Source organism: Pseudoalteromonas sp. 1_2015MBL_MicDiv (genome assembly GCF_002407505.1).
GTDB classification, from domain to species: Bacteria; Pseudomonadota; Gammaproteobacteria; order Enterobacterales; family Alteromonadaceae; genus Pseudoalteromonas; species Pseudoalteromonas fuliginea.
Genome location: NZ_CP012737.1, coordinates 1,038,089 through 1,153,431 on the forward strand (window position 1 = coordinate 1,038,089; position 115,343 = coordinate 1,153,431).

Below are 115,343 nucleotides of genomic sequence, written 5' to 3' on the forward strand. Positions count from 1 at the left end.
GCGCACTTATTTTACTCGGTATTTTAGTGAGCTCTTTAAGAGATACCAAACGTATTATGGCTTCAGTAGAACAGCAAATAATACGCGAAGCGCGAATTAAAAAAGCTAAACAGGAACAAGTCTCATGAATCCAAGACGTAAAAAGCGCCTATTGGTAATTATTGCCGTGCTGTTTGGTATTGGTGGATCAATTGGTTTAGTGCTTTATGCACTTCAAGAAAACATTAATCTTTTTTATACGCCAAGCGAACTTATTGATGGCAAAGGGCCTAATAAAGAAAAGCCTTTCATTGGCCAAAAGTTACGTATTGGCGGCATGGTTGTACCAGGCACCGTTGAGCGTAATGAACAGAGCTTACAAGTAAGTTTTAAGCTAATAGATACAGGTCCATTAGTGACCGTGCGTTATCAAGGTATATTGCCAGACTTGTTTCGTGAAGGGCAAGGCATTGTAGCGCAGGGCGTATTAATCGAACCTAACGTTATTGAAGCATTTGAAGTGCTAGCAAAGCATGACGAAGAATATATGCCAGCAGAAGTTGCAGAGGCGGTTAAAGGTATTAAGCACGAAAAACCAAAATACAACTTAGATAGTGGTAATTAGCTATGATCCCAGAAATTGGTTATTTTTCTTTAACGCTTGCCATGGTATTAAGCGTTTTACTGTGTATTTTTCCTCTTTGGGGCGCGCATACCGGTAATCTTCGCTTAATGCGTGCAGCTCCCTCTTTAGCAATTGGGCAATTCGCTTTTGTTTTAATCTCTTTTGCAGCACTTATTTACGCCAGTGTAACGGATGATTTTACCGTATCGTACGTAGCATATCATTCAAGTAGCACGCTGCCTTGGTATTACAAAATCACCTCTACATGGGGCGGCCATGAAGGCGCTATTTTACTGTGGCTTGTAATGCAAGCGGGTTGGACAGCAGTAGTTGCTGCACGCTCTAAATCACTCCCTTGGGTGTTACGTGCTCGCGTATTGGGTGTGCTTGGCTTTTTAGGTGTTGGTTTTATGATGTACACCTTGCTACTTTCAAGCCCGTTTGAGCGCCTACTTCCTTATTTTCCGGTAGAGGGGCGTGATTTAAATCCGTTACTTCAAGATCCGGGTATGATTATTCACCCGCCATTACTGTACATGGGTTATGTAGGGCTATCGGTTGCTTTTTCTTTTGCTATTGCTGCGTTATTAACCGGTAAGCTTGATAACACATGGGCTAAGTGGTCACGTCCATGGACAATGACTGCATGGGGCTTTTTAACTCTAGGAATCACAATTGGTAGCTGGTGGGCATATTCAGAGCTTGGCTGGGGCGGCTGGTGGTTTTGGGACCCAGTAGAAAACGCCTCGCTTATGCCATGGCTTGTTGCAACTGCATTATTACACTCTTTAAGCGTGACTGAAAAACGCGGTGTGTTTAAATCGTGGACTGTGTTACTAGCTATCGCAGCGTTTTCATTAAGCCTTTTGGGAACCTTTATTGTACGCTCGGGTATTATTGTATCGGTACACGCTTTTGCAACAGACCCTGATCGTGGCTTATTTATACTTGCCTTCTTAGGCATCGTTGTAGGCGGTGGCTTGGCGTTATATGCACTGCGTGTGTCACAAGTTCACAGTGAAGGACGATACAAGCTGGTATCGCGCGAAGTGGCGTTATGGCTCAATAATATATTTTTAGTGGTTGCTACATTGATCGTATTGCTTGGTACGCTATTACCTATGGTGCATAAAGAGATGGGCCTAGGCAGTATTTCTATTGGCGAACCATTTTTTAATAAAATGTTTGCAATAATTTTAGTGCCGTTTGCTATTTTGATGGGTATAGGACCATTTTTACGCTGGAAGCAAAATAAATGGGCTTTCTTACAAAACAAAATATTAATGGGCGTATTAGCAAGTGTTGTAATTACCTGCGCTTGGTTGTTTTCAAGTTACGACTTAGTAAAACCACTTACGCTATTAGCTACTACGCTTGCGGTTTGGATTGCAATATCAACCGGGATCGATATTTACACTAAAGCCGTAGTGCATGGCACCTTAAAAGAAGGTTTAAAACGCTTAGGTGTAAGTTACTGGGCTATGGTGCTTGGGCATATTGGTATTGCATTTGTTATTGCGGGTGTAACGCTTACATCGGCATATTCAGTTGAGCGTGATGTATCTATGAAACAAGGCGATACAGTCCAGCTTAATCAATATGAATACCGCTTTGATGGTGTTAAAACTATTCGCGGACCAAACTACAGTGGTCATGCTGGTGTTGTATCTGTGCTTAAAAATAATGAATTAGTAACACGCTTACACGCCGAAAAACGTAAGTATGATATTGGTATGCAGTTTATGACCGAGGCGGCAATAGATGCAGGCTTTACACGTGATTTATACTTAGCGTTAGGTGAGCAGTTAAGCCAAGGCGCATGGTCACTTCGCATTTATCACAAACCGTTTGTTCGTTGGATGTGGATTGGTGGTGTGCTTATTTCCCTCGCTGGATTTATGATTTTATTTGATAAACGCTACCGCACATCAGCTAAAACAGCTCGTAGGGCTGCATCGGAGAGTGTTTTATGAACCGTAAAATTTTAGCTATTGCGCCGCTTTTAGTGTTTGTTTTTGTGTGTGTATTTTTATACCAAGGTCTTTTTGCTAACCCTCGTGAAATTCAAACGGGGCGATTAGGCCAAGAAATGCCAGCATTTAATCTACCTGATTTAATGCAAGACAATAAGCCATGGACTAACGAGTCTTTAAAAGGCGAGGTTTACTTACTAAATGTATGGGGCACTTGGTGTCCTACATGTTTAGTTGAGCTTGGCTATTTAACTAAGTTACGTGAGCAAGGTGTTAAAATTATTGGGCTTTATTACGTACAAGGTTACGATGCTGATTTTGATGGCCCTTTTGATATGCAATCACTTCGCACAGAAGTGAGCGATATGCTGCAACGTGCGGGTGACCCATATCAATTTAATATCTTGGATTTACATCGTACTTTGTCGTTGGATTTAGGCGTGTCGGGTGCGCCTGAAACATTTTTAGTCGATAAAAACGGCACTATTTTGTTGCATCACACGGGCGATATAAACCCGCGAGTATGGCGAGCTAAATTTGCGCCAATTATGCAGGAGCTTAAATAATGAAATGGTTACTACTTACGCTTAGCATTTTTGTAAGCATCAGTGCGTTTGCAGAGCAAGACCGCTATCAATTTGATAACAACAAACAAGCAATATTGTTTGAAGAGCTAACTAAAGAGCTGCGTTGTCCTAAGTGTCAAAATCAAAATATTGCGGACTCCGACGCTGTTGTTGCTAAAGACTTACGCGATAAAGTACTCGTATTGGTTAAAGAAGGTAAGAGCAAAGACGAAGTGATTGATTACATGATTGACCGCTTTGGCTATTTTGTTCATTACGACCCACCAGTTACACCCGCGACTTTAGTACTTTGGGTATTACCTGTATTAATTGTCATAGTCGGCTTTGGTTTTATTGTTATTCGCCAGCGAAAAGCATCAGTAAAACAAACCTGGAGCAGTGACGACGAAATGCTGCTAGCTAAGCTAATTGAACAAAATAAACGTCAGGAGCAAAGTTAAATGATTTTAATGTGGGCGTGTTTTGCTTTACTCACACTGGTTGCTCTTGCGTTTGTGATGTTGCCTTTTTTAAAAAAAGAGCACGTTAAAACAATTACTCATAATGCCAATGCGGAGCTAATTAGTATTTATGAGCAGCGTTTAGTTGATTTACAAACCGATTTAGATAATCAACGCATTGATAGCGTCAATCACGCAGAATCAATTGTTGAATTAAAACGCCGTTTATTGAACGAATTATCGCCAGAAAAGTCACTTAATAGCAAAGGTAATAATCGTATTTTTGCTTTAACAGGCGGTGCATTTGTTCTTGCGCTAACGGGGATTTTTTATAGCTTTACAGGTAGTCAGCAGCAAATTTCGGCTTGGCATGATGCAATGGATAATTTAGCGGATTACGGTGAGCGTGCTGTAATGCAAAAAGGTGAGCCGCTTAGTCAAAATGAGCTGCAGGCTTTTGCATTGGCGCTTCGTACTAAGCTTAGCCGTTCGGGCGATGATGAAGTCGCTTGGATGCTACTTGGACGAGTTGCTATGTCGCTTAATGAATTTGACATGGCGCAGCAGTCATTTGATAAAGCACTACGTATGAATCCTGATAATATGCAGGTACTTATTAGTTATAGCCAAGTTTTATTACTAGAAGGCAGCGAAGCTAATATGACCCGTGCGGCAGGTATGCTCTCAAAAGTACTAAAAGTTGAGCCTACCAATTTAGATGCTATTTCGTTACTCGCGCTTATAGCGTATGAGCGTAAAGATTGGCCGCAAGCTAAAACTGCATTTGAAGTTTTATTGGCAAGTATGGGAAAAAATGATTCTCGTTATAGCATGATCTCTGAGCGTATTGCTGATATAGAGCAGCAAATGCAAACGGAAGGCTCAGTTATGCCAGTTACTACTACAACGGGTGCTATTGCAGTTACTGTCGACATTGCAAAAGAGCTTATTGATAAACAACCAAAAAACGGTATTTTATTTATATTTGCAAAAGCTGCAACTGGCTCACCTATGCCATTAGCTGCTGTTAAACTCGCTAAATATTCATTTCCAATTACAGTCGAGTTGAGTGATAGTAGTGCAATGGTTGCAGGGCTTAACTTATCGAGTGCCGAAAATATTATTATTTCGGCGCGTATTTCTATAGATGACTCGGTTATGCCAAGTTCTGGTGAGCTAGAAGGTCATTCACAGTCGTTAAAGCGTGAAAGTGTAAGTGACTACCAACTTCAAATTGATACATTAATACCTTAAGGACGTTAGATGTTAAAGCATAGTTTTACTTTTTTATGTTTATTGGTACTGGCCGGTTGTGCTCAAGTACCACAAAGTAAAGTAGATGAGAGAGATCCTCTGCAAAGTATTAATCGTCCATTATATGACTTTAATATGGATGTACTCGATGCATACTTGTTGCGCCCCGCAGCAGTTGGTTACATGACAGTTACACCTGTACCTGTACGCCAGAGCGTTGTCCATTTTACCGACAATATAACGGCTCCTGTAGATATGATAAATGCCGGCCTGCAAGGTAAGCCGGGTAATGCAAGTGTTAGCCTTGCGCGTTTTTTAGTTAATTCTACTGTTGGCATATTTGGTTTGTTTGATGTTGCCAGCTCATTAGGCCTTGAAGTTGTAGATGAAGACTTTGGACAGACCTTGGGTGTGTGGGGGGTGGGCGATGGCGCTTATTTAATGCTGCCTGCTATGGGGCCAAAAACAGTGCGTAACTTAACGGGTGATGTCGTCGATAACTTTGTACTACCTGAGGTAGCATTAACGACTCCACAAACTATTCTAGTGTTTGTTTTAAAGGCAGTGGAAGCGCGCGCCTCATTAATCCCTCAAGAGGGGCTATTAAATGATTCACTTGATCCATACTTGTTTGTGAAAGATATTTATTTCCAGCGTCAAATTTATGAACTATACGATGGTAACCCGCCAATCAAAGAAGAGCCCGCTGATTTTGATGAAGACTTTTTAGAAAGCTTATAACCCAACACCAGCAAACAAAAACGCCAGCTAAATGCTGGCGTTGTTATTATTCGTGAATCATTAAATGCATTTGCTCATCGACCCAAGCTAGCGCTTCATGGTAGGCATCAGGTACTTTTTCACCAAGGTTTAGTTCTGTAGTTATGTCGTTGGCAGCTGACCAGTTTGCTTGCTCATAATACTTAACTAGGTTTAGGTATTGTGCCAATAAACCTTCGTTATCGAGTAATGCTGCTTTTATTTCGTTAGATAAAGGTAATTTCTGCATTACGCTTTCCATACTCTCATCTAAAATAGCATCCATTAGAGACATCATACCGGTTAAAAAAGCCATGCCAGTATCTTTAAATTGGCCATGAGAAATAGCGAGTAATTCACCAAAACGTGCTCGGGTTAAGGATAATTTGATTAATTCAACGGGCTTATCTGCAGATACTTGCGCAGCAAAAAGTAATGATAAGAGCTTTTTAATTTCGCTAGCGCCAAGCACAATAAGTGCCTGCTTAATTGTACTGATTTCAGCACGCCTTGCAAAGGCAGCAGAGTTTGAATACCTAAGAAGCTTATAAGATAGATTTACATCACGCTCAAATACATTAGTGATTTTTTTAAGATCTATTTCAATACTTGAGGTTTCATACAGTAATTCAGCTAATGCCATCTCTGATGGTGGCAATGCTTTACTTTGCACCATCTCGGGTTTTGAAAAGAAGAATCCCTGAAAATAATCAAAACCGAGTTCTAATGCCAAGCTATACATTTCATACGTTTCAACTTTTTCGGCAAGTAATTTAATATGAGAATGTTGTTTTATATCGTCAATAACGTTTTTTATTGTACTTGTATCACATGTTAAGAAATCAATTTTAATGATGTCTATAAATGGATAAAAGTGACGCCACACAGGCTGATGAATGTAATCGTCAAGTGCAATAGTATACCCTTTATCTTTTAGGTCTTTAACAATTGCTAATAAGCGCTTCCCGGGTTGAACTGTTTCGAGTATTTCAACCACAATTGTATCTTTACCCAGTAGTGTTGGATAACCTTTTGATAACGTATCCAACGTAAAGTTTATATAAGCGGGCTTATTATCAGTTAAATCTTCTAAACCAAAGTTGAATTGACTGCCTTCTATTAAACGTGTTGTCGCTTCGTCACCATCTATATCGGGAAACACATTATCGACGCCATCGCGAAATAAAAGCTCATAACCAATGAGTTCTTTTTCACGATTTAAAATCGGTTGGCGTGCGGCATAAAAGTACATAAACAATTCCGTATGAGTAAAGTCAGCAGGTATTGTAATAATATATTGGAAAACATTCAAAATAGCATTACGTATATTTGCATGATTAATAAATTATCATTAAAAATAAGAGGGTTTATCTGTTTTATTTTGTGAGTTTACATAGTGTTGTTCTAAAAGTGTGCAGCATGAATATTTTTAAACTAGGAAAAGGTAACAAGTTGGAGATTTCCATATTAGGCATGATATAGTCGGCTGGAATGCTTTTACCTCAATGCTGTCTTTATTATAAAATTTTAAGAGTCAATATTCGGATTAAAAGCTTGGTATTATTAAATGTGCGGAGGCTAATTTGGAAACAGGAATGATTATTTCACTGGCGTTATATTTTGTTGTAATGCTAGGTATCGGACTATATGCATATAAACAATCTACAAGCGATGTCTCTGGTTACATGTTAGGTGGGCGAAACCTTTCCCCCAGTGTCGCTGCATTATCTGCTGGCGCATCTGACATGAGTGGTTGGATTTTAATGGGCTTGCCTGGTGCAATGTTTGTAAGTGGATTTAGCAGTACATGGATAGCGATTGGTTTGATCGCAGGTGCTTGGTTAAACTATTTTTTAGTAGCTCCAAGACTCAGAGTTTATACAGAAAAAGCAAATGACTCGATTACTATTCCAGATTATTTTTCAAATCGTTTTAACGACAAATCTAACTTACTACGCGTTGTATCTGCAGTAGTTATTATTGTTTTCTTTACGCTTTATACCTCTTCTGGTGTTGTTGCCGGCGGTAAATTATTTGAAAGCTCATTTGGGCTAAGTTATGAGATGGGTTTGTATATCACTACAGGTGTTGTTGTTTTATATACTTTGTTTGGTGGTTTTTTAGCCGTCAGCTTAACTGACTTTGTTCAAGGTTGTATTATGTTCATCGCACTAATTTTAGTGCCTTGTGTAACCTACTCACTTTTAGAACAGCCTTTAGAGTCCACTTTACATAGTGTAAACCCCGAAATGCTTAATTGGATAGGTGCAGGGTCTACTTTAGGGATTATTTCAGCAATGGCTTGGGGGTTGGGATACTTTGGACAGCCTCATATTATTGTGCGCTTTATGTCTGTTCGTAGTGTGAAGGAGATGCCCACAGCGCGTCGTATAGGTATGACTTGGATGATTGTTGCTGCTGTTGGTGCAGTTGCTACTGGTATTTTTGGCGCCGCTTACACATACGAAAATAATATTACGGTCAAAGACCCAGAAACTATTTTCTTAGTGCTTTCAGAGCTTTTATTTCATCCACTAATAGCAGGCTTTTTACTTGCCGCTATATTAGCTGCAATTATGAGCACAATCTCATCTCAGTTATTAGTGAGTTCAAGTTCACTAACAGAAGATTTTTACAAAACATTTTTGCGTAAAGAGGCGAGTGATAAAGAGCTAGTGGCTGTTGGCCGTATCAGTGTTGCTATAGTTGCTATGTTTGCCATTTACTTAGCTTACGACAGAGATAGCTCTATTTTAGATTTAGTAAGTAATGCTTGGGCAGGCTTTGGCGCCGCGTTTGGACCATTGGTTTTATTTAGCCTTTATTGGAAACGCATGAACTTTGCCGGTGCATTATCGGGTATGTTAGTGGGTGCATTTACTGTGCTAATTTGGATTTATGGCCCATTCACTATTAATGGCGAAAGCTTAAGTAGCTTTATGTACGAAATTGTACCTGGCTTTATTTTATCTTGCATCGCAATTGTTGTTATCAGCTTAGTAACAAAAGAGCCAGAGCAAAACATCACTGCTTTATTTGATGAAGTAGAGAAAGAGCTTTAAATAGCAATTACCACCTATTTTAAAATAAGTGGTAAGCAATAAAAAAGGGAGCAACTTAGTTGCTCCCTTTTTTATTTAGCTTAACTCATCCAATAGGGAGCAAACGGCTAGTTAACTTGCTTTTTTATCGTTGTTGTCTTCAGTTGATGCAACGTTATCTGACTTTTTAGTTTTTGTTGGGGCTTTGGTGACAACTGGGTCTTTGCCACCTTTTAATATAGTCATAAAGTCTTCTTTACTCTTTGCTATTTCTAAAGCAAGTGACTCTATTTGTTGCTCGCTTAATGGCACATCTACCTTTTCTAACATTAGCTCAAGCGACTCAGCAATATCGAGCATTTTGTCATAAGCATCAGCTTCTTTTTTAGTAGTAAACGTCATGCGCTCGACTCCGTTTCGTTCTACAACATATTTAACAACAACAGCCATGATTTCTCCTGCAAGCTTGCGTGGCAATGTGGTTTATGAAAACCATTAGATTACTGTTTTTATGTACAGTAATGGTTTGTGGTGTAATTTGCAAGTATCTGATATTAATTTTTAGTTTATTTAAGATTTGACAAAAAACTGTAACTTTACTTTATTTAATAAATCACTTGTTGTACCAGCTGCATTTTAGGATTTCGGATAATAGTGATCATGTGTTTAGGTGATTTTATATAATGAGCTATTTTTATTTTACTATTTCCTGAGCAAAATTTAATAATTCGAAAGTACAATAAGGAAAATAAATGCGTCTTTTACAAAAACTCTTATTCATAAGTATATTATGTTTGCTCCCGACTACTGCAGCGTTTTCACAGGTAGTTGATGTGGTCAAAGAAATGCCTAAATATGATGTTGTAAGTATTAATGATGCTAATGCGAGTATGCTCGCTAAGCTACCAGGAATAGGGAAGAAAAAAGCACAAGCAATAGTTGATTATAGGGAAGCAAATGGAGAGTTTACTGAAGTAAACGATTTAGCGAAAGTGAAAGGTGTAGGAAAAAAGTTAATAACTAAGCTAAAAGATAAAATAACATTATAAGTGGGTTAGGGCGCTTCTAAGCGCCCTGATCATATTCTTTTAATGCTTTACTAAGATTTTTTTTGGCAAAATTAATTTCGATAGGCGTAGTTAATAATGGATAACAAAGTACACCAAGCATTAAAAATGGAATAACTACCCAGCCTTCAAATAGGGTAAATATTAAAAACAGTGGGCTTAATAATATAAGCTTTATTATACGTAATAACACGCGTTCAGTAGGTGAGATCAGACCTAGCGATAGGGCTATAACGGCTTGCCTTTCGCGTACTTTTAAATGTTTTAATTCTATAATTTGACTCGAAAAAAAAGTAAACATACTAATTAAACCGATCTTTTAAAAAGTAAACGACTACTAATCACTATAAAAAATACACTAGCAAATAGTCCAAATATGATTTCCATCCAAGCGGGCATACTCAAACCCAAAAATTGCCAGTCTATATTTCCACAATCACCAGTTGCCTGAAAAAAGCTAGGGATCCACTCATGCAATGGTAAAAATGATGGGAAATTAGGTTCAAATTCACAGCTAAAAGCAAAAGGGTCTGTGGTGGTTTGCATATCTATATGTTCTTGAGCAATCAGGTATCCCCAAACACTTGATACGCCCCAAGTTAAGTAAGCCGCTATTCTGACTACTTTGTTTTGCGGTTTAATTGAGCCAATAATACCAGCGCTAAGTAACCCTAGTACTGCGGTACGTTGATAAATACACATTATGCAAGGTGCTAACCCCATTTTGTATTGAAAGAAAAGGGCGGTTACTTCAAGTAAAAAAACAATAACGGTGAATAAAATCCACGGAGTACGTTGAGTCGGTAATTGTGCAAGCCAGTTCATAAAAATTCCACGCTTAAATAAGACGATATATTATGGCGTAGGATAAAGTACGCAGCAACAAAAAGGAAAAAAAAGCTACCGAAGTAGCTTTTTTTAAGATGAGATTAGTGACTACTTGATGCAGCCCCTATGGTCGCTACATGATGATCTATCCAGCCCCATTGATACATTAGTTCGGTCATATCGCTTAAACCTATGTAAGTAAAGGTAAGCCCTATAGTAGTTAACACGATTGTATATGGTAATGCCATGTAAACCATTCTCCCATAGGACAAACGCAGTACTGGGGCAAGTGTTGATGTAAGCAAAAATAAAAATGCAGCTTGACCGTTTGGAGTCGCAACACTTGGTAAATTGGTACCTGTATTAATAGCAACAGCTAAAAGGTCGAATTGATCACGGGTAATTTCCCCAGATTTCAGTGCCGCTGCAACTTCGTTTATATACACAGTACCAACAAATACATTATCGCTTACCATGGAGAGTAACCCATTGGCGATAAAGAACATGACTAATTGTAATTGCCCTTCAAATGTAAGTACCCAAGCAATAACAGGTGTGAATAGGTGTTGGTCTATAATAACGGCAACAACGGCAAAAAACACACATAAAAGCGCTGTAAATGGCAGAGCTTCCTCAAATGCTTTTCCTAGTTGATGTTCTTCAATAATACCGGCAGAGGCAGTTGCCAATATAATCACTGATAAACCTATTAACCCAACAGCGGCTAAATGCATTGCTAAACCGACAATAAGCCATACCGCAATGAACGCTTGGATAGTTAAGTTAACTTTATCGCGTTTAGTTCGTTTACTATCAAGCCCTTCAGCGTGATTTTTTAAAATAGTGTGAATTTTTTTAGGTAATTTAGCGCCATACCCAAAGGCTTTTGTTTTTTCCAGAACAAAAGTAGTTAATAAACCAGCAAAAAATACAGGCAAGGTGATAGGGAGCATTCTTAAGAAAAACTCACCAAACTGCCAACTCGCTCGCTCAGCAATAATTAAATTTTGAGGCTCTCCAACCATAGTACAAACACCACCGAGTGCAGTGCCAATAGATGCATGCATTAATAGGTTACGTAAAAAAGCACGAAACTCTTCGAGTTCTTGGCGATTAACTTCTTTTACTTGATTATCATCATTTATATCATGTTCGCTGTTGGAGTCTTTTCCTGACGCAACTTTGTGATAAATACTGTAAAATCCCATTGCAACGGCAATGACTACTGCCATAACTGTTAATGCATCTAAAAATGCAGATAAGAAAGCAGCTGCAAGAGTAAACGCTAAAGATAAAATAGATTTACTTCTGACTGACACGACTAGTTTCGTAAAAATGTAGAGTAATAAATCTTTCATGAAGTAAATGCCGGCGACCATAAAAATCAACAGCAAAATTACATCTAAGTTTTGTGCTATTTCATGTTCAACTTGTCCTGCAGTCGTCATTCCTATAAATAAGGCTTCAATGACAAGTAAGCCACCAGGCTGCAGTGGATAGCATTTAAGTGCCATTGCCAAGGTGAATATAAATTCTAATACTAACGCCCAGCCTGCCACGTATTGATTTAGTTGAAAAAGGATAGGGTTAATAATTAGAAACGTAATGATCGTATATTTATACCATTGTGGCGCATTACCTAAAAAATTCTTAAATATTGCAGTTAAAACACTCTGCTGCATAGGTGTTCCTTTTTATTGTACTTATATGTATAGCTAGTGCCTGTTAAGTTAATTCAGCTAAAGCTTTGTGTAAACAAAAATATGCAAGTGATAACAATGTACCTAATGTGAATGTGGCCTATATTTATATACACTGTAGCTAAAATAGAAAAATCAAAATTTAATTATTTATAAATATTAAATTTCTACTCATTTGGTTGAACTAATATACCTTACTTTACTTGTTAGTTGTGCTTCCTCTGGTACAATCAGTCAGTTATTCGTGTAAGACGATAAGTTGTAGATTACTTCGAGTGGGAATTGAATGAGAATTTTTAAAGCGAAAAGCCCAGCAGGATTTGCTGAAGAATATATAGTTGAGTCTATTTGGAATGGCGATTTCCCTCCAGGTTCAATTCTACCTGCCGAGCGAGAGCTCTCAGAGTTAATTGGTGTCACAAGAACAACTTTACGAGAAGTACTACAGCGTTTAGCTCGCGATGGTTGGTTGACTATCCAGCACGGTAAACCGACACGAGTTAATAATTTTTGGGAAACGTCTGGTTTAAATATTCTTGAAACGTTAGCACGCCTTGATGAAGATAAAATGCCTGAGCTGACAGATCAGCTTTTATCGGCAAGAACGAATATTAGTGCTATTTATACGCGTGCCGCTATTAAGTTGAATCCAGAGCGCGTTATTGAAATTTTATCACAAAGCCATGAACTAGAAGATACTGCACAGGCATTTGCTGATTACGATTATAAAGTTCATCACGAATTAGCAGTTGCTGGTAATAACCGTATTTATGTATTAATTCTTAACGGTTTTAGAGGGTTTTATTCAAAGATTGGTTGTCATTACTTTTCAGATGCAGGAACACGAGAGCTTGCCCGTCAGTTTTATAAAGATTTAACTATACTGGCTGAAAATAAAGAGCATGATGGCGCTATTTCTATGATGCGTAAGTATGGTCATCAAACGGGTGAAATTTGGCAGAATATTCGAGGTGATATGCCTTCGGATATAATGGATTAAATCTAAACGAAAAACCTGCATTTGCAGGTTTTTTTATCTGTAAAAATTCATACCACATTATATGTTTTTTTTAAACAATTTAATGTATTAACCCTTCTTCAGTAACGCTAAAAATACTATCTAATTACAACGCAATTTACACCTCAAAATAGATCTATTATTCAAGCAGATTAGTGCAAGTTGTAAGTGTTCGTTATTTTCGATTGCTCACATCGCTAAATACGATTGTTATTTTTAAACTAAAAAATTTAGAATGCCAATTAATTATATGTATGCGCTATTGGTTTTTAATTTTTAGCGCCCATATAAGTACCAGCATTGCGAAAGCAATTGAAAACAAACTCAAAATATTTGGAGAATAAAATGGGTGTATTAGTAGGCCGCCAGGCACCAGACTTTACCGCTGCAGCTGTTCTTGGTAACGGTGAAATTGTAGATAGCTATAACCTTCATGAAACAATCAAAGGTAAAAAAGCAGTTATCTTCTTTTACCCACTAGATTTCACGTTTGTGTGTCCTTCAGAACTTATTGCATTTGATAAGCGTTTTGAAGAGTTCCAAAAGCGTGGCGTAGAAGTTATTGGTGTTTCTATCGATTCACAATTCTCACATAACGCATGGCGTAACACTGTTGTAGCAGATGGCGGTATTGGTAAAGTTCAATACGCACTAGTTGCAGATGTTAAACACGAAATTTGTAAAGCATATGACGTTGAGCATCCTGAAGCGGGTGTTGCGTTTCGTGGGTCATTCTTAATCGACGAAGAAGGCAATGTACGTCACCAAGTAGTGAACGATTTACCACTAGGTCGTAACATCGATGAAATGCTTCGTATGGTTGACGCACTAGCGTTCCATACTGAACACGGTGAAGTATGTCCTGCTGGTTGGACTGAAGGTAAAAAAGGTATGGACGCAAGCCCTGAAGGCGTTGCAAAGTTCTTATCTGAAAACGAAGGCGAGCTATAATTTAGCCCTTAGTTTTAAATAAAAAACCGCCAATTGGCGGTTTTTTTTGTGTCTTTACTTAGAAGGAGAAGCTTACTTTAGTATACAGGTAACGGCCACGAGGGTTGTGCACACCTGACGCATAACCATATAAATCGCCATCGCCATCACCAATAGCAAATGGTGGCTCTTCATCAAATAAGTTATTAACACCTAAAGATATTTTAGCTGATTCAGTAATACGGTACGATGTTTGTAAATCCACAAGCGTTTGTGAATCTATCATACGCGATGTATTACTATCAAAATCTAAATTACCATCAAAGTCGATATCAGGTGTATCTTCAAATTCACCCACATAACTGATATTTACGTTAGTGTTAAAGTCGCCAATTTCCCAGTTAGTTGAGAAAATAAAGCGGTGCTCTGGGTAACCATATTCACCCGTGTAATCACGGCCATCTTTTTCAAATTTATCTTGATATGCCCACTCTAGATTAAATTTAAGTAAACCTAAGTCATCAAGAGAGTGATTATAGTTTGCTGAAAGATCAACACCAGACACTTCCTGCGATGATAAGTTTTTAAAGGTGCTGTGTATTTTTTGTATTGTGCCCAAGCTTGCACCACCCGTTGGGGCCAAACGAACACACACGGTACTACTTTGACTGCCACATTCTGCAGCGTAAATAGGGCCAAACTCTTCTTCATCTATTTTGTTATCTTGGGTAATACTCCATACATCAACACTTAAGCCAAACTCGGCTGTTGGTGCCCATATAACGCCCACGTTCCATGATTCTGACTCTTCTGCTTGTAAATCAGGGTTACCAGAGAACTCAATATTGTAATCCAGCGCTTGGCAATCTAACCCAGTTTGTTCACAGCGCTGCGTATCAACAAAAAATTGGCTCTTTTGTGACGGACCTAAGCCTATTTGCGCTAATGAAGGCGCTCTAAAGCCTTGCGCCCATGAACCTCGAACGGTTACTTCATCAGTCGGTGCCCAGCGCAGAGCTACTTTTGGATTCGTTGTAGTACCAAAGTCGCTGTAATCATCGTAACGACCAGCTAATTGCAATTCAAGGTTTTCAGCAAGCGGGATTGAGAATTCAACGTATGCAGCGTATTGATCACGATCTGCTGAAGCGGATACTGATTCAGTACCAAATATTAAACCACGTTGAAATTGATCATCAGGAGTGTCATTAACGTCTTCTTCACGGTACTCAATACCTGCAGCCATCATTACTACATCATCGCCAAAACTAAATGCTTCGCCTGTAATGTTTGCATCAAAGGAAGTCATGTGAGACTCACCACGACGTACTAGGCTTGTTGTAATACGATCAATTACAGCAGGGTCGTTGTATGTGCCACCAAATGGATTGTAGTTTCCTGCATCAATTTCTTGTTGTAAGAAATCAGTACGCACCCAACCTTGTGTTCTATCACCTGTTTGCAGAGATTTACTTCGGCCTTTTTGTACAGCGGTTTCCCAGCTCCAGTCATTAAACTCACCTCTAAGCCCTGCAACAAAGCGTAAGGTATCTGACTCAATATCCCATTGGCGAGCACCCGCATCAACTGTACGGTAACGACCAATTTGAATGTCTTCACCAAATGGATTGTTAGGGTGACTAGCAGGCACTGTCAGGCCAGCATCTTCATCAAGTGGTGTTGGTGCTCCTGCAGCGACAGAACTATTATGCTGAACAGCCATTTCTAAAAAGCCTGTAATACCGTTATCAAAGCGGTATTCAAATTGTGAAATAGCGCCTATACGTTCAGAGGCTGGGGAAATATAGCCATATGGGCCGTAATCAAATAAACAGCTACCACTTGAAGTTGCATTTTCAGCAGGACAATCAGGATCGATAGTTTTAACACCATCTACATAAAAGTAGCCAGGAAAACCACGAGATGAACGGAAATCCTCACCACCATAAGGCGATTGGTTTGCAGTGCCTAGGCGGCCCATTTCATCAGAAGAAAGGGATGTATTTTTAAAGTAATCGATAATAACGGATGCACTACTTTTTTCGCTCGTAGTACCCCAAACAAGGCTGGCTGTTGTCTCTTCATAATTTGGACCATCTGTACCGCCATAGCCTAAATTAATCTCAACGCCGTCAATATCTTTCTTTAAAATAACGTTAACTACACCGGCTACTGCATCTGAGCCATAAATAGCTGAAGCGCCATCTTTTAGTATATCGATGCGCTCAATAGCAGAAACGGGAATACTGTTAATATCTACAAATGAGTTGGTGATACCTTCCGCAAAAGCACTAATTGATACACGACGACCATTGATTAGTACCAGTGTTGCATCAGCACCTAAGCCTCGTAAGCTTACTGCAGCTGAGCCGTTAGCGGTTGAATCTTGATTATTTCCACGGGTTGAAAAAGTACCGCTACCTGCCACAGGCATTCTTTCTAGAAGCTGTTGTAAGTTATCGTAACCCATGTTTTCGATTTCAGCTCTACCGATTGATTGCACCGGAGAAGGCCCTTCAATATCAGTTCGCTTAATACGAGAACCAGTAACTTGAATTCGCTCTACTTTTTTAGCTTCTTCTGCTGCGTAAGTTGTTGTTGTAAAACCTGCCGATAATGCGAGTGTTGCACTCACAATAATGCTATGTGTAAATACTGTTGATTGTTTCATCCTTAAACCCTTGTTTATTTATTGTAAAATTATTTGCTTAACAAGCGAATTAATTAATAGCATGTAAATTAAAGGTTATCAATCGTGTTTTTTAGGGTTTGATTATGAATTTTAAAGAGTTTTTATATATTAATTTTTATATATTTTTGCTTGAGGCCAAACTGGGCGTGAATAGGAGCTGTATTTGATATTTCTTGTCTTGTTAAATTAGGCTGAAAAAGTAAGTAATGAAGATAAAACTAATTTGTAATAATTTATTTCTTGGGAAATTAGGGCTGCTTATCTTTTTAGGTTGAATTTTCACCAAACGTTTGGTTTTTAGCTAAGGTAGAGCTTATGTTGCTCGATTTTTTGAGTCTACGAGGTTATAAACTTTGCGCCGTGACAATACTAACCGGCATAAATATTTGAACAATTTAACGAATTAAATAACTCTATGACGTTGTTAAAATTCTTTATTTAGAACAACTAAATATAAAAATTTTTGCCTAGATTTATCAAAGCGAATTTACGTGACGCTCGCAACTTTATTGCTATTAAGCTCAACAGAGTTAACATTTTAAATAGCTGCTTGAGATCTGTTTACTACGGGGAGGTTATCCATATCAAATAAAATGCCTAACAAGGTTAGGCATTTTTATTATACTTTGTGCTTCATTAAGCGTTCTTTTTCGCGAGACCAATCTTTGTTTTTCCCGTCGTCTCGTTTGTCATGTAGCTTTTTACCTTTTGCTAGATGAAATTCAAGTTTTACCCAACATTTCTTCCAGTACATAGCAGTAGCAATTAATGAATAACCATCTCGCTCTGTTGCTCCGAGTAGACGGTCAAGTTCGCGTCTGCTTAATAGTAATTTACGATAACGTAACGGATCGCAAATTACGTGGGTTGATGCACTATTAAGTGGCTGGATTTGCGCGCCAAGTAAAAATGCTTCGCCATTTTTAAGGTGAATATAAGTTTCGGTGATGTTTACTTTTCCAGCTCGGATACTTTTAACTTCCCAGCCTTGGAGTTCGACACCCGCTTCAAACTTATCGTGTAAAAAATACTCATGTCGCGCTTTTTTGTTTAGCGCGATGGTATTACTTGTCGATTTTGATGAATTTTTCTTAGCCATAGTGCCCTATAATATACGTAATGTGAGATGTTTTACATCGATTTTTTAATAATGCTTTTAAAAATTAAGCTTTTATTTAAGCTGTATGAAAATTTGGGGAAACGCACAAAGCTTGCTAAAATTCGCCCACACAGTTGGGAGTGAGTATGCCACAAATAGAAAAAAGTGCGCTTGTTATGTACAGCACTAAAGAGATGTTTGATCTAGTTAATGATGTAGAAGCTTATTCACAGTTTTTACCAAATTGCTCAGACTCAAAAATTGTTTCACAGCATGATAATAACATGACCGCGAGTTTAGAAATATCTAAGGCGGGTATAAAAAAGTGGTTTACCACCGAAAACACCTTTGTTGATGAACAAACCGTGTTACTGCGCCTAGTGGATGGGCCATTTAAAATGCTGCAGGGTCGTTGGCACTTTCAAGCACTTGATGCTAAAGCATGTAAAGTTTATTTAGAGCTAGAGTTTGAGTTTTCAAGCAAATTAATCGAACTTGCTTTTGGTAAAATATTTAACGATGTTGCCAAAAACATGGTGAGTGCATTTACTCAACGTGCCAAGCAGGTTTATGGAGCGCGAGTATGATTAATGTTGAGGTGGTATTTGCATTACCAACCATGGCGACGTGTTTATCACTTGAAGTACCAGAGGGGACGACAGCAGAGCAAGCTGTTATCCAATCTGGCATTATAGAAAAATGTCCAGAAATAGAGGCTACTTCATTAACTCTAGGCGTTTGGAATCGAACGGTAAAATTAAATCAAGAACTTAAAAATGGTGATAGAGTTGAAATTTATCGCCCATTAATTGCAGATCCTAAAGATGCCCGTAGAAAACGCGCTGAAAAAGCAAAGGAAGAAGGGCGAGCAAACAAAGTAACGGGTGGGCGTCCATTAGAACGTTAACGTAGAAATAAAAAAGGTGAGCACGGGTCACCTTTTTTATTAACGCACAACTCGCTTTTATTGCTCTAGCGGTGTGTTGAAATTTTCTGGCTGATCATAATCGCCCGAAATAGAGACTAGTTTTTCGTTTTCAAATTTAATAACTAAAGATTTGTGTTGCTCGTTTTTACGGCCTTTATTGAAGCTATAAACGTAACGCCATGTATTGTTATCAAAAGCATCCTCGGCAATTGGACGGCCTAAAACGTAAATAACTTGCTCTCGAGTCATACTAACACGAAGCTTTTCAACATCAGATTGCTCTAAAAAATTACCTTGAGGGATGTTGATTCTGTATACCCAGCTAGAACAACCCGCTGTTGTACTGAGTGTTAGTGCAACGATAAGCCAAAGGGAAAAAGTTTTTAACGACTGCATTGTTAGTTGTGATCCTTATTTTTTATAATCTGCATGATACCGATTAGTCACTGAAGGTAAAACCCTTTTAGCAATTGTTTTTTGTTAAGGGCGTTAAGGTAATATTTTGACCATTAATAATGAAAAAAGTTTACATCATATTGAATCTTGTAATGTAAAAAGGGATTCTATTTGGTATTTGTACATCGTGCAGACTCGCTTTGGGCATTGGTACACGGGTATTACAACAAATGTAGAAAAACGCTTTGCTACACATCAAGTGGGTAAAGGGGCCAAAAACCTCAGAGGGAAAGGCCCTTTACTGCTTATCCACCAACAAAAAGTGGGCAGTAAAAGTGATGCGAGTAAGTTGGAGCATCAGATTAAAAAACTGACAAAAGTTAGAAAAGAGGCATATGTTCTCAATTTTAAAAAAGTGGATATTAACAAGACTAAATCGCTGTAAATATAAACTTTAATTAATTTTATTCATCGTAATTAAAACTTCACCTCTACGAACAAGCTAGCATTAACTGCAGTTAATGCTAGCTTGTTCGTAATAGCAGTGCCAAACCACTTAACGATGCTTTTCAAATGTATCGACAAGCTCATCAAGAGTTTGAGCGCTATTTGCTAAATCACGAATGGCTTGCTCTGTATTAATTTGCTCGCTCATTGCTTTATCACTAATTTCACTTATTTGCTCAATATTACGTCCTACATCGGCAACTACATTGCTTTGCTGCTCTGTTGCTGTGGCTATAAGTGTGGCCATATCGTTTATTTGGTTTGCAGTTTCGGTTATCGTATTAAGTAACTCTACTGAGTTTTGCATTGCCCCTACGCTTTGCTGCGCTTTATCTTTTGATTGGCTAATATCGTTAACTACATCATCAGAAATCTGTGTTAGCTCTTCTATCATTGACTGAATTTCATTTGTTGACTGAGAAGTACGGTTTGCTAGTGCGCGCACTTCGTCGGCAACAACAGCAAACCCGCGACCATGCTCTCCAGCACGAGCCGATTCAATAGCTGCGTTCAATGCTAATAAATTAGTTTGTTCAGAAATGCTTCTGATTGCATCAATAATGTTAGCAATATCAATTGTTTTTTTAGACAACAGGGTAACTTGCTCTGTAATGCCATCTATATCACTCGCAAGAGCAGAAATAGTTGTCTGACTTTGAACAACTTGCTGATGGCTTTGTATAGTTTTTTCACGGCTGCTATCAGTGAGTTTTGCTGTGTTTGCCGCACTTTGTGCTATTTCCTGTACCGTTGCACCCATTTGGTTTATTGCAGCAGCAACCGAGATCGTTTGTTCTTTTTGACTATCGATTGCGAGTGAATTGCGTTTAGCTTGTTCAAAAACATGATCTGAACTTTTTCTTATGTCATGGCTTTCATTCGCGACTTGCTGAATAGCAATTTCTATTTTTTCGATAAACTGATTAAAACCAGCACTTAAGTTATTAAGCTCTGGTTGGCTTGATTCAGGTAATCTATAAGCAAGATTAGCATCACCAGAACCCAAGCGTGAAAATAGTTCTGCCATTTTAGATAAAGGTGATGAGAGCGATCGAGCAAGTAAGTAACTAATTAGGCTAGCAACTAATGCAATGATTAATGTAAAAGTAAAAATTTGCCATTGCAGGGTATTTACGCTTGCGAATACTTCACTTTTTGGCACTTGGGCTACAACATATAAATCGGTGTTTTTGATTGGTGTTGCCGCCACGAGGGTTGGCTCACCATTTAAGTTTATTTCTTTTAATACAAAGCCATAACTGCTTAATAGCTGGTTATGTATGTCAGCTGTAAATAATTCATCAATATTAACTTTTGCTACTTTACTTGAATCTTTATGCAGCTGAATTAAACCACTTTTATCTGCAATAAATACAAAACCAGTTTGTTCAATTTTAAATTGCTGCAATAGCTTTTGCATCTCAGTAATACTTTTAGCAAGGCCAGCTAAGCCTGTTCCATTAGGCTGTTGATGATTTATAAACATTTTTACATCATTTGCAGACTCTTGGTAAATACTTATTGAGTATGGTTTTTTCGATTGTTTAAATGCAAAAAACCAGCCATCAGCAGTATCATTTTTTAATACGCGCAAAAAGCCATTTTGGTTCCAATATTGAGCTGTGTCTCTATTTGCCCAAGACGCGGTTGCTAAATTGTACTGCGTGACTAAACGGTTTAATTCTTTAAGTAAGACAGCATCATTTTTAGTATTAGTTTGCGACCATTGTAAAATGAATTCATTTTACGATAATTGTTCAGCAGCACCAATGAGTGCGTTTATTTCACCACCAATATGGTTACTGATAGTTTGCAGCTTACTTGGAAGTTCAGACTCAATCATACGTTGTTCAATAATATCTTCTGAACTGTATAACGAGGTTAGGCCTATTAGTGCGGCAACAAAGATAGCAATACTACTGCCAAGGGCTGTTATTTTTTGAGTAATAGAAAGGTTTTGTAACATCATAATAATTTATTTTACAACTTAATTAGAAAGCCATGTTAGCACATTATTTATTATGGGCTAATTATTAGCTCAAGCTGAACAAATGAAAGTAAGCAGTGTTGTGAATATGCATAAAAAAGCCCACGTGCGAAAAGCATATGGGCTTGGTTTCTAACAAGCGAAACTTTTATTGTCTAGAATTAAACAATTTTCTTCATTGCAGACATGTAGCCACGTAGTTTAGCACCTACTTTTTCAACAGGGTGTTCACGCAATGCAGCATTGATTTGAATTAATGTTTGGTTATCAACTTGGTTACTGTGCTCGCCAAGGCCTTTACCAATAATGTCTGTATCAACGTTTTTCATAAAATCAGCAAGTAATGGTAAACATGCATGGTTATATAAATAACAGCCGTATTCTGCAGTATCAGAGATAGTACGGTTCATTTCAAAAAGCTTTTTACGCGCAATAGTATTGGCGATTAATGGCGTTTCGTGTAATGACTCGTAGTAAGCCGACTCTTCAATAATACCGGCGGCAGTCATGGTTTCAAATGCAAGTTCAACACCTGCTTTAACCATTGCTACCATTAAAATACCGTTATCAAAAAATTCTTGTTCTGAGATTTCTACATCGCCAGCAGGAGTCTTTTCAAAGTTAGTTTCTGCTGTTTCAGCGCGCCATTTAAGTAAGTTTACGTCATCGTTATTCCAGTCTTCCATCATGGTGCGTGAAAAAGTGCCGTCGATGATGTCATCTTGATGCTTATTATAAAGCGGGCGCATAATTAGTTTTAGCTCTTCGCTTAGTTCAAACGCTTTTACTTTTGCAGGATTTGAAAGGCGGTCAAGCATGTTTGTAACGCCGCCGTACTTAAGTGCTTCGGTAATTACTTCCCAGCCGTATTGAATTAGCTTTGATGCATAACCCGCATCAACGCCTTTTTCTACCATTTTATCAAAACATAAAATAGAGCCAGTTTGTAGCATGCCACATAAAATGGTTTGCTCGCCCATTAGGTCTGACTTAACTTCAGCAATAAATGATGATTTAAGTACACCAGCACGGTGTCCGCCAGTCCCTGCTGCATACGCTTTAGCTTGTGCTAAACCATGACCTTGAGGGTCATTTTCTGGGTGAACAGCAATTAGAGTTGGCACACCAAAACCACGTTTGTATTCTTCACGAACTTCAGAACCAGGACACTTAGGCGCAACCATGATTACGGTAATGTCTTCACGCACTTGCATGCCTTCTTCAACAATATTAAAGCCATGAGAGTAAGCAAGTGTAGAGTCTTTTTTCATAAGCGGCATAATCGCACTTACTACAGCGGTATGTTGTTTATCTGGCGTTAAGTTAAGTACTACGTCGGCTGTAGGAATTAATTCTTCGTAAGTGCCTACAGTAAAGCCATTTTCAGATGCATTAAGGAAAGATTGACGGCGCTCAGAAATGGCTGATGCACGTAATGTGTATGAAACATCTAAACCAGAGTCACGTAAGTTTAAGCCTTGGTTTAAACCTTGTGCGCCACAGCCTACAATAACGAGTTTTTTACCTTTAAGTGCATCAACGCCATCGGCAAATTCGGCTGCGTCCATAAATTCACATTGCGCTAATTGCGCTAATTGCTCGCGTAAAGGTAAGGTATTGAAATAATTCGCCATTGTTAGTGTCCTATAAAGTAATATTTGTTAGATGCGCAATGTTTACTGCGCTTACAAACACCATATGTAAAATAGTCACTTGCGTAAAATGATATATTTGAATTAAAGTGTTTCATAATATGAAATACTGAGTTTGGCATGGATCATAAACATTTAAACTACTTTTTAGCACTGGCTAAAACACTTCATTTTGGCCGCGCAAGCGAACTTTGCCATATAAGTGCGCCTACTTTGAGCCGCAATATAAAACACTTGGAAGAAGAGGTTGGTGTTGCATTATTTGTACGCGATAACCGCAGTGTTAAATTAACACGTGAAGGAGAGTCATTTATTGATTACGCTACGGCAACGTTAGCCAGTTGGCAACGTTTTAAAGCGAATGTGAAAGATCCACAACAGCATATTTATGGCAATGTTAGTATTTATTGCTCAGTGACAGCTTCTTATAGTTTTTTACATCAAATATTAGAGCAATTACGTGCACAGCATCAGCATATCGAAATAACTTTAAATACCGGTGATCCAGCTTTAGCTATTAATAGGGTACTCGATGGTCACGAGTCGATGGCAATTGCAGCCAAGCCAAATAAGCTTCCTACACAAATAGCATTTGTAAAAATAGGTTATTCACCACTTGTTTTAATTGCACCTAGAATTCATTGTCAGATCACTGAAAAGTTAATAAACAACGGTGATAATATTGATTGGTCTGAACTTGAATTTATTGTTCCGGAGCAAGGTTTTTCAAGGCAACGACTTGAGCAGTGGTGGCGTAAAAATAATGTCCATGGAAAGATTTATGCGCAAGTCGCTGGACATGAAGCTATGGTGTCAATGGTGAGTCTGGGTTTAGGTGTCGCAATGGTCCCTAAAATAGTGCTAGATAACAGTCCACTGCAGGATAAGGTACAAGTATTGGATACAAAGAGGGCTACTCCAGAAGGTTTTGAGATTGGTCTAGCTGTCCTTCGTAAAGAGTTAAATGATCCTGCTATTAGCGCTTTATGGAGTATTGCACAAACTTTAGACGCAAGTGCTATTTAAAAGATCAAATATTCATTTAGTTCATAAAATAGTATGAATATTAGTTGCTTATAGGTTTACTATTAATTAACATCAAAAACCTAACAATAAAAATAATGACGCTTGAGAGTTTATTTTACTATGGATCGTGCCGTATCACTTGCTCATTCTGCTCAATGCCTAAAAAAGGCGATTCCTATGATGGTAAAGTACCGCATGCCGGTTACGCCAATCAATTACGCTATTTGGTATTGTTATATACAAGGTAATAAACCCTCTTTAAATGCAGAGCTTGATCATGTCATTGCTCAGCAACAAACATGCACTCAAGATAGAGCGAAGGCAATATTTGATAAGCATTTAAATAAAGACGATTTAGCGTTATTTCAAGACGTATCCGAAAAATTTCATAGCACAATCGATCAAGTGCAAAAAGATTTAGGCATTGCGCTTGAGCATTCAAAAAGTTTTACTACAACCTTGGTTGACTCCCAGAATGAGTTAAATTTGATTACAGATATTAGCTCGTATAATCAAGTGCTTGGGTGCGTTGAACGTTTAACCGATGAATCGATTGCAATGCAAAATCATGCACGTGAGTTTCAAACTAAACTTGCATTTGCTTATAATGAAATAAAAGACTTAAAAGAAGCACTCAATGTTTCAAAAAAAGTTGCTGATACAGACCCTCTTACTGGTTTTTATAACCGAGGTAAGTTTGATTTAGATATTACGGATTTTTGTAAAAAGTATTCTGAGCAAAATCAACACACATCACTTGCGGTTCTCATTATGTTTGATATTGATCATTTTAAGCGTTTTAATGATGACTTTGGCCATCAAAAAGGTGACGAAGTATTAAAGTTAGTAGCAAAAAAAGTGAAAGAAAAAATTAAAGAGACTGCAAAAGTTTATCGTTATGGCGGTGAAGAATTTTGTATTACAGCTTATTTTGACACTATCAACGATATGATGGCATTTGCAGATTGTATTCGTTTGGATATTGCAAAATTGGCTGTTCGTAAAAAAGGTGATACCAATACTAAACGTGCTATTTCTGCGAGTTTTGGTTTGGCTATTCTACGACCATTTACTAATGGCACTGTGTTAGTTGAACGCGCTAATAGAGCGCTTTACATAGCAAAAACTCATGGTCGTAATCGAATAGAGATAGCGCCAGATGTTTAGTTGTTCAAATAATGCACACAAGTTAATTAATATGTATAAAAATTGTGAATGATTGTAACTAGCTAGAGCTAGTTTAAAACGACCTTGCTACTATGGGGCACTTAATAATTTTCACACACTTTGACTTATACTGATGCGGTTTAACTTTTCAATATTAACAGCTTTTTTGCTGATCACTTTAGTTGCATGCTTTGCTGCCAATGGACAGCAAGCTAAAAATGTAACACAAGAGTTTGAAGAGCAACATATAGCTATAGAGCAGTGGCATTTTAGTCTAAGCGTTGGTGCTGGAGTTGTTACAAACCCATTACGAGGTGGGGACAATATTCCCCTTGTGTTGATTCCGCAGGTGGCTTTTTATGGCCAGCACTGGTTTTTCGATAATGGAAGGCTTGGTTATTCTTTTATACAAAGTCAAAAACATAATTTAAACCTTGTTAGTGAATTAAATGCAGAGTCTCGTTTTTTTATTGATTGGCATCCTACTAATATTTTTACTCTGCAAACGAGTGCGTTAAACAGTCAGTTAGTGCAGCAACAAAGTACTTCATCTCCCAAAAATATCAATATAAATGACATAGAAAAACGCCATATTGCCCTCGATGCGGGCATTGCATATCACTATGTAGATGATGCTAACGTATTTTCTATTCAAGCACTTCATGATGTTACCAGTGTTTATAACGGATTGCGTGGTGCATTGCAGTGGCAATATCATGCTGAAGTTGGAAAGTTAAAAATAAAACCGACGCTGGGAATAAATTATAAATCGGCTGAACTAAATGACTACTTCTATGGACTAAAAGCCGACGAAACTCAATTAGGTAAAATTGATGTTGGCAGTAGTTGGCAGCCTTATGCTAAAATCGACGCCCGTTGGCCGCTGAGTAAGGTTAACTCACTTCGTTTTCATTTAGCATATTACAATTATTCGGCTATGGATGGTAGTCCGCTCTTTGAACATGCTTATTCAATGACTGCCTTTATAGGATTAGATCATACTTTTTAATATGAAGTATTTAATGTTTATTGTGTTTATAGCATCGCTATTTAGTGGTTCTTGCAGAGCACAAACCGCTAATTTTAGCGTCTCTCCCAAAGTATGTGTGATTTCTGAGCAACAAGCATTTTGTGATCTTGATTTACAATTTAATTGGCAGCAAGAAGCATTGAGTGATGTTTGTTTATATCAACAAGATGAAAAAATTTATTGTTGGAAACAGCAACGTTCGGGGCAATTCAATTATAAAGCGCGGGTTCAGGTAGAGACCATATACTCCCTAATCAATCCTCACACGGGTGTACTATTAGCAAAAATACAGGTTGAAGTACAGAGCGCGCACGCAAAGAAAAATAGGCGCAGACTTCGCTCTCCGTGGAGCTTTTTTTAAATTAGGAGCAACTAATGCCAAAAATTTTACTTGTTGAAGATGATCTCGGCTTACAGCAATTAACAAAAGATTATCTTGAACATAACGGCTTAGAAGTCGCAGTGTTAGATCGTGGCGATGCAGTCTTTGACTACTTAGAAGCTAATCCAGTCGATCTAATTATTTTAGATGTAATGCTACCAGGAAAAGATGGTTTTAGCGTTTGCCGTCAAGTTCGCGATAAATATACTCTGCCTATTCTTATGCTAACAGCCAAAGGTGAAGATTTTGATCAGGTACTTGGTTTAGAGCTTGGTGCTGATGACTACGTTATAAAACCTGCCGAACCGCGTGTATTACTCGCCAGAATAAATGCGCTGTTACGCCGTGGTCAACCTATCGTGAAAGCAAGTGAAGAGTTACAGTTTGGTGATCTAAGCATAGATAAAACAAGCCGTATCGTAAAATTAAATAATAATGAAATAACGCTTACTTCTCATGAATTTGAACTACTTTGGTTACTGGCCTCTAATGCGGGTGAAGTGCTTAGTCGTGAACATGTCCATCAACATATGATAGGACGTCAGTACGACGGCCTTGATCGAACTGTTGACGTTAGGGTATCACGCATTCGTAAAAAACTAGGTGACAATAGCGATAAGCCTTATCGTATCAAAACAGTGTGGGGACAAGGTTATTTATTTGTTTCTGATGCATGGGAATTATAATTAATGTTATGGGTTAGTCGGCTTTAATGGGAAAACTGTTTACGAGTTTATATATTTACATCGTGGTTTCTTTATTCGTAGTAAGCGGTGTAGTTGAACAGTTATGGCCTTATGAAGACTCACAGCAGCAAGTATTATTAGACGATGAGTTTGGGCAATCGCTTTGGTTGCTCTCACAAACTCCTAACGGTCTAAAAAAGCTAGAACATAATTTTGAAAGCCACATAATTGCTCGACGTGATTTAATATTACCTTTAGCACAACAAGCGAAATTAACAGACAATCACTACCTCTATTTATACGATAAACAACAACGTATTGTATGGTATGTAGAGCTTAGCGAAAATGAACTGCTACAGGTTGGTCCTGTAGGAGTATCAACGTCTACCCCCACTTCTGTTTGGCCATATTTATTATTACTTATTATTGTTGGTGTGCCTGTAGGTCTTTGGAGCTTTTTACTTTGGCGTGATTTTTCTAAATTGCGACACGCATGTGAGGCCGTCGAAGGCTTGCAAGATTTTCAATTAACAAATACCTCTAAATCGTTTTTTTTACCCGTTACCGATACACTAAAAGTAATGCAACAACGTATAACTTTTTTATTAACAGCTCAGCAGGAGCTTACATCGTCTGTTTCTCATGAATTTCGAACGCCGTTGGCACGTCTTAAATTTGCAATTGCTATGCTCCAAGATCAACTTTTAGATGATAAAAGCGAAAAATATTTAGCTAATATGAGCGCTGATATAAATGAACTTGAATCACTTGTTTCAGAAATGCTTGAATACGCAAGGTTAGACTCTCAGCAACCAAGTTTACAGTCTGTAAGTTGTGATCTAGTCGGATTGGTTAAAACAAGTATTGAAAAGCTAAATTTTGATACGCGAACTAGACTTATAAATAACTTGCCTGATAAGTTAAGCTATAAATGCGATAGTCATTTCATTGCTCGCGTATTTCAGAACTTGGTTGGTAATGCTATTAAATACGCAACAAGCCAAGTAAAAGTAACACTGCTTACAGAACCTCGCAGCATACTATTTATTGTTGAAGACGATGGAATAGGTATCGCTGAAATGGAGCGAGAAAATGTGTTTAAACCTTTTACGCGCCTCGATAAGAGTAGAGACAAAAAAACAGGTGGGTTTGGTTTAGGACTCGCTATTGTGAGTAAAATTGTATCTTGGCATCAAGGTGATTACTGGGTTGAAAAATCAGTCCTTGGTGGGGCTAAATTTGTCATTAGCTTGCCGCTAAAAAGTAGTTTCACGGAGGATATAAAAAAAGCGCCTTAAGGCGCTTTTTTTGTGGTTAAAACCAAAATCAACAAGTAGCAAAGTAGTAGACCGTGTATTTTAAAAATAGTTTCCAATTATTTTATTTTTTTTCTAATAACGGCATCAACATTTGCTCAAGCCCATTCAACTTTACTTCGTACATCATTGCTAATTGACTACCTAGTTTTGAATCAGGAAAGCCTTGTTGCTTAAACCACACAAGATAAGGCTCTGGCAGCATTAATAATGGGCGTCCTGCATATTTTCCAAACGGCATCTTGGTATTAATGGCAAGTTTTAATTGTTCTGGATCCATTCACTTACTTCAATGTATAAGACATAGTTAAGTGTAAGGTGTTTTAAGGAAATAAAATAGGCTGTGACGGGCAAGAAACAGCCTATTGAGTGAGGGAGTAGGCCCTCTTAATTAAGAATTTATGTTAGAAAATTAAACTTAGTTGAACTTTAATTAGCTGGAGTCTAATTAATTAAGTCTTAGAACATGAAGCTTATTTAACCAACACGAACAGTTTACCTGTTTTTTTACATGTTAGTTGGCCCGCTTGTAAAGGAATGTAAATAGAATTGATTTTCAGTCATCAAAAAGTATTAAAATAAATGTATAGTTCATTATTTTTTAGCTAGTGCTTGTTGATCTTTCCGGATTAAAATTTGTTCTAACTTGGGGGGATTTATACCAATCTGCTTCTATATGGAGTCTATTTAACGGTAAGAAAATTGCGCTGAACTAGGCAAATTTTTTTACCTAGTTGTTCTAAATAAAAATTATTAACACGCTTCTACGTTCTGATAACGCCCATTACCTACATCCGTGTAGGAAAAAAGGCCAAATTATCTTTAGTAATTATTAAGGACTATATCTCACTTTACGTAAACAATTTTTGTTTTACATGTTCAGCAAAACCACTACCAGCCTCTAGGTAAAAGTTATAGGTCGAGTGTACGCCCATATCTTCAAGCTCTTTTTGTTGATCTGGGTAGTTTGCAATGGCAGTTACCTGACCTTTATAACCTGAGGCTTGGAGCTGCTCTAAGGCAAAAATATTCTGCATATGCTTTGGCATAGTAAGCATAACCATTTCTACATGAGAGTGGTTTACGCGTTGCCAAAAGTCGGGATCGGTTGCATCTGCAATCAGCACTTTTCTGCCTCTATTAATATGTTTATCAACCACCTCAGGTTTTATGTCAATACCAGCAACTAAATTTGGGTGCGTAGCGTTAATTGTTTCGTATGCACCAGTACCAATTCGACCCATTCCAAAAATAACTATTTTAGTATCGTTCAGATTTACAGGTAGTTCTTCTGCTAAGCGTGTTTTACTTTCGAACTTTAATAGCCAATGTTCTACTTTTACATATAACTCGTTGGAACGCTTGTTTAGAGGAGATGCAATCACAAAGGTGATAGAGACAGCGATAGCCATTACCGCTAACCATTCAGAGGTAATCATCCCCGTTGTAGCCGCTACCGCACATACAATAAGGCCAAACTCACTGTAATTGGATAAACTAAAGGCTGTAAGTAGCGACGTACGAGCACGTAGTTTAAATGCATTTGTAAATAAATAATAAAGGGCTATTTTAATCGGTAATACAAAAATAAGTATGATGGCAATAATTAAAGAATTAATCGTTAGCTCGGCATTTAAGCCAATGCTTAAGAAAAAACCAACCAGTAATATATCTTTTAAATTAAGTAACGATTTTGATAATTCGCCAGCTTTTTTATGCGGTGCAAACATCATTCCTATTATAAGTGCTCCTAAATCACCTTTAAGGCCTGCATATTCAAATGCGTTATAACCTGCAATAAGCGCAAAGAAAAAGCCAAATAATGGGAGTAGCTCACCATGTTTAGAGCGATTAAGCACCCAGTACATAAGAGGGCGCAATAAAGGTAGAGCAACAATAAGCGCTAACGCCCAAACATTAGGGACTTTGCCTGTACTAATTGCTAAAAATATTACGGCGAATATATCTTGCATTACCAATATACCAATGGCAATTTTGCCGTGTAAGCTTGCCATTTCTCCGCGTTCTTCGAGTACTTTCACCGCAAATACAGTACTAGAAAAACTTAGGGCAAATCCAACTAATAAGGCGCTTTGCCAACTCAAGTCGACAAAAAGAGGGAGGGCGAAGACCCCAAGCAATAACATAAAGCCACTGAATAAAGCACTACTAAAAATAATGTGAAGCGTGGCTGGTGCCCAGACTTGCGGTTTCATTAAGCTATTAACTTTGAGTTTTAAGCCAATGCTGAATAATAAAAGGGTAACACCAAGGGCTGCAATTGTATCAAGCAGTTCTGTACTTTTATAACCCGATAAATTTAAAGCAAAGCCTGCTAATAAAAAGCCAATAAGAGGAGGTAGTTTTAATTGGTAAACAGCAAAACCACAAACAAACGCGGTAGCAAAATAGATTAGTTCCATAATTCTTAATATCACTTCATTTGGTATTGCAGTGTAGCGAAAAACTCATATCAATGAAAATAAATATAGTGTAAAGACATGCTCATTTAATGAAGTTGATACTTTACTGCGTATGAAAAATGCTCATATAACACGTATTTAATCGTAAATAGCATGTAAATAACACTTTTTCACTGACAACCGCTTTTAAATATGGTTAAGATGCGATAACGAAGAGGTTTAAGTTAGAGCATATAACAGAGCCGCTCAGCTTAAGGAGAAATATATGTTTAAAAAGATTTTAGCATCGGTAGGTATTGGTGCCGCTAAAGTAGACACTATTTTAGAGACAGAGCACTTGCAACCAGGTCAGCTTTTCAATGCACAAATTGTAATTACTGCAGGTGATATAAGCCAAGAAATATCAGGCTTAGATTTGCTACTAATGACTCGTGTTAAAGTAGCAGGAGATGATGGGGATTATTTTACTAATCATGTAATTGATCAGTGGCGCATCACTGAAATTGGTACAATTGAGCCTGGCGAAGTTAAAAGTATTCCTTTTGAGGCGCGTCTTCACTCTGAAACACCAATTACAGAAATTAATGCAGGTTACAATCAATCTCACGTTTGGCTAGAAACTGGTTTGGATATTGATTTAGCACTTGACCCTACTGATAAAGACCATTTGCATATTTACCCTAATGAAGCAGTTAAAACCTGTATGCAGGCAATGGAAAAATTAGGTTTTAGCTTAGCTAAAGCTGATGTGGAGAAGGGGCATTTACGCGCATCTACATTTCAGTCTGTATCTGGCTGTTATCAAGAGCTTGAATATAAACCTAATAGCAGAAGCTTATTTGGCATTCAGGAAATTGAATTGTCGTTTGTGCCGGAAGCGCATAAAACACATGTTTTAATTGAGCTCGATCGTGCTTTTAAAGGTGATGGTTATATTGACGTAACAATAGAGCATGATCATGTTAATCTTTCACAGCTTTGTGATCAGTTAGAGCGTTTATTTGCTTAATACTCGCCAGTGATTTAAATAAACCCAGCTTAGGCTGGTTTTTTTGTCTATAGGATTTAATATGCAGTTTAAATGTGAGTCATTTGAGGCTTTTGATACACATACACTTTTTACTATTGTTCGTGGTCGGGTGGATGTGTTTGTAGTTGAGCAGGCTTGTCCTTACCCAGAGCTTGATGATCATGATGTTGCTGTAACTACTCGGCACATATATAGCATTGATAATAATAAGTTGCTTAGCTACGCTCGTTGTTATGATAGAAACGCGCAGTACAGCTCAATAGGGCGTGTTTTAGTGAATGAAAAGGTACGAGGCAAAGGTTATGCAAGTGAGCTTGTAGTTACAGCTATAAATTGTTGTAAAGACCAGTGGCCTGAGCGTGATATTTACATTGGCGCGCAAACATATTTACTCGACTTTTATCGCTCATTTGGTTTCGAAAGTGTGGGGGAAGAGTACCTTGAAGATGGTATTCCTCATCAAGACATGATTTTAAAAGTGGTTTAGTGATTTTAGTTACGCTAAGTGACTTAATTTAATAGCTAACAAAATAGCCCACAAATGTGGGCTATTTTTATAGTGCTTAACCTAATAACGAATGTAAAAAAACTGTACCTATTGCTAGTGGGCATACAAACTTAGTATACCAAGGCCATATTTTCCAAAAAAATGTATTATGGACTTCAGGGTTTCCCTGCTGAATAGCTTTGAGTAGTGAACCCCTGTACCAAATCCAACCAACAAATATGCAACACATTAACCCTAATAGCGGTTGGGCAACTTTCGTTGTAAGTGTTATAACCAGACCAAATAAAGAGCTGAGATTGCATACAATTGTAATACTAACGACAGCAATTAGAGCGCCAATGAACCAAGTAGCTTGCACACGTTTCATTGCAAAGCGTTCTACTGTGTATGATACCGGTGCTTCAAGCATTGAGATTGATGATGTTAGCGCTGCTATGCTCATCAATGCAAAAAATGCAAAGCCAACAAATAAGCCTACGCTACCCATACCATCAAATAATGCAGGTAGTACTTGGAATACTAATGTATCTTCTGATAACAGCTTCCCTGTTACCGGTGAAAATATTTCTACGCCTTGTGCTTGAGCGACATACATTGCAGGAATAATAAGTAAACCTGCTACAAAGGCAATGAAGACGTCAATAAGGGTTACATAAGCACCTAATGAAACGAGGTTCTCTTTTTTACTAATGTATGAGCCATAAATAATCATTACACTGGTACCCAATGATAATGAGAAAAAAGCTTGGCCTAACGCACTGACTAATAACTGAGGATCAAAAATAGAAGAAAAATCAGGAACTAAGTACGCCTTTAAGCCTTCCATTGCGCCATTTTGCGTCATTACATAAGCAATTAATGAAAATAAAATTCCCAGTAATGCAGGCATTAAACGCTTTGACCATTTTTCTATACCATTTTCAACACCTCGACTAATAATAGCGACGGTTAATAAGATAAAGATCATAGTAAATATAATATTTCGCGTAAGTGATTGCTCGCTTAGCCATGTGGATGTAGAGTTTGCACCAACAAGCGTCGCTATTGGCTCTGCTGTTGCGCTGAGCATCCAACCGGCAACAATCGCGTAAAAACTTAATATAAATCCAGCACATAAAATACCGCCAAAACCAACAATAAACGCGAAGTGTTTTTGCCAAGGTCTATTAGATATTTTTTGAAGCGATGAAACTGCATTTGCTTGACCATGGCGACCAATCATAAGTTCGGCCATTAAAGCTGGGTAAGCCAAAAAGAACGCGAGTACTAAATATGCAACTAAAAAAGCAGCACCGCCATTGCTGGCTGTTTGTGTAGGGAATCCCCAAATATTACCCAAGCCAACAGCAGAACCTGCGGCGGCCATAATAAAACCAAAACGAGAACTAAACTCGCCTCTAACTGCGCTCATATTATTGTACTTCTCTATTTTTTGACGGCGCAGACAATCTACTGGAAATGTAAAAAAATAAAAAGTGCTTATTTGCTGATCTCACACAATTTAGTATGCCAGTAGTATGGTATACGCGATGTTTTTAATAAATGTTACTGTATAGTTAAAGTTAACAGGTTGTTTTTGTTTTTAAAATGTTAATTACAGGGTGTAATTAATGCTTTACGCTTTGTGATGTTGATCGATAATGAGTGTAAAACAGGCTCCACCTAATTGGTTACTTTTACTTACTTTTACGCTGCCATGATGCCAATCAGCTACTTTTTCAACAATCGCAAGGCCTAGCCCATAGCTTTTATCTGCGCGGTTACGATGTTCTTCTTCTTTGAAAAATGGGCTAAATACGTTATTAAAATTTTCTTTTGCTATACCAGGGCCATCGTCTTCAACAGTGATTACAAGCTGGTGTTCGTACACTTTAGCACTCAGATAAATATGTAGCTCTGCGAAGTCACAAGCATTATTTAATAAGTTAGTTATTGCACGAGCAAGCCAATGTAAGTCGGCATTGATAATGTCACTTGAGCTATTAAGTTGTACGTTGAGCATTTGCGATTCAAATTTAGGTGCTAGTTGTATTAATATATCACTGAGATAGTGCTTAATATTAGTTGAAGAGTAGGTCAATTTGTTGGCATTTTGCTCAAGCGTTGCAAAGGCTAAATAGCTTTTTAACATAGACTCCATATGGTCTAAATCGCTTTCCATACGGGATAAATATTTTTTTATTTGTTGCTCATCATAGCTATCAATAGCCGCATCTAATCCAAAGCGCAGGCACGCAATGGGTGTACGAATATCGTGAGATAAGCTTGACGCCATTAGTTTGTTTTCGGCGACTAGTTTTTCTATCTGACTGGCCATTCTGTTAAATGTGAGCTCTACATCTTTTATGTAGGTGAAGTGCGATACTTTAATTCTTGCTTGTACATTACCTGAGGCAAACTTTTTAGCTGCTTCATTTAAGACTGTTAAGCGCTTTGCAAGAGGGGTAATAATAAACCCCATAAATACGCACAAACCAGCATAAAATAGTAGTGTTAAAAATATATCATTGCGCTGCTCAGTATCTACGCGTTTTTCTAACCGCATTGATATATGAAAGGGGCTTAATATTTGACTACTATAAAGCATATAGAAGCCTTGTTGATCTTCTAAAATCAACCCACCGGCAGTGTGCATCTGTAATAATAATGAAGGAGGTAGTGCGAGAGATTCATTGTGCTTGTAATCAATTAATAAATTAAACTCATTCGCTAGTTGCTTTACATAACGACCACGTTCAGAAGTTGGGATATTAGCTAATTGTTTGCTAAAGCCCATTATCATCTTACTTTGCACACTAAATTCATCTTCTGAGGTTTGTGTTTGTTGGCTAAATGCATCAATTAACCAGCCAAGTACAACGATAGATAAAAGCGCACTGCTAAGTAGTGAAATATAAAACTTCTTCACTTATGTATCACTTTTTACCATGCGGTAGATACGAGTAAGTAACCTCGTCCCCATATAGTTTTAATTTTAGTCGGATTTTGTGGATCATCATTAAATTTTTTGCGCAGTGCTGAAATAAGTACGTCAACACTTCTATCCAAGCCGTCATACTCACGGCCTTTTGTTGCTTTAAAAACAGCGTCACGTGATACGACTTGACCCGCATTACTCGCCAAATAGTGAAGAAGTAAATACTCTGCGCTGGATATATTTATATCAAGCTCGTTTAATTTTACGCTTCTAGATTCTGTGTTAATACTCAGCGCGCCAACCGTTATTAATGTTTCGTTTGCCAGTGATTTGTTTGGTTCATTATTTTGGCGAAGTGCAGCTTTAATTCTAGCTAAAAGTGCACGAGGGCGAACGGGTTTCATGACATAGTCACTTGCACCAACTTCTAACCCTATTACTTCATCCATTTCTTCATCGCGTGCGGTGAGCATTATAATAGGGGAATTATAAAAGCTACGCAGTTCTCTGCATACGCTAATTCCGTCTTGTCCAGGAAGCATAATATCAAGTAGGACAATGCTAGGATTTAAGGTTTTTACTTGGCCAATAACCTCATCGCCTCGATGGCATACATGGGTCGTATAACCTTGCTCCGTTAAGTATTCTGCAACCCACTGAGCGAGCGATACATCATCTTCAACGAGTAAAATAGTGCCGTAGTTATTCATAAATTATCCTTAATGTGTTTATTAAAATAATCGCCAACGGCGTTTCTTTTGTCTGTTTTGATATACCCACTGTAGCTTTACTTCTGTAAGGCTAATAACTTTAGATGTATTACTATCAAAGAGCTCAAATGAGATACTCTGCTGTGAATCAAAAGCATAATTAAAAGTTCCTTCCTTTTGTTTAAGCCAGCATTGCATAATGTACTTTGAGGTCGCATCGCGTAAGCAGTAATTGCCAAACGTTGGCTGATGCCATGTTAGAGTGATATCAGCATAACAGTTTCTTCCTTCCCTAAGTGCGACACAAGTATCTGGAAGCGCAATAAGAGCATTGGGCATTTCATCTGCTTTTGATAAAAATGCCGTAGGGAAAAGCAGAAAAGCACAGACCCATCTAAAATACATAACGTAGGCCTACCTTGGCTTGGTGTTGATATCTTCGAGTAATAATAGGGCTTTCATCAATCTCATTTGAAAACCAAGTCGTCAGCCATCCTGCTAAAAAGACCCAATCTTGGTTAATTGGGTACTCAGCATGGAATTCAAACATCATACTGCTACTTGCATTTGTTCTATAAATTGGACGATCACTCGTCGCTTCACTACTGTCTATACCAAAATAATAATTGGTGAAGTCACTAGAGTAAGCACTCAACCCAACTCCAGTTCTAAACTCCCAGTTACGCCAGGGTAAAATATGGCTAAAAAAGGTATTTACGATCCAGCCATTATGTGTGCCAGAAATGTCATGAAGGTATTCAAAAGAAATTTGTGAGTTTTCAAATCGACGAGTTAATCTGAGTCCGGTATCAAAATCGTAGTTACGTGTTTTTATACCCCTTAACTCATCGATAATGCCATCATTGTATAGACCAAGTCCTTTATCGTTAAAGCCACTTTGAACATTTGTACCTAAAATATCGAGACCCCAATCAAACTTGTCTATCAGGCTGTAACCTACAACAAGGCCGCCACTTAGTTGATTATGATCAAAGTCGAGATAAAAATTTTCATAAGATAGGGCAAGTGTTAAGTCAACCAGCATTCCATGGTCATAAGAGTCGACACCTATTAGGTAAGAGTCACCGATATGATAACCAACACCAGCGCTCCAATCCCATGCAAAACCTTGAGTTGGCTCTAAGGTGTTATCAGCATAATAACGATTACTTGCCATACTTGAAGTACTAAAAATACTCATACATAGGAGTGTAATGATAAAAAAAGTATAATTAAGTAAAGCGTTTTTCATCTCAAAAGAGCCTAATTATTATATGTTATAAAGCGTAGTATATTGTTAATACGTTCCTTAAATCTGTAAAAAAATGTAGCAAACATTAGAAATTACTGAACTTTAATTTTATCGATTAATATACTGCTTAAATAAAATTGCATCATGGGGGTTAATGCACTTATTTCTGTACGATTACATGGACCGGTAAGCTTTGTTAAGCTTGATAACTTAGATAGTGTTTTGTAGCTAGGAATTTGTATTTCTTTACCTAACCTTGCTAAACGTGCCTCTTCTGTATTTTGCTGGTGGATAAAGGCAACAACTTCTAATTCATTCGTAATTTTTTGTTCTTCATTAAAACTATACACTAGCGGCTCACGATGAAAGCTTGCGCTGTCGATTGAAGACTTAGCAAACCAGACAATGTCGCCAGACTTTTTATGAGTTAGACGCATGCTGACTTGAGCAAAAATAGTGGCACATTGTTGAATTGGGTACTGTTGGGCAACCTCTGTATAAAACGAAAAGGGTTTTTGTGGCTGTTTAATTAAATATTTTGTATCGTCTGTAAATGACAAATCAAGCTGCTGTATAGTAAGAACATAGTCACTATTATTTTTTGTCGTTACTTTTAATGCTTTGTCGTTTAATGCTTGGCTTATTTGCGATAATAGTGTGTCTGTTAGGCTTGCTTTGTCTGAAATTATCTTAACAGTTTGATTTTTTATAACTTTATGCGCAGGTAATTGAACAGATTTAACTTTTGGTGACGAATGAGTCGTTTCATATTCAAGCTGGTATGTTTGGCTTTTTAAGTTAGGCTTCAACGGCATAGCCAAAGGCTCCGCTGGTTGTTTTGTGATAACACACCCGCTTAAAAATAAAATAAAAAGTGACACAACTAAAAAACGCATAAGTACTTCACACCCACTAAAAATACAATAATCGTCGTATTGTACGTTAGTCCAAACAAAACTTCATGATATTATGTACCTAGATGTAGTTTAAAAAGATAAAAATTATAAAAAATGAAGTACCTCCCCCCTGTATTGTATAGCCTTTTAGCGCTGTGTTTATTGCTTAGCTCAATAGATGTCGTAGCAAAAGCGGATCCCGGTTGGGATTCATTTGTAAAAAAGTACGGTCGCTATGCCGAAAAGAAACTAAAGAGTAAAGGTATTCCCGGTGCGGCATTATCGATAGTTAATATTCAAAATAGTGACTACATTCATCCGATAGGAGCTACCAAAGCACGTAATGGGCAAAGTGTTGATGCTCATACTCGTTTTAGATTGGCATCTGTGTCTAAAACCTTTGCAGGTTCGTTAGCTGCAAAGCTAGCCTCTGACGGTATATTAAGGTTAGATGAACCAATAAGTAATTATATTCCAGAGTTCAAAAACACAGTGTATGAAGATGATTTAAAAGTATTTCACCTTTTAAGTCACTCAAGTGGTTTAGTACCAAATGCATACGATAACTTAATTGAGTCGCGTATGCGCTACCCCGATATTGTTGAAAAGCTACTTAGCGTTAAGCCAATTTGTGAACCCGGACAATGCTACGGTTATCAAAATGTAATGTTTAGCTTAATTGACGATGTGATTTTTCACGCTACAAATAAAAATTATTCCCAATGGTTAAGTAAAGCTGTTTTTTTACCTCTGAAAATGGCAGATGCCAGTTTAGGTTATGATGGTATGGTAAAAGATAAAAATTTTGCACTCCCTCACGTGCGTGGTAAAAAGCGTTGGTATACTGCTAAACTTAAAAAAAATTACTATAAAGTAGGGCCCGCAGCAGGTGTTAATGCCAGTGCTAGTGATATGGCTATTTGGTTAAAAGCGCAACTAGGACAATACCCTGATGTTCTATCGCTAGATGCGTTAGCAAAACAAACACGTCCTTATACACATACAAAAAAAGAACTGTATCGCAGGGTGTGGAAAAAGCATCTTAATGAAGCATATTACGGCTTAGGCTGGCGTGTTTATAACTACGCGGAAGAAACGCTTTATTATCATAGCGGGTGGGTGCAAGGCTATAGGAGTGATGTGGTTGTATTTCCTCACTTAAATATTGGTTTTAGCTTAATAGTTAATGCTGAAACTGGCGTAATCAATGAACTAACGACTGAATTCATCGACAGACTATTAGAATACAAACGAGGTAAAAAATATGAATAATAAAATAATATTAGCAATCATTTTTTTAGTTATGTTATTTAATTGTAGTTTGGCATTTGCAACACCGGATGAAATATATTTGTTTCGTCATAGCGAAAAATTAGCGGGTAAAAATCCAGCGCTCTCAGAGGCGGGAAAGGCACGTGCAAATAATTTAGTTACTTTTTTTAAAGAATATCAAAAGATACATATTTTCAGCAGCAACTATAAACGTACGTTACAAACAGCAGCTCCTTTGCAGGCATATTTTAATATCGACGTAAATGTGTATAACGCAGGTGAGCTAAGTGATTTAAAAAATGAGTTACTAAAACTAAAAGGTGTAGTTGTTGTTATTGGGCACAGTAATACAACACCGCAACTAGCCGAGCTACTTTCGAATGAAAAAGTGCTAGCAATGAGTGAAACACAATTTACTCAGTACTTTATATTAAATAAGAAGCCCAGTAGTACTGGCAGTGAATATGATGTAACCCATCATAAAATGAGTTTTTAATTTAAAACGTTAAATAACAAAAAACCAGCATTAAGCTGGTTTTTTCATTAAACACACTAGGTTACTTAAAATAGTAATTTAGTTACGTGGTAAATGTATTTTTCTCTCAGCACTTTGAAGATAAAGTACAATAGTGTGACCAATTGTTTGTAACTTAGTCGCACCAGTTTCACGTACGATAGCTTCAAAAATAAGAGCTTTAGTTTCACGATCGTCAGTCGGCGCTTTCACTTTAATCAATTCGTGAATTTCTAACGCACTTTTAATTTCCATTACTACGCCTTCGGTTAAACCGTTAGAACCTAGTAAAACTACTGGCTTGAGGCTATGTGCCTGACCTTTTAAAAACTGCTTTTGTTTATTTGATAATGTCATGTTTATACAAATTTTGCTGAATATGGCTTGAATTAAGGGTATTCTACCGCCATCTAAAGAATATTACTAATTAGTTGCGTGTTAATTTATGACAAATAAAAAACAGTCAGCCAGTTCACAGCGATGGCTGAAAGAACATTTTGATGATAAATATGTTCAAGAAGCGCAAAAAAAAGGCTGGCGTTCTAGAGCGGTTTTTAAATTAGATGAAGTTCAGAACAGAGATAAGATACTGCGTCCGGGTATGACAGTGGTAGATTTAGGGGCCGCGCCGGGTAGTTGGTCACAATATTTAGCCGAAAAAGTGGGTGATAAAGGTCAAGTAATAGCATGTGATATTTTACCGATGGATTCCCTTGCAGGTGTAGACTTCTTACAAGGTGACTTTCGTGAGGAGGCTGTATTAAATGCATTATTAAAACGCATTGATGGGAAAAATGTTGATGTGGTATTCTCTGACATGGCACCAAATATGAGTGGTAATAATTCAGTTGATCAAGCTGGTAGTATGTATTTGGTAGAGCTTGCATTAGATATGTGTAGCCAAGTGCTAAAGAAAAATGGTGCATTTATTGTTAAAGTGTTTCAAGGTGAAGGCTTTGATCAATACTTACAAGACGTACGTAATAGTTTTAAAGTAGTGAAGATACGTAAACCTGATGCCTCGCGTGCCCGTTCTCGGGAAGTATATATAGTAGCGACTGGATACAAACTGTAGTACAGTTGCTTGGCGTTTAGTTGAATTTAAATTAATTGGATACAAGAGGTTAACCCCTTGAGCGATATGGCGAAAAATTTAATACTATGGCTGGTCATTGCAGTTGTGCTGATGTCAGTCTTTCAGAGCTTTAATGGTGGCGATCAAGTTGATCGTCAGACAAGCTATAGTCAATTTGTTAAAGACGCCCGAAATGGCTCTATACAAGAAGTGGCAATTGAAAGTACCAGTGGGACAATTACAGGTACTAAAACCAGTGGCGAACGTTTTCAAACGATTATGCCTATTTATGACAAAGATATTTTAAATGACTTATTAAAAAGTAATGTGAATGTGAAAGGTGTAAAACCTGAAGAACAGTCATTTTTAGCAAGTATATTTATTTCTTGGTTCCCAATGATACTGCTTATTGGTGTATGGATATTCTTCATGCGTCAGATGCAAGGCGGCGGCGGTAAAGGCGCTATGTCATTTGGTAAGAGTAAAGCGCGTTTAATGAGCGAAGATCAAATTAAAACAACGTTTGCAGATGTTGCTGGTTGTGATGAAGCGAAAGAAGATGTTACCGAATTGGTAGACTTTTTACGTGACCCTTCTAAGTTTCAAAAACTTGGCGGTAGTATTCCTAAAGGCGTACTAATGGTTGGTCCTCCTGGTACTGGTAAAACGTTACTTGCAAAGGCTGTTGCGGGTGAAGCGAAAGTACCGTTTTTTACAATTTCTGGTTCAGATTTTGTTGAAATGTTTGTAGGTGTTGGTGCATCACGTGTACGTGACATGTTTGAGCAAGCTAAAAAAGCAGCGCCTTGTATTATCTTTATAGATGAGATTGATGCTGTTGGTCGTAAACGTGGTGCTGGTATGGGCGGCGGTAACGACGAACGTGAGCAAACACTTAACCAAATGCTAGTAGAAATGGATGGCTTTGGTGGTAACGAAGGTATTATCGTTATTGCAGCAACTAATCGACCAGATGTATTAGACCCAGCATTACTTCGTCCAGGTCGTTTTGACCGTCAAGTAGAAGTAGGTTTACCTGATATTCGTGGCCGTGAGCAAATACTTAAAGTACACATGCGTAAGGTGCCATTAGGCGATAACGTTGAAGCGGCACTTATTGCAAGAGGTACCCCAGGTTTCTCCGGTGCTGATTTAGCAAACTTAGTAAATGAAGCTGCACTTTATGCCGCACGTGGCAATAAGCGTGTTGTAAGTATGGCTGAATTTGACGCTGCTAAAGATAAAATCATGATGGGTGCAGAACGCAAAACCATGGTGATGAGCGAGCAAGAAAAAGCAATGACTGCGTATCATGAAGCAGGTCACGCAATTGTGGGCCGTATGGTTCCTGAACATGATCCAGTTTACAAAGTATCTATTATTCCACGTGGCCGTGCGCTAGGTGTAACAATGTACTTGCCTGAACAAGACCGTGTTAGTCATTCAAAAGAGCTTTTAGAATCAATGATTTCTAGCCTTTACGGTGGTCGAATTGCTGAAGCGCTTATTTATGGTGCTGATAAAGTAACAACAGGTGCGAGTAATGATATTGAACGAGCTACAGATATTGCTCGTAAAATGGTTACACACTGGGGTTTAAGTGAAAAGCTCGGTCCGTTACTTTACGCTGAAGATCAAAATGAAATGTATATGGGTGGCGGCGGCAGTCGTGCATCTAGCATGTCAGACGACACAGCAAAGATAATTGATGCAGAGGTTCGATTACTTTCAGATCGTAACTATCAACGAGCAGAAGAAATATTAAAAGAAAACATTGATATTCTTCACTCAATGAAAGATGCCCTGATGAAGTATGAAACTATTGATGCTAAGCAAATTGATGATTTAATGGCGCGCCAACCAGTGCGTGAACCGCGTGATGCACATGACCGCCATGAAGCAAAACCGGTAAAAGCTGAAGAATCTCAAGAGCCAGTTAGCGATGAAAGTCAAAAATCGGATGATTCATCGAAAAAAGATGAAACAAACCTTGATGATAAAGCTGAATAATCGTTAAAATAGCGAATGAAAGCCCCGTACTTCGGGGCTTTTTTGTATCAGTTATTTATACCAATTTTATTGATGGATGTTCATTCTAGCGAATTAAATAACTCACTAACTTCGCTGAGAAATTATTTATATAGAATAACTATATGTCATAATTCCGCCTTGTAATTAAGCTATTTACTTATCGCTATAATAGATCATTAATTTAATTTTATTGGAAAAAGAATAAAGGTTGGCAATGACTAACATATTAAAGCTTCCCAGAGGACGTACGCTTAATATTGAAAAGCCCGTTATTATGGGAATATTAAATGTAACGCCGGATTCATTTTCTGATGGTGGGCAGTTTTTAGACCCAACAATAGCACTGAAACGTGCAATGCAGTTATTGGATGATGGTGCGAAAATTGTAGACATAGGCGGAGAATCTACCCGCCCCGGCGCACCAAATGTGAGTTTGAAAGATGAACTTGCCCGCGTAATTCCCGCTATTAAAGCAATACGTGAGCACAGTGATTGCGTTATTTCAATTGATACCAGTAAAGCGCAAGTAATGGAACAAGCAATACTCGCAGGGGCTGATATAGTCAACGATGTAAGAGCTTTGCAAGAATTAGATGCGTTAGAAACAGTTGCGCACTATGAAGATGTAGCAATTTGTTTAATGCATATGCAAGGGCAACCTCGCAGTATGCAATGTGCACCTCATTATGATGATTTGTTTGCAGATATAAATATGTTTTTTAGTCAACGTATTAAAGCCTGTGAAACAGCCGGGATTAAGTTTGAACGACTTATCCTAGATCCTGGTTTTGGATTTGGAAAAACGCTTAACCATAACTATCAAATATTGGCTAAGTTTAATGATTTTAATAAATTGGGTTTGCCATTATTGGCTGGTTTATCTCGTAAATCGATGATAGGTAATTTATTAAATAGAGAAACAAGTGAGCGATTGGCAGGTAGCTTAGCAGGTGCGCTAATCGCGGCGCAAAATGGCGCAAAAATTATTCGCGTACATGACGTAAAAGAAACCGCAGACGTGCTTAGTGTATTACGAGCCTGCGAACAAGGAATACAATAATGAAAGAAAGAAAATATTTTGGCACTGATGGAGTGCGTGGATTAGTTGGTACAGCACCTATTAACCCTGAGTTTGCTATGAAATTAGGTTGGGCAGCAGGGCGTGTTTTATCTCTGGGTGGCACTAAAAAAGTAATTATTGGTAAAGATACACGTATCTCAGGTTATATGCTTGAAACAGCACTTGAAGCTGGGTTAATTGCCGCAGGTATTGACGTCGTGTTACTTGGCCCTATGCCAACGCCTGCTGTTGCCTATTTAGCGCAAACGTTTCGTGCGGAAGCGGGAATTGTAATTAGTGCATCACACAACCCTTATTACGATAATGGTATTAAGTTTTTTAATGGACAAGGCCTAAAGCTAGCTGATTCCGTAGAGCTTCAAATAGAAGCGATGCTTGATGAGCCAATGACTTGCGTTGCATCTGATAAATTAGGTAAAGCATCTCGTTTAGTCAGTGCAGATGGTCGTTACATAGAATTTTGTAAAAGTCAGTTTCCACAAGGTTTGTCATTAGAGGGTCTCAAAGTCGTCGTTGATTGTGCTAATGGTGCTACATATCATATTGCTCCTTCTGTTATGCGCGAACTTGGTGCTGAAGTAATTACCCATGCGTGTGAGCCAAATGGCGTAAACATAAATCATGAATGTGGTGCTACACACGTAGATACACTTAAACGTAAAGTACTTGAATTTAAAGCAGACGTAGGTATTGCTTATGATGGTGATGGTGATCGCGTTATGATGGTTGATCATAATGGCCGTGTATTTGATGGTGATGATCTAGTTTATATAATTGCGTGTCAAGCAGCCCAAGAAGATAACTTAGGTGGTGGCGTAGTTGGGACTGTTATGTCTAACATGGGTCTTGAAAATGCTTTAAAAGCCAAAGGGATTGAGTTCGCACGTAGTAAAGTAGGCGATCGCTACGTTATGGAATTACTGCAGCAGAAGGGTTGGAAAATTGGTGGGGAAAGCTCGGGCCATGTTCTAAATCTAGATTTGATCAGTACCGGGGATGGTATTATTTCAAGTCTACAAGTATTGGCTGCAATGGTTGCACAAAACCGCACTCTACAAGACTTAGGTGCAGGCTTTACTAAATACCCAATGAAAATGATTAACGTACGTTATACACAGGGAACTGATCCAACGAGTACAACAGAGGTCCTTGCAGCTGTTGCCGAAGTAGAGAAAAGCTTAGGTGATAAAGGGCGCGTTTTACTTCGTAAATCAGGTACTGAGCCTGTTGTGCGTGTTATGGTTGAAGCAGAACAAGAAAAAATAGTGCTTGATAGTGCGCAAAAAATTGCGACAGTTGTCGAATCTATGAGCAAATAAACTGATTGATAACAATAACCTCTTGTAACTTTGGGCGAGAAAAGTTAATATCTCGCCCGCTTTCTAATGTGGAGTGGAAAAATGGCAATACGCAAGCCAATGGTCGCAGGCAACTGGAAAATGAACGGTTCGTTAGAGCTAATTAAACAAATGTCTGGTGCCATCAACAATGTTAAATCAAAAGAGATAGACATTGTCTTATTTCCCCCGTTCCCATTAGTATCATCAATGGTTTTAACCGGAGTCTGTACAGGAGCGCAAACTGTTTCTGAAAACGAACCAGGCGCCTTTACCGGTGAAGTTGATGCGAAACTTATTAAAGATTTAGGCGCGAAGTACGTGCTAGTAGGTCATTCAGAACGACGTAGTATTTATAATGAAAGTAATACTACGGTCGCTGAAAAATTTGCTCGAGCTCAAAATGTTGGTCTCATTCCAATCTTATGTGTGGGTGAAAGTGAAACAGAGCAAGAAAATGGTAAAACTGAGCTTGTCGTTTCTACACAAATTGATGCAATAATTAATAAATTAGGTGTAGCGGCACTAAAAGATTCTGTGATAGCATACGAACCCGTTTGGGCCATCGGCACAGGTAAAACTGCATCGCCAGAACAGGCACAAAACGTTCACAAATTTATCCGTGATAAAATTGCTTCATTAGATGGCAATTTAGCACAAGGGCTTACCATCTTATATGGTGGTAGCGTTAATGAAAAAAATAGCGAATTATTATTTGCACAAACAGATATAGACGGTGGCCTAATTGGTGGTGCTAGTCTAAAAGCAGATTCATTTATTGCAATTTGTAAAAGTGCAGAAGGAACCGTATAAGATGTACGAAATTTTATTAGTAGTTTATTTAGTTGTTGCCTTGGCATTAGTTGGTATGGTTTTAATCCAACAAGGTAAAGGCGCAGATATGGGCTCTTCATTTGGTGCCGGTGCGTCTGCTACTGTTTTTGGATCGTCAGGTGCTGGTAATTTCATGACGAAAACAACGACAAGTTTGGCAACTGTATTTTTTGTTTTAAGCATTGTTTTAGGTAACCTTACTGCGGGTCAAATTAAAAAGACTGACGAATGGGAAAATCTAGAAGCAGCGCCTGCAGTTGAAACAGTGTCTCCTGTAGAAGAGGATGTTCCTGTAACATCTACGAAAGAGAAAAGCTCTGACGTACCAAATTAATTTAACTTAAATAAATGTTAGACGATTTATATTCCTCATTTAAATCATTAAGTTTAACACTTAAGCGAAAGCTTGAAATGCGGATGTGGTGGAATTGGTAGACACGCCACCTTGAGGGGGTGGTGCTTTAGGGCGTGGGGGTTCAAGTCCCCCCATCCGCACCAAATTTAATAAACCAGTAACAGCAATGTTACTGGTTTTTTTTTAATAAAAATAATTTTGATTGTTTTTCGAACTACTCAGCCTGTTTTTAAATTATTTCATATAAATTCGCGAAAAATCACAAAAAACTAGAAATATTACAAATATAGTTAACACTTATGGTTATTAAGCCGATAATAGTTATAGACAATAAAATAAGGTAATCAATATGGCCGCAGGCTTCTCTTTTCAAAACCTAAGCATAACTAAAAAAATACATGCAATAACATGTATTGCAGTTTTGGCTTTTTTAGCGATCGTTCTGATCAATTATTTTGCAATGAATGATAATAGGATATCACTTAATGAAATGGAGAGCTCTACATACAAGGTTGTTAAGCTTACTTCAGAAAATGTTAGTACTTTAGAAAAGTTAGACGAGCTTTATACTCAAGCTGTCACATTCGGTGAGCAAGACCTTGTTGTTAAAGCAAGTGACACTTATAAATTGTTAGAAACGAATATTAATTTAATTGAACAGATAAATGAATCCTATATAAACAGTGAGACAAAAAAGCAGTTAGCTAATTATGAAGAGATATCTTCGATTATTGCCAATGGGATGGTTAGTGGCACTGCTGATTTTAGTAAAATTCAACAGCAAGCTCAGTTAAAAACATCTCTTTATAACGAGGTCTTAAGTAATTTTAAAAGTGCGCAACAAAAAGCAGACAATCGTTTTTTTGAACTTGTTACTAGTACCAAAGATCGTTCTGACTATGCATTAACTTTAATGCTAGTCGTATCCGTCGTATCGTTAATATTACTATTATTTATGGCCGTTTGGATTGCCAGAGGAATTGGCTCGTCAGCTAGTGATGCTGCAAATAACTTAAGCTTATTAGCAAGCGGTAAAGGCTCTCTTAGTACACAATTAAAAGTAAGCTCTGAAGATGAAATAGGGCAAGTATCAATTAACTTCAATGCGTTTATTACTCTGCTTAGAGAAACTGTACTTGAGGTTATTGCCGTGTGCGAACCTTTGATGGAAAATTCTACGCGACTTGTTCAGGGGATGGAGCAAGCTGAGCGTGCCACAACGAAACAAACTACCGATGCTGAAATTGTTAAGCAATCAATGGAAGAAATGAAGCAAAGCGTTGGTGATATCTCTCAATCAGCCGCTAGTGCTTCCCATGCAGCTGAAACAGCAGAAAAAGAGGTCGAACAAAGCAGAACTCAAGTACAGATGTCAGTAACTGCATCTCGCACGCTTAGTAATGAAATAAACCAAGCTGCTACTACAATAAATAAACTGGCGGATGATACAAAAAATGTATCACAAATATTGAATGTAATTACTTCTATTGCAGATCAAACTAATTTACTTGCACTTAACGCCGCCATTGAGGCAGCTCGTGCTGGTGAGCATGGCCGTGGTTTTGCTGTTGTAGCTGATGAAGTTCGTGAATTAGCATCTCGTACAGCACATTCGACCAATGAAATACGCGAGTTATTAGGTGCATTAACAACGGCTGCTAATGAATCTGTGACAGCGATGACTTCGGCAAGAGACATGGCTACTGATAATGCGACCGCAGCAGAAAAAACAGGGATTTCTATTGAAAAAATTGCAGAGCAAATGCTCGAAATAAATGGAATGAACTCTCAAATAGCTGCTGCTACGGAAGAACAAACCTCTGTAGCTGCAATGGTAGTAGAAAACGTATCGAATATGCACGTATCGTTTGAGGATACCATGGACTCATTATTGGCAGCACGTGATGTTGCTAAAAACCTTCATTACCTATCAGATAACTTATTAGATGCAACAGCTAAATTTAGAATAGAGTAGTAATACTTTTAAGTAACTATATTTATTAAAACTAAAAAAACCACAATTAAAAATAATTGTGGTTTTTTTTATTCATCAGTAAATTAAAATTTACCAACTACCTTTACGCTATCATTGACCTTTGCACTATCAACATAACCTATTGCGTCGTTGTTTGCTGCAACAAAGTCGAGTACTGCTTGATCATTATCTAGCTTTTCAGGAGGGGTTCCTTTACCTGTAAATACCAGCTTTGACCAATAGGCATTGAGCTGACTACTCGATTTACCAACAACCTTATCATTAAACTCATCGGCAACACTATTGCCATTTTGGTTTACTGGATTCACTTTCGCACCATTATCAAATGATTTACTTTTACCTAAATAAATCTTTTTGATTGTATCTGCATCAAGGTTACTTGTATTACTCGCATTTACGATAACAGCTACCTCAGCAGAGGCGCTGATTGAGTATAATGTTAGTGCACTGGCTAAAATTAACTTCTTCATGGTTTGCTCCAATTAAAATACTAGGTCTATGCCTACAGCAATAACATCAGTTTCTGTATCTGTTATGTCATCTTCAAATCGACTAAAATCTATTTTAAATGCAGCAGAAGGGTGGAAGTCGTATCGAGCACCAATAGTGTAAACATTACTTTGTGCACGAACACCTTCTAAAGCGCCATTCACTGCGGCATTAAGACTTGGAATCGCTTGAATTTTATCAAAACGAGAAGAATCATGTTTATCGTCATTGTCTTCATAGGTGAAATGAATGATGACGTCATCTAATCTGTAACCTACTGATGCATAATATTGAGATTGCTCAGCTAAAATACTGTTCTCAACTTCAAGCTGTGTGTATTCTGCATCAAACAAAATGTCGTTGTAGTCAATTGAAAAACCTAAACCAATGAATGTGCTATTATCTTCATCAATAGCTATATCATCCGCTAGGCTAGTCAAATTACTTGCTCTAAGTATATCTTCCAGGCCGTTCAATGCTGCGCCTGTTGAGTCATTTGAATCAAGCTCAAAAGAGGTTTCAGCAACTAAGTAAGCTGCACGGAGGCTTAACCAATCGCGAGACATTGTCCAGTTTATACCTGCAAAATTGTTTAACTCGGCTTTATCGTTAGCACTTACAGCATCAATTTCACCATCAAAACCACCGTAAATAACCTGTAGGGTTGAATCCCAATCACCTAATTGAGTGTTGTGTAGTAGACTTAAGCCTTCATAAGTTGAAAATGGAATGTTGTAAACAGATTGTGGAGGCCTAACCCATCTATAGGCATAGCCTACATCAATAAAGTCAGAATAACGGTAAAAAGGAACTCGCATTTTACCTGCGCTTAACTGCAACTCATCTGAAAACTCATAAGTAACATATGCCCACTCAAACTCCGCGTCGAAATCATTATCACCACGGGCTACAATTTGAGCTGTTGCGCTTAACTTATCTTGCAAATCCGCAGATAACTGCAGCGCAAATACACTTTCGTTTTTAAACGAAATGTTGTCGTCATACCAGGGCGGGATCACACTTTGTAAATAAACAAATTTTATGATCTAATACCATAAATTTAATCACCTTAAACTTATTATGTCACTCTTCTCACATTTAGAACTCGTCAAAGATAATCGTTCACATATAAATCAACACCATAACTTAGTTGATGTGCTTTTTCTTATTATTACTGCCGTTACATCAGGGTGTGAAAACTGGCAAGATATTGAAGTCTATGGTGAAAGTAAGCTTAATTGGTTAAGAGGATTTCGTTCTTTCAAAAATGGCATACCCACTCGACATAGTATTGCTCGGATTTTTAGAACCGTTGATACTGACTCATTACTACTCGCGATGTATAGCTGGGTCAATCAAAACCGCGTTAAATCAGCGCATCCTGTCATTGCCTTCGATGGCAAAACTATTCGCGGAGCAAGTAAACACATTGCTGATAAATTACACCTCGTCTCAGCATTTGATTGTGAGGCAGGTCTCACATTATTCCACCAAACAGTTGGCAGTAAGACGAATGAAATACCGGCAGTTCGGGATTTATTGAAAATACTCGATATCAATAACACCGTCATTACACTTGATGCTTTGCACTGCCAAAAAGAAACGCTAAAACAGCTAATTAGCAGACATGCAGATTATCTAGTGCAAGCAAAGGGTAATCAAAAGAAACTTTATAGCGCGATTCAAGATGCATTTACACACCAGTATGAATCTGAAAACTCAGAGATACTTAGTCATGTAACACAAGATGCAGGGCATGGGCGAAAAGAAGTACGCACGATAGATTGTCTTGATGCGCGTTTATTACCGAGTGAAATTAAAGAGAGCTGGCCATCAGTTAGGACAATCGTTGCGGTGCAGCGAGAGCGAACGAAGGGTAATAGAACGAGTATTGACACACATTACTACCTAACATCGTTGACAGACAATATATTGATAAGTAAAGCAATAAGACAACATTGGCTGATAGAAAATCAGCAACACTGGATACTGGATGTCGTATTTAAAGAAGATGCCTGTCAAATAAATGAGCCATTAAGTGCGCAACATATGGCACTATTTAGACGTGTCGTTAGGAACATGATAAAGCAGCATACGAAAAGCAAGGGGTCAATAAGAAGTAAGTGTGTAAGAGCTTGTTATGATGATGCTTTTAGAGAAGAACTTCTTTTTGGTTAACATTTTTAACAAAGTATGCTCGCGCCCTGGTCGTCATACCCATATAATGTGCTATCACTATCTAGGCTTTTTCCGCCAACAATTGATGCAAATCCATTTATTCGTACTTCAGCACTTGTATAACTTGATACTAAAGCTGCACATACCGCTACTGCTACAGATAGCTTTTTCATATGTATTTCCTGTTTAATTTAAATGTTGATTTCATTTTCATTATAGGTACTTATTTAAAATATATCTAATAAATAGAGACGTTTATAATATTATATAAAATATAAGCGCTTCTTTTTAAAGGTGATAATAATAATTATACGAATTGTTGTTATTTGTTATATTAATAATGTGACTCCCGACACAGGATAAGTATTGACGATTAATATTGTTGGGATTATTGAGGTTTTAATTAGTTGAAAATGGAAGGTCATTCAATGACAAAAAAAATTGTAACTTAGCAGGCTAAGTTACAATTTTTGTATTTTTTGTTAATTCATATTTTAAATATGTGTATTGCTAACGCTGTTTTATATCGGATAAGCACTTAACAATAAAGTTAGTCTCAAAACTTTCCAACGACCTTGACTTTATCATTTACTTTCCCACTTTCGACATAACCTATAGCATCACCATTTGCTGCGACAAAATCTAGCACTGCTTGGTCGTTATCTAATTTTACAGGGGGAGTCCCTTTGCCTGTAAATATAAGTTTCGACCAGTATGCATTAAGTTGGTTACTCGATTTTCCAACAACTTTATCATTAAATTCGTCGGCTATTGCATTGTCATTTTGATTTACCGGATTGACCTTTGTTCCATTGTCAAATGACTTACTTTTTCCTAAGTAGATCTTTTTGATTGTGTCCGCATCAATATTACTTGCGTTGCTCGGATTAATAATAACGGCTACTTCTGCAAATGTGTTGATTGAGCACAATGAAAATACGCCAGCTAAAATAATTTTTTTCATCATTTGCTCCAATTAAAATACTAAATCAACGCCGACAGCAACAACATCAGTTTCAGTGTCTGTTATGTTATTTTCATATCGGCTGAAGTCAATTTTAAAGGCTGCTGAAGGATGAAAATCATAACGAACACCTATTGTATAGACATTATCTTGGGCATTGAATGCATCAAAAGAGCCATTAATTGCAGCGTTTAGTGCAGGGATCTCTGGTATTTGATCATAGCTTGATGAGTCATTAGCATCATCATTATCTTCATAAGTAAAATGAACAATTATTTCATCCATTCGATAACCGATAGATGCATAGTATTGTGTTTCTTCTGGTAGTAGGCTGTCACCTGGGTTTAACTTAGTGTATTCAGCATCAAAAAGCACATCATTATAATCTATAGAAAAGCCTAAAGCGTAAAACCGTGCATCTTCTTCATCTATATCTAAACTTTTTGCTTGCTCGACAAGACCATTTTCGTTCAATGTCGCTAATAAGCCATATAGTGAGCTATCGGTTGATAGCTCTGTAGATGACTCTGCCTGTAAATATGCTACTCGCGCACTAAACCAGTCTCGTGTTACAGACCAGTTAATACCAGTAAAATCATTTAATATAGTTTTAGAAGCAGAGCCGTTGAGGTTTCCATCATACGATCCATAAATAAGTTGTAATGAAGAGTCCCAATCACCCATTTGAGTATCATATAGCAAGCTTAATCCTTCATATGTTGAAAAAGCAATGCTATATACTGATTGTGGGGGACGTACCCATCTATATGCATAGCCTACATCTAAAAAATCAGAGTACTTATAAAATGGAGCTCGCATTTTACCTGCGCTTATTTGTATTTCATCGTTTAATTGATATGTTAAATAAGCCCATTCAAAATCGGCATCAAAATCATTGTCACCACGAGCAACAATCTGTGCAGTGGCTGTTAATTTCTCTTGTAAATCCGCTGATAATTGTAATGCAAAAACACTTTCATTTTTAAATGATATGTCGTCGTCATAACCATAAATAGTTTGCTCACTATCTAGACTTTTTCCGCCTATAATTGATGCAAAGCCATTAATTCTTACTTCGGCATTTACATAGTTTGTTGCAATCGCGCAACAAACCGCTACTGCTACTGATAGCTTATTCATGTATGTTTCCTACTTGTTGTTTAAATGTTAATTCACTTTAATTGTAGTAGCATAAAAACAATTTATCTAATTAACAGAATGATTTTGTTGTTTAACTTTATCATTTTACGAGATTAAGTCAGAAGGCTATAAATGTATAATGAAATTCTTTGATAAGTTTTATGTAGATAAACCCGAGCTGTGGTTGCGTTAATTAATTTGAGAACTGGATAATAAATCTATCTCGAATAGTTATTTTCAGCGCTAACTACGTTGAATTTACTTGCAGTAGGCAAGCTATTGACGCGTAAATTCGCCTTGTTTTTTATTGAGAATATCGGGCTAAACAAAATAAATTTAAATATCACCATGATTCACTATATTAGTAAATCTCTTAAACAGAGTTCAGGTTAAGTAACAACATAAGTCGCTTTTATAGATGTTTTATGAAAAATTTATACATTTCTTTACAATTCTGCCATATAATACCCCTCCAGAGGAAAGATGCTATTTAGCGTCTTTTTTTATGCCTGAAATTTATATTATCAAAATATAAACGCATAACTAATCATACGGTATCCTTTGGAGAATATTTTGAAACTACGCAACCTCTCACAGCTAAGCATAGCAATTCTTGCTGCACTGACGACCTCAATACATGCTGAAGAAGCTAAAACAACAGCAAAACAAGATGCATTTGAAAAAATCGAAGTAACAGCGCGTAAACGTACAGAGAGTCTGTTCGAATCTCCAACCGCTATCACATCAATTGGTGCCAACTTAATTGATAAAGCCAATATGAGTAACCTTGAAGATATTGGAAAATATGTACCAAACCTTAATATTACTCGCTATGGCGTAGGTAATGCGGCTCATGCTTCAGTGTTTATTCGTGGCATTGGTTTGCAAGATCACATTATTACTACTGATCCTGGAGTCGGTGTTTATCTTGATGGTGTTTATTTAGGCCGTCAAATGGGCTCTAACTTATCATTACCAAATGTTGAGCGTGTTGAGGTACTTCGTGGTCCACAAGGTACTTTATATGGCCGTAATACATTAGGTGGTGCAGTAAATGTAATTACAAAACAACCCGGTGATGAAGGTATTATTACAACGACAGCAAAAGTTGGTAGCCGTGGGCGAATTGCTGGTGATGTGTATTTTAATAACGCGCTTTCTGATGATGTGAGTATGTCTGCCAGTGCATCGTACAAAACACGTGATGGTGTGGGCGAAGCTGTTAACTTAACGAATCCAGAAAAAGAAATAGGCGAAGAAGAAGAGTTTAGCGGTCGTATTGCACTTAAGTGGCAAGCTAATTCAGATTTAGCATTTACTTTTTCTTTAGATGGTGTTGATAATGAATCTGGCCAGTCGCCCTATACAATTGAGTTGACAGAACCCCTCGATCCAAATGATGTTTTTAATGGTGATTTCCCATTATTAACTCAAGATTTAATTCCATCAGACCCTGATGATCTAGGCACAACGGTTGCTGGTATTGAATCTACGTCTTACTCAGGTTGGGGTACATCGTTTACCGCTGATTGGGCAATTAACGATACTTATACTGCTAAATTCATTTCAAGCTACCGTACATCTGAGTATGAAGGTGGCCTAGATGATGATGCATCACCTTTAAACTTATCTGAATTCCCTGAAGAGGGCGGTGCAGATCAGTACTCTTTTGAAGTTCAGCTAAACGCCACATTCGATAATATGGACTTTGTATCGGGTCTTTACTTTTTTAATGAAGATGGCTTTACACGTTCAGGTCCGTTTGTTTTTAGCCCATTTAATACACCTAATGGTTTATTAAATGATGGTGTAACGGAATCGTTTGGTGGTTACGGCGACTTTGAAATTAACCAAGAAACTAACTCATATGCCGCGTACATCAATGCCAGCTACGATTTAACTGACGATTTAACGCTTGGTGGTGGTCTTCGCTATTCACAAGATGAAAAAGATGCAAATGCTATATTCCCATCATTCCCAACTCGTAAATATGTCAGTGCAGATTTTGATGCAGTTACGTGGGATATAAATGCTTCTTATCAGCTTAGCAATAATATGAATGTCTATGGGCAAGTTCAAAAAGGCTATCAAACAGGTGGTTTCCCACCGCGCCCATTTGGCGGGCCAGACCAGTTTGTATCGTTTGATGAAACAAAAGCGATTAACTACGAAATAGGCTTAAAGGGTCAAGTACACGAAAATGTGTCTATGATGCTTGCGGTATTTGTGACTGATTACACCGATTTAGCATTACCGTTCTCTGACCCTACTTCAGGTGGTGGGTTTGTGACTATTGTCGAAAATGCTGGTCAATCTAAAGCGCAAGGTATTGAGCTTGAAACAACAGTGGCTATTACTGATGATTTTACAATTAGAAGTGCGGTAGGCTACTTAGACTCTGAAATTACCGAAGTATCAGAAGGGGTTCAAGGTATTGGTAAAGGTGATTCACCAGCACTGACACCTCGCTGGACTGTAATGATTGCACCATCTTACTTTATGGATTTAAGTAATGGCGGAACGTTAGCACTTAATGCTAATTATTCATTTAGAAGTGATATGCAAGGTCAATCTGTTTTTAACAAAAGTGAAACGATTGATTCTCGAGAATTGGTTGGCTTTAATATTTCGTACACGAATCCATATGGCGATATGGAAGTAACGTTATACGGCGAGAATGTTCTAAATGAAGTTTATGATGTAGGTCGCTTACAACAATCAGGTTTTGTTGGTGTAATGCGCAGTAATGACCGCAGCGAGTTTGGTTTGAAATTCAAAAAAGATTTTGAGCTATAATTAGTCAGTATTAACAAATATTGAAAACAAAAAAGGAAAGCCGAGGCTTTCCTTTTTTATTATTGAAGGTAAAATTAACCTTCGTTATGTTCTTTACGCGCTTGTTCAATTTCGTCAGCAATTTCTTGCGCTTTTTGCTTGGTTTTTTCAGTTAATTCGCCAGCAGCTTCTTTGCTTTTAACCCATGCGTCAACCGCAATCTCTTTGCCGTCGTCGTACATGTCTAAGCCCATTGTTTTACTTTGCTCTAATAGCTCGTTTAAAGACTCGTCATTTTTAAGATCGTTAGTTGTCTCTTTAACGTCGTTCCATGCATCACCAAGCTTTTCTTGCATTTGTGCGCTTTTATCTTTTGCATCTTCTTTTACTTCGTTGGCATCTTCACAACCAGTTAATGTAATTAAAGTGCCTAATAAAGCTAAACCTGCTAATTTATTCATGTGCTATCTCCTTTAGAGACTGATAATTAATTCAAGGTAGACTATACAACAATGAAAATGAACGCCCCCGTAACAAAACGATTAAATTTCAAATTAATGAATGAGCATGATTGGCCTCAATTATTTGAGCTCGACCAAGACCCAGCTGTAATGCAGTATTTAACGCGAGGTGTGCCTACCTCTTTAGAGCAAATAAAAAATGAGGGAGTACCTCGTATGCTCGCATATCGAAATGAGCTAAAAGGCTGGGGGCTGTGGAGTATCACGATAAAGCAAACCAATACATTTATAGGCTGGGTATTAATAAGGCCTATGGATTTTTTTAGTGATGCACCAAATTACGGTGATATTGAAATAGGCTGGCGTTTTAAGCAATCAAGTTGGGGGCATGGTTATGCAACCGAGGCGGCTTTAGCATTATGTGATGAACTTATAAAACAAGATGACGTTAAGGCGATAAGTGCAACGGCACTCAAAGATAATACAGCCTCTATAAAAATAATGAAAAAGTTAGGTCTGCAATTTATAAAAAATTACACACATACAGATGAGCAAGGCGATTTACCAGCGGTGCTTTATTCAAAAAAAGTTTGAAGATGATTAAATATCAATAGTATAAAGATTGACCTGTCTTTAAATGACGTGCATTAATATGGGCAACAAAAATAATAAATTAAGGATGTTGTATGGGATTGCTTTTTTCACCAAATAAATTAATTGTCAAAAGTGTGCTGGTTTTACAGTTCGCTGCTTTTAGTGTTTTAGCGCAGCCTTTATCACAAAGCGCGGTAGCAATGCCTGACTCGTTCAGTGCCGATGCTGCTAAAAGTATATTAGAGCAAGGCGGTAATGCTGTTGATGCGGCTATTACGGCACAATTTGTACTTGCAGTAACGCTTCCTGAAGCCGGCAATATTGGCGGCGGGGGATTTATGCTTATTCAAAAAGATGGCAAGGGCGATTTTATAGATTATCGCGAAACAGCGCCAACAGCGGCTCATCGTGATATGTATTTAGATGAGCAAGGCAATGTTATTGCAAACAAATCAATATATGGTATTCATGCAAGCGGTGTACCTGGCAGTGTAGCGGGTATGTGGCTTGCCCATCAAAAACATGGCACTTTAAAATGGGAAGCACTAGTACAGCCTGCTGTAACGTTGGCTGAGCAAGGGTTTGTAGTTCCGCCTAAGTTAGCAAGAGGTGTGAGCAATTATATAGCCCATCTAAAAGAGCAAAAAATAAATGTAAACTTCGAAAAATACTTTGCTGATGTAAAAGCTAATAAAGTATTTAAGCAACCCGAGTTAGCGGCGACGCTAAAGCGTATCCGTGATAACGGCCAAGATGGGTTTTATAAAGGCGAAACTGCAAATATTATTGCTAAATTTATGCACCAACATGGCGGTATAATTAATCAAGATGATTTAAAAGGTTACACCGCTAAATCACGTACACCTATTAAAGCGAGTTGGAATGGTTATGAAGTACTTACTTCGCCACCGCCGAGTTCAGGTGGTATTGCTATTTTACAGTGGCTTAAAATGTATGAGTTACAAAAACCAGATGCGGGCTTAGCGCATAACTCTACTCAGTATGTACACTTACTTTCTGAAATAGGTAAACGTGTATTTGCAGATAGGGCGGAGTATTTAGGCGATCCTGATTTTTTTGATGTACCAGTCAACGCATTAACTAATATTAACTACCTCAAAGAGCGCAGTAATGGCATTTCGTTAACCGCTATCTCGACTACCGAAAATATTAAACCGGGCCTTAAAGAAAGTGAGCAAACTACACACTTTTCAATCGTTGATAAAATGGGTAACGCTGTCGCAAATACCACCACAATAAACTTAGGGTTTGGTAGCGGTGTAGTTGTTGAAGGTGCAGGGTTTATTTTAAATGATGAAATGGACGACTTTAGCGCCAAACCAGGCGTTATGAATGTGTTTGGTGCAATAGGCGGTAAAGCTAACGAAATACAGCCGCACAAGCGTATGCTTAGCTCTATGACGCCTACAATACTCCTTAAAGACAACACCGTTAAAATGGTGACAGGCTCGCCTGGTGGCACAACAATTATTAGCTCTGTGTACGAATCTATCTTAAATGCGATAGAGTTTGATATGAGTGCAGAGCAGGTTGTAAATAGCCCTCGTTTTCATCATCAATTGTGGCCTAAAAATATAATTAGAACACACATCGGTTTAACCGATAGCGTAAAAGCAGAGCTTACAAAAATGGGCTACACCATAGATGAGAATCACTTTGGTGACTTACACGTTATTATTAATAAAGAGGGTCAATTAGATGCCGCTTCTGAAGCATCAGGACGTGGTAAGTCAATTGTTTTTTAAATAAAAAAACACCGCGCTAAAAGCGCGGTGTTTTAAACAATACAAAATTATTGAGTATCAATTAAATCTTCAACACCCACTATTAGCCATGGAGCGTCGTCTGAAATTAGACGCCCTAAGTGCCAAATTTCTAAAATAGGCTCTTCTTTTTTATCGCCTAAATCACGGTACTTACCTTTAAAGCGAACACTAACCTGCCACGATTGCGCGTTTGTATCTGCGCGCACAAGTTCGGCATCAATAAACATCACTTCTGTTTCTACGCTTTGTATAGCTTCACGTTCAGCTTTAAACTCGGCAACAAGTGCAGGGCTTAAGTATTCAGCCATTGTGGTGTAATCGGCATTGTTCCATGCAGTTTGTAGCGTATGGTAATGACTACGGGCACCTTGCAAAAAGCCATTAACGTCAAAGTTAGGTGGTAAATTAAAAGGCACACTTTCACCTTGTGGGGCGCTGCTTGCAAAGCCTGTACTTGTTGGTTGCTCGATAGGTGCTTGTTTAAAAACATTTTGCTGAGCACTTGTACTTGCACTGGCAAGTTGTGGGGCACGATTAGCACGTAAAAAGCCCGTTACTAGCTTAAATAAAATAAAGAGCCCGCCAGCTAATAAAATCATTTCTAATAGCTGAAAACCTTCAAAATTGTCGCCTAGCATTGCTGCAATTAAGCCACCCGCTAAAAGGCCACCTAAAACGCCTGCCATAATGCCTTTTTTATTTGATTTAGCTTTGGGGGCAGCCGTTGGGGTTGTTGTATCAGCTTTTTGTTTTTGCGCTGTTTGTTGTGTTGCAGGCGTTTTTCCGCGTTTACTGCTGCCAAATTTTTTACGTGCGTGTGCATCAAAACTGGCAGTACATAACAATGCCAATAGTGAAAAAATAACGATGATATTCTTCATGAAATTCCTTAATTTTAATCGAGCCGCGATTATAATTTACTTTCATGAGGAATTTAATTAATTAGTTTAAAAATCAGAGTTTTTAGGTATAAAAGGGATGATTTATTAGAGGGTATTTAATAAAAAACCCGCTCAGTAGAAACTAAGCGGTAAATTTGTTTTTTAAAGCCAACGAATGGCGCCTGTAACGCGTTCGTTATATGTATCTAGAGGTGCTCCAAGACTTGCCACTAAAATAGTATCAGCTTGTGAACCTCGGTTGATATGGCCTTCAAAGCGCTCATCTTTAAAATCATCATCACCAAATCCAAATGATTGATTTTCAGAAGGTACTATAAATACGGTCATAGGGCCAAAGTCAGATTCAAATATTAAATGCAGGCCTTTTTCGCCTTTAAAATCACAAAACATAGCGTAAGTGACTGCACCAGGAAGTTCATCAATATGACCGCCTAAAACAGCTAATTTATCGTTAACACTTTGCAAGCTAATAGGAGCTTTTTTATCAAGCGCATTAATTTCGTAGTACACATGAGCTAGTGCATGTTCACCCGCTTCGTGTGTAATATTTCGCTCTGTACTAAAAAAGAAGGCACTAATAGCCACTACAAAAGACGCTGCTAACGCAAGATGCACGCGATCAAACTTAAAACGCGAGCGGGCATCAACCACGTTTTTGCCTGTTGCTTGTTCTTCTTGTAGTGCTTTTTCTTTTAACGATGTATTTAAAAGAATGCGATCTGCAAGGTTTTCAGGCACAGGTATGTCTAAAGAATCTTGAATAAATTTATCAAAATCTTTCATATCGTTAATAAAACTTTGTCGCTCAGGATTACTGTCAGCAAACTCCATAAGCTCCTTGTCAATGTCGTTTGGCTGCGCAATAGTGCGGCGACGAAACTCAAGTTCATCCATTATTTTGATGCCCCTTTAAGTTGTTCATCATCACGGCTTAAAGCCTCTTTAAGTTGATTTCGGGCACGGTATAAACGGGTCATTACCGTGTTTTTATTTAAATTAAGTATGTCTGCAATCTCTTCACCAGAGCAGCCCATTACAACTTGCAGTAATAACGGCTCTCGGTATTCATCAGATAGCAGTGCAATCTGGCGTTGAATAACCGTTTGTTCCATTTCATCATCTAATGAGTGGCTGGTTTCATCAACAAGTGTATCGTTTTCTACGTCGCTGTAATCAAACTGTTTACGTTCAAATCGGCGTGCGTTTTCTCTTCGTAATATAGTAAGCAGCCAAGGTTTAGCTGCCTTTTGATCAAGTAAAGAGTCGAGTGAACGCCATGCGCGTAAGAACGTTTCCTGTACTAAATCATCTGCTATGTGCGGATCACGGCATAACCAATAAGCAAAGCGATAAAGCTCTTTATTGTAAACGTGGACCAAGGCTTCATAACGCTTTTGTTTCTCTACCATATCGATTAAGACCTGATTGTTTGATTTTTTCTTTCCAAGCATAAGCACTTTTTTAATTAAAAATTATTAGTTATTGCAAAAAAAGACCTAAGGTTCGTAGTTATTAATCATAAAGGTCTTTTAATACAGCTTGTTGCGACTTTGATGCCTGAGTTTGATAGATCTCAAGAATTTTAATAATAGCATTAAGATCCGTGTTTGCGCCTTTATTACTATAAAGTTGTGCCTGCAATTGGCTAATGAGACCATTAAGCTCGCTGCTGTTTACGCGGATGCAGAGCTCATCAATCGCGCCAACATTTTTATGGGTCACCTTTACAGAAAAGTTATTTAATGCGGTGTAAAAGGCTTTCACATCGTGTGTTTTGGCTAATGCTTTAAGCTCATTTAAGCTTGGCTGAGAAGTACCACGGGTGTTTAGCTGTAATTTTTCAGTCGTATTTTTAGTAGAACGGCTTATTAAGTAAAAAATTACAGTACCAATCCATAAAATATACCCTAAAGCGGCAACAACTATTAACCAAAGAGGAGTATCACTTTTAGTTTCAATAGGTTGTGTGCCAGTTGCTTGATTCGAAATATTTTCAAGAGTAGGTGAATTATTTGTGCTGGGTTGTGGGTTTGCTATGGCTGTATTAGGCGCGGTAGTACTTGGCGTTACTGTAATAGTACGCTTTGGTAATGTGGCTAAGCTAATACGGTTCATTTTGGTATTAAACCAAGGCAGCTTTATTTCAGGCAAAGTATAAGTACCTGGTTTTTGCGGCAGTAAGGCATATGATGCCGTTTGCTGCGACACAACGCGTCCGTCTCGCACTGCATTGTTATTTTCTTTTTTATCAGGATAGCTGCGTATGCCATCAATAGTAGGCATAGAGATTTCAGGTAATTGCTCTTTTGTAACGCCAAGCGCGGTAAGTGTAATAGTACGAGTTATAGGCGTACCTACTTCTATTGTGTTGTCGTTAGGTTGCCATTCTTCATCAAGGTTAACCAATTCGCTTGGTAACCATGCGCCTTTATAGTCACTCGGGATTGGTTTTATTTCTACTTGCTGATCATCGCCAAGAGCAGATACCTCCAGTTGGCGGTAATTTTGCTGTACTCGCCCTTGAAAAGCGGGGCCTGCAATCGTGTAGGCACCACTTTTTTGTGGCTGAATTAAATACTCACGAGTAATAACAAGGTAGCGTTTGCCATTAACTAGCTCATAACTCTCAGTTTGTTTACCTAATTGGGTTAGCTGAGCATCTTCCATACTCGGTGTGCTTAAGCTGCCATCAAGCAGTTCTTTGGCAAGGTAGAGCTTAACAGTGTAAACACCGGCTTCTTGCACAAATAATGAATTACTCGAGAGCGACGTTTTTAAAAATATTTCGTTATTTTTATCTGCATCAACTGAGCGTTTTGCCACTTTTAACTTAATAGGTTGTGAGGTTAACCCTGCAACGCTAAATGCCGGAATCGTGTAATCACCCTCTGTACGGGTCATTAGTTTAACTGACCACGTAGTTTGTTTATTAATGCTGCCATTAATAATGTTGGTACGAGAGCTTAAGCTCGTCGGGCCTACAACAAAGTCTTTTAACAGCGATGAGGTGTCTGGTTGCTCGCCTTTAACTGTATCGTCTACCGATATATTAAGCATAAAAAATTCACCCGCTAATACAGGGTTTTTATCTACGCTGGCTTCTAATTTGGTGGCAGCCCACGAAGGCATCGCACTTAATAGCAATAAACAGCAAAATAATCGCATTACCATGATTTTTCGACTCCTGTAGGGCGACGTTTATATTGTCTTTTTTGGGCTTCTAATTGCATTTTATTCCGTAATAAAATAGCCGGATCGTCCGGGACTTTTCTAAGTAGTTGATTAAGCTGTTGTGCTTTTTCTTTTTCTTCATTAGTGAGCTCACTTGCTTGGGCTTGCATCGCTTGTTGCTGAGCACTTTGTTTTTGCTCATCAGTGGCAGGTTGCTCACTCATTGCTTGTGGCTTACTTTGTTGCTGCTCATCCTCATCCTCTTTAGGCTGGTCAGCTTCTTTATTTTGCCCTTGTTCGCTTTGTGGCTGGGCTTGCATATCAGGCTCATTTTGCTTATCTGATTGCTCGCCAGGCTCACCTTGTTGATCTTTTGATTGTTCAGATTCTTTATCTGATTTTTCATCGCTTGAGCTTTGACTTTCGTTTTCGCCTTTTTCAGAATCGCTTTTATCACCATTTTGTTGCTGATCCTGTTTTGACTCATCAGAATTCTGCCCTTGGTTTTGCTCATCTTTTTTCTGACTCTCATCTTGGTCTTGAGAGTCGTCGCCGTCGCTTTGCTGATCTTGCTGGTTTTGTTGCTCTTGTTGATTTAGTAATTGCTCAACTAAGGCTTGGTTATCGGCTGCTTGCGTAAAGTCATCTTGTAAGGTTTGGGCTTGTTTGTACGCTTCAATTGCGTCCTCAAGTTTACCAGCTTTGGCAAGGGCATTACCGTAGTTGTATAAACCGGTAGCCGACTTATCATTACTAAACTCATTAAGTGCAGCATCAAAATTACCTTGCTGGTAAAGCGCCGCGCCTTTTAACTCACTCGATTGCGCCTGTGTTGCTGCATCGTATTCTTTATTATTGTAAGCCTCTAATGCACGTTGATCTGCATTTTGCAAAAGAGTAGGGAGCTCTACGGCATACGCATTTTGCTGCGGTAAAAAACCAAAAGCTAAAAAAGCCCCCAACAAGGCAGCGCGTCTAAATAAATACAAGCCAAATGGCAGTAATAACAAGAGTCCGTAAATACCTGCATCTATTCGCCAAAGCGCGTGGCTTTGTTTTTCGTCTTTCAATAATTCACTCTGTGCATTTGGGGCAAACGTATTTATGTCGTTGTTGCTAGGTTGGTAACTAGCAAATTTACCGCCGCTGCTTGATGCTAAATTTTTAAGCTGAGAGGCATTAATTGTAGGTACTACAATTTGGCCGTATCTGTCTTTCAAAAATCCGCCTTCAGGTAACTTAATTGGTGCGCCTTGAGCGGTACCTACACCATATATATTTAATCTATATTGGGTGTTACTGGTAAAGCTACTCACGTCGCTTTGTTCTTGTTGGTCAATACCGTCTGTCACTAAAATAATGTCGCCATCAATATAACCCGCTTGCGTTAATAGCTCTTTGGCCATATCAAGACCCGCTAAAACGTTTGAGCCTTTGTCTGGCATTATTTCAGGGCTTAAGCTTGGAATTAAATTACTGAGTGTTGTGGCATCGTTTGTTAGTGGTGAAATTACATAGGCCGTGCCTGCGTAAGCTACAAGCGCGGTATCACCTTCTTTAAATAGCTCAATCATATCAAGCGCTTTAAAGCGTGATTGCATTAAACGATTTGGCAAAATGTCGGTGCTGTACATTGAGTACGACATATCCATAACAATTACACGGGCACTTTTACTTTGAAATACAGGAACTTGTTTTTTCTCAAAACTAGGCCCAGCACTAAATAAAATGCCAAGGCTGCAAAACAAAGCAACTAACCAAAGTGGCTGGCTGGCTTTAGTATTTGCTTCGCTCATTATAAATTGTGCTAAATGAGGTGCAATTAGCTGCTCACTAGTCGTTTTTTTATGCTTAATTAAGGCAACAAAAAATAATGCCGCAGCAGGTATGAGTAACCATAAAAGAGCGGGGCGAATAAATTCAAAATCCATTAGTTTGGCTCCTTTAATGCACGCAGTGTACTAAGCATTACTTTTAAGCTAATAAGTAAAATAGCGATAAGTAACGGGTAGTAAAATAATGAGCTTTGTGGGCGAAATGTTTGTTCATCAGCGCTAATAGGTTCAAGCTTATCAAGCTCTGCGTAAATTTGTTGAAGGCCAGCTACATCTTTGGCTCTAAAGTATAATCCGCCAGTTTGCTCGGCAATCTTTTTAAGTAAGCTTTCATCTAAATTACTGCCACTAGAGCCACCCACATTAAAGAGACTAAAGCCGCGCGGATTATCTGAGCCAACACCAATGGTGTACACTTTAATACCTTCTTCGCGAGCTAGCAGTAGGGCATCTTCTGGGTTTAAATTACCAGCGGTGTTTTGTCCGTCGGTTAATAGCACCACAATTCGGTTACTTTCATCTTTATTGGCAAAGCGTTTTACCGAAAGACCCAATGCATCACCAATGGCTGTTGCGCGCCCCACTAAACCAATTTGGGCTTCGCTGAGCATTTTACTTACTGTTTTAACGTCGCGCGTGAGCGGGGTTTGTAAAAACGCGGTATCGCCAAATAATATCAGCCCAAGCCTGTCACCTTGGCGCTGCTCTATAAAATCACTGAGTACAGCTTTTACCATGGTAAGGCGGTCAACATATTGGCCATTGTAAGCCATGTCTTGTTCGGTCATCGAGCCTGATAAATCGACCGCTAACATTATATCGCGACCTTCATTTGGTAATGAGATTGGCTCATCTAACCATGTTGGATTAGCAGCAGCAGTAACAAGTAATAACCAAATTACCCACTCAAAAGGATTTAAGCGTCGTGCGTGTGGCTCGATGCTTTGGCTGGTTAAATTGTGCTTTGCAAAACTGGGTATACGTAAACGGGTACTGGCATTACTTGCCGCGGGTTTTAATAGTAAAAGTAATAAAGGCAAAGGTAGTAATAAAAATAACCATGGCCAGCTAAATTCAAACATTTACTGACTCCTTTATTTTAAATTGCTTAATACCTTGGCGAAATTTATTGCACAGTGTTGTATCTTTTTGGCTGGGGTTATACAAGCTTAGTATTTCTTGTTCTGTAAAGCTTAAACCGGTGAGTGTATTAAGTGTTGTGCACCATTTAGAGGTAGATTGCGCAGCAAGTCGCTTGTCGTAATATTCAATCACTAAACGTTTTAAAATAATATGCAGTTGCTGAGGGCTTTGCTCACTTTGGCTCAATTGTATTGCGTAGCGTTTAGGCTTTTTAAATTTATGTTTTTTGTAAAATATATAAATAGCTGCGCACAGTGCTAAAAACAGCAGTGCAATAATAACCCACCAAGCAGGGGCGAGTGGCCACCAATTAACTTGGCTTGGCGCTATTATATCGTGCAGGCCATCGAGTGGATTGGTTTGCATGGTTATTTTCTCACTAATTGCAGCTCAAGCGGTGTTGCTGCATTGAATGATATTAAATTAAGACCCGATTTAGTTAAGCGATTAAAGCGCGTACTAAATGCTTGCTCAGCATTTTTAGCAAAGCGTTCTCTAAAGTTGTTATCCATTAATGGTAGGGCAAAGTCTTGACCATTTGCATTAACGGTGACAGCTTGCTTAAACGCAGGTAACTGATGCTCAAACGGATCGCTTATGTGGCAACCAATAAGCTCGCAGTGACGGCTTAATATTTCGAGTTGCTTAAAGCTGGCATCATCGAGAGCATTAAAATCAGACACCAAATACACTAAGCTGCCTGGTTTTGCTAAATGATTAAGGCGCTTTAGGTTATCGCTAAAGTTGTTAGTGGCTGTTTTATCAATATTGTGGTGCGCTTGCTGGTGGTTGTCGCATAAATTATGACAAAGCTTAAGCACGGCTTTTTCACGGGCGCTGGGCTTTAGCTCCAAATGCGAGTGCTGATTAAACACAATACCGCCAATTCTGTCGCCGCGCTGACACGCCGACCATGCAACAAGGGCGCTTATGTGCGCCGCTTGCACCGACTTTAATAGTAACTTTGAGCCAAACAGCATTGAGTTTGAAAAATCAGTAAATACAAACACAGGGCGCTCTTTTTCTTCTTGAAAGAGCTTTGTGTGAGTCTCGCCGGTACGCGCAGTGACTCGCCAATCAATAGAGCGAATATCGTCACCTTGCTGATAATGTCGCACTTCGGCAAATTCCATTCCTCGGCCTTTGTGCGGTGCAAGGTATTGCCCTGTTAAGGTATTTTTTATTTTTACCTTAGGAGCAAGTTCAAGCAATTGCGCTTTGGCTTTGTAATACATCAGCTCTTTGAGTGCTAAATTAACACCGTGGCTATGGCTCTGTTTGAGCCATGCTTGGGATTCTAATTGTTTTTGCATAACTTATGGTACGGCTACAAGTTCAACTATACGGCTTATTACTTGATCTTTAGTAATGCCATCGGCTTGGGCTTCGTAACTTAAAATAATGCGATGACGCAGTACGTTATGCACAACAGCTTGAATATCATCAGGTGCTACAAAATCACGGCCTTGAAGCCATGCATGAGCACGAGCACATTTATCAAGTGCTATTGTTGCACGCGGGCTTGCACCAAACTCAATCCAGCTACCAAGTTGTGCGTCTAATTTAGCGCCTTCACGAGTGGCAATAATAAGTTGTACTAAATATTGCTCAAGGGGCTCTGCTAAATAAAGGCCTAATATTTCTTTTCGGGCTGCAAATAAATCGCTTTGACTAATTTTTTGCATTACTGGTTGTTGCTCGTTAAGCGCTTCGCCACGTGTTAAACGCAGTATATCAAGCTCATGCTCTGCGCCAGGGTAGTCAATACTTAGGTGCAGTAAAAAGCGATCCAGCTGGGCTTCTGGTAACGGGTAAGTCCCTTCTTGCTCTAGCGGGTTTTGCGTTGCCATAACTAAAAACAGTTCGCTAAGCGGATAGGTATTTTTACCCACGGTAACTTGTCGCTCTGCCATGGCTTCTAATAGTGCTGATTGTACTTTTGCTGGTGCACGGTTAATTTCGTCAGCTAAAATTAAGTTATGAAAAAGAGGGCCTTTTTCAAATACAAACTCGCTAGTTTGTTGGCGGTAAATATCGGTACCTGTTACATCAGCTGGTAATAAATCTGGCGTAAACTGTACGCGCTGAAATGAGCCTTCAATGCCTTTAGCAAGTGCATTAACTGCACGTGTTTTTGCAAGCCCAGGAGGGCCTTCTACTAATAAGTGACCATCAGCTAAAATAGCAATAAGTAGCGCTTGTGTAAGCTCTGGCTGGCCAATGATTTGTGTATCTAAGTACGTTTTTAATTGTGAAAATGCGTTAGCTGCCATAATAAGTGGACTGTCCTCGTCAGCTGGGTTTGTACCTAATAGTGCTAGGTGATAAATACTGACCTAATTTATAAGGTTTATAATTGAGTAACTCAAGGGTTAGACTGTATTTTTTAAAATAGTTCGTTATTTCTTAACGATTTTTAGCGTACCACAAAACTTTGTAAATGCGTCTAAAAAAGCCTATTGTGATAATCGTAATTAAACACTGTTTATATAAATTTGTGTTTATCTATTGGCTTTAGGGCACGGGTTGTTTAGAATCGAGGAAAACAAACAGGTCAGACCTGTCAGCGGGAGAGCATAAATGTCTGAGCAAAACATACTAAAAACACCAAAGGGCGACCGTATTGCCATCGTTAGCGGCTTACGTACACCTTTTGCAAAACAAGCAACAGCGTTTCACCATGTACCAGCACTTGATATGGGTAAATTGGTGGTTAACGAAATGCTTGAACGATTAAATTTCAATAAGTCAGAAATTGATCAACTTGTATTTGGTCAAGTAGTACAAATGCCAGAAGCGCCAAATATTGCACGTGAAATTGTATTGGGCACAGGTATGCCGGTATCGGTTGATGCATATTCTGTATCGCGCGCATGTGCTACCAGCTTTCAGGCTATTGCTAATGTAGCTGAGTCTATTATGGCGGGTTCTGTAAGTGTAGGTATTGCAGGCGGCGCAGACTCGTCATCAGTACTGCCAATTGGTGTTAGTAAAAAGCTAGCAGGCAGCTTAGTTGATTTAAATAAAGCGCGTACGCTTGGTCAACGCTTAAAAATATTTTCAAAACTGCGTTTAAAAGACTTATTACCAGTGCCACCTGCTGTAGCAGAGTATTCAACAGGCCTTTCAATGGGGCAAACTGCTGAGCAAATGGCTAAAACACATAATATTAGCCGTGAAGATCAAGATGCATTAGCGCATCGTTCTCACTCACTTGCAACGCAAGCATGGGCTGATGGAAAGTTAAAAGACGAAGTAATGACGGCGCATTTACCGCCATATAAAAGCTTTATTGAAGAAGATAATAACATTCGTAAAAACTCAACGGTTGAAGGCTACGCAAAGCTTAAGCCTGTTTTTGACCGTCAGCACGGTACTGTTACCGCCGCAAATGCAACACCATTAACTGATGGTGCAGCGGCTGTACTTATGATGAGCGAAAGCAAAGCAAAAGCACTTGGCTACGAAATACTAGGTTACGTACGTAGCTTTGCATTTTCGGCAATTGGTGTAGAAAAAGATATGTTAATGGGCCCTGCTCATTCAACGCCTATTGCACTAGATAGAGCGGGTATTACGCTTGCTGATTTAGATTTAATTGAAATGCACGAAGCGTTTGCATCGCAAACACTTGCCAATATGAAAATGTTTGCCTCAGACAAATTTGCACAAGAGCATTTAGGTCGCAGCAAAGCAATTGGCGAAATTAACATGGATAAGTTTAACGTTAACGGCGGCTCTTTAGCATATGGTCACCCATTTGCAGCAACAGGTGCACGCTTAATTACGCAAAGCTTACACGAGCTTAAACGTCGTGGTGGCGGTTTGGCATTAACAACAGCGTGTGCTGCTGGTGGTTTAGGTGCAGCCTTTGTATTGGAGAGCGCGTAATGACTGATTCAGTATTTAATTTAGCGGTAGATGAAAACAAAATCGCCATTGTGACTATTGATGTACCGGGTGAGAAAATGAATACCCTGCGCAGTAGTTTTGCCGATGATTTAAAAGCATTACTAGAAGACGCTAAGTCGCAAAATGTAAAGGGCATGGTATTTATAAGCGGAAAAAGCGATAACTTTATTGCTGGCGCCGATGTAAAAATGCTCGATAGCGTTCAAAAGCGTGAAGATGCTTTAGCTATTAGCGAGCTATGTCATCAAGCATTTTTTGATATGACAAAGCTGCCATACACAACAGTTAGTGCAATTCATGGTGCTGCATTAGGTGGTGGTTTAGAGTTTGCTTTAGCGTGTGATTACCGTATTGGTACCGACAGTGATTTAACAAAAATTGGCCTACCAGAAGTGCAACTTGGTTTACTACCTGGTGGCGGCGGTACCCAGCGTTTAACTAAAATTGTCGGCATTCAAAAAGCACTTGAGTGGATGCTAACCGGTAAACAAATTCGTCCTACGCAAGCTAAAAAAGCAGGCGTGCTTGATGATTGCGTACCGCACAGTGTGCTGCTAAAAGTTGCAAAAGAATTTGCGACTAAGAAAAAGCCACAAGCAAAAGAGCCAAAGCTCGACAATATTAGTAAATTATTAGAGTCAAACCCGTTTGGTCGTAACTTTATCTTTAAAAAAGCCAAAGAAAACGTACTTAAAAAAACGGGCGGGCACTACCCAGCACCACTAGCTATTATTAAAGCAGTGCGAGCTAGTGTAGAGCTTGATGAGCTAAAAGCGTATAAAACAGAAGCTGAAAGCTTTGCAACACTTGTAATGAGTGACGAATCTAAAGCGCTTCGCGGTATTTTCTTTGCAACCACTGAAATGAAAAAAGAGTGGCGCAATGATGACGCACCCGCAATAAGCAAAACTGCTGTTTTAGGTGGTGGACTAATGGGCGCAGGCATTGCGCACGTAAGTGCTGTTAAAGCTAAAGTACCGGTACGTATTAAAGATGTAGCAGAGCAGGGCATTAGTAATGCAATGAGCTACACCTATAAAATTTTAGATAAGCGTCTTAAGCGTCGTATTATGTCTAAAGCTGATGTGCAGTTAACGATGAACCGTATTACAGGTACAACTGACTACAGTGGCTTTAAATACATTGATTTAGTAATAGAAGCGGTGTTTGAAGATCTTGCACTTAAGCAAGGTATGGTTGCAGACGTAGAGCAGCAATGCCAAGCAAATACAATTTTTGCAAGTAACACGTCATCATTACCAATATCGCAAATTGCAGCGCAGGCAGCACGTCCTGAAAATGTCATTGGCTTGCATTACTTTTCACCAGTGGAAAAAATGCCATTAGTGGAAATTATTCCACACGAAGGTACGTCTCAAGAAACAATTGCCCGCGTTGTTAACTTTGCACGTAAGCAAGGTAAAACGCCAATTGTTGTAAAAGACATGGCCGGTTTTTACGTCAACCGTATTTTAGCGCCTTACTTAAACGAAGCTGCTAATTTGATGCTTGCAGGCGAGCCAATTGAAAAGATTGATGCAGCGCTTGTTGAGTTCGGTTTTCCGGTAGGCCCGCTGGCTCTACTTGATGAAGTAGGTATTGATATTGGCTCTAAAATTGCCCCAATTCTTGAAAAAGAATTAGGCGAGCGTTTTAAAGGCCCTGATGCATTTATGCGTATGATTGATTCAAAACGCCTTGGCCGTAAGTCTGGTCGTGGTTTTTATGAATACGATAAAAAAGGCAAAAAGGTTGATGAGTCAGTTTACGAACTATTGGGTGTTACCCCGGCTCCACGTTTAAACAAGAGCGAAATTGCTAAGCGTTGTGTATCGCAAATGCTTAACGAAGCAGTACGCTGTTTAGATGATGGCATTATTGCCAGCCCACGTGATGGCGATATCGGTGCAATATTTGGTATTGGTTTTCCACCATTTTTAGGTGGCCCGTTTAGCTATATGGATAAATTAGGCGCAAGTAAAATAAGCTCTGATATGTCTACATTAGCTAACAGCGATGCTAACTTTGCACCATGTGAATCACTGGTAACAATGGCAAGCTCTAGTGCTACTTTTTACACTGTTTTACAAGCCGATATAGCTGGTGAGCAAGCAACTGTGGATGCAGCGATTGCGGTTAAAGCGGACGTTGAAGTTACGCAAGAAGATGCTACAGAAGCCTCGCCTGAGGTTGTTGAAGTAAACGAAGATAAAATAATAAAGTAATCCTTCAAAGTTACTTTTGATTAAATGCAGCTCGTTTAGATGAGCTGCATTTTTTTTAGGGAGTTACTTCAACATATATTTATCTTTAGAAATTAAATATACAGCGGTGTCGTTATTAAGCTCACAGGTTAAAAATATAATACTGTGATAAATCCTCTCTAAATTGACCGGTAATCCAAAAGCTTAATATGATCCTTTAAAGGTGATTTTTTTCAAAAATGAACTGACTAGATCCTGTTTATTTTCGAGGTTAAACATACATTGTCCTTGCGTTAGCCCTAGGGGGAATTTACTCTTTGTTGCCTAAATGGGTGTAGATAAGGGGCGGAAGCTTTGCTCGATTTTTACTTAGCCCACTAAGTTACAACCTCATGCCGCAATTAAATTGCCCATAGAACGAGCAAATTTTAATCCTGAAAGGTCAACAAGCCCTCGCTTTTTAGTTTGTGTAAAGGCTAGGTTGTTCGCTACAATAGCGCCTCTTAATTGCCAAACGGACTCTGTAATGAAAATTCTTGCCGATCAAAATATGCCTTTAGTTGAGCAGTACTTTGCAGACTTTGGTGAGGTTGAGCGTTTTGATGGTCGTAAATTAACCCCTGAACAATTAATTGATGTAGATGTACTCCTTACTCGTTCAGTGACCAATGTTAATTATGAGCTGTTGTCACAAGCTAATAAGCTTAGCTTTGTGGGTACAGCCACAATTGGCATTGACCATATTGATACGCAATTACTGCATGATAGAGATATCGCTTTTACTAGCGCGCCTGGTTGTAATGCCGTTGCGGTAGCTGAATATGTAATTAGTAGCTTATTTGCATTAAGCCAAGAAAATGCGCGCCCATTGTGTGGTCAAACAATAGGTATCGTCGGGATGGGCAACATTGGTACGTGTTTAGCTGAAAAATTAAAAGCACTAGATGTTGATGTACTGTTATGCGATCCAATTAAGCACGAACAAGGCTTACTACAAGATCACATAGCGCTTGATGAGTTATTAGCAAGATCAGATGTTGTTACTTTTCACGTTCCCCTTGTTAAAAGTGGCGAGCATAAAACGCTGCACATGATGGGTAAAGAGCGATTAAAAGCACTTAAGCCAGGGCTTACGCTGATTAATGCAAGCCGAGGCGATGTAATTGATAACCAAGCGTTGCTTGAGGTAATGGAAGCGGGAGCTGATCTGGATTTAGTGCTTGATGTATGGGAAAAAGAGCCCAATATTTTAACTGAATTACTAGAACATGTTCGCTACGCCAGTGTGCATATTGCGGGTCATACGCTTGAAGGCAAAGCTCGTGGTACACAAATGCTGTATCAAAAACTGTGTGAACTGAAAAGTGTCGATGCGAGTAAATCGTTGAATGACTTTTTACCTACTCCAGCTATTACACAAGCGGTTATTACGCCAAACTTCAATGAGCAGGATGTTGCCTGTTTAGTGCATTTAATTTACGACGTTCGCCGTGATGATGGTATTTTACTTCGCCATTTAGAAAGTGATGGTTTTGATAGTTTACGAAAAAACTATCCGGTAAGACGAGAATTTAGCACCTTGTCGATACAAGGTGATAGCTCACAACTAGCTGCACTTAGTCAACTTGGTTTTACCATAGCTAAATAGTTATTTAACTAACGATGTTGTTTTAATGTCGTTTATAGAGGAAGAAATATGTCGCAAAAATATAACGTTGCCGTACTTGGCGCTACTGGTTTAGTAGGCCGTCAAATCATTGAAACGCTAGCAGATCGTAAGTTTCCTGTTGATCAGCTTTTTTTACTTGCTAGCAGCCGCAGCGCGGGTGAAGATATAAAGTTTCGTGGTGAGACCATTGAAGTATTAGACGTTGAAGGCTTTGACTTTAGCCAAGCGCACATAGGTTTGTTTTCTGCTGGTGGCAGTGTATCTGAAAAATATGCACCTATTGCAGCAGACGCCGGTTGTATTGTAATTGATAATACATCACACTTTAGAAATGATTTTGAAATCCCATTAGTAGTGCCAGAAGTTAATGCTTCAAGCCTAGCTGATTTTAGAAATCGTAATATTATCGCTAACCCTAACTGTTCAACTATTCAGATGATGCTAGCACTTAAACCAATTTATGATGCTTACGGAATAGACCGTATCAATGTATCTACTTACCAAGCTGTATCGGGCGCAGGTAAAGAAGCGGTTGATGAACTTGCAAAACAAACTGCTAATTTAATGAATGCTCGTCCTATGGATAATAAAGTTTTTCCAAAGCAAATAGCATTTAACGTTATTCCTCAAATTGATAGCTTTGAAGAGAACGGCTACACACGCGAAGAAATGAAAATGGTAAATGAAACCCATAAAATTTTGGGTGATACGACTATTGCTGTAAATCCTACATGCGTACGTGTGCCTGTATTTTTTGGACATTCTGAATCAATTAATATTGAAACGCGTATGCCTTATGACTTTGAGCATGTTAAGCAACTTTTAAAAGATGCCCCTGGTGTTGAGTTGATTGACGATGAAGGTGATTATCCAACGGCAGTATCTGATGCAAGTGGAAATGACACTGTTTATATTGGTCGTTTACGAGCTGATATCTCGCACCCTCATGGTTTAAATATGTGGGTTGTAAGTGACAACACGCGTAAAGGCGCTGCAACTAACAGTATACAAATTGCAGAAGAACTTATTGCTAATTACATGTAATATTTTATAACTAACGATTAGTTTAGAAGCGGTAAGCACCAATTGTTTGCCGCTTTTTATTCGGGTTACCGCCATTTTTTTGCCACTTATCTCACGAAGTATATAAACCTACTGATAATCCTCGATAAATTTATATTATTAATAATGTTTTTAGGTATTTATTTTCAATGTGTTGCAATGGATATTACTCCTGAACTGGTTTATAGTTTGTAATTGGAATAGAGCTTGCAACAAAAATAGATTGTAATAACAAATGTGAATCAGTCATTTGACTGATAAAAGCAAGATTAATCAATGTTTATGCACTTAACTTTCTCGGTGCTGCGTTAACATTTAAACATTAAAGGATCAGCATGCGCGGTTTAGCTACACTTATTATATTAGCGTCTGCATTGATAGTAACATCAGTTTACTCTCAAGACAGTACCCAGTTAAAGGGGCCAAAGGGCGCTGACTATGGTGCGCAAGGGCGATCTATTGGGCCAATAAAACCGACGGATACGCTTTGGCGTATAGCGGCTAAGGTACGCCCGGACAACTCGGTTAGCATTTATCAAGTTATGCAGGCTTTGTATAACAAAAATCCTAATTCATTTTTAGAGCAAAACCTTAACCACATGCAAAGTGGTGCCTATTTAAAAATTCCTACTCTAGCTGAAATTAGAAATGTTAATACACAACTCGCTAAACAACGTTCTGAACAAGATGATGCGTTATGGGAAAAGAAAAAAAACGGTACGCTTACGCAAAGTGAAATTAATTCAGCTCAAACTCAAGTTACTCAAGCTCGTAAAGTTGATGTAGATGACGCAAAAAAAGAATTACAAAAAGAAATTAAAGAAATTAAAACAGATCAAACTAGTAAGTTAGTTGAGCTTCAACAACAATTTAAAAGTTCAGTTGATAACGTAGAAGAAATTTTAGTTGAAAATAATAATTTAAAAAAACAGCTTACGGGCATCTCCAAAGAGCTTGAAAATGTGCGTATGCAGCTCGGTCAAGACAGTGAAATACAGCAACAGTTAAAAGAACTAATAATTAAACAAAATGAAATGATAGAACAGCAAAAGGCTGAGAAAATAGAGCCAGAAGCTGAATTTGATCTGGGATCTTTTTTATCTAATCCTTTTGTTCTTGGATTATTGATGGTTATTCCTGGCTTATTGATTGTTTTTGCTGTTGTGATGTTCTTACGCAAGCGGGCTAGTAAAGATGATGTCCAAAGCGACGATGATTTTTTACCACAAACACCTACCTACGCAAACGATGACGATTTAGATACTCAAAATATTGAAGACCCTATCGTCCCGGAACCACTTGATGACTTAAGTATTCAGCTAGATGATAGTTTAGAAAATGATATCTTACCGGACGATGATACCCCATTACCGGATGATGATATTGCTTTTGATGACAGCCTAGAGGACTTTACTGAGTCTGATAGCCTACTTGATCAGGATGAATTAGAAAGTTTATTAAGCGATGATATTGTTTTTGACGATGAAAATATTGAAGACGATGAACTTGATATTTTCATGCAACAAGATTTCGATAAATCACCTGATGATAGCCCAGAAGGTGATATTGATTTAGATTCGCCACTAGAATCATCAAATAGTGATGATATTTTAAGTAATGATGATTTAGATAGTTTATTTAATGAAGATGATGGCTTATCGGAGTTTGACTCACCACAAACAAACGATATAGAAGAAGATAATAGCCTAGAATCGAATGATGAAATGGCCGCGCTTAGCGAAGAACTCGCTGAAGATGATGATTTTGATATTGATGACTTATTAGATCAAACAAATACTGAATCAGATTTAGATAATACAGAAGATAGTCTTTCAAGTGAAAAAGATGATTTTGATTTAGACGATATTGATAGCTTAATTGATCAAGCTACAGACGATAGCGTTGATGAAGTCTTAGTCGAAGAAAGTGATGATTTTGATTTAGATGATATTGATAGTTTAATTGATGACGCTGCGGATGACATTGCACCTGATGCGTTAGCCGAAGAAAAAGATGATTTTGATTTAGACGACATTGATAGCTTAATTGACCAGGCTACAGACGATAGCGTTGATGAAGCCTTAGTCGAAGAAAGTGACGACTTCGATTTAGACGATATTGATAGTTTAATTGATGACGCTGCGGATGAAAGTGCGCCTGATGCGTTAGTCGAAGAAAAAGATGATTTTGATTTAGACGATATTGATAGTTTAATTGATGACGCTGCGGATGACAGTGCTGCTGATGCGTTAGTCGAAGAAAGTGATGATTTTGATTTAGATGATATTGATAGTTTAATTGATGACGCTGGGGATGACAGTGCTGCTGATGCGTTAGTCGAAGAAAATGATGATTTTGATTTAGATGGTATTGATAGTTTAATTGATGAATCCGCAGATGAAGAAGCTGAGACTGAAAAGCGTGACTCTGATATTAATGTGGCATTAGCCGATTCTGCCGATGATTTAGCCGAAGCGCAGGAAGAATTAAATGTTGCTGATGTAGAGTCTCTAGCATCTACATTAATTGAAGAGCCTGAACTTGTAGAAGAGCCTGAACTTGAAGAAGAGCCTGAGCTTGCAGAAGAGCCTGAACTTGCAGAAGAGCCTGAACTTGAAGAAGAGCCTGAACTTGAAGAAGAGCCTGAGCTTGCAGAAGAGCCTGAACTTGAACAAGAGCCTGAACTTGAAGAAGAGCCTGAACTTGAACAAGAGCCTGAACTTGAAGAAGAGACTGAACTTGTAGAAGAGCCTGAACTTGTAGAAGAGCCTGAACTTGAAGAAGAGCCTGAACTTGAAGAAGAGCCTGCGCTTTTAGAAGAACCTGAACTTGTAGAAGAGCCTGAACTTGCGGCAGACCTAGATGATTTTTCAGATACTTCAGAGACCTTACTTGATCCAGAAGATGCACTAGAAGAATACAATGATGACGAACTAAAAAGTGTTGATGAACTATTAAATGAGTTACAGCAAGTAGAAGATGATTATATTGAAACGCCAGAGTGGTCTTTAGAAGATTTAGATAATGATATTGAAGAAGTTGAAATTGATTTAGGTGATGATCCATTAGCAGATGATGCAAGCACAAATCGATTACCTGAACATTCAGATACCAATATGGTAGTGAGTGATGAAAATTCAGACGAATATACTGAATTAGATATAGACGAACCTTACTCAGGTGCTACTGATGAACAAGATGTTGAGTCTACGCAAGATATTGATTTAAAATCTGAGACTAAACAAGTTATAGCAAGTCAAACTGAACAAGATTTAGCGAGTGCACTTGCGCAAGGAAGCGATTTAGATAGCCTCGAGGATGATTTAGACGATGAGCGGTTACTCGATAATGACTTTACTGAACTTGATAAAGATCTAGCAATTGATGCTGAACTACAAAACAGTCAAATAGATGAAAATCTTAACGAATTCGATAACGATGAATTACCGATAAGCTTAGATGATGATATTACGGTTAATGAATCTGAAATTCCAGAGCTTGAAAAAACTCAACCTTTAGAACCTGACGACGAATTGTTACTTGATAATGATTTTACTGAGCTTGATACAGATCTAATCAATGATGATGAATTATCACTAAATTTAAATGACGAACCAAAGCCCTCATTACCGAGTCAAACAGAGCAAAATTTAGCGAATGCACTTTCAACTGAAAATGATTTAAATAGCTTAGATGATGATTTTGACGATGAATTATTGCTTGATAATGACTTTACGGAGCTTGATACAGATAGCGATGAATTACCGATAAATTTAGATGATGCTATTACGGTTAATGAATCTGAAACTCCCGAGCTTGAAGAAACTCAACCTACAGAGCCGGACGACGAATTATTACTCGATAATGATTCTGCTCAGCTTGATACAGATTTAGCAATTGATGCTGAGCCACAAAATAATTCAAGCGCTGAAATAGATGAAACTCTTAATGTAGAGGATAACGATGAGTTATCGGTAAATTCAGATGCTGATATTTCGGTTAATGAATCTGAAACTCCCGAGCTTAAAGAAACTCAACCTTTAGAGCCGGACGACGAATTATTAATCGATAATGATTCTGCTCAGCTTGATACAGATTTAGCAATTGATGCTGAACCTCAAAATAATTCAAACGCTGAAATAGATGAAGCTCTTAATGTAGAAGACAACGATGAGTTATCGGTAAATTTAGATAATGATTCTGCTCAGCTTGATACAGATTTAGCAATTGATGCTGAACCTCAAAATAATTCAAACGCTGAAATAGATGAAGCTCTTAATGTAGAAGATAGCGATGAATTACCGATAAATTCAGATGCTGGTATTTCGGTTAATGAATCTGAAACTCCCGAGCTTGAAGAAACTCAACCTACAGAGCCGGACGACGAATTATTACTCGATAATGATTCTGCTCAGCTTGATACAGATTTAGCAATTGATGCTGAGCCACAAAATAATTCAAGCGCTGAAATAGATGAAACTCTTAATGTAGAGGATAACGATGAGTTATCGGTAAATTCAGATGACGAACCAACACATTCATTACCGAGCCAAACCGAACAAGACTTAATGAATGCGCTCTCAGCTGAAAATGATTTAAATAGCTTAGATGATGATTTTGACGATGAATTATTGCTTGATAATGACTTTACGGAGCTTGATACAGATAGCGATGAATTACCGATAAATTTAGATGATGCTAGTACGGTTAATGAACCTGAAACTCCCAAGCTTGAAGAAACTCAAACTTTAGAGCCGGACGACGAATTATTACTCGATAATGATTCTGCGCAGCTTGATACAGATTTAGCAATTGATGCTGAGCCACAAAATAATTCAAGCGCTGAAATAGATGAAACTCTTAATGTAGAGGATGATGCTGATAGCGATGAATTATCGGTAAATTTAGATGACGAACCAACGCATTCATTACCGAGTCAAACCGAACAAGACTTAATGAATGCGCTCTCAGCTGGAAACGATTTAAATAACTTGGATGATGATTTTGACGACGAGCTGTTACTTGATAATGATTTTACGGAACTTGATGCTGAATTAGAAAGCACCGCAGGCTCTGAAACTATGATTTCGGAAAACCCAGATGAAGCGCTTTCTAATGAGCTCGCTGGTGAGCAAACGAATGCCGACCGTGAAGCTGAAATAACCCGAACTGAGTTATTTAATAGCAGTGATATAGCATCAGATGATGAGCTTGATGATGAGTTTATGGCTGAGCTAACGGAAACTGATTTTGATTCATTACTTAACGAATTAGCTGAACCAGAAGAATTAAGTGTTGAAGATAGTAGTGAGTTTGACGTTGATTTTGACAGTTTGCTAAAAGAAGACTTAGGAGTTGATGAGGCGTTAGTTGTTGAAGAACCGCTTGTCCAAAGTAACAATGTTGAGCAACTTGATAATGATGAATTTGTAGATATTGATTCATTATTAGAAGAAAGTGACGACGCAGAAATTGAACGCGAACCATACAACGACGTTAATATGGATGTTGGCTTGAGTGAATTTGACGCGTTACTTGCCGGTGATAATCCGACGGATGTTGATGCTGAAAGTGGTGGCTACTCAGCTAAATTAGATTTAGCGCGTGCTTATATTGAAATTGATGATTTTGATTCTGCGCTTAAAGTCATTGAGGATGTTATTAACAAAGGTCCTGAAGAAGTTCAAGAAGAGGCGCTTAGTTTAAAAGCTAAACTAAAATAATTAAAATGTTTCTAAGAACCCGTATCTGGCTTAGCTAAATACGGGTTTTTTTATGTGTATTGGTTTGATTACGACAGGTCTCCTTTTATTGCATCGTTAGATAGCATAAAATGCCTCGTTCATTAGCACAGTAGGTAAAGCAGTAATTATGCGAGTAGCACTTGGAGTTGAATACAACGGCGCACGTTATAGTGGTTGGCAACGTCAATCTCATGTAAATAGCGTACAGCAAGAAGTAGAAAAGGCGCTGTCGCGCATTTGTAATCATCCAGTTGAAGTTATATGTGCGGGTCGTACAGATGCGGGTGTACACGGTACAGGCCAAGTAATACACTTTGACACTGAGGCCGATCGCGATATGGTTGCATTTACACTAGGTATGAATACTTTAATGCCTAAAGATATTGCTATTCGTTTTGCTCAACCCGTTGCAGATGATTTTCACGCTCGTTTTAGTGCTACAGCACGTCGTTATCGTTATATTATTTATAACTCGCCTTTACGAGGAGCTGTACTAAATGAAGGCGTTACGCATTTCCATCATCAACTAGATGAAACCAAAATGCAGGAAGCGTGTCAGTATTTAATTGGCAAACATGACTTTACTTCTTTTAGGGCCATTCATTGTCAAGCGAATACACCGACAAGAACAATTCATCATTTATCGGTACGTCGCCAAGGTACTTACGTTATTATTGATATTAAAGCGAATGCGTTTTTACATCACATGGTGCGTAATATCACAGGCAGTTTAATGGATGTTGGTTTACATAAACACCAACCTATATGGATAAAAGAGCTACTTGATTGTAAAGAACGCGCAAAGGCCAGTGCTACCGCTAAGGCTGCTGGTTTGTATTTAGTGGATGTTGACTACCCTGAGCAATTTGATATTCCTCAAACACCTTTAGGCCCTTTATTTTTGCCGGATATAGATGTTTAATTAAGGTTAGTATAAGTGCTTTTTATGAGCACTTTTAACTACTAAGACCAGTTTTTTATACCGCGTTAGTGTAATTCATGTTTTAATTGAAAAAATTTGTCTGCTAATTGCTATTAGCAGGCTCGCGACACAGAACAGTATTAAGAGAGTTGCAAATGAGTTGGCTAGAAAAAATCTTACCTAAAACGACAAAATCATCAGGTCGTAAAGAAATCCCAGAAGGTGTTTGGGCTAAGTGTACATCGTGTGATTCAATTTTATATAAAGCTGAATTAGAAAAGTCATTAAACGTATGTCCTAAGTGTGACCACCACATGCGTGTTAGTGGCCGTAAGCGCCTAGAGCACTTTTTAGATGAAGGTGATCGTCAAGAGCTTGGTACACAACATGAGCCTAAAGATATTCTTAAGTTTAAAGATTCTAAAAAGTACTCTGACCGTATCAGTGCAGCCCAAAAAGCAAGTGGTGAAAAAGATGCACTTGTGGCGATGAAAGGCCGATTAAAAGGTATTCCAGTGGCAGCGGTAGCATTTGAGTTCTCATTTATGGGTGGTTCAATGGCTTCGGTTGTTGGTGCTCGTTTTGTTGATGCTGTTGATCAATGTTTAGAGCACAATATGCCGCTTATCTGTTTTTCTGCATCAGGCGGAGCACGTATGCAAGAAGCGCTTATGTCGCTTATGCAAATGGCTAAAACAAGTGCTGCGCTTGCAAAAATGACTGAAAAAGGCCTTCCGTTTATTTCAGTAATGACTGACCCAACAATGGGTGGTGTATCTGCATCACTTGCTATGCTGGGCGATATTAACGTTGCAGAACCTAAAGCGTTAATTGGTTTTGCGGGTCCTCGTGTTATTGAGCAAACTGTTCGCGAAACATTACCTGAAGGTTTTCAGCGTAGTGAATTTTTGCTAGAACACGGTGCAATTGACATGATTATTGACCGCCGTGAAATGCGCGATACCCTTGCACGCATTTTAGCTAAATTTATGAACTTGCCTTCTACGGAACAAGAGCATAGAGTAGCGTAAATTTCAGCTTTACTGATTACACGCTATGACAAAAACAATTCCTAGCCAATCATCAAGCCTTGATGATTGGCTTTTTTATTTAGAAAGTGTTCACCCTGCTAACATTGCAATGGGCTTAGAACGAGTTGCTAATGTTGCCAACAATATTGGCCTTTTAAACATTCCAAGTAAAATTATTCTTATTGCCGGTACAAATGGTAAGGGCACCACTGCACGTTGCTTAGAGTCGCTATTACTAGCGCAAGGTTTTAGCGTGGGTACTTACGCATCTCCACATTTAATTCGTTATAACGAGCGTGTACGAGTTAATGGGGAAGAATTGGCAGACCAATTTCATATAGATGCTTTTCACCAGCTTGAGCAAGGCCGTAAAGACACTCCTCTGACTTATTTTGAATATGGTACTTTGGGGGCATTGGCAATTTTTAAACGCTGTAACGTCGATTATGTATTACTTGAGGTTGGTTTAGGTGGGCGCTTTGACGCTACAAATATAGTAACGCCGTATGCAAGTGTGATTACCACTATAGACTTAGACCATAAAGAGTATTTAGGTGATACCCGTGAGTTGGTGGCTTATGATAAAGCCGGTATTTTTCGTGAAAATACGCCCGCTATTATCGGGGATTTAAATATTCCTCACACAATGACTGATTATGGCAAGGAAATTAATGCCAATATGACGTTGTCGGGCAGTGACTTTATTTTCAAAGAAAATGCTGAGAGCTTTAATTGGCAATATAAACAGCATAATCTTGAAATAGATAAGCCAGCAATACCGTGTCAAAATGCAGCCACTGCGCTAACTGCGCTAAGTGTTTTAAACTTATTACCTAGTGTGCAGATAATAAGAGATTGCCTAGCTAATTTAGTTGTAGAAGGGCGGTTTCAGCAGTTAAGTACTGAGCCTTTAGTCTTTACAGATGTGGCACATAACCCTGAGTCGGCGCGTTATTTAGCCAATAAGTTATCAAGCTATAAAGATAAAGGCTTTAAAATTCATGCATTAGTCGCTATGCTTGCTGATAAAGACAAAGTCGGTGTACTTAAAGAAGTAAGCAACCTGGTCGATGAGTGGTCGTTAGCGAGCTTAAGTAGCCCGCGAGGCGACACTGCAAGTAATTTACAAAATGCACTGCAGGAATTGTCTCATCATAATACTATCAATAGCTATGATAGTGTGGCACAGGCACTAAGTGTAATTTTACCAAAACAACAACGTGATACTATGTTGATTGTATTTGGTTCTTTTTTTACTGTGGCCGGCGCTATTAATTACTTTAAAAAATAGAGAGGATGTCGGTGAACTCAAGTTTTATTAATCGCTTAGTCGGAACAAGTATAGTGGTGATCGCAGCAATTGTGTTTATCCCTAATATACTCGATGGCGAAAAAGTGCATTATAAAGAAGGCTTTAAAGCGATTCCTGATCGCCCTGAGTTCAAAACAATCGATCTTCAAGAGTCAATTGATGAAAATGTTGCTAACGCAGAGCCACTAAAGCAAGATGAAATCGAAGATATTCAAGCTGATGATGAGGCTTTTGAGCAGCAAAATGCAATAGTGGAAAGTGATTATGCTGTAGAGGATAAAGTCGTTGAAGCAAGCATAGAGCCTAAAGCAAAACCAACGACTCCTGTTCAAGCTAAACCAAAACCGATTGCACCGCGTAAAAGTGATGAAAACCTAACGAGTATGGCTTATGTTATTCAATTAGGTAGTTTTTCACATGTTGCAAACGTAAAAGCATTACAAGCTAAACTAAAGGTTGAAGGGTTTAAAACGTTTACTAAACCGATTAAAACCCCAAATGGGACATTAACCAAAGTATTTGTTGGCCCTTCACTTGATAAAAGTGAATTACAAAAGCAGCTCCCCCAGCTTAAAAAGCTTACTAAATTAAATGGTAAAGTTACGCAATACGAAGTAACAAAATAATTATAAAAAAGGCTTGTATAACAAGCCTTTTTTATTTATTAATATTTGTTTTTATGATTATCACTCGCCCGCAATACCCATTCTAAAATGTTAATTTTTTGTATTGACTACAACCCAGTATTCTCCCGTTTAAACTTGCATACTAACGATGTTTGGGTATAGAATGCGCCCCAAATTAGCGACTAATTGGTTCTTATGATCTGGGTTGATTACGCCATTATTGGCATCATTGCACTGTCTACCATCATCGGTTTAATACGCGGCTTTGTAAAAGAAGCAATGTCATTAGCGGTATGGGCTGGCGCCTTTATCATCTCTAGCTTGTTTTACCAATATTTAGCTTCCTTTCTAACAACCATTTCTGAACCCCTTTTAAGAAATGCTGCGGCCATAGCCATATTATTCTTTGCGACGCTACTGTTAGGCGGTTTACTAAACTATATTTTAGGTGAGCTAGTACATCGTACTGGTTTATCGGGTACCGACCGTGTTTTTGGCATAGTGTTTGGTGCTCTACGAGGCGTGTTGGTCGTGAGCGCGTTACTCTTCTTTCTTGATGCTTTTACTGGTGCACCCAATACGCACTGGTGGGGCAATTCTATTTTGATTCCAGAATTTGGCTTTGTTGTTGAATGGTTCTTTTCGTACCTAGAAAACAACTCGAGCTTTTTAAATTCAGTAAACCGTTAATCGGCGAGGATAAATTACATGTGTGGTATCGTTGGAATAGTCGGAACATCTCCTGTTAACCAGGCGATCTATGATGGCTTAACTGTTTTGCAGCACCGTGGTCAAGACGCCGCGGGTATCATTACCATTGAGAATAATACGTTTAGCTTACGCAAAGCAAATGGCTTAGTGAAAGATGCCTTTCACACTCGTCATATGAAACGATTACAAGGTACAATTGGTCTTGGCCATGTGCGTTATCCTACCGCAGGATCTTCAAGCTCATCTGAAGCACAGCCTTTTTATGTTAACTCACCATTTGGTATAGCGCTTGCCCATAATGGTAACCTTACTAATGCAGAAACTTTAAAAGAGCAGTTATTCTCAGAAGCACGTCGTCATGTTAATACAACATCAGACTCTGAAATTTTACTTAATGTTATGGCACATGAATTAAGCAAATCTGATAAGTTGCATTTAGACCCTGAAGATATTTTTACTGCGGTAACCGAAGTAAATAATAAAGTAAGCGGTGGTTATGCAACAATTGCTATGATCATCGGTCACGGTATTGTTGCTTTTCGCGACCCCAATGGTATTCGCCCACTTGTATTTGGTAAACGCGAAACCGAAAAGGGTACGGAATACATGTTTGCCTCAGAGAGCGTTGCGTTAAAGCCTGATGGCTTTGAGTTTATTCGTGATGTTGCGCCTGGCGAAGCTATATATGTTACAGAAGAAGGTGAATTTCATTCGCTTAGTTGTGCTGATAAGGCATCTTACTCGCCATGTATTTTTGAATTCGTTTATTTTGCACGTCCTGATTCAACAATAGACCGTATGTCTGTGTATGCAACACGCGTAAACATGGGGACTAAACTCGGCGAAAAAATTGCACGTGAGTGGGCTGACAAAGATATTGATGTCGTTATCCCAATCCCAGAAACGTCATGTGATGTAGCACTGGAAATCGCACGTGTGCTTGATTTACCATACCGCCAAGGCTTTGTTAAAAACCGTTATATTGGTCGTACGTTTATCATGCCTGGTCAAGAGATGCGTAAAAAGTCAGTACGTCAAAAGCTAAATGCAATTGATCGTGAGTTTAAAGGTAAAAACGTATTATTGGTTGATGACTCAATTGTGCGTGGTACAACATCAGCACAAATTGTTGAAATGGCCCGAGAGTCTGGCGCTAAAAACGTTTACTTTGCATCAGCAGCGCCTGAAATACGCTTCCCTAATGTGTACGGTATTGATATGCCTTCTGCAGCTGAGCTTATTGCTCACGGACGTGAAGTAGAAGATATTAATGCAAGTATTGGTTCTGACGGTTTAATCTTTCAATCGTTAAAAGATTTAATTGCTGCGGTTAGCCAAGAAAACCCTGAAATTACTAAGTTTGAAACGTCAGTATTTGATGGCCAATATATTACTGGCGATATTGATCAAAACTATTTAAATCGTATTGATAAGCTACGTAACGATTCTGCAAAAAGCACCCGCGAAAGTGCGATGTCTTCAGGTTTAGAGATACACAACCAAGACGAAAACGAAGCTGATTAATAGGTAGTTAATAAAAAGTCGTTACACATAAAAAAAGGAGCTAATTAGCTCCTTTTTTGCGAAGGAAAGAAAGGGAACATTTCTATCAAACACGACTCTCTATTAGGTAAACTTTATTAAGTAAACATTGGGCTAACAATCCCATTTGTCCAAAGCATAGCTGTTACAGCTAAAATAATAACCAGTAATATTAATCCACACGTTACTACCGAGCTGGCGTAAATAAAGCCACGCTCTTCTGGGATATGCATAAGTATTGGTACGCCGGTGTAGAGTAAATAAACCGAGTAAGCCAGTGCAATAATTCCAACACACACTACAAACCAAAGTACAGGCCAAAAAGCGGCGAGTGCCGACATAAACACTGGAGTTGCAGTATATGCTGCAAGTTCAAGTGTTTGTGTAAATGTAGGCTTAGAGCCAAATGTAACCGCCATCCAATGGGCTAAATACGCCAATGCGAATACGCCCGCTATTAAAGCAAAATACATCGCGCCTGCAATTAGCAGTGCACTATCGTGTGTTAAAAATACCGCATCACCTGCGCCTATACTCCATCCTAAATAAACAGACGAGTAGTAGCCCATTATTGAGGGGAACAGAGCAATTAATAAAATATGTGACAAGCTGTAGGTTAAACTTTCGTGGCGGTTATCGATTGTTTGCCACTCTTCTAGGGGATGAGCATAGATTCCCCAAAGATGGTTTAGTATCATAGTATTTACTCCATAAAGGAACGTATCATTGTTTTGGTTGGTTTATTTTTATACAGTCTATGTACAGTTATGGTTCACTTATTTTGCAAAGTCAAGTTAACTCGCTATTAACACTTTTACGCAAGTTAGGGCTTTGATTTATCCCAAGCAAAATTTCGTGTTAAAATAATGGTCTATCAAATTTATTTAGTAATGAGCAGTCAACGTGCCACACAGCCAACTTTTAGAGCCGATTAATAACTTTTTATTGTGTACCACCCCAGAGCAATGGGTGGAGCAAGCAATTAAAAAAGAAAACCTATCAGTCATTTTAATAGATCACTTAATTTGTGAATTAAAAGCGGCTCAAAGTGCGATGTTTTTAATACGTAAATATGCTGTTGATAAAGAGGGAAGTGATGCCTTACTTGAATGGCTAAAGCCATTTGAAGCACTTATTTATAAGCGTGAAGGTAACTGGCGCGATCTGGCGGCTAAAAATAAACTCACTAAATCAATAATACCTAAATCTAGCTCACAATACGGGCAAGGCCTAATCGATAAAATGGTTTTATTAATAAAAGAAGAGCTGCATCACTTTTATCAAGTGTTCGAAATTATGGACGAGTACGGTGTAGAGTATCAAAGCATTACACCGTGTCGTTATGCAAAAGGTATGCTTCGTCATGTTAAAACATTCGAGCCTGATGCATTAGTCGATAAGCTAATAGTAGGCGCTTATATTGAGGCACGTTCGTGTGAGCGTTTTGCAAAGCTTGCGCCACATGTTGATAAACGTTTGGGTGATTTTTATATTTCGTTATTACGCTCAGAAGCGCGTCATTACCAAGATTATTTAACTTTAGCGCAAGAAATAGCTGATTTTGATATTACCGAACGCGTGAACTTTTTTGGTGAAAAAGAAAAAGAACTAATTTCTACAACTGACACTGACTTTAAGTTTCATAGTGGCGTACCTACAGTGTCAAACTAGTTAATTTTCTTTTAAAAAATTAATGTATTCAGTAATTTTTTCATTGCTGAAATTATGTTTTTTCATAATATCAGCAATACTTCCGTTTTCTACTATTGCATCAATCCCCCTATTAAACTTTTGTAAATATTCTTTAGCTCTATAGTTTGATTGAGAAATAACTAAATATAACTTGTGAGTAGCAAGATCGGGTAACAAGTACTCAATTTTATTCTTATCTAAATTAACTTCTGTACTGTACTCAAGCCAATACTTGCCAACCTCTTTAGTGCCTGCGACCAGATCAATACGCCCTTGTTGCAGTAAGTATAAGCTAGTAGGGAGGCTTTTAGTGGACGTGATTGCCAATTCGGTGTTTCTAGTGAATTCTTGGCTTATAAAAGCGCTATCTTCTTTACCAATACTATAAGGTACTAATGATTGAGTGGTGCCATCAAAATTAATTGTACTTTCTTTTCGTTTAAAAATTCCAGTGTGGGCACGTGCAAGTGGACGAGAATAATAAAAAACCTCATTCCGCTTTGCAGAATAAAAAGCGCCTAAAATAGCTGTTTTTCTCTTTTTTTCTAATAATTTTAAAGCGCGATCCCATGTGGTAAATTCTATTTTACTATTAATACCTTGTGTTATAAGGGCCGCGCGGGTTATCTCATAGAGCCAGCCGTTTTTAGGTAAGTCATTACTAAAGTATGGGGGAAAGTTCTCAGTAACAATTTGCCATGTTTGCTCGCATAATGCCTTTGTTGGAATAACAGTCACTAGGATGAAAATTATCAGCTTTATCATTTAGCCCCTCACTTTTATTAAACTTTACTGAACAAGAGTAGTCAGAATTCGAAATTATGCGAAAGGCGTGTTGATTAACTCTTGTGATTTAGGGGTGACCACTAAATAAGAACCTTGGGTATACCAGTCACCTAGCACTGTGCGAGTAAGTGTTTGTTCATTAATTTTATATGTATGAACATTAGGGCGGTGAGTATGACCATGAATCATATTAGTAACGTTATGTTTGGCAAAGGTTGCAAGTACAGCGTCATCGACAACGTCTAAAATTTCGATAGGTTTATCAGCTTGACTTAACTTACTTTTTTCGCGGGCGTTGCGCGCTATTTTTTTACGATACCAAAGCGGCATTGCAAGCATTAGTTTTGGCCACCACCAACCACGGCTCTTTTTTCTAAAGTTTTGATACTCAGTATCTTGAGTGCACATTTCGTCGCCATGTAAAATGACTGTTGGCGTACCATATAAATCAATGACCGTTTGTTCAGCAAGTAATGTCATACCGGCCATGTCTGCATATTGCTTGCGCATAATGAAGTCACGATTGCCATGAATGAAATACACCGGAGTGCCACTATCACTGACTGCTTTAAGGTGCTTTGCTACATCGGCACTCAGTGCAGTAATGTAGTCATCCCCGACCCAAACTTCAAAAAAATCACCTAAAATATAAAGTGCATCTACATTTTTATTTAGTATATGTGTATTTAAAAAGTCAAAAAATGCAGCGCTAATGTCGGGGCGGTTTTCGCTTAGATGTAAATCTGCAATAAAGTAAGTTTGGTGAGTCATAGATCAATCTTTTCGATATAAATAAAGCGGGCGTATACACATTGCGTAAATGCCCGCTGGTACTCCACATTACGTGGGTAAACGTACTATTAGCTAACAGTAACGCTTTCGATGATCACATCTTCAAGAGGTACGTCTTGGTGAAAACCAGTACTACCTGTTGCAACTGCTTTAATCTTATTGACTACGTCCATGCCCTCTACAACTTCAGCAAAAACACAATAACCCCAACCTTGCGATGTTTCGCTGCTGTGGTTTAAAAAGTCGTTGTTGTTCACGTTAATGAAAAACTGTGCTGTAGCTGAATGAGGATCAGGTGTACGTGCCATAGCTAAAGTGCCTACTTTATTAGACAGGCCATTATTAGCTTCATTCTGAATTGGGTCGTTTACTTCTTTTTGTTCCATACCTGGAACAAAACCACCGCCTTGAACCATAAAACCATCGATTACACGATGAAAGATAGTGCCGTTGAAAAAATCAGCATTTGCATACTCTAAAAAGTTTTTAACTGTGTTTGGAGCTTCTTGCTCAAACATTTTAATGGTGATGTCACCAAAATTAGTGTGTAGAACAACCATGTGTTTTCCTATATCCGGTTTAAATATTGGCGCTATTTTATCGTAGTTGGCTAAGATTAACAAAGTAGATGTTTGGTTTGTTATAAAGCGCTAGAGCAGGGGCTTTTCAAGTGGTAACATAACTGTTCAAGTAAATAGTCAAGGACTCAAAGTAAATGGTAAATATATACAACACACTCACGCGACAAAAAGAGCAATTTAAACCGATGGTCGAAGGAAAAATCGACATGTATGTGTGTGGTATCACCATTTATGATTACTGCCATATTGGACACGCGCGTACTTTTGTTGGTTTTGACGTTATTGTGCGCTACTTACGTCATATTGGTTACGATTTAAAATATGTTCGTAACATTACAGATATCGACGATAAAATAATTAAACGTGCGAACGAAAATGGTGAGTCAATAAACGACTTAACTGTTCGCATGACTAAAGCGATGCATGAAGATTTTGATAGCCTAAATATGCTACGCCCAGATATTGAACCAACAGTTACAAGCCATATGGATGAAATTATCGTTATGGTTAAGCGCTTGATTGAAAAAGGCCATGCCTATGTCGCAGCTGATGGCGATGTATTGTTTGATGTATCAACGTTTGAGCAATATGGCGCGCTTTCTCAGCAAGATTTAACAATGTTGCAATCAGGTTCTCGCGTTGAAGTGGCGCAAGATAAAGACGATCCACTTGATTTTGTGTTATGGAAAAAAGCAAAAGCAGGTGAACCATCATGGTCATCACCGTGGGGAGAAGGGCGTCCTGGTTGGCATATTGAATGTTCGGCAATGAGCTCAAAGCATTTAGGTGAGCATTTTGATATTCACGGTGGGGGGTCTGATTTACAGTTTCCACATCATGAAAACGAAATTGCCCAGTCGTGCTGTGCAAACAACGGCAAGTATGTAAATACATGGATACATACTGGCATGGTACAAGTAAATAAAGAAAAAATGTCTAAGTCGTTAGATAATTTCTTTACAGTGCGTGAAGTTTTAAAAGCATACGATGCTGAATCTGTTCGTTACTTTTTAATTTCAGGTCATTACCGTAGCCAATTAAATTACTCGCAAGAAAATTTAGACCAAGCGCGTTCATCACTTGAACGTATTTATACAGCGCTTCGTGATGTCGAACCGGTAGAGTGCGATTTAGAAGGTAATGAGTTTGTTGCTAAATTTAGAAAAGCGATGGATGACGACTTTAATACACCAGAAGCATTACCTGTGTTGTTCGAACTTGCTAAAGAGTTAAACCGCGTAAAAGAAAGTGACGTAGTTCAAGCTGGGCAACTTGCGTTTATATTACGCAGTATTGGTAACGTTTTGGGTGTTGCTCAACAAGCACCGGAAGCCTTTTTACAAGGCGGGCAAGATGATGACGAAGTGGCGACAATTGAAGCATTAATTGTAAAACGTAATGAAGCGCGTACTAGTAAAGATTGGGCTGCTGCTGATGAAGCTCGTGATGCACTTAATGCGTTAGGTGTAATACTTGAAGATTCAGCCGGTAAAACAACGTGGCGTAAAGCGTAAGCGTTTAAAGTAATTCACGTTCAACTAAAAAAGGGTTGCCAAATGGCAACCCTTTTTTGATTTTTTAACAGCTTAGCTGTGATATTTCTCACACGCTTCAAGTGTGTTTTCAATTAAGCTTGCGACCGTCATCGGGCCAACGCCACCTGGTACAGGTGTAATAAAATGCGCTTTTTGTTCAGCCACACTGTATTGAACATCACCGACTAATTTACCCGTATCTAAACGGTTAATGCCTACATCGATGACTATAGCGCCTTCTTTTATCCAATCTCCAGGTATAAATTCAGGTTTACCGACAGCCACAACTAATAAGTCAGCGCGGCGAACATGCGTTTCTAAGTCTTGAGTAAACTTATGGCATACTGTGGTTGTACAACCGGCTAATAAAAGCTCTAACGACATTGGACGACCCACAATATTTGATGCGCCAACGACAACTGCATGCATACCTTTATAACGTACGCCCGTAGAATCAAGTAATGTAATAATACCTTTTGGCGTACATGGGCGAAGAGCAGGCATACGTTGTGCTAATCGGCCAATGTTATATGGATGAAATCCATCAACATCTTTATGCGGGGTAATACGTTCTAAAATCTTTTCAGCATCAAGACCTTTGGGCAGTGGTAACTGCACTAAAATTCCATCAACTTCGGCATCATTATTTAGCTCGTCAATTAAATCTAAAAGAGTTTGCTCTTGTGTGTCCGCAGGTAAATCAAATGATTTAGAAATAAAACCTACTTCTTCACAGGCTTTACGTTTTGAACCAACGTAAACTTGGCTTGCTGGATCAAGTCCTACAAGTACTACTGCAAGTCCTGGTGCACGTAAACCATTTGCTACACGCTCACTTACGCGTTCTGCTACAGCGCTACGTACTTGTTTTGCGATTGCCTTACCATCAATGATGTTTGCCGTCATGGGTGACCTTTAATTGGGGTTAATTAACTAGATACCGATACTCTAAAAACGAATGCATAATAAAATAGGGGTAAAAATGCTAATAAAGAAAATACAGTCTTTATTTAACTCGTTTTATAATGTGCCTACTATTTTCGCAGAAAAGCATTGCAGCGCCAAGTTGCTTTTAAGTTATATAGTACTTGAGTGGTTAAATAGTTTAAAATTCAGTCTTCTATTATAATATTTAACCATTGTGCACTAAAAATGAACACTTGATTGATTTAATAAAAAAAACGTTTGACCTAACCCCGTCAAATCACTATTATGCACCCCGTTGTCAACGAGGTCACTCGCAAACAATAGTAAGTATCGGCGATTAGCGCAGTTTGGTAGCGCACTTGGTTTGGGTCCAAGGGGTCGCAGGTTCAAATCCTGCATCGCCGACCATTTTTTTATAATTTATTATAATCGAATAGCTTATTGGTAAACTACGAAGTTTTCGATGCGCCCATAGCTCAGCTGGATAGAGCAACGCCCTTCTAAGGCGTGGGTCGAAGGTTCGAATCCTTCTGGGTGCACCATTTGAAAACATGTAAATATAGCGGTGATTGTAGCTCAGTTGGTAGAGCCCCGGATTGTGATTCCGGTTGTCGTGGGTTCGAGCCCCATCAGTCACCCCATTTACAACGAATATCGGCGATTAGCGCAGTTTGGTAGCGCACTTGGTTTGGGTCCAAGGGGTCGCAGGTTCAAATCCTGCATCGCCGACCATTTCTTAAAATGGTCTTAAGCTCTCAGTTTAAGTGTTCAGTATGAAAAAGAAGTTAATTCTTCAATGTCGGCGATTAGCGCAGTTTGGTAGCGCACTTGGTTTGGGTCCAAGGGGTCGCAGGTTCAAATCCTGCATCGCCGACCATTTCTTATCTAGTAAGATTAGTAAATAAAATCCTCTAATATTATAAATCAATACACGTTAACCTATAATTATATTAAATAATTTGTATTTCATTTCATCTAACGCTTAGTTAGTCTGTTTTTTATTCAGTTAGCTTCTATAGTCCCATATCTAGTCCAAATAATTGCGCCCTATACTCGACTATCATAAATATTAGGTTATAATGCCGCGTCTATTGTTTAACATAGTGCCCGAAGGGCAAAGCAGCAATGGTATCTCATGGTAGCGACGGATGCTTTTAAGTGTGAAAAACCGCTTAAACTTTATCAAGACTCATGCAGATCACTTTGTTTGTAAGGAAGGCGAACAATCGCCAAAATTGAATATTGAGGTAAATCATGCAAGTTTCTGTTGAGACGACCCAAGGCCTTGAGCGCCGTATAACTATCACCGTTCCTTCAGAGAACGTTGAGACCGAAGTAAAAAAACGCCTACAACAACTGTCAAAAACACAGCGTATAGATGGTTTCCGTGCTGGTAAAGTTCCAGTATCTGTAATTAACAAGCGTTTTGGCCCTGCAGTTCGTCAAGAAGTTGCTGGCGAAGTAATGCAACGTAATTTTTACGAAGCAATCGTTTCTGAAAAAATCAATCCAGCTGGCGCGCCTACATTCGCTCCTAAATCACTTGAAGCAGGTAAAGATTTAGAGTTTTCAGCAACGTTTGAAGTTTACCCTGAAGTTGAAGTTCAAGGTTTAGATAAGATTACTGTTGAGAAACCAGCGGTAACAGTAACTGACGAAGATTTAGCTAACATGCTAGAAACACTTCGTAAGCAACATGCAGCGTGGGCTGATGTTGATGCAGCTGCTGGCGAAAACGACCGTGTAACAGTTGATTTCGTAGGTACTATCGACGGTGAAGTATTTGAAGGCGGCAAAGCTGAAGACTTCCCATTAGAACTTGGTCAAGGTCGTATGATCCCAGGTTTTGAAGATAACATCGTAGGTAAAAAAGCAGGCGAAGAAGTAGTTGCTGATGTAACGTTCCCTGATGATTACCACGCTGAAAATTTAAAAGGTAAAGCGGCTCAATTCACTATCACAGTGAAAAAAGTTGAAGCGCAAGAATTACCAGAATTAAGCGAAGAGTTTGCAACTAAATTCGGTGTTACCGAAGGCGGCGTAGACGCGCTTAAAGAAGAAGTTAAAAAGAACATGACACGTGAGCTAGACCAAGCGGTTAAAGCAAGTGTTAAAGACCAAGCAATCAAAGGTCTTTTAGCTAACAACGAAATTGAAGTGCCTAAAGCGCTTGTTGATCAAGAAGTTGATGCACTACGTCAGCAAGCGGCTCAACGTTTTGGTGGTGATGCTAAAAATATGCCTGAGCTTCCAGCTGAATTGTTCCATGAGCAAGCTGTAACACGTGTTAAAACTGGCCTTTTATTAGGTGAAGTGATCAAAGCTAACGAGATTAAAGTTGATGATGCTAAAGTTGAAGCATTAATCGCAACAGTTGCTTCTGCATACGAAGATCCAACTGAAGTAGTAGAATACTACAAAGCAAATGATCAACTTATGCAGCAAATGCGTAATGTAGCAATGGAAGAGCAAGCTGTTGAAGCTATTTTAGCTAAAGCAGTTGTAACTGACGTTGAAAAAGCATTTGATGACATCATGAATCCACAGCAAGGTGCTTAATAAGTCATTGACTTAAGCTCTCGCTAACGATTAAATGGCTCGTGCTACTCTGTTTATACAGCGTGCCCGGGCCATTTTAGTTTTTGGCCTTTAATTTGCGAAAAACGATAATTATGCTTTTCTTATAGTAAGGATAAGTATAAGCGCATAAGGAATTAAATAAGTATGAATACTGGTATTACAGATCCCCTAAATGCATTGGTCCCTATGGTTGTTGAACAAACACCTAAAGGCGAGCGCTCGTATGATATTTATTCGAGATTATTAAAAGAGCGTATTATCTTTTTAACAGGTCAAGTTGAAGACAACATGGCAAATCTGATTTTAGCGCAAATGCTATTTTTAGAATCAGAAAACCCTGATAAAGATATCTTTTTATACATCAACTCACCAGGTGGCTCAGTAACTGCAGGTATGGCTATATATGACACTATGAACTTCATCAAACCTGATGTAAGTACAATATGTGTAGGTCAGGCTGCAAGCATGGGTGCTTTTTTACTTACTGCTGGTGCGAAAGGTAAGCGTTTTTGCCTACCTAACTCACGCGTGATGATTCACCAACCATTAGGTGGTTTCCAAGGTCAAGCATCTGACTTTGAAATTCATGCGAAAGAAATTCTGTCTATTAAAGACAAGCTAAATCGCTTAATGGCTGAGCATACAGGCCAACCGTTAGATGTGATTTCCAAAGATACTGATCGTGATAACTTTATGAGTGCTTCGCAGGCTGTAGATTACGGCTTGGTTGATTCAGTGTTTACAAATCGCGATAAAAAGTAAGCGCTTGGTGAGCAGGTTATCTGCTTACCACTTAGAGTTACTATGCGAAAACCAATAAATTTTGGTATAGTTAAAGCGTATTGAAATAGCCACCAACAGTTTTGGTGGCCAACGTAATAAAATGAGGTAGCTGAATGTCTGACACTCCTACAGACGGCGACAAAAGTAATAAATTGTTATACTGCTCTTTTTGCGGCAAAAGCCAGCATGAAGTACGTAAATTAATTGCAGGCCCATCAGTATACGTTTGTGATGAATGTGTAGAGTTGTGTAACGATATTATCAGGGAAGAAATTAAAGACATTGCTCCTAAGCATGACACGTCTGATAAACTACCTGTACCAAAAGAAATTCGTAAACACTTAGACGATTATGTTATTGGTCAAGATCATGCTAAAAAAGTATTGTCTGTTGCGGTTTATAACCACTATAAACGACTGCGCAATCAATCGACTAAGCAAGATATTGAATTAAGTAAAAGTAATATTTTGCTTATCGGTCCAACTGGTAGTGGTAAAACATTACTTGCAGAAACGTTAGCGCGTCTACTTGATGTGCCGTTTACTATGGCCGATGCCACTACATTAACCGAAGCGGGTTATGTAGGTGAAGATGTTGAAAACATCATTCAAAAGCTTTTACAAAAGTGCGATTACGATGTTGAAAAAGCCCAACGTGGTATTGTATACATCGATGAAATTGACAAGATTTCTCGTAAGTCAGATAACCCATCAATTACGCGTGACGTATCGGGTGAGGGCGTTCAACAGGCGCTACTTAAACTGATCGAAGGTACAATTGCCTCAGTTCCACCGCAAGGTGGTCGTAAACATCCACAACAAGAGTTTTTACAAGTAGATACATCTAAAATCTTGTTTATTTGTGGTGGTGCATTTTCAGGCCTAGATAAAGTAATTGAGCAACGTAGCCATAAAAATACCGGTATCGGTTTTGGCGTTAGCGTAAAAGAATCTGCGGCGAGTCGTTCTTTAAGTGAAACATTTAAAGACGTAGAACCAGAAGATTTAGTTAAATACGGCTTAATCCCTGAATTTATAGGCCGTTTGCCAGTAGTTGCAACGTTAACTGAGCTTGATGAAGCAGCACTTGTACAAATCTTGAGTGAGCCTAAAAACGCGATTACTAAACAGTTTTCAGTGTTGTTTGGCATGGAAGACGTTGAACTTGAGTTCCGCGATGATGCCTTAGCTGCAATTGCCCACAAAGCAATGGAGCGTAAAACAGGTGCGCGTGGTCTTCGTTCAATCGTTGAAGGTGTATTGCTTGATACAATGTACGAGCTTCCTTCAATGGATGATGTAAGTAAAGTGGTTATTGATGAAACCGTTATTAAAGGTGAATCTGACCCAATCTTGATTTATGAAAATAATAAACAAGATAAAGCTGCATCAGAATAGTTTTTAAGCTATTTGAATGAAAAAAGGAGCCTTAGGCTCCTTTTTTTATAATTAATTTAATCGAGTATGGGAAAATTGTTGAACTTTAATTAGGTTATCCCCATATACTTGAGTAATCTTTAAAATAAATGAAGTGCGAAGAGAAATTATAATGACGCTTGAGAGAACCGACCGAGTCGAAATCCCAGTGCTAGCACTGCGCGATGTTGTGGTGTATCCACACATGGTGATCCCGCTTTTTGTAGGCCGTGAAAAATCAATAAAATGCCTTGAAGCGGCAATGGACAAAGATAAACAAATTTTCTTAGTTGCACAAAAAGATGCAACTGTAGATGAGCCAGAACAAGATGATATTTATCGTATTGGTACTATTGCTACTGTACTTCAGTTATTAAAGTTACCAGACGGCACCGTTAAAGTTTTAGTAGAAGGGACGCAACGTGCACAAATTGAAGACTTCGTTGATAGCGAAGACTTTTTTGTTGCTAATGCTCAATTTATTGAATCTGACTTAATTGATGAGCAAGAGCAAGATGTATTTATTCGCAGCGCAATTAGCCAATTTGAAGGCTATGTAAAGCTAAATAAAAAAATCCCACCAGAAGTACTAACGTCAGTTTCAGGTATTGATGATCCTGCGCGGCTAGCCGATACAATGGCTGCTCATATGCCATTAAAGGTACCTGAAAAGCAAAAAGTGCTAGAAATTTCAAGCGTTACAGAGCGTCTTGAATATTTAATGGCGCTTATGGAAGGCGAGATAGACTTACTGCAAGTTGAGAAAAAGATTCGTACTCGCGTTAAAAAGCAGATGGAAAAATCTCAGCGTGAGTATTATCTAAATGAGCAAATGAAAGCCATCCAAAAAGAGCTGGGTGAGCTTGATGATGTACCGGATGAATTTGAAGCACTTAAAAAGCGCATTGAAGAGTCTGGTATGCCAACAGAAGCACAAGATAAAGCGACCACAGAGCTTAATAAACTTAAAATGATGTCGCCAATGTCAGCAGAAGCGACCGTAGTGCGTTCATACATAGATACATTAATTAATGTGCCGTGGAAAAAGCGCTCTAAAGTTAAAAAAGACTTAGCAGGCGCGCAAAAAATTCTTGATAGTGATCATCATGGCCTTGATAAAGTTAAAGAACGTATTCTGGAGTACCTTGCGGTGCAACAGCGTACTAATCAACTAAAAGGTCCAATCTTATGTTTAGTTGGCCCTCCGGGTGTGGGTAAAACATCACTTGGGCAATCTATCGCACGCTCTACAGGTCGTAAATATATCCGTATGGCGCTAGGCGGTGTGCGTGATGAAGCTGAAATTCGTGGCCATCGCCGTACTTATATTGGTTCAATGCCAGGTAAGTTAATTCAAAACATGACTAAAGTGGGTGTTAAAAATCCATTATTCTTGCTAGATGAAATCGATAAAATGTCATCAGACATGCGTGGCGACCCAGCATCAGCGCTATTAGAAGTGCTTGATCCTGAACAAAACAGCCATTTTGCCGATCATTACCTTGAAGTAGATTACGATTTATCTGACGTTATGTTTGTAGCGACATCAAACAGCTTTAACATTCCTGGTCCATTACTGGACCGTATGGAAGTTATTCGTTTATCGGGTTACACCGAAGATGAAAAACTAAACATCGCAAAAGAGCACTTAATTACTAAACAAGTGAAACGTAATGGCCTGAAAGAGCATGAGATTGAGATTGCTGATAGTGCAATTATTGGCATTATTCGCTACTACACGCGTGAAGCGGGTGTACGTAATCTTGAGCGTGAAATTTCAAAACTATGTCGTAAAGCGGTTAAAAATATCTTAATTGAAAAAGACACTAAAACCGTGACTATCAATCAAGATAATCTAGAAGACTTTTTAGGTGTACAGCGTTTCGATTACGGTAAAGCGGAAGATGGCGATCGTATTGGCCAAGTAACTGGTCTTGCGTGGACTGAAGTAGGCGGTGACTTACTTACTATTGAATGCGCAGCGGTACCAGGTAAAGGTAAGCTTACTTATACAGGTTCACTGGGCGATGTAATGCAAGAGTCGATTCAGGCGGCCATGACGGTCGTGCGTAATCGTGCAGATACATTTCGTATTAATAGCGACTTTTACGAAAAACGTGATATTCACGTGCATGTGCCTGAAGGTGCAACACCTAAAGATGGTCCGAGCGCAGGTGCTGCTATGGTGACTGGTTTAGTGTCTAGTTTAACGGGCAACCCTGTACGTGCGGATGTTGCAATGACCGGCGAAATTACACTACGTGGTGAAGTATTACCAATTGGTGGTTTAAAAGAAAAATTACTCGCGGCGCATCGTGGTGGGATTAAAACAGTCATCATTCCAAAAATTAATGAACGTGATTTAAAAGAGATCCCAGACAATGTGCTGGCGGGCTTAGATATTCACCCAGTTACATGGATTGACGAAGTTTTAAAACTGGCTTTAGTGCATCCGGTTGAGAGTTTTTCAGTCGAAACACCAAAAAAACAGTAAAAAACCGAAAAAAGTGCTTTTTAGGGCTTTTCAAATCTAAACGATATGATAAGTTAAGCACTGGTTTTCAAGCCTAGCCCTTACGGGGCCTAGGCTTAAGAAAAATATAATCATGTGAGCATAATTAGTTTGCTCTAAAATTTTCAAAAAAGTGATGTTAGTTTAAAAAACCATCGCTCTTGATAATAACAATGAAAGAGGATGATATTGTGAATAAATCTCAATTGATCGATCAAATCGCAGCTGATGCTGACATTTCTAAAGCGGCTGCAGGTCGTGCTCTAGATTCATTCATCGAATCTGTATCTGGTGCGCTAAAAGATGGTGACTCAGTTGCACTTGTTGGCTTTGGTACTTTCTCAGTACGTGAGCGTGCTGCACGTGCAGGTCGTAACCCACAAACTGGTGAAGCTATTCAAATTGCTGCTGCAAATATTCCTGCTTTTAAAGCCGGTAAAGCGCTTAAAGACGCAGTAAACTAATCACTGTTTTCATACAGTTTAGTTATGGCGAATGTAAATTTACTTAATCAATCTAAATGATGAATTAAGTAACTTTACCGCCAATTACTTCAAGTGAAAAAGCGTATCTGGTAAGATACGCTTTTTTTACATGTGACAAGGTAAAAACCTTGATCAAAAAGAGATAAACAAATGCTTGAGAAAATCAGAGAAGGTTCACAAGGACCTGTAGCCAAAATAATTTTAGGCGCGGTGATTTTATCTTTTGCTTTAGCTGGGATTGGTAGTTACCTAGGTCAAACCACGGAACAACCTGTTGCTGAAGTAAATGGAATTAAAATTAGCCAAACTGAATTTAATCGTGCGTTCCAAAATGAGCGTAGTCGATTAGAACAACAATTTGGTGAATATTTTGCACAAATTTCTGCAGATCCAAATTACATGGCACAAATACGTCAAGGTGTAGTTGACCGCTTAGTACAACAAGAATTGCAATCACAGCTAGCGGCTGATTTAGGCCTTCGCGTAAGCGACGAAAGTGTACGTAAAACAATCTTAGAATTACCGTATTTTCAAGTAGGTGAGCAGTTTAATAACGACCGTTACCTACAAGTTATTCGTCAAATGAATTTTCAACCAGATGCATTTCGTGAATACCTTCGTAAAGATATGACGCGCAGTCAACTTGTTACTGCCGTAGCCGGTACTGACTTTGCTCTTGAGAACGAGCTTAAAAGCGCTATTTCTCTACAGCAGCAAACGCGCAGCATTGATTACTTAGTTGTAAACAAAGAAGCGCTAGCAGCAAGTGTTGAAGTATCAGAGCAAGAAGTATCTGATTACTACGAGCTAAATGCATCACAGTTTTTATCGCCAGAACTTATCTCAGTTAATTATATTGAGCTTAAAGCCACAGATATTACGGTTGAGTCAGTTACTGAAGATGATGTTAAAGCGTATTACGATCAAAATAAGGCACAATACGTTGAGCCAGAAAAACGCCGTGTTTCACATATCTTAATCGATAACAGCGAAGACGATGATGCAGCAAAAGAAAAAGCCAATGCACTGCACGCACAATTAGAGCAAGGTGCAGATTTTGCTGAATTAGCAGAGTCATCATCTGATGATATTGTTAGTGGTGAAATGGGCGGCGATCTTGAGTGGATTGAACGCGATGTAATGGACCCTGCATTTGAAGACGCGACATTTGCGCTTAAAAATAAAGGTGACTTTTCAGAGGTTGTAGCATCAGAGTTTGGTTACCACATAATTAAACTTACTGATATTCAGCCGCAACAAGTTAAAGCATATGATGATGTTAAAGCTGATTTACGTGCGGAGCTTGAACAAGCTGAAAAAATAGATGCCTTTTACGAAAAGCAAACTGAAATGGGTGCACTAGCATTTGAAATTTCAGATCGCTTAGACGATGCTGCCGAAGTTGCAGAGGTAGAGATTAAATCAACGCCGCTTTTAGCAATTAACGCATTACCAGAGCCGTTAAATACGCCATCTGTAATTGCTGCGTTATCGTCAGTTGATTTACTGGAAGATAAAGTTAACTCTGAAGTTATTGAGCTTGGCGATGAGCATGCGATTATTGTTCGTGTAAATGAACACAAACCAGCTGCCACTAAGCCACTAAGTGAAGTAAGCGAGCAAATTAAAGCACGTTTAGTTAATGAAAAATCATCTGAGCTTGCTAAAGATAAAGCACGTAGCTTATTTGCAGAAGTAAAAGCAGGTAAGAGTTTAAGTGATATAGCCAATGAGCAAAGCTTAACACTTCGCCAAGAAGCGCAATTAACACGTCAAAGCTATACTGTTTCGCCAGCAATTGTAACTAAAGCATTTAAAATGGCTCATCCTGCAGGTTCTGCAGTGTTTGAAGTAGTTGATTTAAATAATGGTGATGCTGCAATTGTTGCACTTAAGTCGGTAACAGATGCACAAGTTACAGCTAATATTGACCCACAAGCAAAGCAAAGTATCACTATGGCGCAAGCTAATAAAAGCTACATGGTATTTATTGAAGCGTTAAAAGCGAATGCTGAGCTTAACTTACCAACGGTTGCACAACCCGTTGAGTAATTAATTTAGCTCATAAAAAAAGGCGCTTTTAAAGCGCCTTTTTTATTGTCTTCAATATAGTTGGTATTATTTGCCTCTTGCAATAAACTCTATGCGATTACCGCTAGGCTCTCTAATCATCATGTGTTTTGTTGGACCTTTACCTAGATTTTCGGGTGCAAACTCTATTTTAATATTATTTTGCGTTTTTAAATGATCGTGTAGCTGCGCTAACTTTTCAATACTCTCAACACTGAGTGCTAAGTGGTGTAACCCCACATTTTCTGCTCGATTAAACTCCACACGTTTTTCATCATTTTTAACACGCCACAACGTAATCGTTATTTTATCGTTTGATAAAAAGTAAGCTGGGTAACTTGGGTTACTCCCGAGCACTTTAAAACCAAGTACGTCAGTAAAAAAAACTTTAGACGAATCAAGGTCTGACACGGTTAATCCTAAGTGGTCAACTCCGCCAACCCAGTTTTTAACATTTGAATTAGGTGCTACATCGGCGATAACCGTTGTTGATAAAAGTAATAGCGATGAAATGCTAGCGAGTAGTGCCTTTTTTAACATAAATCCTCTTTGTAGTATTAATACCAATCCGCAATAATACTTAATAAGTTTGAGGGATTAAATCTGGCGTTAACTGCGTTAAAAATTTCTGATATAGAACAACTAAATAACGAAATTTTTGCTTTGTTATCGACACGATTTTCTTACTTCAAAATAGATCACTTAATTAAGCGAATTGGTATAACTGTTAAATGCAGTGTATTTAACAAGAGACCTTAATAAACGAGGTTATATTACAAAGCAGAATAGATAACCTGAACGCTGGATAATAAATCTATCTCGAGCAGCTATTGACGCGTAAATTCGCCTTGTTTTCACTGGAAATTTCTGGCTAGAGAAATTAAATTTAAATATCACCATGATTCAATATGATAGTAAATCTCTTAACCAGAGTTCAGGTTAGATACGAAAAAAATGCTGTTTTAACAGCTTAATAAACGTTGGGTGATTTTCGATTGAGGTGTTTGGAAAACAACTTCAGTGGCGCCATATTCAACGACTTCTCCCTTATCAAGTACAAGAACTTGGTCGCTAATATGACGAACTAAGCTTAAATGATGAGTGATCATCACATATGTCAGGCCTGTTTCTTGTTGTAATTTGAGAAGTAGATTAACTATTTGTGCACGAACAGAAGGGTCTAGTGATGACAGTGCCTCATCAAGTACAACAACCTTTGGATCTAAAATTAACGCACGAGCAAGTGCTACACGCTGTAATTGCCCCACACTAAACATGTGTGGATAGTAATGTTGGTGATCGACTAATAATCCAACTTTTGACAGCGTAGCGCTAATTTTTTCAGTCCGTTCAGCTTTATCAAAGTCAGTATTGTATTGTAGGCAGTCATCAAGCGTATCACCAATGGTTAAACCTGGATTAAGAGAGGCCGCTGAATCTTGAAAAATCATACGAATATAGCGACACTGATTATCACGAATACCGTTATCTTCAATAATATTGCCTTCTAATAAGATCTGTCCGCAGTCTGCGCTGTCAGCGCCTGAAAGCAGTTTGGCAAGTGTGCTTTTACCCGCTCCCGTTTCGCCTATAACAGCAATAGTTTCACCTTTGCCAATGCAAAATGAAATATTTTTAAGTACCGCAAATTTTTTACGACTAAATAAGCCTGCACGAATATTAAATGTTTTAGACAAAGCTTGTACTTTCAATACTGGTTGCATTATCTCATATCCTTAATCAGCGGGAAATGACACGCGTAGCTGTGCCCGTTGTGCTTTGTAAGCTTAGGTGTAACTACGCAGGCTTTTTGAGCCTGTGGGCAGCGTGGCCCTAATCGGCAACCTATCGGTAAATGCTGTAATGTAGGTATGGTGCCTTTTAATGCGTAAAAAGGCTCTTTATGAGCTAGGCCTTGTTCGTAATCAGGTAGGCTTTTTAATAAAGCTTGTGTATAAGGGTGGCGAGGCTGACTAAAAATTTTGTGAGTTGGGCCAGCTTCAACCATTTGCCCGCAATATAAAACATGGATCCCATGTGACCAATGTGCAATTTCTTCTAATTCGTGAGAAATCATCAAAATCGACATGTTTTTTAGCTGGTTTAAACTTTTCAACAACCTAAATACCTGTGCGCGAGTGGTACTTTCTAGTGCTGTAGTGGGCTCATCAGCGATTAAAAGCTTTGGTGTGCGGGCTATGGCCATTGCAATCATTACTTTTTGACATACGCCTTCTGAGAGCTCATGTGGATAGCTATCCAGCACGGCTTCATGATTTTTAATGCCCACTTTATGAATAAGCGCTTTTACTCTGTCTTTTCGCTCGCGGTTACGTTTTAAGAAAAACCCCTTTGTTGGGTTTTCAGGCAAGGTTTCGGCTATTTGATCAAACATTTTTGCTGTAGGGTCAAGACAACGGCTAGGGTCTTGATAGATCATGGCAATATCTTGGCTTACCGTTTTACGGCGTTGCTCGGGTGTTAAGCGCATTAAATCAACACCACGCCAATGCATACGGTCGGCAGTAATATTCCAGCGTTCGTTTAGTACACCCACAATTGCTTTTGCAATTAAGCTTTTACCAGAACCAGACTCACCTACAAGGGCATGTACTTCGCCTTCTTTTAAGCTAAAGCTTACCTTGTCAACGGCTCTAATTATCGTTTCTGAGGTACGCAGCTCAATGGTTAAATTTCGAACATCAAGTAATTGCATTTAATCAGCCTTACGTGCTTTTAACACTTGTCGCAGGCCATCGCCTACTAAATTAGTCGATAACACAGCTAAAAATAACAGTACGCCTGGCAGCGCAACAGTCCATGGTGCCAAATAAATTAGCCCTAAATTTTCGGCTAAAATAGCTCCCCATTCAGTGGTAGGTGGCTGAGCACCAAGCTTTAAAAAACCTAATGCAGAAATATCTAAAATTGCAGTGGAGAGCGCCATCGTAAATATAACTACAATGTGCTCATAAATATTAGGAAAGATACCGCGTGATATAATATGCCAGTTAGACGCACCATCGAGCCTAAACGCGGTAATATAATCTTTGTTTAGTTCATCAACAATTAGGTTTCTGATTGAATGAATAAATTGTGGTAATAGCGCTAAAATAATTGCCCATACCGTGTTCATTAAGCCTGGGCCTAAAATTGCTATGATAATAATAGCCAGTAACAAAGAAGGTATAGAGAGCGTTATATCAAGTAAGTGATTTAAAAAACTTGAGCGAATACCTCGGCTGATACCTGCAAATGTACCTACTAATACACCAATAATAGTTGTAATAAGCGCGGCGACAACAGAGAGGCCAAATGTGTAAGTTGCACCATTCATTAAACGCGAAAGTACATCGCGACCTAAGTCATCAGTACCTAAAATAAAGCGTACATCACCCATTTCCCGCCACGAAGGCGGAATAAGTAATGCATCACTATGCTGTTGGTTAACACCGTACGGTGCTAAAAGTGGAGCACTGGCGGCAAGTAAAGCAAATGCTACAAATATCCACAAGCCAACTAACGCAGGGTGATTATTTTTAAATTTACGCCAAAATCGTGCAAGTGGCGATTTATTCGACTCTTCAGAAAATATATTAAACTTTGCCATGGGCTTGATTCCGCGAGAGTGGATCGAATAGCGTATAAGTAAGCTCTGCAATAATAGTGGCTAATATAACAAATAGTGACACTGCCATTAAGCCGCCTTGTATAGCTGGATAATCGCGTTGATAAATACTATCGATAAGCCAGCGGCCAATGCCGGGCCACGAAAAAATAACTTCAGTAATCATCGCAAGCGTTATTAGCGTACTAAATTGCAAACCAATTTGTTTAATTACCGGTAATAGCGCATTACGCAGTGCATGATGAATTATAAGTTGTCTGCGGTTAAGGCCTTTAGCCCTTGCGGTTTTAATAAAACTTTGGTCCATAACTTTAAGCATAGACTCACGAGTAAAGCGCACTAATACGGTGGTCGGATACATGGCGAGCACAATTGTGGGTAGTGTTAAATGGCGCAGGGCGTCTAAAAATGCCATTCCTTTATATGGAAATCCAGCCAGTGCAATATCAATTAAAATAAAGCCTGTATTGGCGGGGATCTCATAAAGTAACCCCATTCTTCCCGACATCGGAAACCAGCCCAGTTTGAGAGAAAAAACCATAATAAGCAATAGTGCTAACCAAAATACGGGCATGGAATAACCAACCATAGTGGTTGAATTTATAAGTTTATCAGGCCAACGTTTATAGTACGCAGAACCTAAAATGCCAGCGGGTACGCCAACGACAATCGATACAATTAATGCATAAACACTTAGTTCCAGTGTAGCGGGTAATAAATCAACAATATGGCTAAATACATTGTCACCTGATGCAAAAGAAAGCCCCCAATCGCCTTGGAATATTCGTCCTAAAAAGGCTATATATTGCACAAAATAGTTACTGTTATATAAATATTTATCTTCAAGCTCACTGTGTTGAGCAAAGTTACTACTTGGTACACCACTTAAATTACTTAATGGATCGCCTGGGAACAAATAACTAATTGAAAATGTAAAAACACTCAGCATTAGGGTCATAAAAAGCAATAAACCTAAACGACGTAAAATATAATCTAAGATCATTACTTTTTCCTCGCATTAGCTAGTGAAATTGCACCAAATGGGCCAAGCGTTATACCTTCAACGTCTGCGCTACTGGCTTGAAAACGTAAGCCATGTGCAATAGGCAGCAATGGTAACTCGTCAACAATTAAGCTTTGTGCATCATCGTAGTATTTTTTTCGCATGTTTAAATCAGTCGTATCGAGCGCTTTTGTAAGTAATAAATCAAATTGCGGATTGCACCAGTTAGCAGGATTTTTACCGGTAAAGGTTGCAGTGCAACTTAAAAGAGGGCTAAAAAAGTTATCCGGATCAGGTGTATCAGCGGCCCAACCAAGCAATACACTATCATGCCTGTGCTCGCCAATACGTTGAATAAACGTATTCCATTCATACTCTACAATACTGACATTAACGCCTATTTTACGTAAGTCACTTTGCATTAGTTCTGCCATTTTTCGCGCATTCGGGTTATAAATACGGCTTACGGGCATCGCCCAAATAGTCATATCAAAACCATCTGGTAACCCAGCTTCAATTAATAACTTTTTAGCAAGTTCTGGATCAAAACTTGGCATGTTTGCTTGTGGCTCAAATGCCCATGAGGTTGGCGGTAAAATAGATTGTGCACGTGTACCATTACCATAATATACAGCTTGCATAATTTTATCGATATCAATGGCGTGAGCAAGTGCTTGGCGTACACGTAAGTCGTCAAACGGGGCGCGCTCCGTATTAAAAGCCCAGTAACCAATATTTAAATTTGTTTCTTTTTCAACGTTTATATCGTCGCGTTGCGCTAAAATACTCAATTGCGCACTACTTGGATGAGCCGTTACATCGCACTCTTTAGTCAGCATTTTTGCTATACGCGTAGTGCCGTTAGGCGTTATGTCGTAAACCAATTGTTCAAGTGCGACGTGGTGCTTCCAATAAAGTGGGTTTCGGTAAAAGCGTACGAGGTGATCTCGGCGATATTCTTTATAAATATATGGGCCGGTGCCAATAGGGTACTGATCAAATAAGTTTTCTTGATTATTTTTCTTAAGTTTCATGGCGTATTCTTCTGAAAGCACCACGGCAAAGTCGGTGGCCATATTAGCTAAAAAGCTGCTTTCAGGATTAAACAATTCAAAACGAACTTGATGATCAGTAACACGCACAATTTTACGAATAAGTTGATCAATCCCCACACTTTGAAAATACGGGTAATTGGCATCGCCCACAAAGTGATATGGATTATAGACATCGAATAGTCGGCTAAAGGTAAATATAACGTCGTCGGCGTTAAAATCCCGAGTAGGGGTAAAATAAGCGGTTGTATGAAATTTCACACCTTTGCGCAATGTGAAGGTAATAGATTTACCGTCTTTACTTATTTTCCAATCGGTTGCCAGCTCACTTTGAAACTCTGCCGTAACAGGGTCAATGCTAATTAGGCGGTCGTATAGCTGGTTGGCAATAATATCAATAGTAGAACCGGTGGTCGTAACTTGTGGATTAAACGACACAGGGTTAGCTTCAGCGCAATAAACTAAGCCTTGGTTTTTTTCTTCTATGATTTCTTCTTTGTTATCAATGCAACCTACTAAGGTGACCGCTAGTAAAGTAAGTAATAATTTATGCACCCGCATAACCTCTAACTATTGTTGATCCAACAAATTGTATTTTTTAAGATAACCACGTAATTGATGATACGTTAAACCAAGTACTTCTGCAGTTTTCTTTTGATTAAATTGGCTATGTTCGAGTGCTTTATTAATCATGTTTATTTCAAAGTCGTTTGAACGCTCTTTTAAACTACACGGAAATTGAATATCAACGGCTATATTACTGTTTGCTTGAGCAATCGGCGGCGCAACAACAATAGGCTCGACATTAACAGTTTGGGCCGCTATAGGTGCTTTAATGCGCGCTTTTGGTCTAAATGGGCTATCGAATGGGTCTAAAATAATCTGGTGAACGGGGATATGTTCACTGCCATGGCGATACAAACTACGTTCAACCACATTTTTAAGTTCACGAATATTGCCGGGCCAATCATAACTAAGCAGTGTTTCTGTTGCGCTTCGGGTAAAACCGCTAAACAGTTCCCACTCTAAATCGCGCGCCATATTCATCGCAAACTGCTCAGCAAGAAGCATAATATCGTCTTGGCGTTCGCGCAGTGGTGGCAGGGTAATTACATCAAAGGCAAGGCGATCGAGTAAATCACTTCTAAATTCACCTTGCTCGGCCAAATAAGGAAGATCTTCGTTTGTCGCACACACTAAACGGGTATCTACTTTTACAGTTTGCTTGCCGCCAACACGTTCAAACTCACCGTATTCTATAACGCGCAGCAGTTTTTCTTGTACCATAGCTGAGGTATTAGCTAATTCATCTAAAAACAGTGTGCCGCTGTTAGCGCGTTCAAAACGACCTTCGTGGCGTTTGCTTGCCCCCGTAAAAGCACCGCTTTCATGGCCAAATAATTCACTTTCGAGTAGGTTCTCGTTAAGCGCTGCACAGTTAAGCTTTACGTAGTTTTGATCCCAGCGTTTTGATAAAAAGTGTAAGCGTGCTGCTATTAGCTCTTTACCTGTGCCGCGTTCACCAATAATAAGTACCGGTTTATCTAAATTAGCCAGTTGCGATACCTGATCTAATACAGACAGAAAGCTATCTGATTGGCCGAGTAAATTATCCTGTTGGCGATATTGGCTCATATTTCCTAACTCTTGGTCATTTTTACTAACTGTTAGTGTATTTCATAATTAGGGAGAACTAAAGAAATTTGTATATTTAGTTTAACTTAATGAAAATAAAGTGTATTTTGTCTTTTAAAAAGTTGGCAAGCATATTGATACTAGTTATAGCAGACTAACTAAGTTTTAATTACAGAGGTAAATGTTATGGGAATTTTTTCACGTTTTGCAGATATTGTTAATTCTAATATCAATGCCATTTTAGATAAAGCAGAAGACCCAGAAAAAATGGTTCGTCTGATTATTCAAGAAATGGAAGATACGCTTGTTGAAGTACGTTCTACATCAGCTAAAACATTGGCTGAGAAAAAAGAAATTGTACGCCGCTTAGATACACTTAAAGCGCAGGTAAGTGATTGGCAAGATAAAGCCGAACTGGCTTTAAGTAAAGACCGCGACGATTTAGCGCGTTCAGCCCTACTTGAAAAGCAAAAGTCGGCAGATGCCGTTGCTTCAGTAGCGAGTGAGCTTGAACATGTAGAGTCTCATATTGAGAAATTACAGCAAGAAGTAACGACACTACAAGAAAAGCTAGCAGATGCGAAATCTCGTCAAAAAGCGATTATACTTCGCCAACGTTCGGCTGAGTCGCGCCTTGAAGTGAAAAAGACACTTGATAGCTCAAAAGTAGAAGAAGCACTTAACCGCTTTGAACGTTACGAAACCAAAATTGATGGACTAGAATCTCAAATTGAGTCGTACGATTTAGGTAAAAAGACGTTAGCGGATGAAATTGCTAACCTACAAAAAAATGAAAAGATAGATGATGAGCTAGCCGAACTTAAAAAGAAGTTAGCTGATAAATAATTTATAAAGGGGCACTTAAAGTGCCCCACTGCTTAAAAACATCAAAACGGATTGTCAGGAGAGGATTATGTTTGATCCAGAGATATTAGTTGCACCATTTATTTTGTTTATGATTTTTGTTGCTCCGCTGTGGCTAATTTTACACTACCGCAGCAAAAAACAAGTAAACCAAGGTTTAAGTGAACACGAACATCGCCAATTACTTGAGCTTGCACACAAAGCTGAAAAAATGGCTGAACGATTAGAAACACTTGAAGCATTGCTTGATCAAGAGTCACCACAATGGAGACGCAAAGTATGAGTGCCAAACGCGAATTATTAAGAGACCCTCAACGCGGTAAAGTAGCCGGTGTATGTGCGGGATTAAGTGACTACTTTAATATGGAGTTATGGTTAGTTCGCATTATATTTGTTAGTGCGGTACTGCTAACGGGTGGCCCATTATTTGTGGTAGCGTATATTGCAGCCTGGTTCATTTTAGATAAAAAAGAGCCCGCAGCGGCGCAAACAAAAAGCTCAACTAAAACTGACGATCCGCTAGAAGTAAAATTTAAAGTATGGCAAAAAGGCGAGCCACCGCGCCGCGCATTGCAAGATTTAAAAGAGCGTTTAACGCGTGTAGATACTCGCCTTCAAGATATGGAGCGCCATGTAACTTCAAGCGAGTTTACGGTGAGCCGTGAAATTAACAAACTTTAAAGGATTTAATAGCACCTTATTTGCAGCGTGATAAATTACGGCAAATTAGGTGCAAGACACTTTATGAGCCAATCATTTGCAAAAAAGACCTTTAAAAGTATTAAAGGCAAAGCACAAAAAGCCCTTCATCGCAGTTTAGATCAGCACGTAAAGCTGGCCGTAACGGGCCTAAGTGGTAGTGGTAAAACAGCCTTTATTACCGCGCTTGTTAAACACTTAACAACCCAAGCTGACGATAAAAACTTACCTTTTTTTGATGTAATGCGCGAGCACCGCCATGTGGCCACTAAAGTTGTGCCGCAAGAGGCGTTAAAAGTCCCTACGTTTAATTATACGCGCGCACTAAATTCATTATTACCCAGCGATGGGATGCCTACATGGCCTGCATCAACTGAGCGGATTAATACGCTGCGCTTGGCAATAAAGTATCTAAGTAATGCAGGGCTGCGCGGCCACTTTTCGCCGCAATCAACGCTTTATTTAGATATTATTGACTACCCGGGTGAATGGCTCCTTGATTTACCTATGCTTGAGCAAAGCTATTCTCAATGGTGCGACCAGCAATACCCGTTATTAACTCAGCCTTCGCGCGTAAACACATCAAGTGATTTTTTAGCGGCCGTAGAGCAACTTGACTTAAACGCTCCCGTTGATGAAAACGCACTTGCTCATATTGCTCAGCTTTATCAAAGCATGTTAGTCGGGCTTAAAAAAGACACCAAACTTGCCATGTTGCAACCTGGGCGCATGCTTATGCCTGGCGACTTACAAGGTGCGCCATTGTTATTGTTTTTTCCGGTATCGGGTAAAGTAAATAGTGACGATGTCGTTGCGGGTTCTAATTTAGCGCATTTAACTAAGCGTTTTAACGCCTATATAAAAGAAGTTGTAAAACCATTTTATAATGAGCATTTTAGGCACTTCGATCGCCAAATTGTACTTGTGGATGTACTTAGTGCGTTAAACGAAGGCCATGAAACACTCCAAGAGCAAAGCAGTGTAATAAACCAATTACTCGCACACTTTAACTATGGCGAGTCGGGCTTTTTTAAACGTTTATTTAAGCCCAACATAGACAAAATATTATTTGCAGCTAATAAATCAGATCATATAAGTGCTAAGCACCATAAAGATTTAGCACTGCTACTTGATTCGCTCGTGCATGAGCAAAGTAATCATTTAAAGTTTGATGGTGTAAAAATAGAAACCATGGCTATGTCGTCAATTACAGCAACGCAGCCGCGCCAAGTTACCGACAAAGGTCAAACGCTTGATTGTATTTACGGTAAACCGTTAAACGAGCCTGATTGGCTTACGTATTTACCGCCGCAACCTCCCTCGCGGATGCTTAATAAAAATGAGTGGCCAGCACAGGGATTTGAGTTTTTATCGTTCTCCCCAATGCCGAGCCCCGATAAACAACTAAAACATATTCGATTAGATCATGTCATGCAGTACCTGCTAGGAGACAAATTAACATGAGTGAGTCAAACCAACCATTTCAAGCAGGGCGTCGTATAGATACGCAAAGCATTGAGCAAAACGAACCCGTTTTAGCACCTGCAAAAATTATTCACCACGGACAAAGTGATTACGAAGAACTTGAAGATGAAGCACTAGAGCCAGAAATAGATCTGGAACCTGTTTATAAAAAGTCAAAGTGGCAAACGCTTAAAGGTGTTTTTGCTCTTAGTTTTATAGTACTGGTGCTTTTAGAATTTGCGTACTCGTTATTATTTGCTTTCGAGCAGTCAATTATTTTAGGCAGTGTTTATTTAACCGCAGTTGTAAGTGGCGTGCTGCTAATTGGGCGCTTATTGTGGCGAGAGTACCGAATGCTGCGCAGTTTAAAGCGTAACCAACTGCACCGAGTTGAAGCCGACAGGCTTTTAAACAGCGAGCAAGTAGGCGGTGCATTACCTTGGCTCGAAAAGCTCAATAAACATCAGGAGCTTGATAACTTTGAAACCTTTAAAAACCAAGTAGCGACGCATCACAGCGACAAAGAAATAATGACGCTGTACGCCAACAGTTTATTAATAACCGAAGACACCAAAGCTAAAAAGCTTATAAATCGTTTTGCGACTGAATCAGCTCTACTAGTTGCCCTAAGCCCTCTTGCGCTGGTGGATATGATGGCTGTGCTTTGGCGCGGTACTAAGTTAATAGAACAAATTGGTAAAATTTACGGCATTGGTTTTGGCTACGCGAGCCGTATAAAACTGTACCGTATGCTGATAAAACAAGTAATGTTTGTAGGCAGTGCAGAGCTTGTATCTGACCTTGCTGCAACTGCACTAAGTGCTGAGCTTTTAGGTAAGCTTTCGGGACGAGCTGCGCAAGGGGTTAGTGCCGGTATTTTTACAGCGCGTATTGGTTACAAAGCAATGGAGCTTAGTCGCCCATTACCAAGGCTTGAAAACAAGCGCAGCTTACTAAAAGGCACTGTGCAAAGCATCGCAGGTAAAATTATGAGCCGTAAAAAGGCGGAACCAACACACTAGATTAGCAGTGGCAATATTTGTGTACAAACGTGCGCTGCATGGTTTTTACACAAATAGCCATCTGAGCATCCGGCATGCTTGCTGTTTGTAAGCGCATACGTTTTGATTGTTGAATCGCAAAAACATAATAATCAAAAAAATGAGCCTACAATGAGCAAGCATCATATAAACACCCAGTGTATTCACGGACCACAAAAAGCAAACGACCCGCACGGCGCACTCACTTCTCCTTTGTATCAAACCTCTACCTTTCATTTTGAAAGTGCCGCACAAGGTGCTGCGCGTTTTGCAGGCGACGAACCTGGCTATATTTATACGCGCTTAGGAAACCCTACAACCACAGA

105 protein-coding genes, 6 tRNA genes and 1 pseudogene (2 of these 112 running past the window's edge) are annotated in these 115,343 nt (G+C 38.7%); 66 read left to right on the forward strand and 46 right to left on the reverse strand.

Annotation, left to right across the window (positions count from 1 at the left end; all coding sequences use genetic code 11):
• The 7 genes in view from ccmD to AOR04_RS04665 are tightly spaced (at most 9 nt apart) and all read left to right on the forward strand, a layout consistent with a single transcriptional unit that may run on beyond the window.
• Positions 1–128: the 3' portion of a heme exporter protein CcmD gene (gene ccmD / locus AOR04_RS04635; protein ID WP_007377927.1), read on the forward strand. It extends 76 nt beyond the left edge of the window; only the last 128 of its 204 coding nucleotides appear in the window; the start codon falls outside the window, past its left edge; it ends in the stop codon at positions 126–128.
• On the forward strand, positions 125–604 hold the full coding sequence (gene ccmE, locus AOR04_RS04640; protein ID WP_007585848.1) for a cytochrome c maturation protein CcmE: 480 nt from the start codon (positions 125–127) through the stop codon (positions 602–604). Before ccmD ends, ccmE begins: the two co-directional genes overlap by 4 nt.
• A 2-nt stretch (positions 605–606) precedes the next feature.
• Positions 607–2,577 carry a heme lyase CcmF/NrfE family subunit gene (locus AOR04_RS04645; RefSeq protein ID WP_096792657.1) on the forward strand — a complete coding sequence of 657 codons (1,971 nt, stop codon included), beginning with the start codon at positions 607–609 and terminating at the stop codon, positions 2,575–2,577.
• On the forward strand, positions 2,574–3,143 hold the full coding sequence (locus AOR04_RS04650; protein ID WP_007377924.1) for a redoxin family protein: 570 nt from the start codon (positions 2,574–2,576) through the stop codon (positions 3,141–3,143). The genes AOR04_RS04645 and AOR04_RS04650 overlap by 4 nt, the downstream gene beginning before the upstream one ends.
• The gene (locus tag AOR04_RS04655; protein ID WP_007377923.1) at positions 3,143–3,604 is read left to right on the forward strand and encodes a cytochrome c-type biogenesis protein; all 462 of its coding nucleotides are present in this window, start codon (positions 3,143–3,145) and stop codon (positions 3,602–3,604) included. The genes AOR04_RS04650 and AOR04_RS04655 overlap by 1 nt, the downstream gene beginning before the upstream one ends.
• The gene (ccmI, locus tag AOR04_RS04660; RefSeq protein ID WP_096792658.1) at positions 3,605–4,858 is read left to right on the forward strand and encodes a c-type cytochrome biogenesis protein CcmI; all 1,254 of its coding nucleotides are present in this window, start codon (positions 3,605–3,607) and stop codon (positions 4,856–4,858) included.
• 9 nt (positions 4,859–4,867) lie between these two features.
• A complete protein-coding gene (locus AOR04_RS04665; RefSeq protein ID WP_007377921.1) occupies positions 4,868–5,599 on the forward strand; it encodes an MlaA family lipoprotein in 732 nt (243 codons plus the stop codon).
• A 46-nt stretch (positions 5,600–5,645) separates the two neighbouring features.
• Here the strand turns inward: AOR04_RS04665 and AOR04_RS04670 are convergent, their stop codons facing one another.
• A complete protein-coding gene (locus AOR04_RS04670; RefSeq protein WP_008133803.1) occupies positions 5,646–6,869 on the reverse strand; it encodes an EAL and HDOD domain-containing protein in 1,224 nt (407 codons plus the stop codon).
• A 331-nt stretch (positions 6,870–7,200) separates the two neighbouring features.
• Between AOR04_RS04670 and putP the strand changes: the two genes are divergently transcribed.
• A complete protein-coding gene (gene putP, locus AOR04_RS04675) occupies positions 7,201–8,679 on the forward strand; it encodes a sodium/proline symporter PutP (RefSeq protein ID WP_033031455.1) in 1,479 nt (492 codons plus the stop codon).
• Between the two features lie 111 nt (positions 8,680–8,790).
• Here putP and AOR04_RS04680 read toward each other — a convergent pair whose 3' ends face one another.
• Positions 8,791–9,108, reverse strand: coding sequence for a YebG family protein (locus AOR04_RS04680; RefSeq protein ID WP_033031453.1), 318 nt, complete (start codon positions 9,106–9,108; stop codon positions 8,791–8,793).
• Between the two features lie 302 nt (positions 9,109–9,410).
• Here AOR04_RS04680 and AOR04_RS04685 point away from each other — a divergent pair, with 302 nt between their 5' ends.
• Positions 9,411–9,707, forward strand: a complete 297-nt coding sequence (locus tag AOR04_RS04685) for a ComEA family DNA-binding protein (RefSeq protein WP_096792659.1) — start codon at positions 9,411–9,413, stop codon at positions 9,705–9,707.
• Between the two features lie 16 nt (positions 9,708–9,723).
• Here AOR04_RS04685 and AOR04_RS04690 read toward each other — a convergent pair whose 3' ends face one another.
• The 3 genes from AOR04_RS04690 to nhaB all read right to left on the reverse strand — a co-directional run bounded on the left by AOR04_RS04690 (position 9,724) and on the right by nhaB (position 12,235).
• Complete coding sequence (locus AOR04_RS04690; RefSeq protein ID WP_008133810.1) at positions 9,724–10,026, reverse strand: DUF6170 family protein; 303 nt, start codon at positions 10,024–10,026, stop codon at positions 9,724–9,726.
• A gap of 5 nt (positions 10,027–10,031) precedes the next feature.
• Complete coding sequence (gene dsbB, locus AOR04_RS04695) at positions 10,032–10,550, reverse strand: disulfide bond formation protein DsbB (protein ID WP_033031451.1); 519 nt, start codon at positions 10,548–10,550, stop codon at positions 10,032–10,034.
• A gap of 104 nt (positions 10,551–10,654) precedes the next feature.
• Positions 10,655–12,235 (reverse strand): sodium/proton antiporter NhaB, encoded by a 1,581-nt coding sequence (gene nhaB, locus AOR04_RS04700; protein ID WP_096792660.1) that lies wholly within the window; start codon positions 12,233–12,235, stop codon positions 10,655–10,657.
• Positions 12,236–12,539: 304 nt separating this feature from the next.
• On the opposite strand from nhaB, the gene fadR reads away from it, so the two are divergent.
• Complete coding sequence (fadR, locus tag AOR04_RS04705) at positions 12,540–13,253, forward strand: fatty acid metabolism transcriptional regulator FadR (RefSeq protein WP_007378635.1); 714 nt, start codon at positions 12,540–12,542, stop codon at positions 13,251–13,253.
• Between the two features lie 363 nt (positions 13,254–13,616).
• A complete protein-coding gene (locus tag AOR04_RS04715) occupies positions 13,617–14,222 on the forward strand; it encodes a peroxiredoxin (RefSeq protein WP_096792662.1) in 606 nt (201 codons plus the stop codon).
• A gap of 58 nt (positions 14,223–14,280) precedes the next feature.
• On the opposite strand, the gene AOR04_RS04720 is transcribed toward AOR04_RS04715, so the two are convergent.
• Both AOR04_RS04720 and smpB read right to left on the reverse strand, forming a co-directional pair.
• Positions 14,281–16,872 (reverse strand): TonB-dependent receptor, encoded by a 2,592-nt coding sequence (locus AOR04_RS04720; RefSeq protein WP_096792663.1) that lies wholly within the window; start codon positions 16,870–16,872, stop codon positions 14,281–14,283.
• A gap of 640 nt (positions 16,873–17,512) precedes the next feature.
• Positions 17,513–17,992 carry an SsrA-binding protein SmpB gene (gene smpB, locus AOR04_RS04725; protein ID WP_004335699.1) on the reverse strand — a complete coding sequence of 160 codons (480 nt, stop codon included), beginning with the start codon at positions 17,990–17,992 and terminating at the stop codon, positions 17,513–17,515.
• A gap of 146 nt (positions 17,993–18,138) precedes the next feature.
• On the opposite strand from smpB, the gene AOR04_RS04730 reads away from it, so the two are divergent.
• Complete coding sequence (locus AOR04_RS04730; RefSeq protein ID WP_007378640.1) at positions 18,139–18,579, forward strand: type II toxin-antitoxin system RatA family toxin; 441 nt, start codon at positions 18,139–18,141, stop codon at positions 18,577–18,579.
• Positions 18,576–18,899 (forward strand): RnfH family protein, encoded by a 324-nt coding sequence (locus AOR04_RS04735; protein WP_007378641.1) that lies wholly within the window; start codon positions 18,576–18,578, stop codon positions 18,897–18,899. The genes AOR04_RS04730 and AOR04_RS04735 overlap by 4 nt, the downstream gene beginning before the upstream one ends.
• Positions 18,900–18,956: 57 nt before the next feature.
• On the opposite strand, the gene AOR04_RS04740 is transcribed toward AOR04_RS04735, so the two are convergent.
• Positions 18,957–19,316: an outer membrane protein assembly factor BamE gene (locus AOR04_RS04740; protein ID WP_008135869.1), complete on the reverse strand. Its 360-nt coding sequence runs from the start codon at positions 19,314–19,316 to the stop codon at positions 18,957–18,959.
• Positions 19,317–19,422: 106 nt separating this feature from the next.
• On the opposite strand from AOR04_RS04740, the gene AOR04_RS04745 reads away from it, so the two are divergent.
• Positions 19,423–19,761 carry a GIY-YIG nuclease family protein gene (locus AOR04_RS04745; protein ID WP_193371851.1) on the forward strand — a complete coding sequence of 113 codons (339 nt, stop codon included), beginning with the start codon at positions 19,423–19,425 and terminating at the stop codon, positions 19,759–19,761.
• A 111-nt stretch (positions 19,762–19,872) separates the two neighbouring features.
• Here the strand turns inward: AOR04_RS04745 and AOR04_RS04750 are convergent.
• Together AOR04_RS04750 and ilvC are read right to left on the reverse strand one after the other, a co-directional pair.
• Positions 19,873–21,792, reverse strand: a pseudogene (locus AOR04_RS04750) (methyl-accepting chemotaxis protein).
• Between the two features lie 179 nt (positions 21,793–21,971).
• Complete coding sequence (gene ilvC / locus AOR04_RS04755; protein ID WP_096792664.1) at positions 21,972–23,444, reverse strand: ketol-acid reductoisomerase; 1,473 nt, start codon at positions 23,442–23,444, stop codon at positions 21,972–21,974.
• 138 nt (positions 23,445–23,582) lie between these two features.
• Here ilvC and ilvY point away from each other — a divergent pair, with 138 nt between their 5' ends.
• From ilvY to AOR04_RS04785, 6 genes are all read left to right on the forward strand, one after another.
• Positions 23,583–24,488 (forward strand): HTH-type transcriptional activator IlvY, encoded by a 906-nt coding sequence (gene ilvY / locus AOR04_RS04760; protein WP_096792665.1) that lies wholly within the window; start codon positions 23,583–23,585, stop codon positions 24,486–24,488.
• Between the two features lie 120 nt (positions 24,489–24,608).
• Positions 24,609–25,655 (forward strand): GGDEF domain-containing protein, encoded by a 1,047-nt coding sequence (locus AOR04_RS04765; RefSeq protein WP_232525509.1) that lies wholly within the window; start codon positions 24,609–24,611, stop codon positions 25,653–25,655.
• Positions 25,656–25,788: 133 nt separating this feature from the next.
• Complete coding sequence (locus AOR04_RS04770; RefSeq protein ID WP_033040142.1) at positions 25,789–26,664, forward strand: MipA/OmpV family protein; 876 nt, start codon at positions 25,789–25,791, stop codon at positions 26,662–26,664.
• Positions 26,665–26,677: 13 nt separating this feature from the next.
• Positions 26,678–27,046 (forward strand): DUF3019 domain-containing protein, encoded by a 369-nt coding sequence (locus AOR04_RS04775; protein WP_007378649.1) that lies wholly within the window; start codon positions 26,678–26,680, stop codon positions 27,044–27,046.
• A 14-nt stretch (positions 27,047–27,060) separates the two neighbouring features.
• Positions 27,061–27,753 carry a response regulator gene (locus AOR04_RS04780; RefSeq protein ID WP_007378650.1) on the forward strand — a complete coding sequence of 231 codons (693 nt, stop codon included), beginning with the start codon at positions 27,061–27,063 and terminating at the stop codon, positions 27,751–27,753.
• Positions 27,754–27,779: 26 nt separating this feature from the next.
• The gene (locus tag AOR04_RS04785) at positions 27,780–29,051 is read left to right on the forward strand and encodes an ATP-binding protein (RefSeq protein ID WP_096792666.1); all 1,272 of its coding nucleotides are present in this window, start codon (positions 27,780–27,782) and stop codon (positions 29,049–29,051) included.
• 82 nt (positions 29,052–29,133) lie between these two features.
• On the opposite strand, the gene AOR04_RS04790 is transcribed toward AOR04_RS04785, so the two are convergent.
• Both AOR04_RS04790 and AOR04_RS04795 read right to left on the reverse strand, forming a co-directional pair.
• Complete coding sequence (locus AOR04_RS04790) at positions 29,134–29,349, reverse strand: DUF3820 family protein (protein ID WP_008136951.1); 216 nt, start codon at positions 29,347–29,349, stop codon at positions 29,134–29,136.
• A gap of 571 nt (positions 29,350–29,920) precedes the next feature.
• On the reverse strand, positions 29,921–31,492 hold the full coding sequence (locus AOR04_RS04795) for a cation:proton antiporter family protein (protein ID WP_033028584.1): 1,572 nt from the start codon (positions 31,490–31,492) through the stop codon (positions 29,921–29,923).
• A gap of 265 nt (positions 31,493–31,757) precedes the next feature.
• On the opposite strand from AOR04_RS04795, the gene AOR04_RS04800 reads away from it, so the two are divergent.
• Together AOR04_RS04800 and AOR04_RS04805 are read left to right on the forward strand one after the other, a co-directional pair.
• A complete protein-coding gene (locus AOR04_RS04800) occupies positions 31,758–32,501 on the forward strand; it encodes a sporulation protein (protein ID WP_096792667.1) in 744 nt (247 codons plus the stop codon).
• A gap of 61 nt (positions 32,502–32,562) precedes the next feature.
• Positions 32,563–33,009, forward strand: coding sequence for a GNAT family N-acetyltransferase (locus tag AOR04_RS04805; protein ID WP_008136946.1), 447 nt, complete (start codon positions 32,563–32,565; stop codon positions 33,007–33,009).
• A gap of 76 nt (positions 33,010–33,085) precedes the next feature.
• Here the strand turns inward: AOR04_RS04805 and AOR04_RS04810 are convergent, their stop codons facing one another.
• The 6 genes from AOR04_RS04810 to AOR04_RS04835 form a co-directional block, all read right to left on the reverse strand.
• Complete coding sequence (locus tag AOR04_RS04810) at positions 33,086–34,441, reverse strand: sodium-dependent transporter (protein ID WP_096792668.1); 1,356 nt, start codon at positions 34,439–34,441, stop codon at positions 33,086–33,088.
• A gap of 204 nt (positions 34,442–34,645) precedes the next feature.
• Positions 34,646–35,938: an ATP-binding protein gene (locus AOR04_RS04815; protein WP_096792669.1), complete on the reverse strand. Its 1,293-nt coding sequence runs from the start codon at positions 35,936–35,938 to the stop codon at positions 34,646–34,648.
• 14 nt (positions 35,939–35,952) lie between these two features.
• On the reverse strand, positions 35,953–36,657 hold the full coding sequence (locus AOR04_RS04820) for a response regulator transcription factor (protein WP_096792670.1): 705 nt from the start codon (positions 36,655–36,657) through the stop codon (positions 35,953–35,955).
• Between the two features lie 21 nt (positions 36,658–36,678).
• Positions 36,679–37,062 carry a DUF3019 domain-containing protein gene (locus tag AOR04_RS04825; protein WP_008136943.1) on the reverse strand — a complete coding sequence of 128 codons (384 nt, stop codon included), beginning with the start codon at positions 37,060–37,062 and terminating at the stop codon, positions 36,679–36,681.
• The gene (locus AOR04_RS04830) at positions 37,052–37,909 is read right to left on the reverse strand and encodes a MipA/OmpV family protein (protein ID WP_007377789.1); all 858 of its coding nucleotides are present in this window, start codon (positions 37,907–37,909) and stop codon (positions 37,052–37,054) included. The genes AOR04_RS04825 and AOR04_RS04830 overlap by 11 nt, the downstream gene beginning before the upstream one ends.
• Positions 37,910–38,001: 92 nt before the next feature.
• A complete protein-coding gene (locus AOR04_RS04835) occupies positions 38,002–38,805 on the reverse strand; it encodes a hypothetical protein (protein WP_007377788.1) in 804 nt (267 codons plus the stop codon).
• Positions 38,806–38,919: 114 nt separating this feature from the next.
• Here AOR04_RS04835 and AOR04_RS04840 point away from each other — a divergent pair, with 114 nt between their 5' ends.
• Both AOR04_RS04840 and AOR04_RS04845 read left to right on the forward strand, forming a co-directional pair.
• Positions 38,920–40,077 carry a serine hydrolase domain-containing protein gene (locus AOR04_RS04840; RefSeq protein ID WP_096792671.1) on the forward strand — a complete coding sequence of 386 codons (1,158 nt, stop codon included), beginning with the start codon at positions 38,920–38,922 and terminating at the stop codon, positions 40,075–40,077.
• Positions 40,070–40,573, forward strand: a complete 504-nt coding sequence (locus AOR04_RS04845) for a SixA phosphatase family protein (RefSeq protein WP_096792672.1) — start codon at positions 40,070–40,072, stop codon at positions 40,571–40,573. Before AOR04_RS04840 ends, AOR04_RS04845 begins: the two co-directional genes overlap by 8 nt.
• Positions 40,574–40,651: 78 nt before the next feature.
• Here AOR04_RS04845 and yhbY read toward each other — a convergent pair whose 3' ends face one another.
• A complete protein-coding gene (gene yhbY / locus AOR04_RS04850; protein WP_007377785.1) occupies positions 40,652–40,948 on the reverse strand; it encodes a ribosome assembly RNA-binding protein YhbY in 297 nt (98 codons plus the stop codon).
• Between the two features lie 88 nt (positions 40,949–41,036).
• On the opposite strand from yhbY, the gene rlmE reads away from it, so the two are divergent.
• From rlmE to AOR04_RS04890, 8 genes are all read left to right on the forward strand, one after another.
• The gene (gene rlmE, locus AOR04_RS04855) at positions 41,037–41,666 is read left to right on the forward strand and encodes a 23S rRNA (uridine(2552)-2'-O)-methyltransferase RlmE (protein ID WP_007377784.1); all 630 of its coding nucleotides are present in this window, start codon (positions 41,037–41,039) and stop codon (positions 41,664–41,666) included.
• Positions 41,667–41,732: 66 nt separating this feature from the next.
• A complete protein-coding gene (gene ftsH, locus AOR04_RS04860) occupies positions 41,733–43,676 on the forward strand; it encodes an ATP-dependent zinc metalloprotease FtsH (RefSeq protein WP_033015932.1) in 1,944 nt (647 codons plus the stop codon).
• Between the two features lie 235 nt (positions 43,677–43,911).
• Positions 43,912–44,757 (forward strand): dihydropteroate synthase, encoded by an 846-nt coding sequence (gene folP, locus AOR04_RS04865; protein WP_096792673.1) that lies wholly within the window; start codon positions 43,912–43,914, stop codon positions 44,755–44,757.
• Positions 44,757–46,097: a phosphoglucosamine mutase gene (glmM, locus tag AOR04_RS04870; protein ID WP_096792674.1), complete on the forward strand. Its 1,341-nt coding sequence runs from the start codon at positions 44,757–44,759 to the stop codon at positions 46,095–46,097. The genes folP and glmM overlap by 1 nt, the downstream gene beginning before the upstream one ends.
• 81 nt (positions 46,098–46,178) lie before the next feature.
• A complete protein-coding gene (gene tpiA / locus AOR04_RS04875; RefSeq protein WP_096792675.1) occupies positions 46,179–46,928 on the forward strand; it encodes a triose-phosphate isomerase in 750 nt (249 codons plus the stop codon).
• Position 46,929: 1 nt separating this feature from the next.
• Positions 46,930–47,283 carry a preprotein translocase subunit SecG gene (gene secG / locus AOR04_RS04880; protein WP_007377779.1) on the forward strand — a complete coding sequence of 118 codons (354 nt, stop codon included), beginning with the start codon at positions 46,930–46,932 and terminating at the stop codon, positions 47,281–47,283.
• 79 nt (positions 47,284–47,362) lie between these two features.
• Positions 47,363–47,447, forward strand: a tRNA-Leu gene (locus AOR04_RS04885).
• A gap of 206 nt (positions 47,448–47,653) precedes the next feature.
• On the forward strand, positions 47,654–49,279 hold the full coding sequence (locus AOR04_RS04890) for a methyl-accepting chemotaxis protein (RefSeq protein WP_033023762.1): 1,626 nt from the start codon (positions 47,654–47,656) through the stop codon (positions 49,277–49,279).
• Between the two features lie 83 nt (positions 49,280–49,362).
• Here AOR04_RS04890 and AOR04_RS04895 read toward each other — a convergent pair whose 3' ends face one another.
• Together AOR04_RS04895 and AOR04_RS04900 are read right to left on the reverse strand one after the other, a co-directional pair.
• Positions 49,363–49,770 carry a phosphate ABC transporter substrate-binding protein gene (locus AOR04_RS04895; RefSeq protein ID WP_096792676.1) on the reverse strand — a complete coding sequence of 136 codons (408 nt, stop codon included), beginning with the start codon at positions 49,768–49,770 and terminating at the stop codon, positions 49,363–49,365.
• Positions 49,771–49,782: 12 nt separating this feature from the next.
• Positions 49,783–50,808 carry a porin gene (locus AOR04_RS04900; RefSeq protein WP_232525510.1) on the reverse strand — a complete coding sequence of 342 codons (1,026 nt, stop codon included), beginning with the start codon at positions 50,806–50,808 and terminating at the stop codon, positions 49,783–49,785.
• 61 nt (positions 50,809–50,869) lie between these two features.
• Between AOR04_RS04900 and AOR04_RS04905 the strand changes: the two genes are divergently transcribed.
• Positions 50,870–51,967 carry an ISAs1-like element ISPsesp1 family transposase gene (locus tag AOR04_RS04905; protein ID WP_096792602.1) on the forward strand — a complete coding sequence of 366 codons (1,098 nt, stop codon included), beginning with the start codon at positions 50,870–50,872 and terminating at the stop codon, positions 51,965–51,967.
• Between the two features lie 5 nt (positions 51,968–51,972).
• Here AOR04_RS04905 and AOR04_RS21560 read toward each other — a convergent pair whose 3' ends face one another.
• The 3 genes from AOR04_RS21560 to AOR04_RS04915 form a co-directional block, all read right to left on the reverse strand.
• The gene (locus AOR04_RS21560; RefSeq protein WP_157770532.1) at positions 51,973–52,140 is read right to left on the reverse strand and encodes a hypothetical protein; all 168 of its coding nucleotides are present in this window, start codon (positions 52,138–52,140) and stop codon (positions 51,973–51,975) included.
• Positions 52,141–52,523: 383 nt separating this feature from the next.
• Complete coding sequence (locus tag AOR04_RS04910) at positions 52,524–52,931, reverse strand: phosphate ABC transporter substrate-binding protein (RefSeq protein WP_096792677.1); 408 nt, start codon at positions 52,929–52,931, stop codon at positions 52,524–52,526.
• Positions 52,932–52,943: 12 nt separating this feature from the next.
• The gene (locus tag AOR04_RS04915; protein WP_008136003.1) at positions 52,944–54,071 is read right to left on the reverse strand and encodes a porin; all 1,128 of its coding nucleotides are present in this window, start codon (positions 54,069–54,071) and stop codon (positions 52,944–52,946) included.
• A gap of 573 nt (positions 54,072–54,644) precedes the next feature.
• Here AOR04_RS04915 and AOR04_RS04920 point away from each other — a divergent pair.
• Positions 54,645–56,867 carry a TonB-dependent receptor gene (locus AOR04_RS04920; protein ID WP_008136004.1) on the forward strand — a complete coding sequence of 741 codons (2,223 nt, stop codon included), beginning with the start codon at positions 54,645–54,647 and terminating at the stop codon, positions 56,865–56,867.
• Positions 56,868–56,941: 74 nt separating this feature from the next.
• Here AOR04_RS04920 and AOR04_RS04925 read toward each other — a convergent pair whose 3' ends face one another.
• Positions 56,942–57,307, reverse strand: a complete 366-nt coding sequence (locus tag AOR04_RS04925) for a hypothetical protein (RefSeq protein WP_008138625.1) — start codon at positions 57,305–57,307, stop codon at positions 56,942–56,944.
• A gap of 51 nt (positions 57,308–57,358) precedes the next feature.
• Between AOR04_RS04925 and AOR04_RS04930 the strand changes: the two genes are divergently transcribed.
• Both AOR04_RS04930 and ggt read left to right on the forward strand, forming a co-directional pair.
• The gene (locus tag AOR04_RS04930; RefSeq protein WP_008138626.1) at positions 57,359–57,901 is read left to right on the forward strand and encodes a GNAT family N-acetyltransferase; all 543 of its coding nucleotides are present in this window, start codon (positions 57,359–57,361) and stop codon (positions 57,899–57,901) included.
• Between the two features lie 92 nt (positions 57,902–57,993).
• On the forward strand, positions 57,994–59,667 hold the full coding sequence (ggt, locus tag AOR04_RS04935; protein WP_096792678.1) for a gamma-glutamyltransferase: 1,674 nt from the start codon (positions 57,994–57,996) through the stop codon (positions 59,665–59,667).
• Positions 59,668–59,714: 47 nt separating this feature from the next.
• Here the strand turns inward: ggt and AOR04_RS04940 are convergent, their stop codons facing one another.
• The 9 genes from AOR04_RS04940 to AOR04_RS04980 all read right to left on the reverse strand — a co-directional run bounded on the left by AOR04_RS04940 (position 59,715) and on the right by AOR04_RS04980 (position 69,012).
• Complete coding sequence (locus tag AOR04_RS04940) at positions 59,715–60,569, reverse strand: Tim44 domain-containing protein (protein WP_096792679.1); 855 nt, start codon at positions 60,567–60,569, stop codon at positions 59,715–59,717.
• Positions 60,570–60,731: 162 nt separating this feature from the next.
• Entirely contained in the window at positions 60,732–61,484 is a 753-nt protein-coding gene (locus AOR04_RS04945) for a DUF3379 family protein (RefSeq protein ID WP_096792680.1), read from the reverse strand.
• Complete coding sequence (locus AOR04_RS04950; protein WP_096792681.1) at positions 61,484–62,041, reverse strand: sigma-70 family RNA polymerase sigma factor; 558 nt, start codon at positions 62,039–62,041, stop codon at positions 61,484–61,486. The genes AOR04_RS04945 and AOR04_RS04950 overlap by 1 nt, the downstream gene beginning before the upstream one ends.
• 61 nt (positions 62,042–62,102) lie before the next feature.
• Positions 62,103–63,761 (reverse strand): BatD family protein, encoded by a 1,659-nt coding sequence (locus tag AOR04_RS04955; RefSeq protein WP_096792682.1) that lies wholly within the window; start codon positions 63,759–63,761, stop codon positions 62,103–62,105.
• Complete coding sequence (locus tag AOR04_RS04960) at positions 63,755–65,692, reverse strand: VWA domain-containing protein (protein ID WP_096792683.1); 1,938 nt, start codon at positions 65,690–65,692, stop codon at positions 63,755–63,757. Before AOR04_RS04960 ends, AOR04_RS04955 begins: the two co-directional genes overlap by 7 nt.
• The gene (locus tag AOR04_RS04965; RefSeq protein WP_096792684.1) at positions 65,692–66,678 is read right to left on the reverse strand and encodes a vWA domain-containing protein; all 987 of its coding nucleotides are present in this window, start codon (positions 66,676–66,678) and stop codon (positions 65,692–65,694) included. The genes AOR04_RS04960 and AOR04_RS04965 overlap by 1 nt, the downstream gene beginning before the upstream one ends.
• A complete protein-coding gene (locus AOR04_RS04970) occupies positions 66,671–67,105 on the reverse strand; it encodes a DUF4381 domain-containing protein (protein WP_096792685.1) in 435 nt (144 codons plus the stop codon). The genes AOR04_RS04965 and AOR04_RS04970 overlap by 8 nt, the downstream gene beginning before the upstream one ends.
• 2 nt (positions 67,106–67,107) lie before the next feature.
• On the reverse strand, positions 67,108–68,052 hold the full coding sequence (locus AOR04_RS04975) for a DUF58 domain-containing protein (protein WP_096792686.1): 945 nt from the start codon (positions 68,050–68,052) through the stop codon (positions 67,108–67,110).
• Positions 68,053–68,055: 3 nt separating this feature from the next.
• Positions 68,056–69,012 (reverse strand): AAA family ATPase, encoded by a 957-nt coding sequence (locus AOR04_RS04980; protein WP_007377762.1) that lies wholly within the window; start codon positions 69,010–69,012, stop codon positions 68,056–68,058.
• A 307-nt stretch (positions 69,013–69,319) separates the two neighbouring features.
• Here AOR04_RS04980 and fadI point away from each other — a divergent pair, with 307 nt between their 5' ends.
• The 11 genes from fadI (at position 69,320) to purF (ending at position 87,456) form a co-directional block, all read left to right on the forward strand.
• A complete protein-coding gene (fadI, locus tag AOR04_RS04985) occupies positions 69,320–70,630 on the forward strand; it encodes an acetyl-CoA C-acyltransferase FadI (RefSeq protein ID WP_008138643.1) in 1,311 nt (436 codons plus the stop codon).
• Positions 70,630–72,876, forward strand: coding sequence for a fatty acid oxidation complex subunit alpha FadJ (gene fadJ / locus AOR04_RS04990; RefSeq protein ID WP_096792687.1), 2,247 nt, complete (start codon positions 70,630–70,632; stop codon positions 72,874–72,876). Before fadI ends, fadJ begins: the two co-directional genes overlap by 1 nt.
• 505 nt (positions 72,877–73,381) lie before the next feature.
• Complete coding sequence (locus AOR04_RS04995; RefSeq protein ID WP_096792688.1) at positions 73,382–74,503, forward strand: 4-phosphoerythronate dehydrogenase; 1,122 nt, start codon at positions 73,382–73,384, stop codon at positions 74,501–74,503.
• 48 nt (positions 74,504–74,551) lie between these two features.
• On the forward strand, positions 74,552–75,568 hold the full coding sequence (locus AOR04_RS05000; protein ID WP_007377758.1) for an aspartate-semialdehyde dehydrogenase: 1,017 nt from the start codon (positions 74,552–74,554) through the stop codon (positions 75,566–75,568).
• Positions 75,569–75,921: 353 nt separating this feature from the next.
• On the forward strand, positions 75,922–81,309 hold the full coding sequence (locus AOR04_RS05005; protein WP_096792689.1) for a FimV/HubP family polar landmark protein: 5,388 nt from the start codon (positions 75,922–75,924) through the stop codon (positions 81,307–81,309).
• Between the two features lie 148 nt (positions 81,310–81,457).
• Positions 81,458–82,252: a tRNA pseudouridine(38-40) synthase TruA gene (gene truA, locus AOR04_RS05010; RefSeq protein WP_007376857.1), complete on the forward strand. Its 795-nt coding sequence runs from the start codon at positions 81,458–81,460 to the stop codon at positions 82,250–82,252.
• Positions 82,253–82,407: 155 nt separating this feature from the next.
• A complete protein-coding gene (accD, locus tag AOR04_RS05015; protein ID WP_007376856.1) occupies positions 82,408–83,283 on the forward strand; it encodes an acetyl-CoA carboxylase, carboxyltransferase subunit beta in 876 nt (291 codons plus the stop codon).
• 25 nt (positions 83,284–83,308) lie between these two features.
• Entirely contained in the window at positions 83,309–84,574 is a 1,266-nt protein-coding gene (folC, locus tag AOR04_RS05020) for a bifunctional tetrahydrofolate synthase/dihydrofolate synthase (protein WP_096792690.1), read from the forward strand.
• Positions 84,575–84,585: 11 nt separating this feature from the next.
• Entirely contained in the window at positions 84,586–85,221 is a 636-nt protein-coding gene (locus tag AOR04_RS05025; RefSeq protein WP_007376854.1) for an SPOR domain-containing protein, read from the forward strand.
• A 195-nt stretch (positions 85,222–85,416) separates the two neighbouring features.
• Complete coding sequence (locus AOR04_RS05030; protein ID WP_007376853.1) at positions 85,417–85,911, forward strand: CvpA family protein; 495 nt, start codon at positions 85,417–85,419, stop codon at positions 85,909–85,911.
• 18 nt (positions 85,912–85,929) lie between these two features.
• A complete protein-coding gene (purF, locus tag AOR04_RS05035) occupies positions 85,930–87,456 on the forward strand; it encodes an amidophosphoribosyltransferase (RefSeq protein WP_007376852.1) in 1,527 nt (508 codons plus the stop codon).
• Between the two features lie 116 nt (positions 87,457–87,572).
• Here purF and AOR04_RS05040 read toward each other — a convergent pair whose 3' ends face one another.
• The gene (locus tag AOR04_RS05040) at positions 87,573–88,172 is read right to left on the reverse strand and encodes a Yip1 family protein (protein ID WP_007376851.1); all 600 of its coding nucleotides are present in this window, start codon (positions 88,170–88,172) and stop codon (positions 87,573–87,575) included.
• 205 nt (positions 88,173–88,377) lie between these two features.
• Between AOR04_RS05040 and miaE the strand changes: the two genes are divergently transcribed.
• Entirely contained in the window at positions 88,378–89,145 is a 768-nt protein-coding gene (gene miaE, locus AOR04_RS05045) for a tRNA isopentenyl-2-thiomethyl-A-37 hydroxylase MiaE (RefSeq protein ID WP_096792691.1), read from the forward strand.
• On the opposite strand, the gene AOR04_RS05050 is transcribed toward miaE, so the two are convergent.
• The 3 genes from AOR04_RS05050 to AOR04_RS05060 form a co-directional block, all read right to left on the reverse strand.
• Positions 89,146–89,931, reverse strand: coding sequence for a substrate-binding periplasmic protein (locus tag AOR04_RS05050; protein WP_096792692.1), 786 nt, complete (start codon positions 89,929–89,931; stop codon positions 89,146–89,148).
• Between the two features lie 54 nt (positions 89,932–89,985).
• The gene (locus AOR04_RS05055; protein ID WP_096792693.1) at positions 89,986–90,723 is read right to left on the reverse strand and encodes a UDP-2,3-diacylglucosamine diphosphatase; all 738 of its coding nucleotides are present in this window, start codon (positions 90,721–90,723) and stop codon (positions 89,986–89,988) included.
• Positions 90,724–90,812: 89 nt separating this feature from the next.
• Positions 90,813–91,304: a peptidylprolyl isomerase gene (locus AOR04_RS05060; RefSeq protein ID WP_096792694.1), complete on the reverse strand. Its 492-nt coding sequence runs from the start codon at positions 91,302–91,304 to the stop codon at positions 90,813–90,815.
• 155 nt (positions 91,305–91,459) lie between these two features.
• Between AOR04_RS05060 and cysS the strand changes: the two genes are divergently transcribed.
• A complete protein-coding gene (gene cysS, locus AOR04_RS05065) occupies positions 91,460–92,839 on the forward strand; it encodes a cysteine--tRNA ligase (RefSeq protein ID WP_096792695.1) in 1,380 nt (459 codons plus the stop codon).
• 72 nt (positions 92,840–92,911) lie between these two features.
• On the opposite strand, the gene folD is transcribed toward cysS, so the two are convergent.
• Entirely contained in the window at positions 92,912–93,766 is an 855-nt protein-coding gene (gene folD / locus AOR04_RS05070) for a bifunctional methylenetetrahydrofolate dehydrogenase/methenyltetrahydrofolate cyclohydrolase FolD (protein WP_002958348.1), read from the reverse strand.
• 352 nt (positions 93,767–94,118) lie between these two features.
• On the opposite strand from folD, the gene AOR04_RS05075 reads away from it, so the two are divergent.
• From AOR04_RS05075 to AOR04_RS05125, 11 genes are all read left to right on the forward strand, one after another.
• Positions 94,119–94,195: transfer RNA gene (locus tag AOR04_RS05075), tRNA-Pro, on the forward strand.
• A 57-nt stretch (positions 94,196–94,252) separates the two neighbouring features.
• A tRNA-Arg gene (locus tag AOR04_RS05080) sits at positions 94,253–94,329 on the forward strand.
• A 23-nt stretch (positions 94,330–94,352) separates the two neighbouring features.
• Positions 94,353–94,428 (forward strand) — tRNA-His (locus AOR04_RS05085).
• A gap of 14 nt (positions 94,429–94,442) precedes the next feature.
• Positions 94,443–94,519 (forward strand) — tRNA-Pro (locus tag AOR04_RS05090).
• A 68-nt stretch (positions 94,520–94,587) separates the two neighbouring features.
• Positions 94,588–94,664 (forward strand) — tRNA-Pro (locus AOR04_RS05095).
• Between the two features lie 377 nt (positions 94,665–95,041).
• Positions 95,042–96,346, forward strand: coding sequence for a trigger factor (gene tig, locus AOR04_RS05100; RefSeq protein ID WP_007376845.1), 1,305 nt, complete (start codon positions 95,042–95,044; stop codon positions 96,344–96,346).
• A 165-nt stretch (positions 96,347–96,511) separates the two neighbouring features.
• Entirely contained in the window at positions 96,512–97,129 is a 618-nt protein-coding gene (gene clpP, locus AOR04_RS05105; protein WP_007376844.1) for an ATP-dependent Clp endopeptidase proteolytic subunit ClpP, read from the forward strand.
• Positions 97,130–97,263: 134 nt separating this feature from the next.
• Positions 97,264–98,547 carry an ATP-dependent protease ATP-binding subunit ClpX gene (gene clpX / locus AOR04_RS05110; protein ID WP_007376843.1) on the forward strand — a complete coding sequence of 428 codons (1,284 nt, stop codon included), beginning with the start codon at positions 97,264–97,266 and terminating at the stop codon, positions 98,545–98,547.
• 151 nt (positions 98,548–98,698) lie between these two features.
• Positions 98,699–101,059, forward strand: a complete 2,361-nt coding sequence (gene lon, locus AOR04_RS05115) for an endopeptidase La (protein WP_096792696.1) — start codon at positions 98,699–98,701, stop codon at positions 101,057–101,059.
• A 191-nt stretch (positions 101,060–101,250) separates the two neighbouring features.
• A complete protein-coding gene (locus AOR04_RS05120) occupies positions 101,251–101,541 on the forward strand; it encodes an HU family DNA-binding protein (RefSeq protein WP_157847577.1) in 291 nt (96 codons plus the stop codon).
• A 171-nt stretch (positions 101,542–101,712) separates the two neighbouring features.
• A complete protein-coding gene (locus AOR04_RS05125; protein ID WP_096792697.1) occupies positions 101,713–103,614 on the forward strand; it encodes a SurA N-terminal domain-containing protein in 1,902 nt (633 codons plus the stop codon).
• Between the two features lie 66 nt (positions 103,615–103,680).
• On the opposite strand, the gene AOR04_RS05130 is transcribed toward AOR04_RS05125, so the two are convergent.
• The 7 genes from AOR04_RS05130 to pspF form a co-directional block, all read right to left on the reverse strand.
• Positions 103,681–104,172 carry a VOC family protein gene (locus tag AOR04_RS05130; RefSeq protein ID WP_096792698.1) on the reverse strand — a complete coding sequence of 164 codons (492 nt, stop codon included), beginning with the start codon at positions 104,170–104,172 and terminating at the stop codon, positions 103,681–103,683.
• A gap of 422 nt (positions 104,173–104,594) precedes the next feature.
• Positions 104,595–105,356: an ATP-binding cassette domain-containing protein gene (locus AOR04_RS05135; protein WP_007376838.1), complete on the reverse strand. Its 762-nt coding sequence runs from the start codon at positions 105,354–105,356 to the stop codon at positions 104,595–104,597.
• The gene (locus tag AOR04_RS05140) at positions 105,356–106,348 is read right to left on the reverse strand and encodes a peptide ABC transporter ATP-binding protein (RefSeq protein WP_007376837.1); all 993 of its coding nucleotides are present in this window, start codon (positions 106,346–106,348) and stop codon (positions 105,356–105,358) included. The genes AOR04_RS05135 and AOR04_RS05140 overlap by 1 nt, the downstream gene beginning before the upstream one ends.
• Positions 106,349–107,242 carry an ABC transporter permease subunit gene (locus tag AOR04_RS05145; RefSeq protein ID WP_007376836.1) on the reverse strand — a complete coding sequence of 298 codons (894 nt, stop codon included), beginning with the start codon at positions 107,240–107,242 and terminating at the stop codon, positions 106,349–106,351.
• The gene (locus AOR04_RS05150) at positions 107,229–108,263 is read right to left on the reverse strand and encodes an ABC transporter permease (RefSeq protein ID WP_007376835.1); all 1,035 of its coding nucleotides are present in this window, start codon (positions 108,261–108,263) and stop codon (positions 107,229–107,231) included. The genes AOR04_RS05145 and AOR04_RS05150 overlap by 14 nt, the downstream gene beginning before the upstream one ends.
• Entirely contained in the window at positions 108,263–109,870 is a 1,608-nt protein-coding gene (locus AOR04_RS05155; RefSeq protein ID WP_007376834.1) for an ABC transporter substrate-binding protein, read from the reverse strand. The genes AOR04_RS05150 and AOR04_RS05155 overlap by 1 nt, the downstream gene beginning before the upstream one ends.
• 15 nt (positions 109,871–109,885) lie before the next feature.
• A complete protein-coding gene (gene pspF, locus AOR04_RS05160) occupies positions 109,886–110,950 on the reverse strand; it encodes a phage shock protein operon transcriptional activator (protein ID WP_096792699.1) in 1,065 nt (354 codons plus the stop codon).
• 186 nt (positions 110,951–111,136) lie between these two features.
• Between pspF and pspA the strand changes: the two genes are divergently transcribed.
• The 6 genes from pspA to megL form a co-directional block, all read left to right on the forward strand.
• Positions 111,137–111,796, forward strand: coding sequence for a phage shock protein PspA (gene pspA, locus AOR04_RS05165; protein WP_007376832.1), 660 nt, complete (start codon positions 111,137–111,139; stop codon positions 111,794–111,796).
• Between the two features lie 67 nt (positions 111,797–111,863).
• Positions 111,864–112,097 (forward strand): envelope stress response membrane protein PspB, encoded by a 234-nt coding sequence (pspB, locus tag AOR04_RS05170; RefSeq protein ID WP_008134759.1) that lies wholly within the window; start codon positions 111,864–111,866, stop codon positions 112,095–112,097.
• Positions 112,094–112,495 (forward strand): envelope stress response membrane protein PspC, encoded by a 402-nt coding sequence (pspC, locus tag AOR04_RS05175; RefSeq protein WP_008134760.1) that lies wholly within the window; start codon positions 112,094–112,096, stop codon positions 112,493–112,495. Before pspB ends, pspC begins: the two co-directional genes overlap by 4 nt.
• 63 nt (positions 112,496–112,558) lie before the next feature.
• Complete coding sequence (locus tag AOR04_RS05180) at positions 112,559–113,977, forward strand: YcjX family protein (protein WP_096792700.1); 1,419 nt, start codon at positions 112,559–112,561, stop codon at positions 113,975–113,977.
• Complete coding sequence (locus AOR04_RS05185) at positions 113,974–114,999, forward strand: TIGR01620 family protein (protein ID WP_096792701.1); 1,026 nt, start codon at positions 113,974–113,976, stop codon at positions 114,997–114,999. Before AOR04_RS05180 ends, AOR04_RS05185 begins: the two co-directional genes overlap by 4 nt.
• Before the next feature lie 150 nt (positions 115,000–115,149).
• Positions 115,150–115,343, forward strand: the 5' portion of a protein-coding gene (gene megL, locus AOR04_RS05190) for a methionine gamma-lyase (RefSeq protein ID WP_096794085.1). 997 nt of this gene lie beyond the right edge of the window; only the first 194 of its 1,191 coding nucleotides appear in the window; its start codon is at positions 115,150–115,152; its stop codon lies off the right edge, out of view.

Bases quoted from the DNA above. Each gene is read 5' to 3' on its own strand.
- tpiA (WP_096792675.1), top strand. From the start codon at position 46,179: ATGGCAATACGCAAGCCAATGGTCGCAGGCAACTGGAAAATGAACGGT.
- AOR04_RS04805 (WP_008136946.1), top strand. From the start codon at position 32,563: ATGCAGTTTAAATGTGAGTCATTTGAGGCTTTTGATACACATACACTT.
- secG (WP_007377779.1), top strand. From the start codon at position 46,930: ATGTACGAAATTTTATTAGTAGTTTATTTAGTTGTTGCCTTGGCATTA.
- AOR04_RS04825 (WP_008136943.1), bottom strand. From the start codon at position 37,062: ATGTATTTTAGATGGGTCTGTGCTTTTCTGCTTTTCCCTACGGCATTT.
- purF (WP_007376852.1), top strand. From the start codon at position 85,930: ATGTGTGGTATCGTTGGAATAGTCGGAACATCTCCTGTTAACCAGGCG.
- AOR04_RS05130 (WP_096792698.1), bottom strand. From the start codon at position 104,172: ATGTTAAAAAAGGCACTACTCGCTAGCATTTCATCGCTATTACTTTTA.
- AOR04_RS05140 (WP_007376837.1), bottom strand. From the start codon at position 106,348: ATGCAATTACTTGATGTTCGAAATTTAACCATTGAGCTGCGTACCTCA.
- pspB (WP_008134759.1), top strand. From the start codon at position 111,864: ATGTTTGATCCAGAGATATTAGTTGCACCATTTATTTTGTTTATGATT.
- AOR04_RS04840 (WP_096792671.1), top strand. From the start codon at position 38,920: ATGAAGTACCTCCCCCCTGTATTGTATAGCCTTTTAGCGCTGTGTTTA.
- AOR04_RS05055 (WP_096792693.1), bottom strand. From the start codon at position 90,723: ATGACTCACCAAACTTACTTTATTGCAGATTTACATCTAAGCGAAAAC.
- pspA (WP_007376832.1), top strand. From the start codon at position 111,137: ATGGGAATTTTTTCACGTTTTGCAGATATTGTTAATTCTAATATCAAT.
- AOR04_RS05050 (WP_096792692.1), bottom strand. From the start codon at position 89,931: ATGATAAAGCTGATAATTTTCATCCTAGTGACTGTTATTCCAACAAAG.
- AOR04_RS04650 (WP_007377924.1), top strand. From the start codon at position 2,574: ATGAACCGTAAAATTTTAGCTATTGCGCCGCTTTTAGTGTTTGTTTTT.
- AOR04_RS04765 (WP_232525509.1), top strand. From the start codon at position 24,609: ATGGATCGTGCCGTATCACTTGCTCATTCTGCTCAATGCCTAAAAAAG.
- nhaB (WP_096792660.1), bottom strand. From the start codon at position 12,235: ATGCAGCAGAGTGTTTTAACTGCAATATTTAAGAATTTTTTAGGTAAT.
- AOR04_RS04690 (WP_008133810.1), bottom strand. From the start codon at position 10,026: ATGTTTACTTTTTTTTCGAGTCAAATTATAGAATTAAAACATTTAAAA.
- ggt (WP_096792678.1), top strand. From the start codon at position 57,994: ATGGGATTGCTTTTTTCACCAAATAAATTAATTGTCAAAAGTGTGCTG.
- clpX (WP_007376843.1), top strand. From the start codon at position 97,264: ATGTCTGACACTCCTACAGACGGCGACAAAAGTAATAAATTGTTATAC.
- ccmI (WP_096792658.1), top strand. From the start codon at position 3,605: ATGATTTTAATGTGGGCGTGTTTTGCTTTACTCACACTGGTTGCTCTT.
- AOR04_RS04975 (WP_096792686.1), bottom strand. From the start codon at position 68,052: ATGCAAAAACAATTAGAATCCCAAGCATGGCTCAAACAGAGCCATAGC.
- folD (WP_002958348.1), bottom strand. From the start codon at position 93,766: ATGACGGCAAACATCATTGATGGTAAGGCAATCGCAAAACAAGTACGT.
- AOR04_RS05120 (WP_157847577.1), top strand. From the start codon at position 101,251: ATGAAAGAGGATGATATTGTGAATAAATCTCAATTGATCGATCAAATC.
- AOR04_RS04910 (WP_096792677.1), bottom strand. From the start codon at position 52,931: ATGAAAAAAATTATTTTAGCTGGCGTATTTTCATTGTGCTCAATCAAC.
- AOR04_RS04775 (WP_007378649.1), top strand. From the start codon at position 26,678: ATGTTTATTGTGTTTATAGCATCGCTATTTAGTGGTTCTTGCAGAGCA.
- smpB (WP_004335699.1), bottom strand. From the start codon at position 17,992: ATGGCTAAGAAAAATTCATCAAAATCGACAAGTAATACCATCGCGCTA.
- AOR04_RS05145 (WP_007376836.1), bottom strand. From the start codon at position 107,242: ATGGCAAAGTTTAATATATTTTCTGAAGAGTCGAATAAATCGCCACTT.
- AOR04_RS21560 (WP_157770532.1), bottom strand. From the start codon at position 52,140: ATGAAAAAGCTATCTGTAGCAGTAGCGGTATGTGCAGCTTTAGTATCA.
- AOR04_RS05125 (WP_096792697.1), top strand. From the start codon at position 101,713: ATGCTTGAGAAAATCAGAGAAGGTTCACAAGGACCTGTAGCCAAAATA.
- AOR04_RS05185 (WP_096792701.1), top strand. From the start codon at position 113,974: ATGAGTGAGTCAAACCAACCATTTCAAGCAGGGCGTCGTATAGATACG.
- AOR04_RS04685 (WP_096792659.1), top strand. From the start codon at position 9,411: ATGCGTCTTTTACAAAAACTCTTATTCATAAGTATATTATGTTTGCTC.
- AOR04_RS04940 (WP_096792679.1), bottom strand. From the start codon at position 60,569: ATGAAGAATATCATCGTTATTTTTTCACTATTGGCATTGTTATGTACT.
- AOR04_RS04965 (WP_096792684.1), bottom strand. From the start codon at position 66,678: ATGTTTGAATTTAGCTGGCCATGGTTATTTTTATTACTACCTTTGCCT.
- ccmE (WP_007585848.1), top strand. From the start codon at position 125: ATGAATCCAAGACGTAAAAAGCGCCTATTGGTAATTATTGCCGTGCTG.
- AOR04_RS04715 (WP_096792662.1), top strand. From the start codon at position 13,617: ATGGGTGTATTAGTAGGCCGCCAGGCACCAGACTTTACCGCTGCAGCT.
- AOR04_RS04740 (WP_008135869.1), bottom strand. From the start codon at position 19,316: ATGCAGTCGTTAAAAACTTTTTCCCTTTGGCTTATCGTTGCACTAACA.
- AOR04_RS05040 (WP_007376851.1), bottom strand. From the start codon at position 88,172: ATGATACTAAACCATCTTTGGGGAATCTATGCTCATCCCCTAGAAGAG.
- AOR04_RS05005 (WP_096792689.1), top strand. From the start codon at position 75,922: ATGCGCGGTTTAGCTACACTTATTATATTAGCGTCTGCATTGATAGTA.
- clpP (WP_007376844.1), top strand. From the start codon at position 96,512: ATGAATACTGGTATTACAGATCCCCTAAATGCATTGGTCCCTATGGTT.
- fadI (WP_008138643.1), top strand. From the start codon at position 69,320: ATGTCTGAGCAAAACATACTAAAAACACCAAAGGGCGACCGTATTGCC.
- ilvY (WP_096792665.1), top strand. From the start codon at position 23,583: ATGGATCATAAACATTTAAACTACTTTTTAGCACTGGCTAAAACACTT.
- AOR04_RS04790 (WP_008136951.1), bottom strand. From the start codon at position 29,349: ATGGATCCAGAACAATTAAAACTTGCCATTAATACCAAGATGCCGTTT.
- AOR04_RS04895 (WP_096792676.1), bottom strand. From the start codon at position 49,770: ATGAAGAAGTTAATTTTAGCCAGTGCACTAACATTATACTCAATCAGC.
- AOR04_RS04800 (WP_096792667.1), top strand. From the start codon at position 31,758: ATGTTTAAAAAGATTTTAGCATCGGTAGGTATTGGTGCCGCTAAAGTA.
- AOR04_RS04930 (WP_008138626.1), top strand. From the start codon at position 57,359: ATGAAAATGAACGCCCCCGTAACAAAACGATTAAATTTCAAATTAATG.
- yhbY (WP_007377785.1), bottom strand. From the start codon at position 40,948: ATGACATTATCAAATAAACAAAAGCAGTTTTTAAAAGGTCAGGCACAT.
- pspF (WP_096792699.1), bottom strand. From the start codon at position 110,950: ATGAGCCAATATCGCCAACAGGATAATTTACTCGGCCAATCAGATAGC.
- AOR04_RS05135 (WP_007376838.1), bottom strand. From the start codon at position 105,356: ATGCAACCAGTATTGAAAGTACAAGCTTTGTCTAAAACATTTAATATT.
- AOR04_RS04890 (WP_033023762.1), top strand. From the start codon at position 47,654: ATGGCCGCAGGCTTCTCTTTTCAAAACCTAAGCATAACTAAAAAAATA.
- AOR04_RS04780 (WP_007378650.1), top strand. From the start codon at position 27,061: ATGCCAAAAATTTTACTTGTTGAAGATGATCTCGGCTTACAGCAATTA.
- fadR (WP_007378635.1), top strand. From the start codon at position 12,540: ATGAGAATTTTTAAAGCGAAAAGCCCAGCAGGATTTGCTGAAGAATAT.
- AOR04_RS04810 (WP_096792668.1), bottom strand. From the start codon at position 34,441: ATGAGCGCAGTTAGAGGCGAGTTTAGTTCTCGTTTTGGTTTTATTATG.
- AOR04_RS04925 (WP_008138625.1), bottom strand. From the start codon at position 57,307: ATGAATAAATTAGCAGGTTTAGCTTTATTAGGCACTTTAATTACATTA.
- AOR04_RS04915 (WP_008136003.1), bottom strand. From the start codon at position 54,071: ATGAATAAGCTATCAGTAGCAGTAGCGGTTTGTTGCGCGATTGCAACA.
- AOR04_RS04950 (WP_096792681.1), bottom strand. From the start codon at position 62,041: ATGCTTGGAAAGAAAAAATCAAACAATCAGGTCTTAATCGATATGGTA.
- glmM (WP_096792674.1), top strand. From the start codon at position 44,757: ATGAAAGAAAGAAAATATTTTGGCACTGATGGAGTGCGTGGATTAGTT.
- AOR04_RS04960 (WP_096792683.1), bottom strand. From the start codon at position 65,692: ATGGATTTTGAATTTATTCGCCCCGCTCTTTTATGGTTACTCATACCT.
- AOR04_RS04680 (WP_033031453.1), bottom strand. From the start codon at position 9,108: ATGGCTGTTGTTGTTAAATATGTTGTAGAACGAAACGGAGTCGAGCGC.
- AOR04_RS05060 (WP_096792694.1), bottom strand. From the start codon at position 91,304: ATGGTTGTTCTACACACTAATTTTGGTGACATCACCATTAAAATGTTT.
- AOR04_RS04995 (WP_096792688.1), top strand. From the start codon at position 73,382: ATGAAAATTCTTGCCGATCAAAATATGCCTTTAGTTGAGCAGTACTTT.
- AOR04_RS05000 (WP_007377758.1), top strand. From the start codon at position 74,552: ATGTCGCAAAAATATAACGTTGCCGTACTTGGCGCTACTGGTTTAGTA.
- AOR04_RS04980 (WP_007377762.1), bottom strand. From the start codon at position 69,012: ATGGCAGCTAACGCATTTTCACAATTAAAAACGTACTTAGATACACAA.
- lon (WP_096792696.1), top strand. From the start codon at position 98,699: ATGACGCTTGAGAGAACCGACCGAGTCGAAATCCCAGTGCTAGCACTG.
- truA (WP_007376857.1), top strand. From the start codon at position 81,458: ATGCGAGTAGCACTTGGAGTTGAATACAACGGCGCACGTTATAGTGGT.
- AOR04_RS04655 (WP_007377923.1), top strand. From the start codon at position 3,143: ATGAAATGGTTACTACTTACGCTTAGCATTTTTGTAAGCATCAGTGCG.
- cysS (WP_096792695.1), top strand. From the start codon at position 91,460: ATGGTAAATATATACAACACACTCACGCGACAAAAAGAGCAATTTAAA.
- rlmE (WP_007377784.1), top strand. From the start codon at position 41,037: ATGACAAATAAAAAACAGTCAGCCAGTTCACAGCGATGGCTGAAAGAA.
- AOR04_RS04730 (WP_007378640.1), top strand. From the start codon at position 18,139: ATGCCACAAATAGAAAAAAGTGCGCTTGTTATGTACAGCACTAAAGAG.
- AOR04_RS04645 (WP_096792657.1), top strand. From the start codon at position 607: ATGATCCCAGAAATTGGTTATTTTTCTTTAACGCTTGCCATGGTATTA.
- AOR04_RS04945 (WP_096792680.1), bottom strand. From the start codon at position 61,484: ATGGATGAACTTGAGTTTCGTCGCCGCACTATTGCGCAGCCAAACGAC.
- AOR04_RS04835 (WP_007377788.1), bottom strand. From the start codon at position 38,805: ATGCGTTTTTTAGTTGTGTCACTTTTTATTTTATTTTTAAGCGGGTGT.
- AOR04_RS05180 (WP_096792700.1), top strand. From the start codon at position 112,559: ATGAGCCAATCATTTGCAAAAAAGACCTTTAAAAGTATTAAAGGCAAA.
- AOR04_RS04820 (WP_096792670.1), bottom strand. From the start codon at position 36,657: ATGAATAACTACGGCACTATTTTACTCGTTGAAGATGATGTATCGCTC.
- AOR04_RS04955 (WP_096792682.1), bottom strand. From the start codon at position 63,761: ATGGTAATGCGATTATTTTGCTGTTTATTGCTATTAAGTGCGATGCCT.
- accD (WP_007376856.1), top strand. From the start codon at position 82,408: ATGAGTTGGCTAGAAAAAATCTTACCTAAAACGACAAAATCATCAGGT.
- AOR04_RS04845 (WP_096792672.1), top strand. From the start codon at position 40,070: ATGAATAATAAAATAATATTAGCAATCATTTTTTTAGTTATGTTATTT.
- AOR04_RS04830 (WP_007377789.1), bottom strand. From the start codon at position 37,909: ATGAAAAACGCTTTACTTAATTATACTTTTTTTATCATTACACTCCTA.
- AOR04_RS04795 (WP_033028584.1), bottom strand. From the start codon at position 31,492: ATGGAACTAATCTATTTTGCTACCGCGTTTGTTTGTGGTTTTGCTGTT.
- folP (WP_096792673.1), top strand. From the start codon at position 43,912: ATGACTAACATATTAAAGCTTCCCAGAGGACGTACGCTTAATATTGAA.
- AOR04_RS04970 (WP_096792685.1), bottom strand. From the start codon at position 67,105: ATGCAAACCAATCCACTCGATGGCCTGCACGATATAATAGCGCCAAGC.
- AOR04_RS05150 (WP_007376835.1), bottom strand. From the start codon at position 108,263: ATGATCTTAGATTATATTTTACGTCGTTTAGGTTTATTGCTTTTTATG.
- tig (WP_007376845.1), top strand. From the start codon at position 95,042: ATGCAAGTTTCTGTTGAGACGACCCAAGGCCTTGAGCGCCGTATAACT.
- AOR04_RS05030 (WP_007376853.1), top strand. From the start codon at position 85,417: ATGATCTGGGTTGATTACGCCATTATTGGCATCATTGCACTGTCTACC.
- dsbB (WP_033031451.1), bottom strand. From the start codon at position 10,550: ATGAACTGGCTTGCACAATTACCGACTCAACGTACTCCGTGGATTTTA.
- AOR04_RS04785 (WP_096792666.1), top strand. From the start codon at position 27,780: ATGGGAAAACTGTTTACGAGTTTATATATTTACATCGTGGTTTCTTTA.
- AOR04_RS04665 (WP_007377921.1), top strand. From the start codon at position 4,868: ATGTTAAAGCATAGTTTTACTTTTTTATGTTTATTGGTACTGGCCGGT.
- AOR04_RS04905 (WP_096792602.1), top strand. From the start codon at position 50,870: ATGTCACTCTTCTCACATTTAGAACTCGTCAAAGATAATCGTTCACAT.
- folC (WP_096792690.1), top strand. From the start codon at position 83,309: ATGACAAAAACAATTCCTAGCCAATCATCAAGCCTTGATGATTGGCTT.
- AOR04_RS04670 (WP_008133803.1), bottom strand. From the start codon at position 6,869: ATGTACTTTTATGCCGCACGCCAACCGATTTTAAATCGTGAAAAAGAA.
- AOR04_RS04720 (WP_096792663.1), bottom strand. From the start codon at position 16,872: ATGAAACAATCAACAGTATTTACACATAGCATTATTGTGAGTGCAACA.
- AOR04_RS04770 (WP_033040142.1), top strand. From the start codon at position 25,789: ATGCGGTTTAACTTTTCAATATTAACAGCTTTTTTGCTGATCACTTTA.
- AOR04_RS04735 (WP_007378641.1), top strand. From the start codon at position 18,576: ATGATTAATGTTGAGGTGGTATTTGCATTACCAACCATGGCGACGTGT.
- fadJ (WP_096792687.1), top strand. From the start codon at position 70,630: ATGACTGATTCAGTATTTAATTTAGCGGTAGATGAAAACAAAATCGCC.
- ftsH (WP_033015932.1), top strand. From the start codon at position 41,733: ATGGCGAAAAATTTAATACTATGGCTGGTCATTGCAGTTGTGCTGATG.
- pspC (WP_008134760.1), top strand. From the start codon at position 112,094: ATGAGTGCCAAACGCGAATTATTAAGAGACCCTCAACGCGGTAAAGTA.
- ilvC (WP_096792664.1), bottom strand. From the start codon at position 23,444: ATGGCGAATTATTTCAATACCTTACCTTTACGCGAGCAATTAGCGCAA.